90 protein-coding genes, 1 tRNA gene and 1 rRNA gene (1 of these 92 running past the window's edge) are annotated in these 111,145 nt (G+C 65.5%); 69 read left to right on the top strand and 23 right to left on the bottom strand.

Features of this window, described 5'->3' with window-relative positions; genetic code table 11:
• Nucleotides 1-69 precede the first annotated feature (69 nt).
• The 4 genes from rrf (at nt 70) to FHG09_RS17355 (ending at nt 3,454) form a co-directional block, all read left to right on the top strand.
• Nucleotides 70-188, top strand: a 5S ribosomal RNA gene (gene rrf, locus FHG09_RS17370).
• 84 nt (nt 189-272) lie between these two features.
• Nucleotides 273-662 (top strand): hypothetical protein, encoded by a 390-nt coding sequence (locus tag FHG09_RS17365; protein ID WP_152348891.1) that lies wholly within the window; start codon nt 273-275, stop codon nt 660-662.
• A 151-nt stretch (nt 663-813) separates the two neighbouring features.
• Nucleotides 814-1,419, top strand: a complete 606-nt coding sequence (locus FHG09_RS17360; protein ID WP_152348890.1) for a hypothetical protein — start codon at nt 814-816, stop codon at nt 1,417-1,419.
• 232 nt (nt 1,420-1,651) lie between these two features.
• Nucleotides 1,652-3,454 (top strand): BCCT family transporter, encoded by a 1,803-nt coding sequence (locus FHG09_RS17355; protein ID WP_152348889.1) that lies wholly within the window; start codon nt 1,652-1,654, stop codon nt 3,452-3,454.
• 213 nt (nt 3,455-3,667) lie between these two features.
• On the opposite strand, the gene FHG09_RS17350 is transcribed toward FHG09_RS17355, so the two are convergent.
• From FHG09_RS17350 to FHG09_RS17335, 4 genes are all read right to left on the bottom strand, one after another.
• Nucleotides 3,668-4,639 carry an AbiH family protein gene (locus FHG09_RS17350; RefSeq protein ID WP_152348888.1) on the bottom strand — a complete coding sequence of 324 codons (972 nt, stop codon included), beginning with the start codon at nt 4,637-4,639 and terminating at the stop codon, nt 3,668-3,670.
• A 156-nt stretch (nt 4,640-4,795) separates the two neighbouring features.
• Nucleotides 4,796-6,364, bottom strand: a complete 1,569-nt coding sequence (locus FHG09_RS17345; protein ID WP_152348887.1) for a GMC family oxidoreductase — start codon at nt 6,362-6,364, stop codon at nt 4,796-4,798.
• Between the two features lie 40 nt (nt 6,365-6,404).
• Nucleotides 6,405-7,916, bottom strand: coding sequence for an aldehyde dehydrogenase family protein (locus FHG09_RS17340; protein ID WP_152348886.1), 1,512 nt, complete (start codon nt 7,914-7,916; stop codon nt 6,405-6,407).
• Between the two features lie 730 nt (nt 7,917-8,646).
• Complete coding sequence (locus FHG09_RS17335; protein WP_152348885.1) at nt 8,647-9,246, bottom strand: hypothetical protein; 600 nt, start codon at nt 9,244-9,246, stop codon at nt 8,647-8,649.
• A 114-nt stretch (nt 9,247-9,360) separates the two neighbouring features.
• On the opposite strand from FHG09_RS17335, the gene FHG09_RS17330 reads away from it, so the two are divergent.
• From FHG09_RS17330 to FHG09_RS17215, 24 genes are all read left to right on the top strand, one after another.
• A complete protein-coding gene (locus FHG09_RS17330) occupies nt 9,361-10,203 on the top strand; it encodes a hypothetical protein (RefSeq protein ID WP_227492840.1) in 843 nt (280 codons plus the stop codon).
• Nucleotides 10,200-11,174: an HAD-IIA family hydrolase gene (locus tag FHG09_RS17325; RefSeq protein WP_227492839.1), complete on the top strand. Its 975-nt coding sequence runs from the start codon at nt 10,200-10,202 to the stop codon at nt 11,172-11,174. Before FHG09_RS17330 ends, FHG09_RS17325 begins: the two co-directional genes overlap by 4 nt.
• Nucleotides 11,174-11,386, top strand: a complete 213-nt coding sequence (locus FHG09_RS17320) for a hypothetical protein (RefSeq protein WP_152348884.1) — start codon at nt 11,174-11,176, stop codon at nt 11,384-11,386. The genes FHG09_RS17325 and FHG09_RS17320 overlap by 1 nt, the downstream gene beginning before the upstream one ends.
• Nucleotides 11,383-12,189: a TlyA family RNA methyltransferase gene (locus FHG09_RS17315; protein ID WP_152348883.1), complete on the top strand. Its 807-nt coding sequence runs from the start codon at nt 11,383-11,385 to the stop codon at nt 12,187-12,189. Before FHG09_RS17320 ends, FHG09_RS17315 begins: the two co-directional genes overlap by 4 nt.
• Nucleotides 12,186-13,127 (top strand): NAD kinase, encoded by a 942-nt coding sequence (locus FHG09_RS17310; RefSeq protein WP_227492838.1) that lies wholly within the window; start codon nt 12,186-12,188, stop codon nt 13,125-13,127. The genes FHG09_RS17315 and FHG09_RS17310 overlap by 4 nt, the downstream gene beginning before the upstream one ends.
• Entirely contained in the window at nt 13,128-14,831 is a 1,704-nt protein-coding gene (gene recN, locus FHG09_RS17305) for a DNA repair protein RecN (protein ID WP_152348882.1), read from the top strand.
• A 48-nt stretch (nt 14,832-14,879) separates the two neighbouring features.
• Nucleotides 14,880-16,118 (top strand): putative cytokinetic ring protein SteA, encoded by a 1,239-nt coding sequence (steA, locus tag FHG09_RS17300; RefSeq protein WP_152348881.1) that lies wholly within the window; start codon nt 14,880-14,882, stop codon nt 16,116-16,118.
• Entirely contained in the window at nt 16,111-17,103 is a 993-nt protein-coding gene (locus FHG09_RS17295) for a copper transporter (protein WP_152348880.1), read from the top strand. Before steA ends, FHG09_RS17295 begins: the two co-directional genes overlap by 8 nt.
• Nucleotides 17,100-17,966: a hypothetical protein gene (locus tag FHG09_RS17290; protein ID WP_152348879.1), complete on the top strand. Its 867-nt coding sequence runs from the start codon at nt 17,100-17,102 to the stop codon at nt 17,964-17,966. The genes FHG09_RS17295 and FHG09_RS17290 overlap by 4 nt, the downstream gene beginning before the upstream one ends.
• The gene (murJ, locus tag FHG09_RS17285; RefSeq protein WP_152348878.1) at nt 17,963-19,795 is read left to right on the top strand and encodes a murein biosynthesis integral membrane protein MurJ; all 1,833 of its coding nucleotides are present in this window, start codon (nt 17,963-17,965) and stop codon (nt 19,793-19,795) included. The genes FHG09_RS17290 and murJ overlap by 4 nt, the downstream gene beginning before the upstream one ends.
• Nucleotides 19,792-21,000, top strand: a complete 1,209-nt coding sequence (locus FHG09_RS17280; protein ID WP_152348877.1) for a glycosyltransferase family 4 protein — start codon at nt 19,792-19,794, stop codon at nt 20,998-21,000. The genes murJ and FHG09_RS17280 overlap by 4 nt, the downstream gene beginning before the upstream one ends.
• Before the next feature lie 33 nt (nt 21,001-21,033).
• On the top strand, nt 21,034-22,170 hold the full coding sequence (locus FHG09_RS17275; protein WP_152348876.1) for a glycosyltransferase: 1,137 nt from the start codon (nt 21,034-21,036) through the stop codon (nt 22,168-22,170).
• Nucleotides 22,171-22,196: 26 nt separating this feature from the next.
• Nucleotides 22,197-23,852 carry a CTP synthase gene (locus tag FHG09_RS17270; RefSeq protein WP_193627427.1) on the top strand — a complete coding sequence of 552 codons (1,656 nt, stop codon included), beginning with the start codon at nt 22,197-22,199 and terminating at the stop codon, nt 23,850-23,852.
• Between the two features lie 89 nt (nt 23,853-23,941).
• Nucleotides 23,942-24,664, top strand: a complete 723-nt coding sequence (locus tag FHG09_RS17265; RefSeq protein WP_152348874.1) for an NUDIX domain-containing protein — start codon at nt 23,942-23,944, stop codon at nt 24,662-24,664.
• 6 nt (nt 24,665-24,670) lie between these two features.
• Complete coding sequence (xerD, locus tag FHG09_RS17260; RefSeq protein WP_152348873.1) at nt 24,671-25,618, top strand: site-specific tyrosine recombinase XerD; 948 nt, start codon at nt 24,671-24,673, stop codon at nt 25,616-25,618.
• A gap of 38 nt (nt 25,619-25,656) precedes the next feature.
• The gene (locus FHG09_RS17255; RefSeq protein ID WP_152348872.1) at nt 25,657-26,523 is read left to right on the top strand and encodes a ParA family protein; all 867 of its coding nucleotides are present in this window, start codon (nt 25,657-25,659) and stop codon (nt 26,521-26,523) included.
• A 95-nt stretch (nt 26,524-26,618) separates the two neighbouring features.
• The gene (locus tag FHG09_RS17250) at nt 26,619-27,410 is read left to right on the top strand and encodes a segregation and condensation protein A (protein ID WP_227492837.1); all 792 of its coding nucleotides are present in this window, start codon (nt 26,619-26,621) and stop codon (nt 27,408-27,410) included.
• A complete protein-coding gene (scpB, locus tag FHG09_RS17245) occupies nt 27,407-28,060 on the top strand; it encodes an SMC-Scp complex subunit ScpB (protein WP_152348871.1) in 654 nt (217 codons plus the stop codon). The genes FHG09_RS17250 and scpB overlap by 4 nt, the downstream gene beginning before the upstream one ends.
• A 17-nt stretch (nt 28,061-28,077) precedes the next feature.
• The gene (locus tag FHG09_RS17240; protein ID WP_152348870.1) at nt 28,078-28,938 is read left to right on the top strand and encodes a pseudouridine synthase; all 861 of its coding nucleotides are present in this window, start codon (nt 28,078-28,080) and stop codon (nt 28,936-28,938) included.
• Entirely contained in the window at nt 28,935-30,083 is a 1,149-nt protein-coding gene (locus FHG09_RS17235) for a prephenate dehydrogenase (RefSeq protein ID WP_152348869.1), read from the top strand. The genes FHG09_RS17240 and FHG09_RS17235 overlap by 4 nt, the downstream gene beginning before the upstream one ends.
• Nucleotides 30,080-30,739, top strand: a complete 660-nt coding sequence (gene cmk, locus FHG09_RS17230; RefSeq protein WP_152348868.1) for a (d)CMP kinase — start codon at nt 30,080-30,082, stop codon at nt 30,737-30,739. Before FHG09_RS17235 ends, cmk begins: the two co-directional genes overlap by 4 nt.
• Nucleotides 30,736-32,247 (top strand): ribosome biogenesis GTPase Der, encoded by a 1,512-nt coding sequence (gene der, locus FHG09_RS17225; protein ID WP_152348867.1) that lies wholly within the window; start codon nt 30,736-30,738, stop codon nt 32,245-32,247. The genes cmk and der overlap by 4 nt, the downstream gene beginning before the upstream one ends.
• Nucleotides 32,248-33,585 carry an AI-2E family transporter gene (locus tag FHG09_RS17220; protein ID WP_227492836.1) on the top strand — a complete coding sequence of 446 codons (1,338 nt, stop codon included), beginning with the start codon at nt 32,248-32,250 and terminating at the stop codon, nt 33,583-33,585. It abuts the gene before it with no gap.
• A 79-nt stretch (nt 33,586-33,664) separates the two neighbouring features.
• Nucleotides 33,665-34,291, top strand: a complete 627-nt coding sequence (locus tag FHG09_RS17215) for an L-threonylcarbamoyladenylate synthase (protein ID WP_152348866.1) — start codon at nt 33,665-33,667, stop codon at nt 34,289-34,291.
• Between the two features lie 133 nt (nt 34,292-34,424).
• Here the strand turns inward: FHG09_RS17215 and FHG09_RS17210 are convergent, their stop codons facing one another.
• The 5 genes from FHG09_RS17210 to FHG09_RS17190 form a co-directional block, all read right to left on the bottom strand.
• The gene (locus tag FHG09_RS17210) at nt 34,425-35,129 is read right to left on the bottom strand and encodes an ABC transporter ATP-binding protein (RefSeq protein WP_152348865.1); all 705 of its coding nucleotides are present in this window, start codon (nt 35,127-35,129) and stop codon (nt 34,425-34,427) included.
• Nucleotides 35,129-35,902: an ABC transporter ATP-binding protein gene (locus FHG09_RS17205; protein WP_152348864.1), complete on the bottom strand. Its 774-nt coding sequence runs from the start codon at nt 35,900-35,902 to the stop codon at nt 35,129-35,131. Before FHG09_RS17205 ends, FHG09_RS17210 begins: the two co-directional genes overlap by 1 nt.
• Nucleotides 35,899-37,005: a branched-chain amino acid ABC transporter permease gene (locus FHG09_RS17200; RefSeq protein WP_227492835.1), complete on the bottom strand. Its 1,107-nt coding sequence runs from the start codon at nt 37,003-37,005 to the stop codon at nt 35,899-35,901. Before FHG09_RS17200 ends, FHG09_RS17205 begins: the two co-directional genes overlap by 4 nt.
• Nucleotides 37,006-37,010: 5 nt before the next feature.
• Nucleotides 37,011-37,877, bottom strand: coding sequence for a branched-chain amino acid ABC transporter permease (locus FHG09_RS17195; protein WP_152348862.1), 867 nt, complete (start codon nt 37,875-37,877; stop codon nt 37,011-37,013).
• Between the two features lie 87 nt (nt 37,878-37,964).
• Nucleotides 37,965-39,179 carry an ABC transporter substrate-binding protein gene (locus FHG09_RS17190; RefSeq protein WP_152348861.1) on the bottom strand — a complete coding sequence of 405 codons (1,215 nt, stop codon included), beginning with the start codon at nt 39,177-39,179 and terminating at the stop codon, nt 37,965-37,967.
• A 446-nt stretch (nt 39,180-39,625) separates the two neighbouring features.
• On the opposite strand from FHG09_RS17190, the gene FHG09_RS17185 reads away from it, so the two are divergent.
• Nucleotides 39,626-40,369 (top strand): SDR family oxidoreductase, encoded by a 744-nt coding sequence (locus FHG09_RS17185; RefSeq protein WP_152348860.1) that lies wholly within the window; start codon nt 39,626-39,628, stop codon nt 40,367-40,369.
• 90 nt (nt 40,370-40,459) lie between these two features.
• Nucleotides 40,460-41,659, top strand: coding sequence for an acetyl-CoA C-acyltransferase (locus FHG09_RS17180; RefSeq protein ID WP_152348859.1), 1,200 nt, complete (start codon nt 40,460-40,462; stop codon nt 41,657-41,659).
• A gap of 459 nt (nt 41,660-42,118) precedes the next feature.
• Here FHG09_RS17180 and FHG09_RS17175 read toward each other — a convergent pair whose 3' ends face one another.
• Nucleotides 42,119-45,046 (bottom strand): HNH endonuclease signature motif containing protein, encoded by a 2,928-nt coding sequence (locus FHG09_RS17175; RefSeq protein WP_152348858.1) that lies wholly within the window; start codon nt 45,044-45,046, stop codon nt 42,119-42,121.
• Nucleotides 45,047-45,502: 456 nt separating this feature from the next.
• On the opposite strand from FHG09_RS17175, the gene FHG09_RS17170 reads away from it, so the two are divergent.
• Together FHG09_RS17170 and FHG09_RS20130 are read left to right on the top strand one after the other, a co-directional pair.
• A complete protein-coding gene (locus FHG09_RS17170) occupies nt 45,503-46,819 on the top strand; it encodes an MATE family efflux transporter (RefSeq protein ID WP_152348857.1) in 1,317 nt (438 codons plus the stop codon).
• Nucleotides 46,816-47,679: a GNAT family N-acetyltransferase gene (locus tag FHG09_RS20130; RefSeq protein ID WP_227492834.1), complete on the top strand. Its 864-nt coding sequence runs from the start codon at nt 46,816-46,818 to the stop codon at nt 47,677-47,679. The genes FHG09_RS17170 and FHG09_RS20130 overlap by 4 nt, the downstream gene beginning before the upstream one ends.
• 94 nt (nt 47,680-47,773) lie before the next feature.
• Here FHG09_RS20130 and FHG09_RS20125 read toward each other — a convergent pair whose 3' ends face one another.
• The gene (locus tag FHG09_RS20125) at nt 47,774-49,279 is read right to left on the bottom strand and encodes a M1 family metallopeptidase (RefSeq protein ID WP_227492841.1); all 1,506 of its coding nucleotides are present in this window, start codon (nt 49,277-49,279) and stop codon (nt 47,774-47,776) included.
• The gene (locus tag FHG09_RS17150) at nt 49,272-53,276 is read right to left on the bottom strand and encodes a Pls/PosA family non-ribosomal peptide synthetase (RefSeq protein ID WP_152348856.1); all 4,005 of its coding nucleotides are present in this window, start codon (nt 53,274-53,276) and stop codon (nt 49,272-49,274) included. Before FHG09_RS17150 ends, FHG09_RS20125 begins: the two co-directional genes overlap by 8 nt.
• 261 nt (nt 53,277-53,537) lie before the next feature.
• On the opposite strand from FHG09_RS17150, the gene FHG09_RS17145 reads away from it, so the two are divergent.
• The 4 genes from FHG09_RS17145 (at nt 53,538) to FHG09_RS17130 (ending at nt 58,412) form a co-directional block, all read left to right on the top strand.
• Nucleotides 53,538-54,752 (top strand): metal-dependent hydrolase family protein, encoded by a 1,215-nt coding sequence (locus FHG09_RS17145; protein WP_152348855.1) that lies wholly within the window; start codon nt 53,538-53,540, stop codon nt 54,750-54,752.
• Nucleotides 54,753-54,968: 216 nt separating this feature from the next.
• On the top strand, nt 54,969-55,472 hold the full coding sequence (locus tag FHG09_RS17140; RefSeq protein ID WP_152348854.1) for a DedA family protein: 504 nt from the start codon (nt 54,969-54,971) through the stop codon (nt 55,470-55,472).
• A 196-nt stretch (nt 55,473-55,668) separates the two neighbouring features.
• Nucleotides 55,669-57,060, top strand: a complete 1,392-nt coding sequence (locus tag FHG09_RS17135; protein ID WP_152348853.1) for a sodium:proton antiporter — start codon at nt 55,669-55,671, stop codon at nt 57,058-57,060.
• Nucleotides 57,061-57,110: 50 nt separating this feature from the next.
• Entirely contained in the window at nt 57,111-58,412 is a 1,302-nt protein-coding gene (locus FHG09_RS17130) for an MFS transporter (RefSeq protein WP_152348852.1), read from the top strand.
• 184 nt (nt 58,413-58,596) lie between these two features.
• Here the strand turns inward: FHG09_RS17130 and FHG09_RS17125 are convergent.
• Nucleotides 58,597-58,673 (bottom strand) — tRNA-Pro (locus FHG09_RS17125).
• 230 nt (nt 58,674-58,903) lie between these two features.
• Between FHG09_RS17125 and gcvH the strand changes: the two genes are divergently transcribed.
• The 4 genes from gcvH to FHG09_RS17105 all read left to right on the top strand — a co-directional run bounded on the left by gcvH (nt 58,904) and on the right by FHG09_RS17105 (nt 62,402).
• Nucleotides 58,904-59,308, top strand: coding sequence for a glycine cleavage system protein GcvH (gene gcvH / locus FHG09_RS17120; RefSeq protein WP_193627426.1), 405 nt, complete (start codon nt 58,904-58,906; stop codon nt 59,306-59,308).
• Nucleotides 59,308-60,501, top strand: coding sequence for an FHA domain-containing protein (locus FHG09_RS20395; RefSeq protein WP_152348851.1), 1,194 nt, complete (start codon nt 59,308-59,310; stop codon nt 60,499-60,501). The genes gcvH and FHG09_RS20395 overlap by 1 nt, the downstream gene beginning before the upstream one ends.
• Nucleotides 60,502-60,511: 10 nt before the next feature.
• The gene (locus tag FHG09_RS17110; protein ID WP_152348850.1) at nt 60,512-60,997 is read left to right on the top strand and encodes a bifunctional nuclease family protein; all 486 of its coding nucleotides are present in this window, start codon (nt 60,512-60,514) and stop codon (nt 60,995-60,997) included.
• Nucleotides 60,998-61,007: 10 nt separating this feature from the next.
• Complete coding sequence (locus tag FHG09_RS17105) at nt 61,008-62,402, top strand: class II 3-deoxy-7-phosphoheptulonate synthase (RefSeq protein WP_152348849.1); 1,395 nt, start codon at nt 61,008-61,010, stop codon at nt 62,400-62,402.
• A gap of 75 nt (nt 62,403-62,477) precedes the next feature.
• Here FHG09_RS17105 and FHG09_RS17100 read toward each other — a convergent pair whose 3' ends face one another.
• Entirely contained in the window at nt 62,478-64,703 is a 2,226-nt protein-coding gene (locus tag FHG09_RS17100) for a protein kinase domain-containing protein (protein ID WP_152348848.1), read from the bottom strand.
• Nucleotides 64,700-65,962 carry a LysM peptidoglycan-binding domain-containing protein gene (locus FHG09_RS17095; RefSeq protein WP_227492831.1) on the bottom strand — a complete coding sequence of 421 codons (1,263 nt, stop codon included), beginning with the start codon at nt 65,960-65,962 and terminating at the stop codon, nt 64,700-64,702. The genes FHG09_RS17100 and FHG09_RS17095 overlap by 4 nt, the downstream gene beginning before the upstream one ends.
• Nucleotides 65,963-66,091: 129 nt before the next feature.
• On the opposite strand from FHG09_RS17095, the gene FHG09_RS17090 reads away from it, so the two are divergent.
• Nucleotides 66,092-66,442: an Rv2175c family DNA-binding protein gene (locus FHG09_RS17090; protein WP_152348847.1), complete on the top strand. Its 351-nt coding sequence runs from the start codon at nt 66,092-66,094 to the stop codon at nt 66,440-66,442.
• 44 nt (nt 66,443-66,486) lie between these two features.
• Here the strand turns inward: FHG09_RS17090 and FHG09_RS17085 are convergent, their stop codons facing one another.
• Both FHG09_RS17085 and FHG09_RS17080 read right to left on the bottom strand, forming a co-directional pair.
• Nucleotides 66,487-67,854 (bottom strand): polyprenyl synthetase family protein, encoded by a 1,368-nt coding sequence (locus tag FHG09_RS17085; protein WP_152348846.1) that lies wholly within the window; start codon nt 67,852-67,854, stop codon nt 66,487-66,489.
• Nucleotides 67,851-68,396: a hypothetical protein gene (locus tag FHG09_RS17080; RefSeq protein ID WP_227492830.1), complete on the bottom strand. Its 546-nt coding sequence runs from the start codon at nt 68,394-68,396 to the stop codon at nt 67,851-67,853. Before FHG09_RS17080 ends, FHG09_RS17085 begins: the two co-directional genes overlap by 4 nt.
• Nucleotides 68,397-68,456: 60 nt before the next feature.
• Here FHG09_RS17080 and dinB point away from each other — a divergent pair, with 60 nt between their 5' ends.
• The 3 genes from dinB (at nt 68,457) to FHG09_RS17065 (ending at nt 70,977) form a co-directional block, all read left to right on the top strand.
• A complete protein-coding gene (dinB, locus tag FHG09_RS17075; RefSeq protein ID WP_152348845.1) occupies nt 68,457-69,692 on the top strand; it encodes a DNA polymerase IV in 1,236 nt (411 codons plus the stop codon).
• 131 nt (nt 69,693-69,823) lie between these two features.
• On the top strand, nt 69,824-70,231 hold the full coding sequence (locus tag FHG09_RS17070) for a DUF3040 domain-containing protein (protein ID WP_152348844.1): 408 nt from the start codon (nt 69,824-69,826) through the stop codon (nt 70,229-70,231).
• Nucleotides 70,232-70,281: 50 nt separating this feature from the next.
• Complete coding sequence (locus tag FHG09_RS17065) at nt 70,282-70,977, top strand: YdcF family protein (RefSeq protein WP_152348843.1); 696 nt, start codon at nt 70,282-70,284, stop codon at nt 70,975-70,977.
• On the opposite strand, the gene FHG09_RS17060 is transcribed toward FHG09_RS17065, so the two are convergent.
• Genes FHG09_RS17060 through FHG09_RS17050 form a run of 3 tightly spaced genes read right to left on the bottom strand, consistent with a single transcriptional unit; the run spans nt 70,961 to nt 75,760 of the window.
• Nucleotides 70,961-73,495, bottom strand: a complete 2,535-nt coding sequence (locus FHG09_RS17060; RefSeq protein WP_152348842.1) for a transglutaminaseTgpA domain-containing protein — start codon at nt 73,493-73,495, stop codon at nt 70,961-70,963. The two genes, FHG09_RS17065 and FHG09_RS17060, sit on opposite strands and share 17 nt — an antisense overlap.
• Nucleotides 73,492-74,766, bottom strand: coding sequence for a DUF58 domain-containing protein (locus tag FHG09_RS17055; RefSeq protein WP_152348841.1), 1,275 nt, complete (start codon nt 74,764-74,766; stop codon nt 73,492-73,494). The genes FHG09_RS17060 and FHG09_RS17055 overlap by 4 nt, the downstream gene beginning before the upstream one ends.
• A 4-nt stretch (nt 74,767-74,770) precedes the next feature.
• The gene (locus FHG09_RS17050) at nt 74,771-75,760 is read right to left on the bottom strand and encodes an AAA family ATPase (RefSeq protein ID WP_152348840.1); all 990 of its coding nucleotides are present in this window, start codon (nt 75,758-75,760) and stop codon (nt 74,771-74,773) included.
• 461 nt (nt 75,761-76,221) lie between these two features.
• Between FHG09_RS17050 and mraZ the strand changes: the two genes are divergently transcribed.
• From mraZ to nrdR, 22 genes are all read left to right on the top strand, one after another.
• Nucleotides 76,222-76,653 (top strand): division/cell wall cluster transcriptional repressor MraZ, encoded by a 432-nt coding sequence (gene mraZ, locus FHG09_RS17045; protein WP_101553353.1) that lies wholly within the window; start codon nt 76,222-76,224, stop codon nt 76,651-76,653.
• A gap of 165 nt (nt 76,654-76,818) precedes the next feature.
• Nucleotides 76,819-77,781 (top strand): 16S rRNA (cytosine(1402)-N(4))-methyltransferase RsmH, encoded by a 963-nt coding sequence (rsmH, locus tag FHG09_RS17040; protein WP_152348839.1) that lies wholly within the window; start codon nt 76,819-76,821, stop codon nt 77,779-77,781.
• Complete coding sequence (locus FHG09_RS17035; protein ID WP_152348838.1) at nt 77,778-78,344, top strand: hypothetical protein; 567 nt, start codon at nt 77,778-77,780, stop codon at nt 78,342-78,344. The genes rsmH and FHG09_RS17035 overlap by 4 nt, the downstream gene beginning before the upstream one ends.
• A 75-nt stretch (nt 78,345-78,419) precedes the next feature.
• The gene (locus FHG09_RS17030) at nt 78,420-80,201 is read left to right on the top strand and encodes a peptidoglycan D,D-transpeptidase FtsI family protein (RefSeq protein WP_152348837.1); all 1,782 of its coding nucleotides are present in this window, start codon (nt 78,420-78,422) and stop codon (nt 80,199-80,201) included.
• The gene (locus FHG09_RS17025; protein ID WP_152348836.1) at nt 80,201-81,772 is read left to right on the top strand and encodes a UDP-N-acetylmuramoyl-L-alanyl-D-glutamate--2,6-diaminopimelate ligase; all 1,572 of its coding nucleotides are present in this window, start codon (nt 80,201-80,203) and stop codon (nt 81,770-81,772) included. The genes FHG09_RS17030 and FHG09_RS17025 overlap by 1 nt, the downstream gene beginning before the upstream one ends.
• 1 nt (nt 81,773) lies before the next feature.
• Entirely contained in the window at nt 81,774-83,240 is a 1,467-nt protein-coding gene (locus FHG09_RS17020; RefSeq protein ID WP_152348835.1) for a UDP-N-acetylmuramoyl-tripeptide--D-alanyl-D-alanine ligase, read from the top strand.
• The gene (gene mraY / locus FHG09_RS17015) at nt 83,237-84,325 is read left to right on the top strand and encodes a phospho-N-acetylmuramoyl-pentapeptide-transferase (protein ID WP_152348834.1); all 1,089 of its coding nucleotides are present in this window, start codon (nt 83,237-83,239) and stop codon (nt 84,323-84,325) included. The genes FHG09_RS17020 and mraY overlap by 4 nt, the downstream gene beginning before the upstream one ends.
• Complete coding sequence (murD, locus tag FHG09_RS17010; protein WP_152348833.1) at nt 84,318-85,841, top strand: UDP-N-acetylmuramoyl-L-alanine--D-glutamate ligase; 1,524 nt, start codon at nt 84,318-84,320, stop codon at nt 85,839-85,841. The genes mraY and murD overlap by 8 nt, the downstream gene beginning before the upstream one ends.
• A 1-nt stretch (nt 85,842) precedes the next feature.
• Nucleotides 85,843-87,468 (top strand): putative lipid II flippase FtsW, encoded by a 1,626-nt coding sequence (gene ftsW / locus FHG09_RS17005; protein ID WP_152348832.1) that lies wholly within the window; start codon nt 85,843-85,845, stop codon nt 87,466-87,468.
• Between the two features lies 1 nt (nt 87,469).
• Nucleotides 87,470-88,570 (top strand): UDP-N-acetylglucosamine--N-acetylmuramyl-(pentapeptide) pyrophosphoryl-undecaprenol N-acetylglucosamine transferase, encoded by a 1,101-nt coding sequence (locus FHG09_RS17000; protein WP_152348831.1) that lies wholly within the window; start codon nt 87,470-87,472, stop codon nt 88,568-88,570.
• 2 nt (nt 88,571-88,572) lie between these two features.
• Nucleotides 88,573-89,988 carry a UDP-N-acetylmuramate--L-alanine ligase gene (murC, locus tag FHG09_RS16995; RefSeq protein ID WP_152348830.1) on the top strand — a complete coding sequence of 472 codons (1,416 nt, stop codon included), beginning with the start codon at nt 88,573-88,575 and terminating at the stop codon, nt 89,986-89,988.
• A gap of 5 nt (nt 89,989-89,993) precedes the next feature.
• On the top strand, nt 89,994-90,749 hold the full coding sequence (locus FHG09_RS16990; protein ID WP_152348829.1) for a cell division protein FtsQ/DivIB: 756 nt from the start codon (nt 89,994-89,996) through the stop codon (nt 90,747-90,749).
• A gap of 316 nt (nt 90,750-91,065) precedes the next feature.
• Nucleotides 91,066-92,250, top strand: coding sequence for a cell division protein FtsZ (gene ftsZ, locus FHG09_RS16985; RefSeq protein ID WP_152348828.1), 1,185 nt, complete (start codon nt 91,066-91,068; stop codon nt 92,248-92,250).
• Nucleotide 92,251: 1 nt separating this feature from the next.
• Nucleotides 92,252-93,010: a peptidoglycan editing factor PgeF gene (gene pgeF / locus FHG09_RS16980; RefSeq protein WP_152348827.1), complete on the top strand. Its 759-nt coding sequence runs from the start codon at nt 92,252-92,254 to the stop codon at nt 93,008-93,010.
• A 78-nt stretch (nt 93,011-93,088) separates the two neighbouring features.
• Nucleotides 93,089-93,607, top strand: coding sequence for a cell division protein SepF (locus FHG09_RS16975; protein ID WP_152348826.1), 519 nt, complete (start codon nt 93,089-93,091; stop codon nt 93,605-93,607).
• Between the two features lie 94 nt (nt 93,608-93,701).
• Nucleotides 93,702-94,001, top strand: coding sequence for a YggT family protein (locus tag FHG09_RS16970; protein WP_152348825.1), 300 nt, complete (start codon nt 93,702-93,704; stop codon nt 93,999-94,001).
• A gap of 305 nt (nt 94,002-94,306) precedes the next feature.
• Nucleotides 94,307-95,101 carry a DivIVA domain-containing protein gene (locus FHG09_RS16965; RefSeq protein ID WP_152348824.1) on the top strand — a complete coding sequence of 265 codons (795 nt, stop codon included), beginning with the start codon at nt 94,307-94,309 and terminating at the stop codon, nt 95,099-95,101.
• Nucleotides 95,102-95,225: 124 nt separating this feature from the next.
• Nucleotides 95,226-95,762, top strand: coding sequence for a signal peptidase II (locus FHG09_RS16960; RefSeq protein WP_152348823.1), 537 nt, complete (start codon nt 95,226-95,228; stop codon nt 95,760-95,762).
• Nucleotides 95,755-96,678 (top strand): RluA family pseudouridine synthase, encoded by a 924-nt coding sequence (locus FHG09_RS16955; RefSeq protein WP_152348822.1) that lies wholly within the window; start codon nt 95,755-95,757, stop codon nt 96,676-96,678. The genes FHG09_RS16960 and FHG09_RS16955 overlap by 8 nt, the downstream gene beginning before the upstream one ends.
• A gap of 165 nt (nt 96,679-96,843) precedes the next feature.
• The gene (dnaE, locus tag FHG09_RS16950) at nt 96,844-100,353 is read left to right on the top strand and encodes a DNA polymerase III subunit alpha (protein ID WP_413773156.1); all 3,510 of its coding nucleotides are present in this window, start codon (nt 96,844-96,846) and stop codon (nt 100,351-100,353) included.
• A 206-nt stretch (nt 100,354-100,559) separates the two neighbouring features.
• Nucleotides 100,560-101,870: a histidinol dehydrogenase gene (hisD, locus tag FHG09_RS16945; RefSeq protein WP_152348820.1), complete on the top strand. Its 1,311-nt coding sequence runs from the start codon at nt 100,560-100,562 to the stop codon at nt 101,868-101,870.
• Nucleotides 101,871-101,872: 2 nt separating this feature from the next.
• Nucleotides 101,873-102,370, top strand: coding sequence for a transcriptional regulator NrdR (nrdR, locus tag FHG09_RS16940; RefSeq protein ID WP_135809799.1), 498 nt, complete (start codon nt 101,873-101,875; stop codon nt 102,368-102,370).
• Nucleotides 102,371-102,625: 255 nt separating this feature from the next.
• On the opposite strand, the gene FHG09_RS16935 is transcribed toward nrdR, so the two are convergent.
• Complete coding sequence (locus FHG09_RS16935) at nt 102,626-104,857, bottom strand: HelD family protein (RefSeq protein WP_152348819.1); 2,232 nt, start codon at nt 104,855-104,857, stop codon at nt 102,626-102,628.
• A gap of 186 nt (nt 104,858-105,043) precedes the next feature.
• Entirely contained in the window at nt 105,044-105,796 is a 753-nt protein-coding gene (locus tag FHG09_RS16930; RefSeq protein WP_227492829.1) for a spermidine synthase, read from the bottom strand.
• Between the two features lie 292 nt (nt 105,797-106,088).
• On the opposite strand from FHG09_RS16930, the gene FHG09_RS16925 reads away from it, so the two are divergent.
• Complete coding sequence (locus tag FHG09_RS16925; protein WP_193627424.1) at nt 106,089-107,261, top strand: DUF4192 family protein; 1,173 nt, start codon at nt 106,089-106,091, stop codon at nt 107,259-107,261.
• Nucleotides 107,262-107,469: 208 nt separating this feature from the next.
• A complete protein-coding gene (locus FHG09_RS16920) occupies nt 107,470-108,948 on the top strand; it encodes an RNA polymerase sigma factor (RefSeq protein WP_152348816.1) in 1,479 nt (492 codons plus the stop codon).
• 149 nt (nt 108,949-109,097) lie between these two features.
• Here FHG09_RS16920 and FHG09_RS16915 read toward each other — a convergent pair whose 3' ends face one another.
• The gene (locus FHG09_RS16915) at nt 109,098-109,943 is read right to left on the bottom strand and encodes an N-acetylmuramoyl-L-alanine amidase (RefSeq protein ID WP_152348815.1); all 846 of its coding nucleotides are present in this window, start codon (nt 109,941-109,943) and stop codon (nt 109,098-109,100) included.
• Between the two features lie 126 nt (nt 109,944-110,069).
• Between FHG09_RS16915 and FHG09_RS16910 the strand changes: the two genes are divergently transcribed.
• Nucleotides 110,070-111,145, top strand: partial view of a DNA gyrase/topoisomerase IV subunit B gene (locus FHG09_RS16910; RefSeq protein WP_152348814.1) — the 5' portion only. The gene runs 1,036 nt beyond the window's last position; 1,076 of the gene's 2,112 nt are visible here — the first part of the coding sequence; the start codon lies at nt 110,070-110,072; its stop codon lies beyond the right edge, outside the window.

The following is a 111,145-nucleotide window of genomic DNA, read 5'->3' as shown; positions in this document are numbered from 1 at the left end:
GCGTTCGCTGTGCGGTTCTTGGACCGCTACCGCCTGAACTTGGGTTTGGGTGTGGTGGTTTGTTGGTTTTGCGGTGGTGATAGTGGTGGGGAAACGCCCGGTTAACCGTTCCGATCCCGGTAGCTAAGCCCATTCGCGCTGATGGTACTGCAACTTGGTGGTTGTGGGAGAGTAAGTGACCGCCGCAATATTTTTTGAGGAAAGGGGTTCCATTCCGACTGGTGAAAACCAGTTGGCGTGGGACCCCTTTCCGCTATTCACGAACGGACACGATGACGACGATTGAGACGCTGCAGAGCGAACTCGCGCAACACGGCCGGGTGGAACTGAACTTCGGACGCACCAAACAGTTTCTCCGGTCTGCCGGCTCAGCACTGCGGCTGCGCCGCGCCGATTCGCACGGACCGCAGGTCATCGTCAGCGACGACGGCATCTGGGGCGATACTCCAGACTTTCCTGACGCAGTTGTGCCGTGGGCCCGCATCCTCGAAGTTCACCTCACCAAGGTCAACGTGAGCTCGTACATCGATGTCAGCATCCGCTCCGCCGACAGTCCCGGACGCCGACGGACGCTGCGGATGCCACATATGCTCACTGTCGACCCAGAGGTCCTTGCCAAGTGGATCGTCATGGAACTGATGGTGCGCGGCGACCCCATCTGAAGCACGGGTACGGTCGTCTATCAGCGGACTCGCGCTCCTTGTGACGTCCAAATGCTTGTCGAAGAGTGAGCGGCGTGTCACGATGAAACTGTCCGCTGCGTCGGATGCAAATGAATAGCGACATCCGAATAGACAGCAAAGGAGAGACCGCATGAACGCAACAACCATCATCTGGATCGTCGTCGCCATCGTCGTCGTCCTGATCATCGTTGGAATCATCATTGCCGTCAGCCGTAAAGCTGCCGCAAAGAAGCGGGAACGTCAGCGAGAAGAAGCAGCACAGCTTCGACAGCAGGCAGCTGAATCCGAACACGAGGTGCGCGCCCGTGAGGCTGACGTCGAGAGGCAGCGAGCAGACGCCAAACTGGCCCAAGCCGAAGCGGATGCACGAGCCGCAGACGCAGAGCGTCAGGCAGCCGAAGCCGAGAAGATCGACTTCGACGCCGTCAAACGTGAAGAGGCTGTGAAAGCCGAACGCCTCGAACACGAACGCAAACTGCAGCGCGCCGACCAACTGGACCCTGAGACACCACAGCACACAGGCGACCCCCGCCATTCTGACGAACCTGTTCAGCAGCACGCGGTCCGTCCTGACCAGCCGGCAGAAGGCCGAACACGGCCTCGTGCCGACGAACCGAGGACTGATGACGTCGATCCACGCGTCGACCAGCGCGGAGCGCGAGACCCGTTGACTGACAACGACCGACGGGCAGATCCTCTCGGCGACAGCGGAGACGGCGACGCCCCCAGACACTGACAGGCCCTCCTCCTGAGGCTGACGAAACGGTGCCCGAACCTCGAACGGTTCGGGCACCGATTGCCGTTCTCTGACTTCCGGCCGATGCAGGCGAAGGGGACGAGCATCGGGTGGGCCGCCTCGGCGAGGGGGGCGCTCTTACGCAACGACACGAATTCGTGACAACCGATTCTGTTGAAACCAAGGGTTGCTTCTGTAGTGTGGACGGCAACATCCCGACGGAAGGTACGCCATGCTCGACAAGATGCACGATGCATTGAGACTCCGCACCAACCCGGCCATCTTCTTCTCCTCAGCGGCCGTGATCATCATCTTCGTCCTCGGGACGATCTTCTTCACCGACCAGCTCGACGCCGGCGTCTCGGTCGCCTCGGACTGGCTGCTGACGAACCTCGGATGGTTCTACATCCTCGGTGTCACCGTCTTCGTCGCCTTCCTCATCTACATCGCCGCGTCCCGCTACGGACGCGCGAAACTCGGCCCCGACGACGAACCCCCGGAGCACTCCAACGGCGCCTGGTTCGCCATGCTCTTCGCCGCCGGCATCGGCTCGATCCTCATGTTCTGGGGCGTCGCCGAACCCGTCAGCCACTTCGGCGACCCACCCCGCGGATCCCTCGGGATCGAACCGGGCACGCCCGCCGCCGCGGTCGACGCCATGAACTTCACGTACTACCACTTCACCCTGCACACCTGGGCGATCTTCACCCTGCCTGCACTGTGCTTCGCGTACTTCATCCACAAAAGGAATCTGCCGCCGCGCGTGAGCTCGATCTTCCAGCCCATCCTCGGTGAGCGCATCCACGGACCCATCGGCAAGACCATCGACGTCGTCGCCATCATCGGCACCGTCTTCGGCATCGCCGTCTCGATCGGCCTGGGCACACTCCAGATCAACGGCGGACTCGCCCAGGTCATCGGCATCCCCGAGAACGCCCTGTGGCAGCTGATCATCATCGGCGTCGTCTGCGGACTGGCCACGATCTCGGTCTCACTCGGCCTCGACAAGGGGATCAAGGTCCTGTCGAACCTCAACATCGTCGTGGCTGTGCTGCTGCTCGTCTTCATCGTCATCTTCGGCCCGACCCTGTTCATGGCCAAGGGCGTCTTCGAATCCTTCGGCACCTATATCCAGCAGCTGCCAGAACTCGCACTGTGGAACGACACCTTCGCCGACACCGGCTGGCAGAACACCTGGACGGTCTTCTACTGGGCATGGACGATCACCTGGTCCCCATTCGTCGGAATCTTCATCGCCCGCATCTCCCGCGGACGCACCATCCGCCAGTTCGTCATCGGCGTGCTCGCCATTCCCTCGGCGTTCTCGGTCCTGTGGTTCGGCATCTTCGGCTACGCCTCCTTCGACATCGAGCTCAACCAGGGTGGGGGACTGGTCGACCGAGTCGTCGACCAGGGAGACATTCCGGGTGCCCTGTTCGCGTTCCTCGACCACTATCCGCTGGCCGGACCCGTATCGGTGGTCGCCATCGTCCTCGTGGTGATCTTCTTCGTCACGTCGGTCGACTCCGCCGCGCTCGTCGTGGACACTATGAACAACGGCCACGAAGACTTCAACCCGCTGCCGCAGCGGATCTTCTGGGCACTTGCCGTCGCCGTCGTCACCGCCGCACTGCTGGTGTTCTCCGGTTCCGGCGGACTCGAAGCGCTGCAATCGACGATCATCCTCGTCGGCCTGCCGTTCTTCATCATCGCCTACTTCCAGATCTACGCCCTCATGCGAGCCCTGCGTGAGGACGCCGGCATACTGCCGCGTGTGCGCATGCGCCGCTGGAAGAAGGTCCTACCGCCCGAAGAAGTCGAACGCCGTCAGGGCGGAGACGAACAGTTCGGCCACGAATACGACGAGCACGAGGAAGTCGTCATTGAACCCGAAGCGGTCGAACCGGCACCCGAGTTCCGTGACCCCTATATCGAAGAACATAGTCACAAAGGCCGTCGAGAGGGAACACTGGCCAGCCGCACGGGCAGCCGCTCGACCAGTCACAGCCAAGGAAAGGGCGATGACGCCGGCTGAGGGCGACGAGCCCCGACGTGACAGTTGACTGTCGCAGCCGGGCATGACGAAGGGGGCGCTGCAATCGCAGCGCCCCCTTCGTCGATTCAGCTCAGGTCATCGAGTCAGCACAGGGCCGCCTCGGTGATCTCAGCATCTGGCGGACCAGTCGCGATCACTGCCCTGGCTTGACCATCTCCGCGCGCTTCTCACCCAACCACCTAAGGGAACTATTCAGGCTGATCTGAAACCTATGGATCCGGTGTAACCGAGATTTTTGAGAGTGTTTTTAGAGACGAAGGCGCCTTCGGTTCTATCTGGGGATTGATCAAGGTTGTTATAGCAATAGTTGATCCATTTGGTGTTGGCGTCAGTATGCAAAATTAAGGATTCGACATATTCATGATCGGCATCGCCAAACGAGAACCCGAAAGATGACACATTCTTGAGGGTGCCGCTCTTGCTGAGAAACGCTTCGATCAAATCCAAACGAGGATGTTTAACTAGCTGTTGGACCATTTGCTCGTGGGTTTGATTTCTGGCAGCTTCATTAATGCTGTTGTTGCCGTGTTGGTTGACGCTCGAGGTTCCCGCGGGGCACCCGAAGTAGGGCTCACTCGAGGAGTCGGCGGTACCGTGGACGTGCAATATTTGCGAATTGACGACGCCGAGATGATCTTGAAGGGTAGTGGTGTAATTAAAAGTAATGAACGCATCGGCTCCAGCGATTAGCTCTTTAATACTATCCGGAATATTTTTGGGTGATTGTTGACTGACTTCGGATTTTACCCAGTCAGAAAAGGTACGGGCTAATCTGCTTGTGAATTCGTCGCCGTATTCTGTACCTTCGGTTGTGAGGTAGTCCATCTCGCTGAGATCGCCAGCATCGGCATATTCGAAGTCAGCGACGTGCGATGGTAGATTGACCTTCGCAAGGGCTGTTTCAAAGTCGGACCAATCGTCCTCGGTAATTTGTTTTATTTGCTTATAAATAGTTTTTAATGACTGATCTCCTTGCTGTTCCGATTGTTCTGCCAAATTTAAAAAGAAGTCACGGAAATCCATGTATCGTGATTCGAGGCCGACCGCTAAGTCCAGACCATTTCCGATGATAGCAAGATGGTTGATATTTCGCGGCAGGGGAGAGGGAAGCAGTTCCCATATTTGATTTTGGTGATATTCTTCGGCGTCTAGCAGATATGACATTCGTTGGCCTTTCGAGGAGGACACGGTGCTGTCGTTGCCAATATACAAAGAACGGGGGTGGGAGGGGCAGAAACGCTAGCGTTTCTGCCCCTCCCACCCCCGTTTTGTTAGAAAGTGTCCGCCGCTGATCCTGGGGACAAGTGATCCAGTCGGTTACTACTGACCGTTCTTGATCATCTCCGCGCACTTCTCGCCCATCATCATCACGGTGATGTTCGGGTTGACCGTGGTGATCTCCGGCATCGCCGAGGCATCGACGACACGCAGACGGCCCACGCCCTTGACCCGCAGCTGCGGATCCAGCGGCGACGTCTGGTCATCGGCAGCACCCATGCGCACCGAACCGACCGGGTGGTAGACGGTGTTGTGGGTCTTGCTGATGTACTCGGCGAGCTCCTCATCGGTCTGGACGTCCTTGCCGGGGAACAGCTCCTCGCCGGCCCACTCGGACATCGCGTCCTGCGACACGATCTCACGCGCCTTCCGGATTCCGGCGATCATGACCTTCATGTCATAGCCCTCCGGATCGGTGAAGTAGCGGGGATCGAACTTCGGCTTGTCGCGGAAGTCCTTCGACCGCAGACGCACCGTGCCCCGCGAACGGGCATGGGTGACGTTCGGGGTCAGGCAGAACGAGTTCTCCGAGGTCTTGAAGCCGTGACGCAGGGTGTGCATATCGAACGGCACCGAACCGTAGTGCATCATCAGGTCCGGACGGTCGAGGCCGTCTTCGGTGGTGGAGAAGATGCCGATCTCCCACCACTGGGTCGACTCCTCGACCATCGGCTTCTTGGCCTCCCACGAGATGACACCCTCGGGGTGGTCGGCGAGGTTCTCACCGACTCCCGGCGAATCCACGCGGGCCTCGATTCCCACCTCGGCGAGGTGATCCTTCGGACCGATCCCCGAGAGCATGAGCAGCTGCGGGGTGTTCACGGCACCAGCGGAGACGATGACTTCCCTCTTCGCCTCGATACGGGTGGTCTTGCCGAAGGCGTTGTTGACCACGAGCACACCGGTGCAGTTGTCCGCCTCATCGAACTCGAGCTCCTTGGCCTGGGTGTCGGTGAGGATGGTGAGGTTCTCACGCTCGAGGATCGGGTGCAGGTACGACACCGAGGAGGACGAACGGGTGCCGTCTCCCTGACGGTTGATCTGGAAGAAGTTCGCGCCCTTCGTGAACGTCTCGCCCTCGTTGAACTTCACGCGGGGGATGCCGGCCTGCTCACAGGCGTCGAGGAGTGCGACACCGCAGGGATCGGCCGGGGGCACATCCATGAGGCTGACCGGACCGTCGTGTCCGTGGTGGTCACCGGGGCGCTCGTTGTTCTCGAGCTTTTTGTACAGGCCGAAGGTGTCCTTCGAACCCCAGCCGGCGGCGCCGTGCTCGTTCTCCCAATCGTCGAGATCCTCGCGCGGGGCCCAGAAGGCGATGCACGAGTTGTGCGAGGAGCAGCCGCCGAGGACCTTCGCACGCGCCATGCGCATGAACGAGTTGCCGTTCTCCTGCTCTTCGACCGGGTAGTCCCAGTCGAAACCGGATTCGAGGAGCTCCATCCACCGGTCGAGGCTGAGGATGACGTCCTCATCCACATCGGTCGGGCCCGCTTCGAGCAGTCCGACGCTGACCTCGGGGTCCTCGCTCAGGCGAGCGGCGACCGCGGCTCCTGCAGAGCCTGCGCCCACGACGACGTAGTCAAAGCTGTGAGTGGTCTTCACTGTCATTTCTCCTTATTCTGCGAAGTTCGTCTGCCGGGTCACCGAGTCACTTGGTGTGGTCGGGGAACCAACCGGTGACTGCCGGTTCGAGGTTTTGGTAGATGTGTTTGGCTTCCTGGTACTCGGCCAGACCCGTGGGTCCGAGCTCGCGACCGAAGCCGGACTGCTTGTAACCGCCCCATTCGGCCTGCGGCAGGTAGGGGTGGAAGTCGTTGATCCAGATGGTGCCGTGGCGCAGACGCTGAGCGACCAGCTGGGTCTTGCCCGCATCCTGGCTCCACACGGCTCCGGCCAGACCGTAGTAGGTGTCGTTGGCGATCTCGACGGCCTCGTCGACGGTGGAGAAGGTCTCGACGGTGACGACGGGACCGAAGGCCTCATCGGAGACGACCGACATTCCGCGCTTGACCTGGTCGAGCACGGTGGGCAGGTAGTAGAAGCCGTCAGCCAGATCGCCTTCACCGAACGTGCCGCCGCAGCGCAGACGCGCACCTTCGGCCACACCCTTCTCGACATAGGCATGCACCTTGTCGCGGTGTGCTTCGGAGATCAGGGGACCGGTCTCGGCGTTGTCATCGAAGGGACCGCCGAGGCGGATCTGCTCGGCACGCTCGACGAGGCGGTTGACGAATTCCTCGGCAATGGATTCCTCGACGATGAGTCGGGCACCGGCCGAGCACACCTGCCCGGAGTGGACGAAAGCGCCGTTGAGCGCATTGTCCACGGCCGCCTCGAAGTCGGCATCGGCGAAGATGACGTTGGGGTTCTTGCCGCCGAGCTCGAGAGCGATCTTCTTGACCGTGTCGGCGGCGTTCCGGGCCAGCAGACGACCGGTGACCAGGCCCCCGGTGAACGAGACCATGTCGATGTCCTCATGGGTCGACAGCGGGGCACCGGCATCGGCACCCGCACCGAGGATGAGGTTGGCGACTCCGGCCGGCAGACCGAGCTCTTCGAGCACCTGCATCGTGAGGATCGCGGTGTGCGGGGTCAGCTCGGCAGGCTTGAGGACGAAGGCGTTGCCGGCGGCGATGGCCGGGGCGATCTTCCATGCGGCCTGCAGCAGCGGGTAGTTCCACGGCGTGATGAGCGCGCAGACGCCGACGGGTTCGTGCACGATCTTCGAGGCCACGGTGTCGGTGCCGGCGTCGACGACACGTCCGGCGTCGTTTCCGGCGAGCTTGCCGAAGTAGTCGAAGCAGTTCGCGATGTCATCCATGTCGATCTGCGATTCGACGAAGCGCTTGCCGGTGTCCAGGGACTCGGCCCGCGCGAATTCGTCCTTGCGCTCACGCAGAACGGCGGCGAACTTCAGCAGCAGGTCGCCGCGTTCGCTGGCAGGAACGGAGGACCAGACGCCGGAGTCGAAGGCACGACGGGCGGCCTTGATCGCCAGCTCGGTGTCCGCGGGGCTGGCTTCGTCCACCTCGGCGACGAAGCTGCCGTCGGCTGGGTTGTGGATCTTCCGGGTTCCACCGTTGACGGCTGAAACCCACTGTCCGTCGATGAAGAGTGTGTTGGGCACGATTTCTCCTTTTACTAGCGGGTGAACGATCATGAGCGATCATGTGATCTGAAGGGCCGAACGCACGGGCGCGTCAGTGGGGCGTGTGGTGTCACTGCGTTGCCTGGCGGCTGCGGATCTGCGTTCTGACCTGCGTTGCGAACTGCTTAGGCGGCATCGATTCGCATGCTTCCGGAAATCACAATAGGCGAAGTCAGGGACCGAATGCGCAATCGGATGATGCTGGTCACACAGGCAGGTGATATTGGTCATCACCTGCCGAGGGACTGCCGCTGACGGGGATGTGCCGTCGGTCGCGAAAGACAGGGCACCTCTCGTTAAAGACAGGGCGCCTCTCGCGAACGACAGGGCGACCCTCGCGGGGGACAGAGGGGCGGTGGAGCCGGAAATTCTGCTCGTGGAGTCGCGGAGACGTCCGTCATCCGCACAATGGGCTTCCACGTCAGGTGTCATTCATCCCCTGGTGTCGAGGCGGCGCGGACATCCGCTGCCGCCGAACCTCTTCGATGGCCGTCGGCCGTTCCACTGGATTCGCCTTGATTCTAACAGAGCGCTGAGGCGGTGACCTGGGCATTGACTCACCGAGCAACGGGTGCAGCAACGGGCGGAATCCCTATGCCGACGTGTCCCCGCCCACAAGGCGCCTCGGCGATGAGTGGACTAGAATAGAGCGGAACATCGAAAAGACTTCATAGGGAGAATCGTGGCCCAAGGGGATTCGCGAGACAGCCAGGACAACCGCCGCGCAGATGGCGGTCACCGCTCAGATCGCGACAACAATCGCAACCGTCGACCGGACAACCGGGACGGCCGCGGGCCACGCCAGTCCGACCGCCGAGGCGGCTACCAAGGCAACCGTCGCAACGATGACGACCGTCGGGGTGGTTTCAACCGAGACCGCCGGGATGGCGACGACCGTCGGGGCGGATACCAGGGCAATCGCCGCAACAATGATGATCGCCGAGGCGGCTATGGCCAGAATCGCCGCAACGACGATGATCGTCGTGGCGGTTTCAACCGGGATCGTCGTGATGGCGACGACCGCCGAGGCGGCTACCAGGGGAACCGTCGGAACGACGATGATCGTCGTGGCGGATTCAATCGCAATCGTAGGGACGACGACCGGCGTGGAGGCTATGGCCAGAACCGTCGGGATGACGACCGCCGTGGTGGTTACCAGGGCAATCGCCGCAACGATGACGACCGCAGAGGTGGCTTCGACCGGGATCGTCGCGACGGTGACGATCGCCGGGGCGGGTACCGCGGAAACCGTCGGGACGACAATCGCGGCGGATACGGACGCAACGACAACGATCGCCGCGCATCCCGCAAGACCGACACCGGCGAATACGCACGCGACCAACGCGCACGCCGTCCGCGCATTCAGGAACCCGAGATCCCCGAAGGCGTCACCGGCCGCGAACTCGACAAAGAGATCTCATCGCAGCTGCGTTCCCTCGACAAAGAGAACGCCGCCATGGTCGCCAAGCACCTCGTCGCCGCAGGCGGCCTGCTGGACCTCGACCCGGAACGCGCCCACGAACACGCCAAGGCCGCCATGGCCAGAGCCGGCCGTGTCGCCGTCGTCCGCGAAGCACTCGGCATCGCCGCGTACTACGTGGAGAAGTACGACGAAGCCGTCCGCGAGCTGCGCACCCACCGTCGCATCTCCGGCTCGAACGACAACATCGCGCTGATCGCCGACGCCGAACGCGGCCGCGGCAAGCCCGAGAAGGCCCTCGAACTGCTGAAGAACTCCGAGGAGCTCGACCTCGACAACGACACCCACACCGAACTCGTCATCGTCGCGGCCGGAGCCAAGTCCGACCTCGACGACATCGCCGGTGCGCGCCGACTCATCGAGGCCGAGGACTTCACTCAGAAGCCCAGCGGCGGACTCGTCCGTCTCATGGCCGCCTACGCCGAGGTGCTGCGTATCGACGGCGAAGCCGAACTCGCCGACAAATACGAAGAGCTCTCCCGCCGGACCGCCAAGGCGACCGGCACACTCTTCGGTGATGAAGAGCCGGACCTCAACGCCGGTGTCGAAATAGAGACCGTCGAAGAGATCGAGGACGAGCCCGAGGCTCCCGCAGCCGAAGAATCCCCGGCAGAAGCCGACGCCGCTGGCGAAGCAGAAACTGCTCCCGAAGCAGGCACAGCGTCGGAAGAGACAGGTGCGACGTCCGACGGGCCTGCCGCAGCTCCGAAGTCGAAGACACATGTCTCGGCGAAGGAACTGAAGTCGGTCACAATCACCGACGACGAGATCGAGTCCGAACTCGACGAGATCCTCGCCGAGGCCGACGGAGACAAGTGACACTGGCAGCCGAACAGAACCACTCAGCAGATGGGGCCACGCCCGAAGCCACGGGCGTGCCCATCGACTGTGTCCTGTTCGACCTCGACGGAGTCGTCTACCACGGCAGCCACGCCATCGACGGAGCCGCCGACGGCATCAACTGGCTCCATTCCCAGTCGATCCCCGTCAACTACGTCACGAACAATGCCACCCGCACGCCCGAAGCCACTGCCGAGAAGATCACCGGAATGGGTGTCGACGCCTCGGCAGACGAGGTGACCACCTCGGCGCAGGTCCTCGCCGAACGCCTGGCTGAACGATTCGGACCCGGCGCACGCGTCCACCTGCTCGGCACGACCGGGCTGCGCACCGCGCTCGACGACGCCGGACTCGAGATCACACACTCGCCGGATGCGAACCCCGTCGCCGTCGCCCAGGGGCTCGACCCGGAGATCGACTACGCGAAGATCGTCCGGACCTGCGACATCATCCGCTCCGGTGCCGAATGGTGGGCGAGCAACCCCGACTACTCCCTCCTCACGGAGACCGGGAAAGTCCCCGGCAACGGTGCCTTCGTCGACCTCATCTCCCGACTCACCGACACCACTCCCGTCATCGTGGGCAAACCCGCCCCGCACATGATGGACTTCGCGGCCGGCCGCCTCGGTGCGCGTCGACCGCTCATGGTCGGCGACCGACTCAACACCGACATCGAAGGCGGCTGTGCCGCCGGCATCGACACGGCCCTCGTCCTCACGGGGATCCACGACATCCACGACGCCCTGCGCGCCGGCGCCGAGAGCCGCCCGACCTTCATCCTGCCGAACCTGCGCGGACTCGAAGCCCTCATCACCGGCACCGACCGCGGCGAGTCCGCCCGGATCGAAGCCGAACTCCGCCGCGCCTGGGCGGCCATCGACGCGGGGGAGACCGACGCCGAGGCTGTCCTGGCCGAAGGACACCTGCCCCATCGGATCGGTGAAGACTAATGAGCGAGACCCCGACCCCGACGCCCGGACCGAACCACGTGCCGAATCCAGGGGCGACCCCCGGCCCGACCCCCGCCTCGGTGAGCGGAGACGTGCCGGTCGAAGCCTGGCGGACCAGCCTCGCCGAAGCCAAAGCGGCACCGGCTGCCGAGCGTCACGAACGACTCAACTCCTTGCTGGGCGACCTCGACGCGCAGGTGGGCTCCTTGTGAGCAGACTCGACCGGGCACTCGTCGACCGCGGGATGCTGAACTCCCGCTCCCGCGCGGCCCGCGAAATCGCCGCCGGCCGCGTCAGCATCAACGGCCGCACCGCCGCCAAGGCCTCCCACGACGTGACCGACACCGACGAACTCACCGTCACCGAACCCGACCCCTGGGTCGCCCGCAGCGCCCACAAACTCCTCGGCGCACTCGACGCCTTCGATCTCACCGACCGACTGGGCGGGCTGACCGCCCTCGACGCGGGCGCCTCCACCGGAGGCTTCACCCAAGTCCTCCTCCATCACGGCGTTGACGAGGTCTGGGCCGTCGATGTCGGCCACGACCAGCTCGCCCCCATCCTCCGCGACGACCCGCGCGTGCACGTCCGCGAAGGACTCAACCTCCGCGAACTGGCCGACTCCGACGTGCCCACCGTCGACCTCGTCGTCGCCGACGTCTCCTTCATCTCCCTGCGCCTGCTCATCGGCCCGCTGCTGACCGCCACGGCCGCAGCCGGGGAGCTCCTCCTCATGGTCAAACCCCAATTCGAACTGGCACGCGCCTCCCTGGACAAACACGGAGTCGTCACCGGCCGGGACAGTCGCCGCCGCGCCATCGACTCCGTCCTCGAGTCCGTGAGCGACAATGGCGCCCGCGTCACCGACATCGCACCCTCACCGTTGCCGGGCCCCAGCGGGAACCGAGAGTACTTCCTGCGTGTTCGACGAGGCCGAACGCATGATCAGTCCGATAGGCTCGACCAAGCAGACATCCCCGCCCACCTGGACGAAATGATGAGAGGAGAGTCGTGACCAGACACATCATGGTGCTGCTGCACCCCCAACGTGATGAGTCGGCCGTGGCCGCTGTCAGCGTGTGCAAGGCCCTCCTCGACGACGGAATCACCCCCGTCGTCCTCGCCGACGAGATCGTCGGCATCCGCGCCCGCCAGGCCGAAGCTGTCGACGACGAGCCCGTCCTCCACCACTGCACCATCATCGACCCCTCCGAACTGGGGGAGTGGAAGGACGCCTGCGAACTCGTCATCGTCCTGGGCGGGGACGGCACGATCCTGCGCGCCGCCGAACGCTTCCACGGCTCCGGCGCCCCGCTCATGGGCGTCAATCTCGGCCACGTCGGCTTCCTCGCCGAAAGCGAGAAGGAAGACCTCGCCGAGGCGGTCCACCGTGCCTCCCAACGCGACTACTCCGTCGAGGAACGACTCGCCCTCGACGTGTCCGTATGGCACGAGGGCGAGAACATCTTCAACGCCTGGGCGCTCAACGAGGCGACCATCGAGAAGACCTCGAAATCCCGGATGATCGACGTCGTCCTCGGCGTCGACGCCCGCCCTGTGTCCTCCTTCGGCTGCGACGGCGTCATCCTCGCCACCCCCACCGGTTCGACCGCGTACTCGTTCTCCGCCGGCGGACCCATCATCTGGCCCGAGGTCGAGGCACTCATCCTCGTCCCGATCTCCGCCCACGCCCTGTTCTCCAAACCGCTCGTCGTCAACCCGACCTCCCGCCTCGGCGTGGAGATCTCCCCGACGAACCCCGAATTCTCCGCCGTGCTGTGGTGCGACGGCCGCCGCGCCCTCGAACTGCCCTCCGGGGCCCGTGTGGAGGCCACCCGTTCGAAGTCGCCGATCCGACTCGCCCGCCTCCACACCGGCCCCTTCACCGACCGACTCGTCGCTAAGTTCCGCCTGCCCGTCTCCGGCTGGCGAGGACCGATCAAGGAGGCCTGAATGATCTCCGAACTGCGCATCTCCCACCTCGGCGTCATCGCCGAAGCCGCCGTCGAACTCGACACCGGCTTCACCGTCGTCACCGGTGAGACCGGTGCGGGAAAGACCATGTTCGTCTCCGCCCTGTCCCTGCTCATGGGCCGCAAGGTCGGCTCCGGAGTCGTGCGCAAGGGTGCGGAGAAAGCCGAAGTCGAAGGCATCTTCACCGGTGTCGCCAAGCCCGTGCGTGAGCGCATCGAAGAAGCCGGCGGCAGCGCCGACGACGAAGCGATCATCTCCCGCACCGTGGCGCTCAAGGGCCGAGCCCGCGCCACCGCGGGCGGTCGCACCGTGCCGATCTCCGTGCTCACCGACATCTCCTCGGACCTCATCACCCTCCACGGCCAGTCCGAACAGCTGCGCCTCAAGGGCGCCGCCCAACAGCGTCACCTCCTCGACGCCGCCGGTGGGACCGCGCTGACCGAAGTGGCCGACCGCTACCGTGCCGCCTTCGAGGACTGGCGCGAGACCGAAGCCCGCGTCACTCGCATCAAAGACTCCACCGCCGCCCGCCGCGAACGCATCCTGTGGCTGCGCGGCTGCTTGGAGGCCATCGACAAGGTCCGTCCCGAACCCGGGGAAGACGAAACTCTGGCCGCGCAATCGGCGAAGCTCGGTGCCGCCGCCGAGATCACCCGCGCCGTCGGTGCCGCCCACGACCTGCTGCTCGGCTCGGAGATCGACGACGCGGGAGCAGCCGTCGATCTCGTCCACCAGGCCATCAGCACCATCGCCGATGTCGAGGGCTCCGACAAGGAACTCGTCACCATCCGCGAAGCCCTCGGCGACGCTGTGCTGCGCCTGTCCGACTCCGCCGCGGAACTGTCGAACTACCTCTCCGGGTTCGACGAACTCGGCGAGACCTCGCTGGAAGAGACCGAAGCCCGGCGAGCGGAACTCGGCACTCTGGCCCCCTACGGCCAGGACGTCGCCGAAGTCCTCGACTTCGAAACCCGATCGGCCGCGGAACTGGCCGAACTCGAAGCCGAGGACCGCGACCTCGACGGACTCGACGCCGAACTCGACGAGGCCCGCGAGACCATGGAGCAGGCCGCCTCGGCGCTCACCGAGATCCGCCGGGCCACTGCTGACGAATTCTCCGCAGCGGTCAGCGACGAACTCGCCGCCCTGTCGATGCCGAAGGCGTCGGTCGCCTTCGAGATCTCCGACCGCGAACCCACCACGCACGGGGCCGACGAGGTCCGGCTGACGTTCGCCGCCCACGAATCCTCCCTTCCCGACGATATTGCGAAGATCGCCAGCGGCGGCGAGCTCTCCCGCGTCATGCTCGCCATCGAAGTCGTTCGAGCCGCCAGCGAATCCATCCCCACCTACGTCTTCGACGAAGTCGACGCCGGCGTCGGAGGCAAAGCGGCCGTGGAGATCGGCCGCCGACTGGCCAAACTCGCCCGCAATGCCCAGGTCATCGTCGTCACCCACCTGCCGCAGGTCGCCGCCTGGGCGGACACGCACGTGACCATCGTCAAGGACGATGACGCCGAGACCGTGCGCTCGGGCGTGCAGGAACTGTCCGACGAGGACCGCGTCATCGAACTCTCCCGCATGCTGGCCGGAATGGACGACTCCGCCTCGGCGAAGGCCCACGCGGCCGAACTGCTCGACAATGCTCGGCAGGTCAAGGACGAAGTCATCGGCGGCACATGAGAGGTCAAGGACGCTGTCATCGGCGGCACATGAGAGAATGGGCGGACCATGAAAGTGCGTAGACACCGCGAGAACCTCACCGCACCGACTCGGTCCGGTCCCGCCCCTGCCCGCCTGGACCGACGCACAAAGAATCTGACGAAACGCCTCCAAGCGGGCGACATCGCCATCATCAAACACTCCGACATCGACCGCATCTCCGCCGAGGCCCTCGTCGCCTGCCGGCCGGCCGCGGTGATCAACGCCGACAAATCGATCTCCGGTCGCTACCCGAACCTCGGCCCGAGCATCATCGTCGACGCCGGCATCCCCCTCATCGACGCCGCCGGAGCGGAGATCTTCGACGCGGTCGACGAGAACGCCGAGATCTCCATCGAGGGCGCCACCGTGTACTCGGGTGACACCGAGGTGGCCACGGGGGTCCTGCAGACGGCCGAGTCGATCGCCGAGGACATGCACGCCGCCGAAGCCGGAATGAACTCCGTGCTCGTGGACTTCATCGACAACACGATCGAGTACATCCGCAAGGACTCCGACCTGCTCTCGGCCGAACTCGTCGTGCCCGAGGTGAAGACGACGTTCACCGACCGGCATGTGCTCATCGTCGTCCGCGGATACCACTACAAGGAGGACCTGGCGATTCTGGCCTCCTATATCCGCGAATACCGACCGCTGCTCATCGGCGTCGACGGCGGAGCCGACGCCATCATCGAGGCCGGCTACCGACCCGACATGATCGTCGGGGACATGGATTCCGTGTCCGACACCGCCCTGACCTCGGGAGCCGAGATCGTCGTCCACGCTTACCGCGACGGCACCGCCCCGGGCACCGAACGAGTCGAAGGCCTCGGCGTCGAATGTGTGGCCTTCGCGGCCTCGGGCACCAGCGAAGACATCGCCATGCTACTCGCCGACGACAAGGGCGCCGAACTCATCGTCGCCGTCGGCACCCACGACACCGTCATGGAGTTCCTCGACAAGGGGCGCAAGGGCATGGCCTCGACCTTCATCACCCGCCTGCGCGTGGGCTCGAAGCTCATCGACGCCAAGGGCGTGTCCCTGCTCTACCGGCAGCGCATCTCCAGCCTGCAGCTGGCCGTGCTCATCATCGCCGGGCTCGTCGCCCTCGGGGTGGCGATGACGGCGACCTCGGCCGGACAGACCTTCCTCGGCCTCATCGGCGCCCAACTCGACGGCCTCTTCGGCTGGATCGGCTCCCTGTTCGGCGGCGACCCCGCAGCATCGGCTGTCTCCGCCGGCCCCATCCAAGGACTGACTCGTGATTGACTTCCGCTACCACCTCGTCTCCCTCGTCTCGGTGTTCCTCGCCCTCGCCGTCGGCATCGTCCTCGGTGCGGGGCCGCTGAAGGAACCGATCGGGGAGTCCCTGCAGAGCCAGGTCGATGCCCTGCGCTCGGACCGTGACAATCTGCGGTCGGACCTCGACGCGGCCAAAGGCAATATCGACAAGCAGAACGAATTCGTCACCGCCGCTGCCCCGGAACTCATCGGCGGCACCCTCGACGGGCAGGAGGTGAGCATCATCGCCGGTCCCGAAGCGGACTCCGAACAGGTCGAAGAGGTCAGCAACCGGGTCAAGGAAGCCGACGGCACCATCGCCGGCGACGTCTCGTTCGTGCCGAACACGCTCAGCCTCGCCGATTCCGCCCAGTTCCTCAAGCAGCTGCGCACCCTCGTGCCGAACCTGCCGAAGGACGACTCGACCGCGATTCGCGCCGCCCTCGTCATCGCCCTGACCGGTGACGCCTCGATGCTCGAGGACGAAGAGGACCAGACCGACGCGGAGAAGCAGGCGGCGAAACTCTACGACGCCTTCGTCGAAGCCGACCGTCTGCGCACCGACACCGACCACAAGACGACCTCGCTGTTCATCGTCATCGACGATGAGAACTCGACCCTGGCCGAGGACACTCAGCCCAGCCCGCAGGCCACCGACGACAAGGGCACCCGCACCCTCATCACCGACTTCATCACCGCACTCACCGCCGAAGCCACCTCGGTGGTCGTCGCCGGCGACGCCGGATCGGCACAGAACGGACTCGTCAACGTGCTGCGGACGGAGAAATCCCGCGCCAGCACCGTCGACGGCCTCGGCCTCGGCGCCGGTCCCGTCATCACCGTGCGCGCACTGTCCGCCGGGGAAGCCGGAAGACACGGGCACTTCGGATTCGCCGAGGACGCCGAAGGCATCCTGCCGGCCAAGACCGAAGAGAAGTCGTCCGACGAGTCGAAGAAGGAGGATCCGCAATGATCCGCTCCATCGTCAGCACCGCCGTCGCCGGACTCGCCGGCTTCACCGCGACGAAGGCCGTGCTCAGATCGCGGCTGCGCACTCATGAGGCAGTGGTGCGCACCAACCACGCCGGACACGACGTCTCGCTCGCCGAAGGCCCCGCTGTCGCCGCGGGACTGCTGGCCGGCGGCCTGTTCATCGAAGACCCCCGCCAGCGGACGGCGAGCCTGCTGGCCACGGCCGCGGCTGGCGGCCTCGGCGCCGTCGACGACTTCTGCGAATCCGGAACCTCCAAAGGATTGCGCGGGCACCTGTCCGCCCTGGCCCGCGGGGAGATCACGACCGGGACGATCAAGGTCGCCGGCATCCCGCTCGCCTCGATCGCGGCCGCCGCGATCCTGCGCGGCCGAACCCGCCCGACCGGGGTCTTCGGCTTCAGCCAGAAGGACGACCGGCCCTGGTACGCGGCCGCTGCCGATGTCATCGTCACCGGGGGAGTGATCGCAGGATCGGCGAACCTGTTCAACCTCCTCGACCTGCGGCCCGGCCGGGCGCTCAAGGCCGGAGCACTGACCCTGGCGTTCACCGACCACGACCGCCGCGTGTCCTGGGTGCCTGCCGGAGCGATCGCCGGAGCCACGGCCGCCGCCTGGCCCGACGACCTGACCGGTGATGCGATGCTCGGCGACACCGGGGCCAATGCCCTGGGAGCGGCGATCGGCGTGATCCTCGCCGAAACCGCCACACCGGCACAGCGACGCCTCATCCTCGCTGTCCTCGCCGGACTGACCCTGGCCAGCGAGAAGGTGTCCTTCACCTCCGTCATCGAATCGACCCCGGGACTGCGGGAGATCGATTCGTTCGGCCGCGAGGGCGTGTGAACAAGCTCGTTCGAGTCCTCGCCTCCACGGCGCTGCTCGTATCGATCATCACCCTGCTGACCCGACTGGTCGGCTTCTTGCGCTGGCTGGTGTTCTCGGCCACCGTCGGCGCCGGCACCGTCGGCACCGCCTACCAGAGCGCGAACCAGGTCCCGAACATCCTCTTCGAGGTCGTCGCCGGCGGGGCCCTGGCCGGAGCGGTCATCCCGCTGCTCGCCGTCCCCCTGGCCAGAGCAGATCGGGAGACCGCCGGACGCATCGCCTCCGGCCTGCTGACCTGGGCGATCAGCGTCACCTTGCCCCTGTCGATCCTCCTGGCCGTGTTCGCCCCGCAGATCGCGAGGATCCTCGTCGACACGAAGACCAGCGACGCGGGTGTGCAGGCGACCGTGGAGCTGCTGCTCATGTTCTCACCGCAGCTCGTCCTCTACGGAATCGGCGCCGTGCTCACCGGAGTGCTGCAGGCCCACCGGAAGTTCCTGTGGCCGGCGTTCGCCCCGCTGCTCTCCAGCCTCGTCGTCATCGGCAGCTATATCGCCTACAGTTCCGTCGGCGGCAGCGACGATACCTGGCAGACTCACCTCGGCTGGCTCGGCTGGGGCACCACCGTCGGCGTCGCAGCCCTCGCACTGCCGCTCGCCCTGCCGATGGCCACGACCGGACTGAAGCTGCGCCCCACCTTCTCGTTCCCTCCCGGGGTCGCCCACCGTGCGCTGCGCCTGGCCGGTGCCGGAATGTCGGCCCTGCTCGCCCAGCAGGCTGCGGTGCTCGCAACCCTGAGCCTGGCAAACCACTCGGGTGGGGACGGCACGCTCGTGCTGTTCAGCTATATCAATGCCGTCTACCTCCTGCCCTACGCTGTGCTCGCCGTGACCGTGGCGACCGTGGTCTTCCCGACGCTCTCAACCTGGGTGGGACGATCCACCGACCCCGAGGCGACAGAGCACAGACGTGCGGAAGCCGGTGTGCGGATGCGGGCGGTGACCTCGACGACGACGGCGCTCATCATCGCCATCGGCGGACTCGGCGCGGTCATCCTGCTCTCGGCCGCAGGCCCCCTGCAGACCTTCTTCATCGCCATCGACGCCGAAAGCGAATCCGCCGCACCCTTCGACTCCATGGCCACAGCGATCATGGTCATGGCCCTGGCCGTGCCCGGATGGTCCTTCGTCGCGTGGGGCACCCGCGTCTTCTACGCACTCGAACGCTCCCGCCATTCGGCGGCAGCCACGACGACGGGGTGGATCCTCGTCATCGTCGGCATGATCGGAGCTATCCTCATCACGGGTGCGAACGGCAATCCTGGACTGACCCTCGTCTGCATCTGCAGCGGCTATGTGCTGGGCATGACCGTCGCCGGAGTGTTCCTGCTCGTGAACATGCGCCGTGTCCTCGGCCCCACCGGACTCGCGCTCGTCGGGCGTCGGTCGCTGCTCGCGCTCGGGGCTGCCGTCGTCGCAGGCACAGCCGGAGTAGTGACCTCGCAGTGGTTCGGTGGACTCCTCGACAACTCCGCGAGCTCCGCCGTCATCGCCGGAATCGTCGCAGCCCTCCTCGGCTGCGTCGTCTTCGGACTCATCGTGCTCGTCATCGACCGTGGGTTCCTCGGCGAAATCCGCGGCCTGCTCGCCGACCGCAACCGGGCCGGCGTCAACGACGAGACGACCGTGCACGCAGCCGAAGCGAATTCGGCTGCAGCAGGCATCACCACCGCCGACCCCGCCGGCCTCGACAGCAGACCCGCCGACGCCGACAGCACCGACAGCACCACCGGCACGCACAACAGAGACCACGGACCCAGAGACACCGACAGAGAGGGAGACTCATGAGGATCGTCTTCGTCATCGGCACCTCGACCGGGGGAGTCGGCACCCATGTGCGGGCACTGGCCCGCGAGCTGACCGCCGCCGGCCATGAGATCGGCGTCATCGGCCCTGCCGCCACCGACGAACACTTCGGCTTCTCGCTGCTGCCCGGAGTCCGGTTCGGCGTCCTCGAGCTCGGCACCGGAATCGGGGCCTCCGACGCCGCCCTCATCCGTCGGCAGCGCATACTGCTGCGCAGCTTCGCTCCGCAGATCGTCCACGCCCACGGCTTCCGGGCCGGGCTCATCACCCACCTGACCCTGCGCACAGTCAAGACGCGACCGAAATTCGTCCTCAGCCTCCACAACCGAGCCAGCGGGCAGGGACTGCGCGGCAAGGTCGAAACCCGTGTCGAGACGATGCTCGCCCGCGGGGCCGACCTCGTCCTCGGGGCCAGCACGGACCTCGTCGACCGTGCCCGCGGACTCGGCGCCCGGACCGCCCGATTCCTCCCGGCTGCCGCGCCCGAGGTGACCCCCGTGTCCGCTGAGGCGGCCGCCGCCACCCGCGCGACTCTGGCCGAGGAGTTCGACTTCGATCCCGGCGCACTCATCGTCCTCGCCGTCGGCCGCGTGGCCAAGCAGAAGAACTACCCGATGCTCGTGCGCGGGCTCGTCCGCCTCGGCGACGATCTGCCCGACAAGGCGACCAACCCACCTGGCAGCGCTTCGCCGGCCCGCCTCGGCGAGGGGAATCGACAGGACGACATCGTCGTCCTCATCGCCGGAGCCGCCGATGAGGAGGTGCTCGCCGACGTCCGCGCCCGATACGCCGACGCCGCAGCCGCCTCGGCGATTCCGGCCCTGCATTTCCTCGGACCGCGCGACGACATCGCCGAACTCGCGGCCGCCGCGGACATCTACGCGCTCACCAGCGTGTGGGAGGCCCGCGCGCTGGTCCTCCAGGAGGCACTCATCTCCGGCAAGGCGATCGTGGCCACCGCCACCGGCGGCAGCGCCGAACTCGTCGGCGACGCCGGGATCCTCATCGACGATGACGACGACGCCGCCTTCGCCGCGGCCGTGGCCGAACTCGCCGTCGATCCCGCCCGCCGCGCCGCACTCGGAGCCGAAGCCAGGGCGCGCGGAGCGAAGCTTCCCGATGAGAGGGAAGTCGCTGAAGAACTCGCAGGTCTTTACACGGAACTCGTGTCTGCCCAGGTAGGCTAGAACCAGCGTCGAACGAAAGAAGAGGATGAGGAAATGAGCGAATCCGGCGAGGTCAACCCACTGAGCGCAGACACGAGGATTCTGCACGTGCTCGCCGATACCACCGGTCCCGTCGTCGAAGTGGCGAAGCTCGCCGTGCTCGGTCACCTCCGGGCCGGCTTCAAGGTCGCCGTCGCCGCGCACCGGTCACTGCTGGGCACCTTCGGCGTTCCCGAGGAACTGGCCGGCGAATTCCGTGAGATCGAACTCGCGGCACGCAGACGCTTCTCGATGGCCGACCCGAACACCGCCTTCACTCTTCACAAGTACTACCAGCATGTGGACATCGTCCACGCGCACGGACTGCACGCCGCGACGCTCGCCGGTCTGGCCTTCACCGGCCTGCCCGCCCGCCTGCACCCGAAGCTCGTCGCCACCATCGAATCCTTCGACTCCGCGAACGTCATCGAGAAGACCGGAGCCGAGATCGTCGGCCGCACCGCCACCGCGGTCCTCGGCACCACCGAACCCGTCGTCGACTACTATGGCGGCCGCATCCCCGTCGTCGAACGTGCCGAACTCGTCCACCCGGACATCGACGTCGACCTCACGGTGCGCACACCGCGGGCCGAGGTCCGCAGCGAACTCGGCGTCGCGCAAGGCACCTGGATGGTCGCCAGCCCCATCGCCCTGCGCGACCACACGGCCCTGGCGACGGTGCTCGACGCCGCCGACCAGATCAACGGCCGACGCCGCGACCGCAACGTCGTCTTCGTCCTCACCGGCACCGGCAAGGACCGCTCGACGATCGCCCGCGAATTCGCCGACCGCGGGGTCCTCGTCGCCCCCGCCGGCGACCTCGTCGATGTGGCAGCCGCCGCCGACGTCGTCATCGCCAGCGAAACCATGACGGGACTGTCCCACGAAGACCTCATGCAGCTGTCGAAGCCGGCCGTCTTCATCGGCAGCGAACGCCGCGCCGGCATCTGGGGAGAGGCCGCGAAGGCCGTTCCCGCCGATGACACGGACGCGCTGCTGCGTGAGATCAATCATCTTCTCGACGACCCGGCCGGACGCGGAACCTCCGCTGTGGCAGCGAAGAAGCGGGTCATCGACGTGAGCAACGGAGCGGCGATCTCCGAAACGCTGCTCGATCTGTACGCCGAGGTCGACGCCGTCTCGGACTCGTGAGCCGGACTTTGATAGAATCAAATCCCGTGGTGAATCGAACTGGCCCTGGCGGCACACATACGGCAAAGCACATCTTCGTCACGGGAGGCGTCGCCTCCTCGTTGGGCAAGGGTCTGACGGCATCGAGCCTCGGCCATCTGCTCACTCAGCGCGGCCTCACCGTGGCCATGCAGAAGCTGGATCCCTATCTCAACGTGGATCCCGGCACCATGAATCCCTTCCAGCACGGTGAAGTCTTCGTCACCGAGGACGGTGCCGAGACCGACCTCGACATCGGCCACTACGAGCGCTTCCTCGACAACAGCCTCGACGGTGCCGCGAACGTGACCACCGGGCAGATCTACTCCTCGGTCATCGCGAAGGAACGCCGCGGCGCGTACCTCGGCGACACCGTCCAGGTCATCCCGCACATCACCGATGAGATCAAGGCGCGGATGCGCGCCCAGGCCGAACGCCCCGAGGCGGACCGCCCCGATGTCATCATCACCGAGATCGGCGGCACCGTCGGCGATATCGAATCCCAGCCCTTCCTCGAAGCGGCCCGCCAGGTCCGCCACGACATCGGCCGGGACAACGTGTTCTTCATCCACGTCTCCCTCGTGCCCTACCTCGGGCCCTCCGGCGAGCTGAAGACGAAGCCGACCCAGCACTCCGTGGCGACTCTGCGCTCCATCGGCATCCAGCCCGATGCCATCGTGCTGCGCTCCGACCGCGAGCTGCCGGACTCGATCCGCGCGAAGATCGCCGGCGCCTGCGACGTCGAGACCGAAGCGGTCGTGTCCTGCGTCGACGCCCCGAGCATCTACGACATCCCGAAGGTCCTCCACGACGGCGGCCTCGACGTGTTCGTCATCCGCAACCTCAACCTGCCCTTCCGCGACGTCGACTGGACGAAGTGGGACTGGGTGCTCGAACGCGTGCACAACCCGTCCCGGGACGTCACGATCGGCATCGTCGGCAAGTACATCGACCTGCCCGACGCCTACCTCTCCGTCACCGAGGCGCTGCGCCACGGCGGTTTCGCCAACGACGCGAAGGTCAGGATCAAGTGGATCCAGTCCGATGACTGCTCCACCGAGGCCGGGGCCGCGGCGGCACTGGACGGTCTCGACGCGGTCTGCGTGCCCGGCGGCTTCGGCATCCGCGGCATCGAAGGCAAGCTCGGAGCCCTCGAATACACCCGCACCAACGGCATTCCGACCCTGGGCCTGTGCCTGGGTCTGCAGTGCATGGTCATCGAATACGCACGCAACGTCGCCGGCATCGAGGCGGCCTCGTCGTCCGAATTCGACCCCGAGACCACGGCTCCGGTCGTCGCGACCATGGCCGAGCAGCTCTCGATCGTCGAAGGCGAAGGCGACCTGGGCGGCACCATGCGCCTGGGCACCTACGAGGCGAAGCTCACCGAAGGCAGCGTCGTGGCCGGCGTGTACGGGGCGACGACGATCAGCGAACGTCACCGTCACCGCTACGAGGTCAACAACACCTACCGCGACCAGCTCGTCGAGGCGGGGCTCGAGTTCTCCGGTACCTCACCCAACGGTGAGCTCGTGGAGTTCGTCGAACTGCCTACGCACCCGTTCTACGTCTCGACTCAGGCGCACCCCGAGCTGAAGTCGCGTCCGACCTCACCGCATCCGCTGTTCGCCGGTCTCGTCGCCGCGGCACTCGAACGTCAGTGACCGTTGTCCATCCTCACAGTGAATGCCGTCGGCGTGAGCGCCGGCGGCATTCGCCGTTCCACCACCGTCGATGATCAGGAAGGCAGTCCATGAGCTCTGCACACGATGAGGTCCTGCAGGACGAACCGGTGACCCCGCCGATCTCCTCGTCCGAAGTCGTCTACGAAGGCGCAGTGTGGGACATCCGCAAGGAGACCTTCGACCTGCCCGAGGCGTCCGGGCTCGTCCGCGATCTCATGGCGCACACCGGTGCCGTCGGCGTCGCCGTCGTCGACGACCGGCAGCGGATCCTGCTGGCCCAGCAGTACCGGCACCCCGTCCGGGCCCGCCTGTGGGAGGTTCCGGCCGGTCTGCTCGATATTCCCGGAGAGGACCCGCTCGATGCGGCGAAGCGGGAACTCGTCGAAGAGGCCGACCTCACGGCCGCACAGTGGGAACTCCTCAGCGACTCCTGCCTGACCCCGGGCGGCAGCTCCGAGACGATGCGTCTCTACCTGGCCCGCGGGCTCTCCTTCGTCCCCGAGGCCGACCGTCACGAACGCGGTGAGGAAGAGGCGGGATTCCGCTTCGCCTGGGTCGACGTCGACGAAGCACTCGAGGCCGTGGCCGATGGACGGATCACCAACGCGATCGCCCAGCTCGCGATCTTCCAGGTCGACTGGGTGCTGCGCGCCGAAGCGGCGGGAGCGCTGGTGGAGCTGCGCCCGGTCGATGCGCCCCGCCGACTTGTTGACGGCCGTCCCGAATTCGGCCGCGGGGCGACGGTCGAGACGACCGGGACGCGTGGGACGACCGGAACGGGCGAGGACTGATCTCCTGTGGCTCGGCACGGCGCCGAACTGCTCCCGGAGGACCTGCCCGGGGACCTGCGGCGCACCTTCGAGTCCTATCTCGCCTCCCTGCGGTTCGAGCGGGGACTGTCGATGAACTCCATCGACGCCTACGCCCGTGACCTCGCCCGGTACGGAACGTGGCTGAGCGATGAAGGGGTGAGCCGCCTCGGCGAGGTCGATCGACAGAAGGTGGAGGGCTTTGGCCTCCACCTGCTCGATTCGGGACTGGCGCCGCGGAGCCGGGCCCGCGCACTCGTCGCGGTGCGCCGATTCCACACCTTCGCGCTGGGGGAGAACCTCGCGTCCACAGACCCCGCCTCCGAGGTCAGCCCACCGCAGGAGGGGCTGCGCCTGCCCAAGGCCCTCGCGCTCGATGACATCGAAGCGATGATCGCGACCACGGACGGTCAGGAGCCGGTGCAGATCCGGGCCGCGGCCCTCCTCGAACTCCTCTACGCCACGGGGGCGCGCATCTCCGAAGCCGTGGGGATCGACCTCGATGACCTCGACCTCGACTCCGGGCTCGTCCGGCTCTACGGCAAGGGCGGGAAGGAGCGGATCGTGCCCTTCGGATCCCACGCGGCCCGAGCCTTGGGGGCGTGGGTGGCCCGAGTGCGGCCGGCGATGGCGGCGAAGGCGAAATCCTCGTCCGCAGGTGCGCTGTTCCTCAATGTCCGCGGGACCCGACTCTCCCGGGTCTCGGCGTGGCAGATCGTCAAGGACGCCGGTCAGGCGGCGACGATCGACGCAGAGGTCTCCCCGCACACGTTCCGGCACTCCTTCGCCACGCATCTGCTCGAAGGAGGGGCGGACATCCGCGTCGTGCAGGAGCTGCTCGGGCATGCCTCGGTGACGACGACGCAGATCTATACGAAGGTCAGTGAGGCGACACTGCGGGAAGTGTACGCGACCTCGCACCCTCGGGCGCGGTAGGGTTGGACGTAGAGCAACGAAAGGTGGCCATCCGAGTGATGAATACGCAAGAGGCGTTGGATATCCCCCAGCAGCGGACCGCAAGCGAGCCCCAGGAATATCCAGAGCCGGCACCCCTGGATTCGCATGGGCCCGCCCGCATCATCGCGATGGTCAATCAGAAGGGCGGGGTCGGGAAGACGACCTCGTCTATCAACCTCGGAGCGGCCCTGGCCGCCTACGGCCGCAAGATGCTGCTCGTCGACTTCGACCCGCAGGGCGCACTGTCCGTCGGACTCGGACTCAACCCCTATGAGCTCGACATCAGCATCTACAACCTGCTGATGAACCCGCGACTCGACCCGCACGAGGTCATCGTCGAAACGGACTTCGACAACATCGACATCCTGCCGGCGAACATCGACCTCTCCGCGGCCGAAGTCCAGCTCGTCGGCGAGGTCGCCCGCGAGCAGGTCCTCGCCCGTGCCCTGTCGAAGGTCGCCGACGAATACGATGTCATCCTCATCGACTGCCAGCCCTCGCTGGGACTGCTTACTGTCAACGCGCTGACCGCCGCCCACGGTGTCGTCATCCCGCTCGAGACGGAGTTCTTCGCACTGCGCGGCGTCGCCCTGCTGGTGGAGACGATCGAGAAGGTCCAGGACCGGCTCAACCCCTCACTCGAAGTCGACGGAATCCTCGCCACGATGTTCGACTCGCGGACCCTGCATTCGAAGGAAGTCATGTCGCGGGTGACCGAGGCCTTCGGCGACAAGGTCTTCGAGACGGTCATCAACCGCACCGTGAAGTTCCCCGATGCCTCTGTGGCGGCCGAACCGATCACGAGCTTCGCACCCAAACACGCCGGCTCCGAAGCCTACCGTCGACTGGCCCGGGAGCTCATCGCCCGCGGAGGCGCACCCTGAGCGACTCCGTAGTCCACGAGGAGGAAGCGGCACTCGTTTCAGGAGAGGCCGTTTCTGGCGAAGCATCCGCGGATGACGCCGCGCAGGGTTTTCAGGTGCGGTTGGAGAACTTCACCGGCCCCTTCGATCTGCTGCTGGGTCTGATCTCGAAACGCCGCCTCGACGTCACGGAGATCGCCCTGGCCGAGGTGACCGATGAGTTCATCGCCTACACCACCGAACTCAAGGATCAGGCGAACCTCGCCGAGATCTCCCAGTTCCTCCTCGTCGCCGCGACCCTGCTCGACCTCAAGACCGCGCGACTGCTGCCGCACGAAGACGGTGAGGAGGTCCTCGACCTCGAACTGCTCGAGGCCCGCGACCTCCTCTTCGCCCGACTGCTGCAGTACAAGGCGTACAAATCCGTGTCCGGATACCTCGCCGAGGCGATGGCCGCCGGGTCGATCCGCGCCCCACGCGATGTCGGACTCGAAGCCGATTTCCAGGACGTGCTGCCGCCGTTGGAGCTCAACATCGGCCCAGGTGAGCTGGCCGGAATCTTCGCCACGGTGCTGCAGCGCGACCACACTCCGCCGAGCGTGGCCGTCGACCACATCCACTTGCCGCTGGTCAGCGTGTCCGAACAGCGCGGGCACATCCTGTCCCTGCTGCGCGCCGGTGATGTCGACTTCCAGGATCTGCTCGAAACGGCAGACAACACCTTGGTGGTCGTGGCGAGATTCCTCGCCCTGCTCGAACTGTTCAAGGTCGGACTCTGCGACTTCGACCAGCCCGAACCCCTGGGCCGGCTGCTCATCCACCGCACGGAGATGAACGAGGACGGGGTCGACCTGCGCACCGAAGGCGCCTGGAGCGCCGACGAAGACGACGGGGGAGTGCGATCATGATCGACGACGAGGTCCTCGCCGGTATCGAAGCCGTGCTGATGATCACCGATTCGGCCGTCAGCGCCGACGACCTCGCGAGTTCTCTCGGCCTCGACGAGGACACGGTCCTCGAAGCCGTCCAGACGCTCAAGGCCGACTACGACGGGGATGAGAACCGGCGACAGCGCGGGTTCGAGATCCGCCACGTCGCCGGAGGCTTCCGCATCTTCTCCCGCGGCGACTACCACGAAGTCGTCAAGGACTTCCTCACCGCCGGGCAGAGCGCGAAGCTCTCCCAAGCCGCACTCGAGACTCTGGCGGTCATCGCCTACCGGCAGCCGATCTCCCGTCCCCGCATCGCCGCCATCCGCGGGGTCAGCGTCGACGGCGTCATCCGCACCCTGCTGCTGCGCGGACTCATCGTCGAAGCCGGCAAGGAGGCATCCACCTCGGCGCTGCTCTACGCCACCACGCGTGCGTTCCTCGACACGATGGGCATGAACGCGATCGACGATCTGCCCGATATCGCCCCCTACCTGCCCGAAGACGCCGACGTCGCCGAACTCGGCGCGCAAGACACCGAGGTGCTCGCCGAAATCGACGGCGCCCTCGAAGACGATCTCGACGACGATTCCGATTCGGCCGCCGAGATGTCACGAGTCGGTGATTGATTTGAGAGAATGGATGTATGAGTCCCTACCGTGATCACCGCGCCCCCGGCGGGCGCCAGAACCGACCCAGCCGAAAACAGCGCGCAGCGACGGCCGAGCAGGCCTCCGACAAGGGCGGTTCGGGTGCCGGTCAGACATCGGACGCCCACGTCAGCGGGGGTGTGCGGTTGCAGAAGGTGCTCGCCGAGGCGGGCCTGGGATCACGTCGTGCCTGTGAGCAGCTCATCGTCGACGGTCGAGTCGAGGTCGACGGCAGGATCGTGACCGAGCTGGGCACCCGGATCGACCCCGAAACGCAGTCCGTGTATGTGGACACAGTGAGAATTTCGACACAGACCAAGAAGGTCTACCTCGTGCTCAACAAGCCCGCGGGGGTCGTGTCGACCATGAGCGATCCCGAAGGCCGGCCCTGCCTGGCCGACTACGTGCGCAACAACAACGAGCGCCTCTTCCACATCGGCCGCCTCGACACCGAGACCGAAGGCATCATCCTGCTCACCAACGACGGGGAGCTGAGCAACCGCCTGGCCCACCCGCGCTACGAGATCCCGAAGACCTACCTCGCGAAGGTCAAGGGCCAGCTGGCGAAGGACGCCGGAGCCATCCTCAAGGCCGGAATCGACCTCGAAGACGGATTCGTCAAGGTCGATGACTTCAGACTCGTCGACTCGACTCCGGGCAAGTCCGTCGTCGAACTCACCCTCCACTCCGGCCGCAACCGCATCGTGCGCCGCCTGCTCGCCGAGATCGGCCACCCGGTGGAGCGCCTCGTGCGGCTGAAGTTCGGACCCATCGTCCTCGACGAGCAGAAGCAGGGCAAGATCCGCCCGCTGCGCTCCGATGAGGTCGGCGCACTGTTCGAGGCCGTCGGTCTGTGAGAGTCCACATCATCGGCACCGGCCTGCTCGGTGCCAGCCTGGGTTTGGCGCTGAGCGCACAGGGCCATCAGGTGACCCTCGAAGACACCTCGCCGACCGCGCAGCAGCTCGCCGCGGACCTCGGTGCCGGTCAGGTCGTCAACCCGACCGATGCCTTTGCCGAGGAGGCCGGCCCGACCAATGCCCCCGACGATGCGTCGGTGCCCGCACACCCGGACATCGTCGTCGTCGCGACCCCGCCCGATGTGGCCGCCCGGGTCATCGCCGCGGCACTCGAGGACTACCCGAACGCCACGGTCACGGACGTCGCCAGCGTCAAGACCCGCCTGCTCGAAGCGGTGCGCGAACTGGTCACCGGCGCTCAGCTCGATCGCTACATCGGCTGCCATCCGATGGCCGGACGTGAGAAGTCCGGAGCGATCGCCGCCCAGTCGGACCTCTTCACGGCCCGGCCCTGGGTGATCTGCTCGGATGAGGACACACCCGCCGACCGCCTCGGCGAGGTCATCGCCATGGCCGAGGACACGGGCGCCTCGGTGCTCCACCTCGACCCCCGCATCCACGATGCGGCGGTCGCGAAGGTCTCGCATGTGCCGCAGATCGTGTCCTCCCTGGTGGCCTCCCAGCTGCGGCATGCGCCCTTGGAGGAGATCTCGCTGGCCGGGCAGGGACTGCGCGATGTCACCCGCATCGCCGCCTCGGACCCGGGCCTGTGGACGCAGATCCTGACCGGCAACGCCGAGGAGGTCCGGTCCGTGCTCATCGATCTGCGCACCGAACTCGACGAGGTCATCGGCGCCCTCGAACTCGGGCCCGGGTCGACCGGGCTGCTCGCGAAGGCGATCGCCCTGGGCAACGAGGGCCACGACCGGATTCCCGGCAAGCACGGGCAGCCGCCGACCACCTATGCTGTTGTCACGATCTTGGTTCCGGATACCCCCGGAATGCTGGCCCGGCTATTCAAGGACATCGGCGACCTCGGCGTCAACGTCGAAGACTTCAGGATGGATCACGCCTCCGGTCGGAAACTGGGCATGGTCGACGTGTCCGTGGTCCCGGCCATCCAGCAGGAGCTGGAGATCGGATTGCTGTCGAAGGGGTGGCAGATCCCCGAATCTGCCATCGAGAGAGAAGGAACTGCATGAGCGTCGTAGCCATTGACGGACCGTCCGGAGTGGGCAAGTCGAGCACCGCCAAGGAGGTGGCGCGTCGGCTGGGTTACCAGTACCTCGACACAGGGGCGATGTACCGGGCGATGGCGTGGCTGTGCCTCAACCGCGGGGTCACCGACCCCGTCGACGTGCTCGAACAGGTGCGCGGTGCGGATCTGGAGATCTCGCTGAGCCCCGACGAATTCTTCGTCTCCGTCGACGACATCGACGTCACCGAGGACATTCGCGGTGAGGACGTCTCGTCGAATGTGCAGACGGTCTCCGGCGTCATCGACGCCCGCGAGGAGCTCATCGAGATGCAGCGGGCCTATATCGCCGCCGCCCCCGAGGGCATCGTCGTCGAAGGCCGGGACATCACGACCGTGGTGGCCCCCGACGCCGATGTGCGCCTCCTCATGACCGCCCGCGATGAGGTCCGTGTGGCCCGCCGGGCCAAGGAAGTGCACGGCAATGCCGACGCCGAGGCGATCGCCGCCACCCAAGACCTCGTCACGGGCCGTGACGCCAAGGACTCCGCCACGACGAGCTTCCTCGAGGCCGCCGACGGAGTGTACACACTCGATACCAGCGACATCGACTTCGACCAGGTGGTCGAGATGGTGCTGCAGCTGGTGAAGGACTCACAATGAGCGAATCCGAATTCCACGAGACACCCGACGACGACCTCGCCGACCGTGTCGAGAGCATCAGCGACGACGAGGCCGAGCAGCGGGCGACCGCACTCGAGGCCGGACTCGAAAGCTATGAGCTCGAAGACGAGGACCGTGCGCTGCTGCGCGCCTACGGCTTCGACGAAGACGACGACGAAGCCCTCGGCGCCGCACCGGTGCTGGCCGTCGTCGGTCGCCCCAACGTCGGCAAGTCGACGCTGGTCAACCGCATCCTCGGCCGCCGCGAAGCCGTCGTCGAGGACGTTCCGGGAGTCACCCGCGACCGGGTGAGCTACCGGGCGGAATGGAACACGAAGGAATTCACCCTCGTCGACACCGGCGGGTGGGATCAGGACTCGAAGGGCATGGCCTCGCGCATCGCGATCCAGTCCGAGATCGCCGTGGACATGGCCGACGCCGTCCTCCTCGTCGTCGACGCCACGACCGGTCCCACCTCGACCGATGAGATGGTCGTGAAGATGCTGCGCCGGAAGAAGAAGCCGGTCCTCCTCGCCGCGAACAAGGTCGACGACGAGCGCGGCGAGCTCATGGCCGCCGAACTCTGGGGCCTGGGGCTCGGCCAGCCCTGGACGGTGTCGGCCCTGCACGGTCGGGGAGTCGCCGACCTGCTCGACGAAGTGCTCACGATCCTGCCCGAGGTCTCGGCCGTCGACACCCGCGTCGAAGAGGGCGGGCCTCGTCGGGTGGCCCTCGTCGGTCGCCCGAACGTCGGCAAGTCCTCCCTGCTCAACCAGCTCATCGGCAGCGACCGTGTGCTCGTGGACAATGTCGCCGGCACCACCCGTGACCCCGTCGACGAGCTCATCGAGCTCGGTGGCAAGCAGTGGCGCTTCGTCGACACCGCCGGTATCCGCCGTCGCGCCCATCAGGCCAGCGGCGCCGATTTCTATGCCGCGCTGCGCACGCAGACCGCGCTCGAACGCGCCGAGGTGGCCCTCGTCCTCATGGAGGTCCAGGATCCGCTGAGCGAGCAGGACGTCCGCATCGTCACGACCGCCGTCGAGGCGGGTCGTGCCGTGGTGCTGGCGTTCAACAAGTGGGATCTGCTCGATGATGAACGTCGCTTCTATCTGGAGCGGGAGATCGAGCGGGACCTCGGCCATGTGGCGTGGGCGCCGCGCGTGAACATCTCGGCGAAGACCGGACGTCACGCCGAGAAGCTCGTACCGGCGATGGAAACCGCTCTCGAAGGCTGGGACACCCGCGTTCCGACGGGACGGCTCAACGCGTTCCTCGGCGAACTCGTCGCGGCCAACCCGCACCCGGTGCGCGGCGGCAAGCAGCCGCGTATCCTCTTCGGCACTCAGGCTCAGTCGCGTCCGCCGAAGTTCGTGCTCTTCACCACCGGCTTCCTCGATCCCGGCTATCGGCGGTTCATCACCCGTCGTCTGCGTGAGACGTTCGGCTTCAAGGGCACGCCCATCGAAGTGTCGATGCGCATCCGCGAGAAGCGTCGGGGACGCTGAATGAACGAGGACGAGCAGACGACGAGCTCGGGCGCCGCTGACGGTGCCGGCGGCAGAGCCGGCGATGCCGCGCGCCCGACCGCGTCTGCGCCGTCCTCAGAAGCGGTGACGGAGTCCGGACCGGACTCTGCGAGGGAGTATTCCGGTTCTGCTACCTCCAAGGGGGCGCGGGACGGCGGGGCCGCCTCGGCGACAGGGGAATCCAGCTCCGCATCCGGTGAGGAATCGGACGCGGTCGACGGAGCACGGCCCTGGCATGCGCGCCCACCGGCACGGGCGCTGATGATCGCAGTGACCCTGGCGGGTTTGGCCTACGCGCTGATGTTCTTCCGCGGGCTCCAGGACATCGTGGCTCCGGTGTTCCTCGCACTGAACTTCTATATCGTCGTCTACCCGGTGCAGCGGATGCTCACCCGGATCAAGGTGCCGAGGGCGATCGGGGCGTGCATCTCGGTCGTGCTCGTGCTGTGCATGATCTTCGCGTTCTTCGGACTCACCGCATGGTCGGTGGCCGAACTCGTCATCCTCATCCCCAGCTACAGCAACGAACTCGTCAACACGTACCAGAATGCCTTGGCGCTGCTGTCGGACATCGGAGTGACCTCCTCGGTGATCCAGCAGCAGCTCTCAGCTTTCGACGTCCGCTCCGTCCTCGACGCGATCTACCCGCTGCTGACGAACGTGTCCTCGGTCGCCGGGCTGCTGACCACGGTGATCATGGCGGTGTTCTTCGTGGCGATGGATTCGATGGGCATCGACAGGCGGATGGGGATGCTGCTCGACGTGAAGCCCTCGCTGTCGGCGTCGATCGGCGACTTCGCCGGCGGTGTCCGCCGCTACTGGGTGGTGGCCACGATCTTCGGCCTCATCGTCGCATTCCTCGACGTCATCGCCTTGGCGATCATCGACGTTCCCCTCATCTGGGTGTGGGGCGTGCTCGCTTTCCTGACGAACTACATCCCGAACATCGGCTTCGTCATCGGCCTCGTCCCGCCGGCGCTGCTGGCGCTGGTCGACAGCGGGTGGCAGTCGGCCCTGTGGGTGGTCATCGCCTACAGCGTGCTCAACTTCGTCATCCAAGCGATCATCCAGCCGAAGTTCACGGGCGAATCCGTCGGCGTCACCCCGCTGGTGTCGTTCCTGTCGCTGCTGTTCTGGGTGTGGATCCTCGGCTGGCTCGGCGCCCTCCTGGCACTGCCGGCGACCCTGCTGATCAAGGCACTCCTGGTCGACGCAGACCCGAAGGCCAGGTGGGTGAATATCCTCCTCGCATCGGATCCGGACACCGGCCGGGCCGAACTGGTCAAAGGACTGAAGAAGCCCGCTGCCGCGGTCTGAGGAAGTTCCCGGTCTCGGTCGGACGAGCGGCTGTCCGTCAACCCCTCGCACTGTGAACGCTGAGTGGTTAGCATGAAGTATGGCGACACTACTGAATATCCATCCGGAGAACCCGCAGGACCGACTGATCGACAAGGCCGCTGAGTCCCTCAGGAGCGGTGGCCTCATCGCCTATCCGACGGATTCCTGCTATGCCCTCGGCTGCGCCTTGGACAACAAGGAAGGCATCGAGCGGATCACCCGCATCCGGCACCTCGGCTCGAAGCACCATTTCACGCTGATGTGCCACGACTTCGCCCAACTGGGCCAGTTCGTCATCGTCGGCAATTCCGATTTCCGTGCCATCAAGTCGATGACGCCGGGACCGTACACGTTCATCATGAAGGCGACGAAGGAAGTTCCGCGCCGGATGATGCACCCGAAGAAGCATTCGGTCGGTGCGCGGATTCCGCAGAACGTCACGGCACTCGCCCTCGTCGAGGCGATGGGGGAGCCGATTCTGTCCTCGACGCTGCTGCTGCCCGGCGATGAGGATCCGCTGACCCACGCCGAGGATGTCATGGACCAGCTCGGCCATGACCTCGACATCGTCATCGAGTCCGGTGTTCCCGGAGTCGTGCCGACCTCGGTCATCGACTTCACCGGCAGATTCCCCGAGGTGGCCCGTGTCGGAGCCGGGGATGTCTCCCGGTTCGTCGACGAGTGAGTCAGCTGACGACGGCTCAGATCAAGGAAATCTCGCCGAGGTGGCCCTGCCGCCTCGGCGAGATTTCGTTGCGACCTTCCTGCCTCCCTGACGACCTTCCTGCCTCCCTGAGCGGAAGAGACGTACGTGTTCCTCAGAGGCCGAGGTAGGCGGCCTGAACGTCCGGGTTGTCGAGCAGCCGTGAGGCATCATCGGCGAGGACGACCCGCCCCTCAGCGAGGACGTAGCCTCGGTGGGCGATCGCCAATGATGCCTTCGCGTTCTGCTCACTGAGCAGGACTCCGATCCCGTTGCGGTTGATCTGGGCGACCGATTCGAGGACCTGCTCGACGACGATGGGAGCCAAACCCATCGACGGCTCATCCAGGATCAGCAGGCTCGGATCCGACATCAGCGCTCGACCGACCGCGACCATCTGCTGCTGTCCTCCGGACAGGGAGCCTGCTGGCTGCTTCGCCTTCTCCTTGAGGATCGGAAACAGGTCGAGGACCTCAGCATAGATCTCTTCGGTTCGAGAACCGTTCCGGTGAGGGTAGGACCCCAGACGCAGGTTCTTCTCCACCGACATCTTGCCGAACAGATGGCGACCTTCGGGGCAGTGCGCGATACCGGCCTTGACGATCGCGTTGGGGCGGGCTCGATGGAGCTGTCGTCCCTCGTAGGCGATGGACCCGGCCCGTACACGCATCAGTCCGCTGATGGTCTTGAACAGAGTGGTCTTGCCGGATCCGTTCGCTCCGAGGATGACGGTGAGCTCGCCGGGTCGAGCAGTGATGCTCACGCCATGGAGCACATCGGCGGCATCGTATCCGGTGCTGACGTTGTCGAGCGTGAGCATCAGTTCTCCTCCTGTGCTGTCGAACCGAGGTACGCGCGGATGACGTCCGGATTCGACTGGATCTCCGCCGGCGCACCGAGCGCCAGCTTCTGCCCGTGGTCGAGGACGAGGATCGTATCTGCGAGGTCCATGATCATCGTCATCTTGTGTTCGACGAGGAGGACTGAGATCCCTCGCTGCGGCAGCGAACGGATGAGATTGCCGAAATCGACCGTCTCCTCTTCGGGGATGCCGCCGGCGGGTTCATCGAGCAGCAGCAGCTCGGGCTCGGTGGCCAGCGCCATTGCCACTGCGGTGCGCTTCTGCACCTCTTGGGGAACATTGGACGCCAGATCGTGCCGATACTCCGCGACCCCGCAGAACTCAAGAGCTTCCATAGCCCTGTCCTCGTTGATGCGTGATTCTCGTCGGTGGCGAGGCGTGTGGAAGACGGCGTCGAAGACATTGGACTTCGAACGGACGATCCGACCGGCCAAGACGTTCTCCAACAGGGTGCTGTCATCGAACAGGTTCGTTGTCTGGAATGTCCGTGCAATGCCGTCGGCGACCGTATTGTGCGGGGAGGAATGAGTGATGTCCTCACCCTTGAAACTGATGGTCCCTGCCGTGGGTCGATAGAAGCCGTGGACAAGGTTGAACAGGGTTGACTTTCCTGCTCCGTTGGGGCCGATCACCGCGGTGATCCGACCCTCCTCGACGTCCAGGCTCACGTCCTTGACCGCATCGAGTCCGCCGAAGCGCTTACCGAGGCCGCGTATTTCAAGCAAAGTCATTTCGTCTCCTCGGAAGAGGTGGTGCCTCCGGACCGGCCGGCATTCGACTCAGCCCCGCCTGCGACGTTCCGTTCGGGGCGGTCGTCTGACCCGTCGGAGTTCGAAGAGTCTGCCGAATCAGGATCTTCTTCGGCTCCGCGAGCCTCTTCCACCCTGCGTCGTCGATTGCGTCTGTCGACGAACCCGCCGAGGTAGCCGATGATTCCCCGCGGTGCGAAGATCACGAGGGCGACGATGATCGGGCCCAGCACGATGAATCGATAGGCCTGGAAGTCCTGGAACAGTTCGAACAGGAACGTCACGATCATGCTGCCGAGCAGGGGGCCGGCGACCGTGCCCATTCCTCCGACGAGAATGAACATGAGGAACTCGAAGGTCTTGTCGATCGATGCCGAATCGGGTCCGATGAAGCCGACCACAGTGGCATAGAGGCCTCCGCCGATACCTCCGAAGACGGCCGATGCGGCGAACGCGAGCTGTTTGCTGAAGCCGACGCGCACACCGATCGCATCCGCCAGATCCTCACTCGTCCTGATGGTCAGCAATGTGCGGCCCACGCTGGAGCGGCGAATCGCATAAGTCGTGTAGACGCAGACGAGCAGGACGGCGAAGACGAGGTAGAACATCGCAACCGGAGACTCGAAGTCGACGAGTCCTCCGCCTTCGGGGAACTTCACATTGTTGACTCCGGAATGTGCGTGGGTGACGGACTCCCAGCGGCTGATGACGAGGAAGATGATGAAGCCGATGGCCATCGTGAAGATGGCGAAGTACTCATCCTTGGTCCGCAGCGCAAGCAGCCCGCAGAGGTAGCCGATCACCGCGGTTCCGATGACGGACACGACGAAGGCGGCCCAGAACGTCCAATCGTAATCGGTGGTGAGCAGTCCCACCCCATAGGCGCCGATGCCGAAGAATCCGCCTTGGGCCAGGTTCAGCTGTCCCGTGAAGCCGAGGATGATATTGAGACCGTAGACAGCGATCGCCGCACACATGCCGACGGTGATCACTCGCATCGTGTAGTTCTCCTGCGCAAACGCCAATGGTGTCAGGCCGAGCAGGATGATGACGGCGATGGTGCCGATGATTCGAGGATTCTTCATTGAGTTCATCGCTGCACCGCCTTCGTGAACAGGCCGTTGGGTTTGATGGCCAGCACGGCGACGAGAACGATGAAGGCCACGGTCTCGCCGACTGCCGAGGAGATGTAGGTCGCTGTCATCGTCTCTGCGATCGCGAGTGCGAAGCCGCCGACAATGGCGCCCGGAAGTGATCCGAGCCCGCCGAGGATGATGATGGCGAACACCTTGAGATTGAGTGCGTCGCCCATCGTCGGAGACAGGAGATTGATCGGTGCGACGAGGCCGGCCGCGATGGTGGCCAGAAGGGCCGAGAGCCCCAGCGTCAGCATCGACACCATCGAAGGGTTGATGCCGACCAGAGATGCTCCGACGCGATCCTGTTCGATCGCTTCGATCGTCTGGCCATGGATGGACCGCTTGATGAACCACGCCAGCAGCGCCAACACGATCACAGCGGTGACGATGATGATGATCCGCTGCGCAGAGATCTCGGCACCGAGGATTCGGAGCTCGCCGGTGATCGGTGTGTCCATGCGGCGGAAGTCGGCACCCCAGATCGCTTGGGCCAGTGCTTGGAAGAAGAACATCGCACCGACGGCCGCGATCATGTGGTGGGTGTGCGGGGAGTTGCGCAACGGGTGGAATACGAGGCGCTCGAGCCCGACGCCGACGACGAAGAGCATGATCGCCGCGATGCCGATCGCAGCGATGTAGGGAACACCGACGGTGGTGAGAAAGAAATAGGTGATGTAGGCGCCGAGCATATACAGCGCACCGTGGGCCAGGTTGGGAATGCGCAGCACTCCGAATACCAATGTCAGCCCGATCGCGGCCAGGCAGTAGACGCCGCCCAGCGCGAGGCCGTTGAAGAGCTGTTGGATGAAGAGGGTCATGATGATTCGGGTCCTCTGCAGGCATGAGTGCGGCCTGGGGTGAGGCACATCGAAGCGCCTCACCCGCGGATGTGCCGCAGACGGGAATTACTTGTCGTCGGATACCTGTTCGATCGGCACCTTCGTGTACTTGCCGTCCTCATCGAGGAAAGTTGCCTCCAGGTTGGGATTGAGGAGGTGCCCCTGTTCCGTGATCTCATCGGGGAAGCCATTGACCTTGTACTTGTCATCGACTTCCGGCAGCGCTTCACCGATGGCTTCGCGGATCTTCTCGGGGTCGTCCGTCGTCCCCGCAACCTCCATCGCCTTCGCGATGATCGCAATTCCTTGGTAGTTCAGCGCCGTCTCGCTGGTCGGGACCTTCTTGTCACCGGCCTTCTCCGCGAACTTCTTCAGGAAGTCCTCAGTGCCCGGATCCCCATATTCGGAGACGGGCAGGACTCCGACCGAGTTCTTGAGATTGTCGAGCTTCGTCACCGTCGCCATCTCATCCAGTTTCGCCTGATCCATGACGAGGAAGCTGCCCTCGAAGCCCTGCTTGCGAGCTTCTTCCATGATCAGAGCAGTCGGTTGGGACGGTCCGCCGACGAAGATCGCGTCAGGCTTCTCTGCCAGGGCTTTCGAGACGGGGCCTGCGAAGTCGGACACGGTGGCGTAGTCGACGCTGTTGTCTCCGCCGACCTTCCCACCGGCTTCGCTCCACGCGTCCTTGATCGACTTGGTCCACTGCTGCCCGTACTCACTCTGAGTTCCGAGCAGAGCGAGCTTCTTGCCTCCGTGCTCCATGGCGGTTTCGGAGAACTCCTCAGCGTAGGATTCGAAGTTCGGAGGAATCATCATCGTCAGAGGGTTGTCCGCCTGCATGATCGCCGGATCCGAGGTGTACGCGGAGATGAGGAAGTTCGACCTGCCGCTGTTGATCTGCTGAATCGCCTTGATCGCTCCGGCGTTCGGGGAGACGACGACCGGGGCCTTGTCCTGATCTGCCAATCGTTGAGCATTGCTTGCGGCAGTGGACGGCGCGTATTTGTCGTCGAGGGACTTCAGCTCCAGCGTGACGGGATCGCCATCGACTTCGACACCATCTGCATTGAGGTCGTCGATGACCATCTCGAGGCCGATCTTCACATTCTCGCCGTAGGCGGCGCCCCCTCCGCTGAGCGGGCCGGTGTAGCCGATGACGACTGTGTCGCCCTCGCCTGAGCCACCACCGCCGCCGCATGCTGTGGCAGTCAGTGCGATCGCACCCACGACTGCTGCTGCCGAAAGTCCGCGGCGGCGACTTCGCGAGACAGAGTTCATCTTTTCTCCTTTGAAAAGCTCTTGGAACGTGACCGTTCCACACGGTGTCCGAGTCGTCGTCAGTGACAGTGCTCGGAGTCGTCGTCAATCCGAAATGGACTTCGACTGATGTGAACACTTCCAAATCACCCTGGTGAAGTCAATGGTTTCGGGCTAGATTTTTGAACGTTCGATAATCTTCAGGGCCGAAGCAGGATCGGGGAACATCAGTCGAGGTCGGGAGACATGCGAGCCGAGATCTGTGATTGGAGTTCGAAGTGCCGAAGCCTTCGACACGGCTAAATGTCTGACAGGTGAGCAATCAATCGTTCAGTGTCAGAATTGGTCTAGAGTGGGCATAGATGCATGGGAGACCTCTGTCACATCGGATCCCATGCAGACGCGAACCGCAGTTGCGACTCGGTTCCCCACGGCAATGACGCACTATCATCTTGAGGAGCTTGTTCATGACTCGTACAGCAATCGTCACCGGTGGAGGCCGCGGCATCGGCGCCGCCATCGCCAAGCGGCTCGGAGCCGACGGACACAAGGTCGCCATTCTCGATATGGGCCCCACCGATGAGACTGTTGCCGCCATCAGGGAAGCCGGTGGCGAAGCTCTCGGCCTCGAAGCCGATGTCTCCGATGAGGACTCGGTCAATGCTGCGGTCAAACAGGTCGCCGAGACCCTGGGCGCGCCGACCGTTCTGGTGAACAACGCCGGCATCCTGCGCGACAACCTGCTGTTCAAGATGACGCACGAAGAGTTCACCAAGGTCCTCTCCGTCCACCTCGGCGGCGCTTTCCTCATGGCTCGGGCCGTGCAGTCGTACATGGTCGAAGAGAAATTCGGCCGCATCATCTCGATGTCCTCCACTTCGGCACAGGGCAACCGCGGACAGACGAACTACTCCGCTGCCAAGGCCGGTATCCAGGGCATCACGAAGACCTGGGCGATCGAGCTCGGCAAGTTCGGCATCACTGCGAACGCCATCGCTCCCGGTTTCATCGAAACCGACATGACGAAGGCGACTGCTGAGCGCGTGGGTATGGGCTTCGAAGAATTCGTCGAAGCGTCGGTCAAGCAGATTCCTGTCGCCCGTTCGGGCAAACCCGAGGATATCGCCCACACGGCGTCGTTCCTCGCCTCCGAAGGCTCCGGATTCGTCTCCGGCCAGGTCATCTACGTTGCCGGCGGCCCGAAGGACTGACCGTCAGCATCACCTACGAACTTCCGGTTCGAAGCTCGATATCCGACGAACTCGCAATGCGCTGTTCGACAATGTGGAAGGGACAGACCCATGAGAGAAGCAGTCATCGTCTCGACGGCGCGCACGCCGATCGGCAAGGCATACCGCGGTGCCTTCAATGACACCCAGGCCCAGGAACTCGCGGGCCACGCGATCAAGCATGCCGTGGAGCGTGCCGGCTTGGAAGGAGGCGAGGTCGAGGACGTCGTCTTCGGCGCGGCTCTGCAGCAGGGCAGCCAAGGTACGAATGTGGCTCGGCAGGCAGCTCTGCGGGCCGGCCTGCCAGTGACGGTGCCCGGAATGTCGATCGACAGGCAGTGCTCATCGGGGCTGATGGGCATTGCGACTGCGGCAAAGCAGGTCGTCTTCGACGGCCAGGAGGTCGTCGTCGGCGGAGGCGTCGAATCGGTCTCACTCGTCCAGAACGACAAGATGAACATGTTCAGGGCAAAGGATCCGTGGCTCGAAGAGAACGTTCCCGGAATCTACTATCCGATGTTGGCCACCGCCGAGGTGGTGGCTGAGCGCTACGGCGTCAGCCGTGAGGCGCAGGACGAGTACTCTCTGTCCTCGCAGCAGCGGACCGCCGCTGCTCAGGAGGCCGGCCGCTTCGATGAAGAGATCGTTCCTCTGCCGACGACGAAGGTGGTCGTGGACAAGGAGACGAAGGAGACTTCGCGACAAGACGTTCTTCTCGAAGCCGACGAGGGCAATCGTCCATCGACGACTCTGGAAAGCCTGGCCGGCCTCAACCCGGTGCTCGAGCCTGGTGTGGCGTCGAAGGTTCCGAGCATCACTGCCGGAAACGCGTCTCAGCTCTCCGACGGCGCGTCGGCCTCTGTGGTCATGTCCAGCGACGAGGCCAGCAGGCGCGGACTCGAGCCGATGGGCATCTATCGCGGAATGGCCGTGGCCGGCTGTGCGCCCGACGAGATGGGCATCGGCCCAGTGTTCGCGATCCCGAAGCTGTTGAAGACACATGGTCTGTCGATCGACGACATCGGTCTGTGGGAACTCAATGAGGCGTTCGCCGTGCAGGCGCTGTACTGCCGTGACCGTCTCGGGATCGACCCGGTGAAGTACAACGTCGACGGCGGTGGAATCTCAGTCGGTCATCCCTACGGAATGACGGGTGCCCGCCTCGTCGGGCACGCTCTCATCGAGGGACGTCGTCGCGGAGTGAAGTACGTTGTCGTCACGATGTGTATCGGCGGCGGACAGGGCGCAGCCGGACTGTTCGAAGTCTGCTGAGGCATCCGGTCAGCCGTTCAGCAGGAACTTTGCAGGGGCCGATCGCTTGAAGCGGAGAGATGGTGCTGCTTAAACGGCTCGGATGTGCTGCTGAAACTGCGTGGTAATGCTGCTGAAACTGCGTGGTAATGCGGCTGAAACTGCGTGGCAGTGCGGCTGAGAACGAAGGGCCGACGATATTCGGGTGGATTCTGATCCTCATGTCGTCGGCCCTTTCTGAGTTCACCATCGGCGCGGAGCCGGTCTTCTTGGTGATGCTCAGTCGGTGTCGTGTGCACGTCGCGGCATTGTTGTGTGTATGACGAATGCCTGGGCGACCGTGCAGAAACCGCCTTACTGGAGTCATCTCAGAATGGGGGGGACTCGCCGGGGTTCCTGCAGAGCCCGCCTTACCGGAGTCATCTCAGAATGGTGGGGGCTCGCCGGGGTTCCAGCAGAGCCCGCCTTGCCGGAGTCATCTCAGAACGGAGGGGGCTCACCGGAGTCCCAGAACCAGTCGCGCAGCTCGGTGTTGTCGTCCGCTGCCTGCGCTGGGCCAGAGGTTTCGCCGGCATTGCACTTCGCAGTCTTTGGGGTGAACGCGCAGAGATCCTCGGCATCGAGTTCCCTCCAGCCGGGGTTTCCGTCTGCCGCAGCTGGTTCGGGGCATTCGCGCGCCTGCTTCCGATCGCCGGGGACGGGGTGATCAGCGTCTGCATGGACGTTGGGGGCAGACGATGACTCAGCGTCAGATGGTCGTTCGGGGGCTGGCGCATTCTCGTCGGCATGTGGACGCTCGGTCTCCGACTGCTCCGGAGTGACTGCTTGAGCCGGACATGACCGCGCACTGCCGAAACGCTCGAGGAACAGCCGAGCGTGTTCAACGCTGATGGGGTTATCCGGGGAGACGACCTCAACGGTGGCACCCTTGCGGAAGACGTACTCAAGGTGGCCGGGCTCGGCCATTCGTACGTCGAAGTTTCCGTTGGTCTTCTGCATGTGGTGGGCCTTGCACAGACAATGGAGGTTGCCGAATCGGGTGAGACCGCCCTGACCCGGATCGGAGTGATTGAACGGATCGATATGGTCGATCTCAGTCACCTCGGCAGGTTGAGTGCACCCGGGGAAGGTGCAGGTCACGAACTGAGCGACGAGGGTTTTGCGAACGCTGTTGGGAATTGCGTAGGACGTTGCCTTCGCATCGACAGGTGTTCCGGTCGCCGGGTCGGTCAGCAGCCGGGTCCATGTGGTGGAGTAGCCGGCGACCCGCCTTGCCATGTCGGCAGGGATCGGTGACCCGTCGGGGAGGATGCCCGCCAGATCGCACACCTCGTCTGAAGACAGCGGTCCGTCAGGTGCTGTCGGCTCGGTGGAGAGCGTGGGCGTTGGGGCTGAACGGGTGTTCGCAGGTGCGGATGCCGGCGACATCGAGTTGGTGGGTGCAGACGCTGGTGGCGTTGGGGCTGTGGGTGGTGAGGCTGAGTCGAGTGGTGGTGGCTGCTGCTCGGTTGGTGGCGGCGCAGGTGGCTGGGCGGACTGCGGCGGCGGATCGTCGTCGTTCGACTGGAACTGACTGAGCAGAGTCAGCAGAGGAACGGTGATGATGGTGCTGGCCTGATTCGCCAGCCAATACTCGCTGGTCGGCATGTCGAGAAGGAACTCGAAGCTGATGCGGCGCTCGCCCTCAGTGAGTATGGGATTGCCGAAGGCGTCCGCAGCGCCCGATGTCGCAGCTCCGGTTCCCGCGGCAGCGGGGCGAGTTCCGTTGGCACGCGAGCCGATGAGAGCTGAGAGCGCTTCGGACGTGTCACGATCCGTGGTGCTGTTGCTGCTGAGGATGGCTTCGAGGAGCTGGGATTCGAAGGTGCGGTCGGTCGGTGTGGTGGGCGCCGTTCGGATGGACTCACTCCACAGGGTGGAGGTTGCGTGAGCGGATTCGCCCTGCAAAGTGCAGGTTCCGCGAGCGGAATCACCCTGCGATGCGGACGCCTGGTCGTCAGAGTCACCCTGCGCGGAGTCGGCCGAATCTGTCGGCGCATGCTGTTCTGGTCCCGCGTACCCGGTTTTGTCCATGTCGTCGAATACACGCTCGATATAGTCGAGCAGTGCTTCGCCTTCGTGCATCGGAGTGCCGTCGGGGCCGGCGAAGAGTCCGTCGAGAGGGAAATCGGTGCTCGTCGACAAGCTGTCGGACTCGTTCGTACTGATGATGCGCAGCTTCATCTGTGGACGCGTGCGCGTGAGAATGTCGAACATCAGAGCTGAGATCGAACGCTCCTCATCAAAGCAGTCTCCCGCCTTCAGCTGGTTTGAGAACGCGCTCGTATTGTTCTTATGGACGGCCCGTGCGAAGGCATCGAGCCTTCTGAAACAGGCCTGAAGTTCGGGCGCTGGCCCGGTCAACGTGAGGTAGGCAGTTCCATCGTCGCCGGTGCTGAAGTCGACCCGACGGCGCAGTGAAACGCTCTTCAGAGTGTCCTCGGCCGGCTGAATCACCGAGATCTGCAGAGCGACCGAGCGCTTGAAAGTCTCGATCGTGATGTCGGCGCGCCTGTGGGCAAGATAGTCGTCGAATGCAGGCAGATGCTCGAAGTGCAGGTCACGACAAGCGCGAGTGACACAATCGACGTGCTCGATCGTGAAGTCTCCATCCAGGCAGCGCTTGAGGAACTTCGGCAGTCCGTGGGTCAGCGTCATCGACGAGGTCATGTGCCTGAGCGAGTTGCTCGTCGTTGCGCCGAGAAGGCTCGAATACACGCCGGCCTCGGTCGGTTCGATATTGCCGCGCAGCCACGTGAAGAAGGTCAGCTTCGGGTCGTAGCCGGGAAAGTCAGGCAGGAGAGCGGGGTCGGTCAGCAGCTCTTCGGCCAACTTCCACACTCGACGAAGACGGCGGCCGGCGGCGGGGTCCTTCTTCCGGCCCCTGTCTATGCCGATCTTCGTCCCGGTTTCGGCTTCGACCTTGGCGACTGCCTGTGTCCATGCGAGTGTTTCTCTGCGGGTCCAGGTTCTGCGCGACGAGAATGCGTCGTCGGCGGGAACGTCGATGGTGCAGTCGTTGCTGTTGGGCTCAGCATCGGCTCCCTTGTTCTCGGGTAGTCGGTGGCGCGCAGCAGTCCTGGTGAAAGACGCGAACTCATAGACCGAGTCAGGCTGACTGCCCTTGAGCCCGAGAGCGTAGGCGACGTCCTGAGCGACGACATGACTGGTGGCGATGAAGGAATTGATCTGTGCGAGGCTGCTCTGAGCATAGGCATCCAGCAGGTCGACGAGCTCATTGTCCTCGGCAATCTCCAAGCGACGTCCATGAGTCCGCCGGAATTGGGACAGGGTCCGGCCATCTGCCTCTGCAGGGGGAGCGGCGCGCAGGCTCGACGTCCGTCCGTCGTTGTCTCCGATGTTCTTCATCGGGCTTTCACCTCTCCACGCCTCTGTGGAAGTTGATCTTCGGGGAAGTCGCCTATCTCAATTATAGGGTCTAGAGATAGATATTGATGTCACAATACGATTACAAATAGAACTGGAATGCGAATACTGCAAATGGAAACTGGTTAACCTGCCTCCGGATCGGTATTGATCTATTTGTCCTCTGACTCTACAGTTCGGCACTGACACGACAGTGGGATCAGGTTTTCGTCGCGTCGCATCCGTGTATCGCCGTTCGAGAATGGCGGGTATCGCCAATGCTGGCCCGCCCCAGGCTCCAGCTAGCCTCGCCGGCTCTGGCCCTGGCCCGCCCCCAGCCGACCCCGGACTGCTCCAGCCGACCCGGGCCCGCCCCAGCCAGCCTTGCCGGCTCCGGCCCTGGCCCGCCGACCAGCATCCACCCGGTCTGCGCGGAACCGATTCGCTAGAATCGAGGACGTGGCAGCGATCGACAAAGACATTCTCCGTTTGGCTCTCCCGGCGCTCGGAGCACTGATCGCCGAACCCATCTTCCTGCTCACGGACACGGCTATGGTCGGCCACCTCGGTGCCGGTGCCCTGGGATCGCTGGCGATCGCCTCGACGATCCTGCAGACGGTGCTCGGTCTGATGATCTTCCTCGCCTATGCCACCACACCACGCGTGGCGAAACGGATGGGATCGGGCGACCGACCGGGCGCGATCACGGCCGGATTCGACGGAATCTGGCTGGCGCTGGGCACCTCGGTGCTGCTCATCATCATCGGACTGCCCCTGCTGAATACAGCGATCGAGGCATTCGACCCGGATCCGGCAATCACGGACGGTGCGCATTCCTACCTGGCGATCTCATGGTGGGGTCTGCCGTTCATGCTCATGGTCATCGCGGCCACCGGACTGCTGCGCGGACTCCAGGACACGAAGACCCCACTGGTCGTCGCGGCTGCCGGGTGCATCGCCAATATCGGACTCAACGCACTCTTCATCTACGGTCTCGACATGGGTGTCGCGGGGTCGGCGATGGGCACCGTCATCGCGCAGGCCGGAATGTGCGCGGTCTACCTCACCATCTCCATCCGCGCAGCCCGCCGCCTCCACGCCAGCATCCGCCCCGACTGGACAGGCGTGTTCACCTCGGCGAAGACGTCCGGGTGGCTGCTGGTGCGCAACGCCTCACTTCGTGCGGCCCTCATCCTCCTCGTGTTCCTGGCCACGGCGATGGGCACGACCGACCTCGCCGCGATCCAGGTCGCTCAGAGCATCTTCTTTGCGCTCGCGCTCGCCCTCGATTCCTTGGCCATCGCGGGCCAGGCGATGATCGGCCTCGAGCTGGGCGCGAAGAACACCGAGGCGGTCGCCGCAATCAACCGCCGCCTGTGCTTGTGGGGGATCGTCTTCGGCATCGTCGTCGGCATCGTCCTGTTCGCCGGCTCCGGAATCATCCCCCGCGCCTTCGCCTCCGACCCTGCGGTGGTGTCGGCACTCGCAGCGCTTCTGCCGGTGCTGGCTCTGAGCATGCCGATCGCCGGGTACGTCTTCGTCCTCGACGGTGTGCTGATGGGAGCCGAGGACGCCAGGTACCTGGCTCTGGCACAATTGGTCGCTGTGATCGGTTACGCGATTCTGCTCGTTCCGATCATCAGCATCTGGCCGGGAGCCCCCGGACTCTGGGCCGGTTTCTGCATCGGATTCGTCGGTTTCCGCGCCCTGACCCTGGGCTGGCGAGTACGCAATCGTGCGTGGATCGATCGCGCCGTCGAGAAAGGAATCTCATGACTGCTGAGAAGAACGTCGCGAGTGATTCGCAGAACACCTCCGCCGAGGCGGCCGCCGCCTCCCTGCGCGGACGGATCCGTCCGCTCCCGGCCGAGGCCGACGACGAGACCTTCCTGCCGTTCCTCGATCTGTGCTTCAACTGGTCGATGGACAGACCCCGCATCGAGATCGACGACCTCCGCCACCGCAGCGATGCCGTCTTCTACTTCCGCGACTGGGGCCGCGACGGTGACATCGCCGTCGCCGCTCATGCCGAAGCCGATGCGCAGTCGCCGATCATCGGACTCGCCTGGGTGCGTCTGGCCGATATCACCGATGTCATCGGGAGAGCCGACGAGCAGGTGGGCGGAGACTTCGCCGCGGCCCTGGACAAGACCGGCACGGAGATCGTCCGCAGCGACGTCGTGCCCGAGGGCGACTCGGAGACCGACTCCGGCTCAGGGTCCGACTCCGGGACTGCTTCGGGGGCCGGCCCCGGGTCAGATGCGACGGCTGGGACTTCCGCCGGGATCGGTGCTGCCGCCGGAACGGACGCTGCCGCCGAGGCGGACGACGCAGGCGCGAAGACAGCCGCCGCCGATCTGTCGCCGACGGACGATCAGGTGCCCTTCACCGGGTACGGCTGGGTCGCAGCCGACATCCCCGAGCTCTCGATGGCCGTGCTGCCCGACCATCAGGGGCAGGGAATCGGCGGAGCCCTCCTCGACACAGTCTGTGCGTTGGCTAGGATGAGCGGCTTCCCCGCCGTGAGCCTGTCAGTCGAAGACGGCAACGGGGCGGCGAAACTCTACGCCGATCACGGTTTCGTGTCCGTCGGACGCAACGGCGACTCGGACGTGCTCGTCCGCCGACTCGGCTGAGGCGCAGCCGAATCTCAAGGCAGCCGGGTGAACCTCAAAGCGACCGGCCGAACCTCAAGGCAGCCGGCGATACCCCAAGGCAAAGAGCCGACCCTCAAGGCAGCTTCGGGAGTTCGAGCTCCTCGAGCCAGGGCCGGACCACCTCGGCGATGTCGCGTCCGGACACGTCGGAGACGCAGCGGATGAACTCCTCGGTGCTCACCGACGAATGCCGGTACCGCTTCGTCCACTCGCCGACGGCTGCGAAGAAGTCAGCATCGCCGAGCTCGAGGCGCAGGGCATGCAGGCACAGTGCACCGCGCTTGTACACGCGGTCGTCGAACATGTCCGGCCCGCCCGGATCCCCGAGCAGGATGTCCTGCGGCTGTGCGGACAGATTCTCCCACCACTCCTGAGCGCGTTCATGCGCTGTGGCCCGACCGGACTCCTCCGACCACAGCCACTCCGCGTAGCAGGCGAAGCCTTCGTTGAGCCAGATGTCCTTCCACCGTGAGGGTGTGAGCGAGTTTCCGAACCACTGGTGCGCCATTTCGTGGGCGACGAGGCGCTCGGCCTCCCACTCGGGTCCCAGGTGGTTGGGTCCGAGCACGGACAGCGGCTGCGACTCAAGGGGGATCTCGAGCACGTCATCGGTCACGACCACGTCGTAGACATCGAACGGGTACGGGCCGAAGCGTTCGATGAACAGGTTCATCATTCCGTGCTGCACACCGAGGCGTTCCACCGCGACGTCCCAATGATCGTCGGCATAGACACCGAGGGGAACGGGGGACTCGGTCCGGCTGTGCGTCGTGCGCCTGCCCGATGCGTCGTGAACCGACACGTCCTTGCCGGCGGCTCCGGTGACTCCGGTGACTCGTCCAGCGGTACCGGCGACTCCTCCGGCAGCACCGGCGACTCCTCTGGCGGCACTCGACAGGGCGTCTCTGGCCGAACCGGCCACGGCATCCTTCGCCGCGCCGAGCATCGCGGCACCGAACCTCGTCGCTCCGGGGCTGAGCGGGATCTGCCCGTACCTGTAGCGCCCGATCTGCACCGTCGCCAGGTAGGTCGCCAGGGGAGTCGTCGACTCATACGTCCAGCGGGTCCGTCCGGCCTTGCGCGTCTTCTGCGTCAGGCTCCCATTCGACACGACCGTGTACTCGGACTCGACGAGCACTGAGATCCTGTATTGGGACTTGTTCGAGGGATGGTCATTGCACGGGAACCAAGTCGATGCGCCGACGGGCTGACCGGCCACGAGCACCCCGTCTTCGAGCTCCTCCCAGCCGATGTCGCCCCAGGTGCCGATCGCCGGTTCCGGATTGCCCGCATAGCTGATGTCGATGACCACGGGCTGGTCGCTTGTCAGCGCCGGGGTCGTCAGCCGCAGCTTCTTGCCTCGCGCCGAGTACCTGACCTTCTTGCCGTTGACGCTGGCCTTGGTCACCCGCAGGCCCGTGAGGTCGAGGACGATGGACGCGGTGTCGGCGAGCACTCGGCCCGTGAGCACCGCCCTGGCGGACAGACGATTCGGGCCGATCCGGTAGTCGAGGTCGAGATCGTAGTGGTCGATGTGAAGTTCCGCGTTGCCGACGCCCTGCGTATAGGAATCAAGCATGTGATCGGCTCGATCGGGCTTCGTCTCCGCGTGCGGCGTCACGACCTGCGGCGCCTCGGCCTGCGCCGTCGTGGCCTTCTTCGCTGAGTGAGGGGAGTTCCGGGGCATCCACCCAGGGTATGACAGGATTGCCGCTGAAGTAGGCATGGGCCGGTACGAACTCGCCGCGCATGACCAGCGAAGTCGCGCCCACCGTGGCGTTCTCGCCCAGCGTGGACGCCGGCAGGATGACGCTGTTGGGTCCCAACGTCGCACCGGGTTCGAGTGCGACGGTGTCGAGGCTCATCACCCGATCGTGGAACAGGTGGGTCTGGACCACACAGCCGCGGTTGATCGTGGAGTTGTCACCGAGGCGGACGAGGTCGGCCTCCGGCAGCCAGTAGGACTCGCACCACACACCGTGTCCGATGTTCGCCCCCATCGCCCGCAGGTACCACACGATCGCGGGTGTGCCCACGGCGTTGCGGGTGAACCAGGGCGCGGCTACGAGTTCGACGAAGCAGTCGGCGACCTCGTTGCGCCAGATGAACGACGACCACAGCGGATGCTCCCCGGACCGGATGGGGCCGACGAGGATCCATTTCGCGGCCACGGCCAGTCCCGCCGCCACGGCACCGGCGACCATCATCACGATCCCCGAGGTGAGCAGGGCCAGCAGCACCGAGGCGAGGAACGTCGTCGACTGCGCGGCCACGCCGCCGGGCAGTCCGAGGAAGAACCAGATGGCGAGGACGACTCCGGTGATGAGCACACCGCCGGCGATGATCGACGAGATCCGCAGCGTCTCCCAGAAGGCGCGAGCTGCCCTGACCCCGAAGGTCGGGGCATAGGTGAGCGACTCGTCGGACTCCACGGCGGAGCGACGCAGCTGCACCGGGGGAGAGCCGAGCCACGACGATCCCTTCTTCGCCTTCGCCGGCGCCGCCGAGAGCACCGCGACCAGCGAGTTCTTCGGCACCCTGCGACCGGGGGAGGCGATTCCGGAATTGCCGAGGAAGGCCCGTTTGCCGACCTTCGCGCGACCGGCCCGCATCCAGCCGTGACCGAGTTCGTAGCTGGCGACCATGGTGTCATCGGCGAGGAAGGCGCCCGCGGCGATCGTCGTCATCTTCGGGACGAAGACGACGGTGGAGATCTCCGTGCCCGGTCCCACCCCGGCCCCGAGGAGGCGCAGCCACCACGGGGTGAGCATCGAGGCGTAGAGGGGGAACAGCAGGTCCCGAGCCATATCGAGCAGACGCTCCGTCGCCCACACACGGTAGCCGCGGGCCGAACGGACGGGGAACTCGCCCTCCTCCATCCCGAGGGCGAGGATCCGCACGGAGGCGAGGGCGAACAGGGCCGTGGTGAGGAACCACAGGCAGGCCACGACCGGTGACCACGCCACCAGCAGCCAGGGAGACTCCACGACCCCGATCCCGGAGACCGCGATCATGAGAGCGAGACCCGGCACCACCGCAAGATACGGCAGAAGCGCATTGATCTGGGAGCCGACGGCATAGAACAGGAACGGCAGACGACGCCTCGGCGGGGGAGCGGGCCACGACTTCTTCGCCTTCCCGACCCGCACGGCCGGCGAACCCGAATAGATCTGGTTCTTCCGCACCCGACCGGTCACCGCGGATCCGGCTTCGACGAGGGCCCCGGGACCCACCTCGGCGCCGGGCATGAGCGTCGACCTGGCACCGATCGTGGCATTGCGGGCGATGTCGATGCGACCGATGCGCAGCAGATCGCCGTCGACCCACCAGCCCTTGAGATCGACCTCGGGCTCGACCGCCGCCCCCTCGCCGAGGGTGAGGAAACCGGTCACCGGCGGCACCGAGTGCAGATCCGCATCGGGCCCGATCCGGTTGCCCAGCAGCTTCGCATACCAGGTCACCCAGGGCGCGCTCGCCACCGAGACCGCCGCAGCGAGGTCCGCGATGTGCTCGGCCAGCCACAGCCGCTTGTGCACCCAACCAGAGCGTGGATAGTCCCCGGGGCGGATCCCGATCATGAGCAGTCGCGCGGCTCCTGCTGCGATGAGCATCCGCCCCCACGCGGTGACGAAGACGAGGAAGAGGGCGAGGACGACCGGCCACGGGGTGAACGGCAGATCCGCACCCAGGCCGACGCCGATGTTCGCCGCCAGCATCGCGAGGACGACCCACCGGACCCCGCCGAGGATGTGCACCGGAATCCCGAGCAGAACCTGAAAGGCCTGCATCCACCGGGACGTCCGTGTGATCGTGCGCTTCGGTCCCGCGGGTCCGATCCCCGAACCCTCTTCGCCGAGGCAGAGCCTGGCCAGGGCGCCGAAGCGCGGATGCGCGTAGATGTCGCCGACGGTGACGCTGGGATGGCGGGTGCGCAGCCGGGACACGAGCTGAGCCGCGGCCAGGGAGCCGCCGCCGGCGGTGAAGAAGTCCGTGTCGCTGTCCGGTCCGGCGCCGAGGATTGCGGCCCACTGTTGGGCGACCCACTCCGTGTCGTCGTCGAAGACCTCATCGGATCCGGCATCTTCGGCACGGGTATCGAGCGGCCACGGCAGAGCGTTGCGATCGACCTTGCCCGACGTCTTCGTCGGCAGGTCTGCGACCAGTGCCAGGCGGGGAACGAGAGCGGCCGGCAGCTCTTCGCGCAGTCGGGTTTCCCAGTCGGGCAGTTCGTCCTCGCCGAAACCGGAGCCGGGGGCGAGGTAGCCGATGAGGACGTCCGTGCCGGCTGCGGTCCTCTTCACCGCGGCCGCCGCTCCTTCGACACCGGGCAGCGCCTGCAGGGCCGCATCGATCTCGCCGAGTTCGATGCGCCTGCCGCCGAGCTTGATCTGCTCATCGGCACGACCGACGAAGATCAGCCCGGCCGAGTCGTTGACGACGAGGTCGCCGGACCGGTACGCCCGCTCCCAGCCGAGGCTCGGCATGGGGGCGAACTTCTCGGCGTCCTTGGCCGCATCGAGATAGCGGGCCAGTCCGACGCCGCCGATGATGAGCTCACCGGTCTCGCCTTCGGCGACGGGCACGCCCTCCGCATCGACGACAGCCAGCATCCACTCCTTGAGCGGCAGACCGATGCGCACGGGCTCGGAACCGTCGAGCATCGCCGCGCAGGCAACGACGGTGGCCTCGGTGGGGCCGTAGGTGTTCCACACCTCCCGATCGTCGTCGCTGAGGCGTCGGCCGAGTTCGGGCGGGCAGGCCTCTCCGCCGAAGATGAGGAGGCGAACATTGTCGAGACTCTCCGCCGGCCACAGTGCGGCGAGGGTCGGCACGGTCGAGACGACGGTGATCTGTCGAGACGACAGCCACGGGCCCAGGTCCATTCCGGACTTCACCAGCGCACGCGGAGCCGGGACGAGGCACGCGCCGTGCCGCCACGCCAACCACATCTCCTCACAGGAGGCGTCGAAGGCCACGGACAGTCCGGCGAGGACCCGGTCTCCCGGCCCCAGCGGTTCCTCGACGCAGAACAGGGCCGCCTCGGCGTCGACGAAGGCCGCGGCCGAACGATGAGTGACGGCCACACCCTTCGGAGTGCCCGTCGACCCGGAGGTGAAGATCACCCAGCAGTCGTCATCGGGCATGGGGGAGCGCAGCTCGGAACGGTCGAGGGGACCGCGATCGGTGCGGGATTCGATGGATGGCCCGGCGGTGATGACTCCGGTGACGGCCGCCTCGGCGAACACGGTGCGGGCCCGCTCATCGGGGTCGTCGACGTCGACGGGAACGTACGCCGCGCCGAGCATGAGCGTGGCAAGGATCGCCAGGTACAGGTCCACCGAACCCGAGGGAACACGGATGCCGACCTTGTCGCCGGGGCCGATGCCGGCTTCTGCCATGTCGAGCGCGAGATCGCGGATGGCGATGATGAGCTCTGCGTAGCTGAGCACCCGAGAGCCGTCGTCGAGGGCCGGCTGATCGGGATGCGCACCGGCCGACTCGAGGAGGACGTCGATGAGGGTGCGGTCCTCACGGGGCCGTACGGGGGACGGGAACTGCGGTGCGTATTCTCTCACGTGTCTTCCGGGTCGTTCGGGAGCTGAATGGTGCCGGGCTGACCGGCACCGCAGGTGACCGTAGCTTGAGAAGATGTCGCGGAAGTGAACAGATGTCGGGGCGCGGGATCATGGGCCGACGCACCGACGCACCGACGCACCGACGCACCGACGCACCGGACGCAGCCGATCCGTGGTCACGACACAGACGTCCGTGATAGATGTGAGTAGACGGCCGTCCACGGCCGGCCAGCTGATTTTCAACGATGAGGAGCACGCCCCATGACCACAGTCCTGACCCATGCCACCGTCTTCGACGGAACCCGCTTCCTGCCCGGGACCCGGGACGTCGTCGTCGACGGAGGACGAATCACCTCGGTGGCGGAAGGAGGACAGGGATCGCACAACGCCGGAGATGACTTCATCGACTGCACGGGGAAGACGATCATCCCCGGAGTCATCGACTGCCACGTCCACCTCACGAGCTCCGGTGCGGCATCGACCTCGAACTTCCATGACCCGTTCTCGCTCCAGTTCTATGGTTCCGTCGCCAATATGGAGGCCACGCTCAAGGGCGGGGTGACCACGGTCCGCGACGCCGGCGGCACCGACCTCGGCGCGAAGGTCGCCGTCGAGACCGGCGTGGTCCGCGGGCCCAGACTGACGATCGCGGTCAACATCATGTCCCAGACCGGCGGTCACGGCGACTTCCGCCTCGTCTCCGGAGCCGAATCGCCGTTCCTGGCCCCGCACCCCGGGCGACCCTCAGGCGTGGCCGACGGACTCGAGGGCGTGCAGAAGAAGACCCGCGAACTGCTCCGGGCCGGCGCCGACCACATCAAGATCTGCTCGACCGGGGGAGTGCTGTCGCCACGGGACGACCCCCGCCACTCCCAGTTCACCGAGGCCGAGATCGCCGTCATCGTCGCCGAGGCGGCCGCCCAAGGCGCTCATGTCATGTCCCATGCCCAGGGAGCACCGGGAATCAAGAACGCCGTGCGCGCCGGGGTGCGCTCGATCGAACACGGGATCTACCTCGACGATGAAGCCATCGACCTCATGCTCGAACACGGCACCTGCCTCGTCCCGACTCTGCAGGCCCCGCAGGCCGTCATCAAGGCCGCCGACACCGGTGCGGGCCTGCCCGCCTCCGTCGTGGAGAAGGCCCGTCGCGTCGTCGAAGCCCACCAGGAGTCGATCGCCCGGGCCCACGAGGCAGGAGTCCCGATCGCTCTGGGCACCGACGCCGGAGTCGGCCCGCACGGGGAGAACCTCGAAGAGATCAGCCTGCTGGCCGAGGTGGGACTCTCCACTGCAGAAGCGCTCGCCGCCGGAACCTCCGTGGCAGCCCGCCTGCTCGATGACGATCGGGTCGGCCACCTCAGCGAGGGCGGACTGGCCGACCTCGTCGTCGTGGACGGTGACCTGCGAACGGCCGACGTCCGCGGAATCGAGTCCAGAGTCAGCGCCGTCTACCTCGAAGGCGAGCTCGTCTGAGCGGGTCAGCTGATCGCGACGCCGCCGAGGCGGTGCCCGGCGTTCCCCGGCACCGCCTCGTGCCTGCGCGAGAAGCAGGACCTCCTCGGCGAGTGAGATCCGTCTCGACCGATCGTCCGCTGAGGGAAACCTAACCTAACAGGGTTATGATGGGAGAGATCAGAGCCGCAGCGCATCAGTGCGGCGGGAATGTCCGGAAGGGAGTGCGCCTCAACGATGAATCCGCTCGACTGGTCGTTTCCGATCGCCGTGACCTGGCTGATCATGTTCGGCATCATCATCTGCCGCGCCGGCGGCACCTTCCTCCTCGGACGCTTCGCCCGCAAGGGGATCCGCAAGTTCGACCGGGTCGAGAAGATCATGGCCGGACCGAAATACCGGCGCGCCGAGGACACGATCGACCGCTTCGGGGCACCCGTCGTGGCACTGAGCTTCCTCACCGTCGGACTGCAGACTGTGGTCAACCTCGCCGCCGGAACCACGGGGATGCGGTACCGACGCTACGTCCCGGCGCTCGTCGTCGGCGGTTCGCTGTGGGCGCTCATCTACTCGACCGTCGGCTTCCTCGGCTTCAAGGCGGTGGCCAGGGCCTACCAGGCCGAACCGGGACTGACCGTGGGGCTCGGCCTCGTCTTCGTCGTCGCGGTCGTCGGTCTGCTCATCGGGCTGCGCAAGGATCGATCTCCCGCCGAGGAGGCGGCCACCACCTCGGCGAACTGATCGTCGCGGTGGCACGTCCACCCCGATCCGAGTTCCTCCTGCTGCCCTGTTCGGCGCCCCTATCGCACGGCTGAGGGCTTCCTGAGTCCGGCCGAGAGGCCGTGGTCCGATTCGCTGCGGGCGTTCAGTAGAGTGGGACAGCGTCAGCGTCGACAGGACGAGACTGCTCGTCGACAGTGAGTAAAGGAGTCCCCGGATGGTCGTGGCCTGGTGGAGCATCATTCCGTTCGTTCTGCTGCTCGGGTGCATCGCGGTGCTCCCACTCATCCCGGCCACTGAGAAGATCTGGGACCGCAACCTCGTCAAACTCATCGTCGCTCTCATCCTCGGTGTGCCGATCGCCGTGTGGTTCCTGCTCAGCGGAGAGACGACGACCGTCATCCACGCGCTGCTCGAGTACTTCCAATTCATCATGCTCATCGGCAGCCTCTTCGTCGCCTCGGGCGGCATCTTCCTCGTCGGCGACATCAAGGCGACACCGCGCAACAACACGATCTTCCTCGCCGTCGGCGGTGTGCTGGCCTCATTCATCGGCACCACGGGTGCGGCGATGCTGCTCATCCGCCCGATCCTCAACACGAACCAGGACCGCCGGCACCGCACTCACACGGTCATCTACACGATCTTCATCGTCGCGAACTGCGGTGGACTGCTCACACCGTTGGGTGACCCGCCGCTGTTCCTCGGCATGCTGCGCGGTGTGCCCTTCGAATGGACGTTCGGGCTCTGGCCGTACTGGCTGTTCGTCAACGCTCTGCTGCTCATCAGCTACTTCGCCCTCGACACGAAGATGTATGCGAAGGAACCGGCCGAAGCCCTGGCAAGGGACGCCGAGTATGCGACGAAGCTCGGCCTGCGCGGTGCCAGCGGTCTCTTGTTCCTGGTGATCATCATCGTCGCCGTCGCGTTCATCCCCTCGGTCGACATGCATGCGATCGAAACGGGGCATGCGAGCGCCTCGGACTTTGTGCCGTGGCGTGAACTCGTCATGCTCGTCTCGGCAGCGGCCTCGTTCCTCGTCGGTGACCGAGGCGCCCGCTTCAACCTCAACAAGTTCACGTGGACGCCGATCCTCGAGGTCGGGGCGCTCTTCATCGGCATCTTCCTCACCATGATGCCGGCACTGCAGTACCTCAGCCAGATCGCCCACAAGATCCCGCTGAACGAGATCTCCCTGTTCATCTTCACCGGCGGTCTCTCCTCGGTCCTCGACAACGCCCCGACGTATGTCACCTTCTTCGAGATGGCCGCTCAGGTGCCGGGCGAGCCGAGGGTGGCCGGAGTGCCCGAGACGCTGCTCATCGCGGTCTCGCTCGGTGCCGTCATGGGCGGGGCCATCACCTACATCGGCAACGGACCGAACTTCATGGTCAAATCCGTCGCGGATTCGGCGAACGTGGCGATGCCGAGCTTCGGCGGCTACGTGTGGTGGTCGCTGCGCCGCCTCGCGCCGATCCTCGCCTCGATGGTGCTCATCTTCATGACCGGTTCCCTGTGGTGGATCCTGGTCGGAGTGCTGGTCGCCCTCGTGATCCTCGGACAGGCCGGGCGAGACCTGCGCGCGGCGAAAGTCGTGAAGGCAGACTGAGCGGCCATGCCCGGAACATGTGAGCCAGACAGTCCGAAAGCGGTGCGACTCTGAGCCCGCGGGGTGAGGCGGCGCGAGGCGGTTCCGGCCGGGACCGCAGCGGCGCGAGAGCCGCCGCCGGAGTCGGCCTCTACTTCACGGGCAACGGCGCCGTCTTCGCGGCTCTCCTGCCGTGGTATCCGCTGCTGGTCGAACGACTCGGGCTGAGTTCGTGGCAGTTCGGCCTCGTCGTCGCCTGCTTCGCCGTCGGATCGCTGCTGTCCTCGGCCCTGCCTGCCGCGCTCATCGCCCGATTCGGCGCCCACCGAGTCGTCATCGGCGGGACGGTGATGCTCGGTGTGGCCGCCTCGGCGACGGCCTGGTCGGTCAACGGCGTGATGATGGCGATCTGCCTGCTCCTGCTGGGGTGCTGTGATGCGATCGTCGATGTCGCTCAGAACGTTGTGGGCATCTCCGTCCAAGATCGGTCCGGTCGGACGATCCTGTCGTCGATGCATGCGCTGTGGAGTCTCGGCGGCCTGGTCAGCGGAGCCGCCGCCACCGCGGCCGCCAGTGCGAGCTTCGACATGCGAGTATGGCTGGCCCTCATCGGCTTCGCAGCAGTGATCATCACGATCGCGGGGCGTCGCCTCATCGGCGGCTATGCCTCGCCGAGGCGGGTCGCCGATTCCGATGCGGATCCGGACTCCGGTTCCGATGCGGATCCGGCCTCCGGTTCCGAAGCCGGGGGACCGGCCGACTCCGACCGGCATGGCAGGGGCGGACATGACCGAGGCGGGGCCGCGGGGCGCTCGAAGCGGGCGATCCTCTTCGCGGCGCTGCCCTTGGCGATCGTGGCGATCTGCGGTGCCGCGGTCGAGGACATTGCGAACAACTGGGCGGGGCTGGCAGCGGTCGAGTTCGCGGACGTTCCGACCGCCTCGGCGGGGATCGCCTTCAGCATCGTCATCGGCAGCCAATGCCTCGGACGCTTCAGCGGGGACCTCCTCGTGACGAGGTTCGGGGCCGGCCGGATCGCTCGCCTCGGCGGCGGACTCATCGCGCTCGGGGGGATCGGCGTCGTCGTCGCCCAGGAACCCGTTCTGCTGCTCGTCTCGATGGGAGCGCTCGGATTCGGCTCGGCGACGCTCGTACCCGGTGCACTCGGAGCGGCCGCCCGTCTGCCCGGGGTCGGACGGGCCGGGGGAGTGACGCTCGTGAACTGGCTGATGCGTGTCGGCTATCTCGGCACGAGCCCACTGGTCGGAGTCGTCGCCACCGGAGCCGGACTGCGGTGGGGCCTCGGCATCCTCGTGCTCGTCGGCGCTCTGACGATGATCTTCGCGAACCGCCTCGGCGTCCGACGGGACTGAGTCGTGGGCATGTCGGGTATATAACCCGGCATGTCACACGGCTGATGATGACGTGTCTGAATGGAAGCGCGACAGGTGCAGAAAGAATCCGGATGCGGAAAATGTGCCGGACACGAAAAATGTGCCGCGGCTTCGTGTGGACGAAGTGGCGACACATGACCCTGCAAGCGGGTGGTACCTCTGGTGGTCGGGCTAGCGGGATTTGAACCCACGACCTCTTCACCCCCAGTGAAGCGCGCTACCAAGCTGCGCCATAGCCCGTTACCGTACTCCCTCGTGGGCAACGAGAACTAGCTTATACCGATCAGGCGCCAACTGCCAAAACCGCGTTCCGTGACCTTCGAAAAACAGGTATCATCCCAGGTAGATACCGAAGAAGCGGGACTTGCAGATGCCTGAGAGGGTGACTCGGTAACATTTCCGTTTCGTGATTGTTATGAAAGTGGCCCAGGCGGCTATGCTTGGTACACCGACAAACTAGAGGAGTCGACATGGCAGATCTGGATTATCCAGTGTCTTTGCGGTACTCGCGCGACCATGAGTGGGTTGCGACTACGGATGACAACGCAGTAGTCCGTGTGGGTATCACTGATTTCGCCCAGGAACAGCTGGGTGACGTCGTCTATGTCGACCTGCCTGAAGCTGGGGATTCGGTCACCGCTGGGGAGTCCTGTGGCGAAGTCGAGAGCACGAAGAGCGTCTCTGACCTGATCGCCCCTGTGTCCGGGACCGTCACCGAGGTCAACGATGCGCTCGACGATTCACCTGAGACCGTGAACTCGTCGCCCTTCGAAGACGGGTGGATGTACCTCGTCGAACTCAGTGAACCCGAACAGCTCGAATCGCTGATGGACAGCGAGGCGTACAAAGAGCTCATTCAGAGCGAGGAGGCGTAATGTCGCAGAATCACGATCAGAATCGTCCGACCCCCTCGCAGCCCTGGTATGACAACGGACAGGTCCCGCAGTCGAAGAAGTTCCCGTTCGGGGCCGCAAACGGCAACGGCGACGACGAGTCGGCGACTCGGGTGAACCCGCAGATCGACCAGAACGGTCAGGGGAACACCCCTCCCTATGGCCAGCAGCCGGCCGACGGAGCCCCGCAGTCCGGCAACGGCCAGAATNAGATCGACCAGAACGGTCAGGGGAACACCCCTCCCTATGGCCAGCAGCCGGCCGACGGAGCCCCGCAGTCCGGCAACGGCCAGAATTTCGGCGGCACCCCGCAGGGCGGACAGCCGTACGGCAACGGTCAGCAGTTCGGCGGCACCCCGCAGGGCGGACAGCCGTACGGCAACGGTCAGCAGTTCGGCGGCACCCCGCAGGGCGGACAGAACTTCGGTGCGTCCCAGTCGGCCAACCAACCCTATGTCGGAAACGGACAGGGCAGCCAGGGCCAGCCGCAGTATCAGCCTCAGCAGAATCAGTATCCGCCGCAGAACTACGGCCAACCGCAGAGCGGTCAGCCTCAGGGCAGCCAGGGTCAGCAGTTCGGAAATCATCCGCAGCAGGGCGGCCAGCAGCAGTACGGTTCGAATGGTGCCGGCCAGTACGGTCAGGTCGATCCCAACCAGCAGCAGGGAAGCCAGCCCGGCCCGGGCCAGTACGGCCAGCCGCCTCAGCCCGGCCCCGGTCAGTACGGCCAGCCCCAGTCCGGTCAGCCCCAGGGTGATCCTGCGAACGGCGGTCGGGATGCGATGAGCGATTCGGGCAGCCAGCAGTTCCAGGGTATCCTGGACCCGCACACCGGCGAGATCCACCCGGTGCCCGACCTCGAAGGTCTGCAGGATGCCGATGCACTGCTCGTCGTCGTCTCCGGACCGGACTCCGGTTCGCAGATCCTGCTCGACACCGATGTGGTTACAGTCGGCCGGAGCCCGAATGCCGACATCTTCCTCGATGACGTCACCGTCTCGCGTAAGCATGCCGAGTTCATCCGCACGCCCAGCGGTTTCACGCTGCGCGACACGGGCTCGCTCAACGGCACCTATGTGGGGCGTCAGCTCATCGACTCCATCGAACTGCAGAACGGAGCCGATGTGCAGATCGGCAAGTTCCGAATGATCTTCCAGCAGCGTCCGCGCTCCTGACCGGGGGATAATGTCAAAAGTTGAAGTCGAGGTTGTCGGCGTCCGCATCGAAATGCCCGCCAACCAACCGATTCTCCTGCTCAAGGCCAGCGAACCTGCCTACTATCTGCCGATCTGGGTCGGGGCGATCGAAGCCAATGCGCTGTCGATCGCGCAGCGGGGGCTGACCCCGCCGCGTCCGATGGCTCATGCTCTGCTGCTCGACGTCCTCGAGAAGTACGACGCCGAGCTGCAGGACGTGACGATCACCGGCAAGGACGGTCAGATCTTCCTGGCCGAGCTGCACACGAACGACGGGAAGTCGATCTCCGCGCGTCCCTCGGACGCGGTGACCCTGGCGCTGACAGCGCACTGCCCCGTCTTCGTCGAAACGCAATTGCTTGAAGAATCCGGAATCGAAGCCCCCGAGGCCGACGAAGAGGAAGTCGCACAGTTCAGAGACTTCCTCGACAATGTCTCGGCCGAGGACTTCGAGACCGGCACCGAAAATCCATGAAAGTGAAACATTGAGTCTCCACACCGATCCGGTCCTGTCCAACAGAGAGATCGCCGCTGCCGGCAATGACAGTCTGCGCGGTCTCGATGACTGGCGAGAGATGAACCCGAAGCAGCAGCCGACCTATCTCGACAGCACCGCGCTCGAAGAGGTGCTCACCGATCTGCGCAGCTCTCCGCCGTTGGTCTTCGCCGGTGAAGCCGATGTGCTCAAGCAGCGCATCGCTGCCGCTTCGCGCGGAGAGGCCTTCGTTCTCGCCGGCGGCGACTGCGCCGAATCCTTCGACGGAGCCCAGGCGGATAAGATCCGGGCCCGGGTGCAGACGGTTCTGCAGATGGCAGCCGTGCTCACCTACGGAGGTTCGATGCCCGTGGTGAAGATCGGTCGCATGGCCGGTCAGTTCGCCAAGCCGCGTTCTGCCGATATGGAGACCCGAGAAGGCGTCACCCTGCCCTCGTTCCGCGGCGACATCGTCAACGGCTACGAGTTCACCGAGGACTCCCGCCGTCACGATCCCGAGCGTCTGCTCAAGGCGTACCACATCTCCGCCTCCACGCTGAACCTCATCCGTGCATTCACCCAGGGCGGCTTCGCCGATCTGCGCTTCGTCCACGACTGGAACCGCGGTTTCCTCGCATCGAACCCCGGTTACCAGCGCTACGAACAGACCGCTGCCGAGATCGACCGCGCCATCCGCTTCATGGATGCCTGCGGAGCCGATTTCGATGCTCTCAAGACCACTGAGTTCTACGCCGCCCACGAGGCGCTGCTGCTCGAGTACGAACGGGCACTGACCCGCATCGACTCGCGCACCGGCGAAGCCTACGACGTGTCGGGCCACTTCCTGTGGATCGGTGAGCGCACTCGTGAGATCGACGGCGCCCACGTGGACTTCCTGTCGAAGGTGCGCAACCCCATCGGCGTCAAGCTCGGGCCCACCGCCACCGCTGACGATGCTCTGGCCCTGGCCGAAAAGCTCGATCCGGATGCCGAGCCCGGCCGTCTGACCTTCGTCACCCGCATGGGTGCCGGCCAGATCGGTGAGGCACTGCCGGCACTGCTGTCGGGAATCGGGGACCGGTTGCCGCACGTGACATGGGTCTGCGACCCGATGCACGGCAATACGATCACGTCGAACACCGGGTACAAGACCCGTCGCTTCGAAGACGTCATGGCCGAAGTCGAAGGCTTCTTCAACGCTCACCGCGATGCCGGCACTATCCCCGGCGGACTGCATATCGAGCTCACCGGCGACGACGTCACGGAGATCATGGGCGGAGCCACGGAGATCGACGACGAAGGTCTGCGTCGGCGCTACGAGACCCTCGTCGACCCGCGCCTCAACCACGACCAGTCGCTGGAGATGGCGTTCCAGGTCGCCGAGTACCTCACCCGCAGGCAATGACAGACACCACTGAGAATGCCGGGGGCTCCGCAGAGATTCTGCGGAGCCCCCGGCATTCTCAGTGGACGAACGGCCTCACTTGTCCTTGTCGCCGTCCTTCTTGTCGTCGTCCGACTTCTTGTCCTCGGAATCGCCGTCCTTGGACTTCTCGTCCTTCTTATCGTCCTTCGAGTCGGAGTCTTCCTTCTTCTCCTTGCCCTTGGACACCCGGACGATGATGAGTGTGTTCGCAGGCTTCGCCTCGGTGCTCTTCGGGAACTGCGAGACGACCTTGCCCTTGGGCACGTCGTCGGAGAACACCTCGTCCTTGCCGACGCGGAACCCGCGCTTGGCCAGGGTCGCATAGGCGGCGTCGAAGGTCAGGCCCTCAACGTTGGGAACCGGGATCGGTGCGACACCCTTGGAGACGACGAGATCGATCTCCTCGCCCTTCGACAGCTTCGTCCCGGGCTTCTGCGAGGCCGAGATGATCTGGTCGTTGCCGACCGAGTCGCTGTACTTCCCCTCGACCTTGCCGACGGCGAGGTTCGCCTTCTTCAGCGCCGTCTCGGCGTCGGAGCGGCTGAGCCCTTCGAGCTTGGGAACGGCGAACTTCTCCTCGCCCTTGGACACGACGACCGTGACGGTCGAATCCGGGGCGAGTTCGGAACCGCTGACCGGTTCGGTGCCGATGACCTCGCCCGCCGGAACGGAGTCGTCGAAGACCTCCTTGGGCTCGGCCTTGAGGTCGTTGTCCTCGAGCTGCGAGGTGACCTCGTCGACCTTCTTGCCGGCCAGCTGGCCGGGCACGATCGAGGTGGGTTCAGGCAGGTTCGCGATCACGAGCCAGGCCACGAGTGCCAATACGGCGACGACGGCGACGAGTGAGGCGAGCACGCGGCGACGTCGAGGATGTGTTTTCGACGCCTTCGCCGAGGTGGGGGCGGCAACGGCCGCGACCGCGGCTCTGTCATCGTCATCCGATTCGTTCGCGTCGCCGGACCCATCCGCCGACTCGCCACCGGAGGCGGAACCTGAACCGCTGCTTGCGGCAGTGCCCGCTGCGCCGGCTCCGGCGGCGACGCCGAGTGCCGCGCCGACCTCGTCGCCGCGGTGATCGCCGGTGCTGTCGTCGTCCGACGTTTCGGCAGGGGGCCCTGAGGAACCGTCGGCGGTTGGTTCGGCATCGGAGTCGCTGTCGTCCCCCGACTCGTCTCCCGAGGTCACGGCGGTGGTGACGCCGCCGATTCCGGCAGCGGCGGCGGCGACCCCGGCTCCTCCCGCCGCACCCGACGGCGCGTCAGCACTGTCGTCATCGGCCGCCTCGGCGCCGGTCTCGTCGTCCTCACCCTCGAGGTACGGGATCTCGTCCGTCCGGGACTTCTTCTCCTTCGGGACTTCCTCGCCGAGGTCGATGCTCGCGGTGAGTGCGGGGGAGTGCTCACCGGCGGCGATCTGCGGATCGCCGAGGTCGAGCTCGGCTTCGCTCATCTCCGCACGCGCTTCGGCCAGCGCCAGACGGAACTCGGCGGCATCGGCGGGACGGTCCTCGGGATCCTTCGACGTCGCCCACAGAACGAGCGCGTCCAGGCGCGGACTCAGCCGGTCAACGACGTCCGACGGAGGCGGAACGGTGTCGTGGACGTGACGGTACGCGACCTGGATCGGCACATCGTCGGTGTACGGCTGAGCGCCGGTGAGCATCTCGTAGAACATGATGCCGACCGTGTACAGGTCGGTGCGGGAATCGGCTCCGGCCCTGGTGACGAGCTCGGGAGCGACATAGCCGACGGTGCCGATCAGGGTCTTCGTCGTCGTCGCCGTGGTCACGGCACGGGCCAGACCGAAGTCGGCGAGCTTGACCTGGCCATCCGTGCCCAACAGCACATTGTCGGGTTTGAGATCACGGTGGATGATGCCCGTCGAGTGCACGGCCTCCAGTGCGGCGAGGATCGCGTCGAGGACGACGATCGCCTGGCGTGGGGTGAAAGTGCCGCGGTGCTTGAGCTCACGGCGCAGCGTCACCGAGGGCAGGTACTCCATGACGAGGTAGACGATATCGCCGTCACGAGCCTGATCATGGATGGCCACGAGGTTCGGATGGGTGAGCCGACCGGCGTTGATGGCCTCCCGGCGGAAGCGTTCGACGAAGGTGTCATCGGAGATGAGGTGCTCGTGCATGACCTTGATCGCGATCTCACGGTCGAGTCGCAGGTCGGTGCCGCGGTAGACCATGGCCATGCCGCCGCGGGCGATCTTGGCATCGATGCGGTATCGGTCATTGAGCACCGTGCCGATGAGGGGATCTCGGCGGGCGGTCACAGCGCCTCCTGCAGACGCGCACGCTGCAGCTGGACGGCCCGGACGAAGGCCTTCGTCTCCGGCAGCAGTCCGTCGGCGCGAATCGAGCGCAGGTCCTGGTAGTAGCCGGCGATGGCGTCGTTCTCGGATTCGGCTGTCTCGATGAGCCAACCGAGGATGACGGTGCCGGCGACGATATTGTCCTCGATGTCGAGCAGGTCGAGTCCGCGGCCGACGATATCGGACGCCCAGCGGCCGGAGCGGGGAGTGATCTGCATGATGCCGATCGCGTTGCCGGCCGAGACCGTCGTGTGCTGGAAACCGGACTCCTGCGCGGCGACGGCCTGCATGAGGGCAGGATCGGCGCCGAGTTCGACCGACAGCGAGGCGACGAGCAGCTTCGCCTGTGCCGGGGCCGGGTGACGGCGGTGCAGCAGAGTGTATTTGTTCAGCCGTGCCGCGTGGAGCACAGAGGGACGGATGCCTTCGACCTGCGCGCTGGCGGCGACGCGGGGGATATCACTCGGCGCTTCAGGTGCGGTGCGACGCGGGCGGGCCTTCGATGGGCGCAGCAGAAGCAGCTCACCGACTGTGATGAATGAGTCATCACCCATGGCGTTGGCCTGCCGCAGGGTCGCCGGTGTGATGCCGTGCCGAGCGGCGATCGTCTGCAGGGTCTCACCGGGGGCGACGACGTGCGAGGGGTCATCATCGGGCAGGTCGTTCTTCTCCGGCAGGGACAGGACCTGACCCTGGTGGAGGTTCTGACGCGGCGAGATGCGGTTGAGCTCGGCCAGTGCGGGCACGGAGACGCCGTGTTTGCTGGCCACACCGTAGAGGGTGTCGCCCTGCTTGGCCTTGTACGTGCGCCCGCCGTGGGTGACGGGAACGGTCGCTCCCGCAGTGCCCGAGATCCACTGCGGCCCGGTGCCGGCGGCCGCGAGGTTCTCGTCATCGGACGTGCGGCCGGAGACGTCGTCGGCCGGTTCGTCGGACGACGGGGACTGATCGCCGGAGGACGGGGACCGATCCTCGGAGGATGCGGGCCGATCGCCGGTCGCCGGAGACGAGTCCGAGTCCGGCGATGTCGCCGAGGCGGCCTGTGCGTCGGGGGATGCGTTCTCGTCGGGGGATTCGGTGGTAGGGGCCACCTCGGTGGGGGATTCGTTTTCGGGGTCGACCCGTTCGGCTCCTGGGATCGGACCGGTCGAATTCACCTTCGATGCGGCGCGGATGTCAGGAGCGGCGGTGACGGGCTTGTGCCGTCGCGGTCGTGTCATCTGTCACCTGTTGACTTCATGTCGAGTGGGGAAGCTACGGTCTCAAGCCTAACGAGTAGGCGGGCCCGACCCGAGCATTCGGCACCGCATGGCGAGGTGTTTCTGCCGAATATTGCTACGCTTGAGGGCGTGAATACCGAAGAACTCGTCCAGGACTGGGCCCCGCTGCCCGACATCGCAGAACTCACCGGGCTCGGCATCTCCCAAGTGCGGAGGCTGCTCGAAGACGGTGCCATCTGCGGCATCAAGATCGGCACGCCGAAGGTTCTTCGGGTGCCCTTGGCTTTCTTCGTCAACGGTGAGGTCGTCAAACCGCTCAAGGGCACCCTGCACACCCTCTATGACGCCGGATTCGACTACGAAGAAGCCATCGTGTGGCTCTTCACCCACGACGAGTCCCTGCCCGGTCGTCCCATCGACCTGCTTCGCGCCGGCAACAAGAAGGAAGTGCGCCGCCGCGCTCAGGCCCTCGCGTTCTGATCCACGCGATGCTCTTTCTTAGACGGCGTTCACAGCGAATGGGCTCAGCTGGAGCGGTAGCTCAGCGCTGTCGCGAATCCCTTGAGTCTGTCCTGCGCCGCCGATCCGATGCGCACCCTCGCCGAGGCGTCCGATCTTGCCGCTGACACGCCACCTGAGCCGCTTCGCGCCCACGTATCGACGACCGTCGCTGCGTGGGCGTGTTTGTCGGCGATGAAGGATTCGACGGCGGCGAGGCCTCCCGAATCGGTGATCATGTCAACGCATTCGGTCACCTCTGCGTCGGTGAGATCCGGAACGCCCAGACGTGAGGCGAGGACCTCGAGCTGGTCGGCCGAGATCCGGGCCGCGGTCTCGGCGATGAGCACGGTCCGTTTGCCTTCGCGGATATCGTCGCCGGCGGGTTTGCCCGTGGCCTGCGGGTCGCCGGCGATGCCGAGGACATCGTCGCGCAGCTGGAACGCCTGCCCCAGGGGGAGGCCGAAGCCGGAGATCTCCGCGAGCAGATCTTCGTCCGCTCCGGTCAGCGCCGCGCCGAGGAGGAGCGGCTGTTCGACCGAATACTTCGCTGACTTGAAGCTGAGGACCTCCCACGCGCGATCGGCGATCCGGTTGTCGTCGAGGGGGATGACCTCGGCGAGCACATCGAGGTACTGGCCGACCATGACATCGCGGCGCACGGTTCCGCGCAGTTCGCGGGCCGGGCGGCTGCCACCCAGGGCCTCCTGCGAACGTTCGAAGAGCTCTTCGCTCAGCGCCAGGCAGATATCGCCGATGACGATGGAGGCGGAGACGCCGAAGGAGGCACCGTCGCCGTGGAACCCGGAGCGCTGATGGCGGGCTTCGAACTGGCGGTGCAGCGCCGGCCGACCGCGACGGGTGTCCGAATTGTCGATGACATCATCGTGGATGAGCGCGGCGGCGTGCAGCAGTTCGAGCGACCCGGCCGCCTGCGCCAGACCCGCAGTGACGTCGGCGGCGGTGCCGGTCGTCGGGCCAGCGCCGGCCCCTGTCGTTCCGGCAGCAGTGTCGGTCGTCGGGCGGACGTCACCGCCGGCGAGCTGGAAGCCCCACCACAGCAGGACGGGGCGGATCCTCTTGCCGCCGCGGGTGAACTCGATGAGTGCTTCGCCGATCGCTGTCGCATCGGGTGAGATCGCCTCGAACTCGGCGGCCTTCTCGGCGAGGAACGCCTCCAGCTGGGCGGACACCTCGGCGGCGATGGACTCCGGGGAATCGAGAGACTCGATGAGGGCGGGGAGGGCAGCGGTCGGGTCGGACTGGACGTTCGCGTCGGACTGTGCCGTCGCCTCGGATGGGGCGGTCGCCTCGGACGGGGCGGGTGCGGCTGACGATGTGGGTGCGGAGGACGCGCGGTGCTCGTCGGGCGTCACTGAATTATATGAGGTCATGAACCGATGTTTCCGCCGACGGTGACGATCGAATTCGCCTTGTCCTCCGAGTCCTCGGCGACCGTGACGACGAGGACGCTGTCATTGTCCTTGTGCTTGAAGTTGACCACGCGGGCGCTCTTCGTCTTCACCTCATCACCGAGGGACTCGAAGTCGGCCTTGCCGAGCTCCTTCTCGTAGAACGCGAAGATGTCCTCGGCATCGGCTTCGGCACGGACGACGAGGCTGACCTGCTCGGGCAGCTTCTTGTCCTTGTCGTTATGAGCCTTGACGATCGATGCCGAGAGCACCTCGGAATCCGGGTAGGGCCTGATGTACTCGGGCAGATCCTTCATATCGTTCGACGTGTCGGGATCTGAGCCGGTGGCCTCGGCCGATGCTTCGGCCGACGCGGTCTCGGACTCCGCCGGAGCCGCAGCGGTCGAGGTCTCCTGAGCAGCCGAAGGGGTCGATTCGGCCGTGTCTCCACCGTTTCCCGAGCACCCGGCAAGAGCGAGAGCGGCAACGATGGGCAGTGTCATGACAGCGGTGCGCGGTACCATACTCCAAGAGTACCTGGACTGTTCGGCGGAGCCGAAAGGAACAAGCGCGAGGGGCAGGCGATGAGTCGGAAGCAGCTGGCACGATCCGGAGGCGATCTGAGCCGACTGGGCACTGACGACGCCGGTGCCACGATCCTCCACCTCGACATGGACTCGTTCTTCGTCTCCGTCGAGCTGCTCAGCCGACCCCACCTCGTCGGACGACCCGTCATCGTCGGCGGCCGCAGCGGACGCGGAGTCGTCGTCTCGGCCAGCTACGAAGCGCGCGAATTCGGGGTGCACGCGGCGATGCCGATGTCGAGGGCCATGAATCTGTGCCCCATCGCCGAGGTGATCCCACCGTCCCATGGCCTGTACTCCTCGTACTCCCGCCAGGTCTTCGACCTCGTCTCCGAGGTGACCCCCGATGTGCGGCAGGTCAGCGTCGACGAAGCCTTCGTCGACGTCTCCGGTGCCGTGCGTCGTCTCGGATCGCCGGTGGAGATCACCACCCGGCTGCGAGCACAGATCCACGAGCGCACGGGACTGAGCGCCTCGGTCGGCATCGCCGTCAGTCGAGTCGTGGCCAAACTCGCTTCCACCCGGGCGAAGCCGAACGGTCAGTTGCTCGTGCCGGTGGCCGCGACTCAGGAATTCCTCGACCCGATGCCGATCGAAGCGCTGCCCGGAGTGGGGGAGAAGACGCAGGAGGGGTTCTCCCGCTACGGCATCCGGCTCATCGGCGATCTTGCCGCCGTCGACGAGGATTGGGTCGCACGTGTCTTCGGTGCCCACGGCCATCAGCTGTGGCGAGCCGCTCACGGCCAGGACTCCTCCGGATTCGACCAGCAGGCCAAGGAGCATTCGATCAGCGCGGAGAACACCTTCGGCGAGGACATCTGGGACGTCGATGTGCTCGAACACGAACTGCTGCGTCTGGCCGACAAGGTCGCGTACAGGGTCCGTGCCGAAGGAAAAGTGGCCACGAGCCTCGGACTGAAGTACCGCCTCGGCGATTTCACCACCCTGTCGAGGTCGGTGACCCTGTCGGCTCCGACAGACCTGGCCCGGGAGATGTACGAGGCGCTGCGGCCGGCCCTGCGCAAGCTGCGCGAGCAGCGCGCCCAGGGAGTCAGGCTGCTCGGCGTGAGGGCCGCGGGTCTCAGCGATTTCGCCGTCACCGGGCGGCAGGCCACCTTGGACGAACCGGAGCATTCCGGACGCGAAGCCGAGGTCGCCCTCGACGAGGTGAGACGTCGGTTCGGCAGCGAAGCGATCTCTCAGGCCTCGCTTCTGCGCAGGCGACCCGACGCCTGAGAGCGGGTGAGCGGGAGCACAGTCTGAAGACCCCGTGGGAATCCGGCCCCTCACGGCCCCCGGAGATGTTTTTTCAAGCCTCAGAGACTATGATTGTGGGAAAGACTTGAGTAGCGAAACGGGGGTTCGAGATGCCACTCTCCGATCACGAACAGCAGCTGTTGGATCAACTGGAGAAGCAGCTGCGCAGTGAGGACCCTCGTTTTGCCCGGAATATCTCGGAAACCCAGGCCGCGGCCACGGGTCCCGGGTTCTCCGCCAAGCGCTTCGTCCTCGGCATCCTCATCGCTCTGGCCGGACTGGCTGCGACGATCCTCGCGATCTCGCTCATCTCCAGTTCGACCTGGTGGATCGCCCTCGGCGTCGTCGGATTCGGCCTCATGGTCGCCGGAATGTACTGGGCGTTCAGCCGTCCCGGCCATGCGCACACTACTCAGACCGACTCTCGGAACTCCGGAGCGAAGTCCGGCACCAAGGGCGGGGCCGGGTTCATGAGCCGGATGGAAGACCGGTGGGAGAAGCGCCAGCGCGGCGAATGATCCGCACTCTCCACGATCAGGGCACTCTCGATATGAGAGTGCCTTTTTCAATGTCCGTCCGCGCGCTCGGGATCGCCGGTGCGGTCCTCGCGGGAGTCTTCGCCTTCGCCGAGGCGGCGCACTGGCGATCGAGTCGCCGACGCCTCGGCGACGGCCGTGGAGTGGTGGGCCGTCGAGCACAGCCTCAGGGTCTGACCGGGTTGAGCACAGAGCCCCTGACGACAACAGGCAGCGACCAGATCATCGTTGTGCTCGGGTACGCCAACCACTGGGAGCGGCCGAACGGAATCAACCGCTTCCGGGCCCGTGTCGGCCTGCGGACGCTCGATCCGGCGGCACGTTCGACCGTCCTCATCTTCTGCGGGGGAGCCGTCATCGGGCGGACACCGGAGGCGCTCATCCTCGAACGCTTCGCCCGTCGGACGCTCGGCTTCACCGGCCGATCCCTGCTGGAGACGCAGAGCTCATCGACGTGGGAGAACATCGCCAATGCGATTCCGCTCATCGACGAGGAACTCACACCTGCCACGACGATCAGCGTCGTCTCGAACTCCCACCATGCGGAGAAGGCCCGAGACCACCTGTGGCAGATGCGACCGGACCTGGCACGTCGCCTTGTGCGCGGGGGAGACTACCGATTCGGCGAACATCCGTGGGTCAGACCCATCGCCGCCGTGCGCGGTCTGATGGCCCTGCGGACGCTTGACCGAGAGAACGCCGCACAGGCCATCAGTTCGGACGATTGAACAAGCTGGCCGGCCAGATCTTCGCGGAGATCCGGCTGCCCGGCGTGGCCCGCTCCGACAGGTCCGTACTCACCTCGTCGATGAGCGCGCGCACCTCGGAGTCGTCGAGAGACTCGGCAGCGGCACCGTAGCGCTGGGCTTCGAGAGCATCGACGAAAGCCGACAGTGCGGAGTCGTCGCGACCTGCTGCGGCCGGTCCGGTCGGGGCCGGACTGCTCAGACGCTTCAGCCGCTCATCCGAACGATCGAACGCCGAGGATCCGGCAGCTCCGTCGCCGTCTGCGGCGGCACCGGAACCGGCAGCCACCTCGGCGGCGGACCTGCGCACGGGTTCACCGGTCTCCGGATCGGTCTCGGGAGCCGTGGAGCCGGCAGCCGTACCAGCGGAGCTCGAGACGTCCGCGGGCCCTGCCGCAGCGCCACCGGCAGCACCGGCTCCGGCCGCAGGCACGGCGCCGGCCAGCACGAGTTCGTTGAAGCGCAGCGTCCGACTCGAATCCAGGCTCTGCCCGAAGTCGGTGGCCAGAGCCCGCACCTCGGTCCACACCGCTTCGAGATCATGCGGATCCTTCGTCCGGCGCGACCGCAGGATCGACCGCCAGATCGCCGGCAGCGCGGCGAGCAGCAGCAGGACGAGCACGACCGCTGCGATGCCGAAGACCGTGCTGAGATCCGAGCCGGCCGGCTCAGCGGCCTGAGTGCTCGTCTCCTCCTCGGTGGGCTCGTCGGAGCCGCCGGTCGGCGACGCGGATTCGGTCGGTTCCTCGCTCGGGCTCGCCGATTCCGACTCGTCGCTGTCCTCCTGCTGTCCGGCGCCATCGGCCAGAGTCCACTTCGGCGGATCGCCGGCCGGACCACCGGGAGTGGGTTCGAAACGGACCCAACCGGCGCCTTCGAAGTACAGTTCCGGCCATGCATGCGAATCCTGCATGCTCACGTCATAGCTGTTCCCGGCTTCATCTCCGCCGGCGAATCCGACGCCGATGCGGGCCGGAATCCCCATCGTCCGGGCCATGATCGTCATGGCCGAGGAGAACTGGACGCAGTAGCCCTGCTTATCGGCCAGGAAGTCCGAGATCGCATCGCCGCTGGCCCGTTCGGGAGCATCGAGCGAATACTCGAAATCACCGCCGCGGAAGTACGCCTGCAGCATGACTGCGGCCTCCCACTGGTTCTCCGCATCGGCGGTGACCCGCTCCGCGGTCTCCTGCACACTGGTCGGCAGAGAGTCGGGGACGGCGAGTTCGGTCTCGAAATCGTTCTCCGACACCGGAGTCGCCGACTGCAGATCCTCGACATCGGGGTTCGGGGACAGGTAGTCCATCGAATACTGCAGGCCACCGGTCTTCTCACCGTTGCCGACGATCGTCAGAGTCTTCTCGTCGAAGATCCACCGCCGGTCCAGATCCTTCGGCTGCTGCGGTGCATACGGCGACGGCAGATACTGCTGGTCGTACTTGTCACCGACAGTGACGCTGATCGTCTCTTCCCTGAAGTTCTCATCCCGCGGCATCCCCTCGGGCCATGGCATGCCGTCGGTGGCGATCGCGAAGGGATCGAGGCTGAACGGGCTCGGCGCCCAGGCCTCTCCGTCGAAATCATCGATGGACGTCAACCTGATCGGATCCGCGTCCTCATCCGTCGTCTGGAAACTGAACAGCGTCGAATCGTCACGATCGCCGAGGTTCTGGCGCAGGTTGAGGAACGGGTTCGTCACCGTCAGATCGCCTTGGCCCTTCGAGGCCCGATCGGGCAGGCTCGGCACCGGCGGCAGCAGAACGGGCAGACCGATGCCGATCGCCAGAGCCAGAGCTCCGGCCAGGATCGCCGTCATCCCGCCGCGCCAGCGGGTCGCCGGCAGATAAGGGCTGAGCATGAGCAGCAGGAAGGCCGCGAGGATCGCGACCACATGCCACCATTGGACTTCCTGAGAGGCGAAGTAGACGGGGATCATCCACAGCACGAGCAGCAGGACACCTCCGACCTTCGGCGCCCGCAGGTCCGAGACGAGGCCGTCGATGAGGATCGTGATGAGGGTGAAGGCGATCGTGAGCATCGCGATGAAGCCCGGAGTGCTCGCGGCCGGGGGAGCAGTCGCGTAGAGGTCGCTGACTCCCTCGGAGAGCAGGTCAACGATCGTTCCGAAGGATTCGCCCGTCGGGATGAACCCGAGCAGCAGCGAATTCCCGGCGCAGACGACGAAGACCGCGATGAGACCGGCCACGCACTGAGCGATGACCGCTGTGCCGCTCGAGCGCAGCACGGGGATGGTCCGGAACACGGCACCGATGATGACGACGACGGCGACGGCGACCAGCACGGGCGGCAGCCAGGCGAAGTCCTTGAACACCGCGGATACGGCGACAGCGGTCAGAGTCATGGCGACGAAGACGACGATCGCTTCGAGCCAGCCGGTGCCCGGACGCTCATCACCTGTCGACACGGGGGCCGACCGGCCCTGCGCAGGAGGTTCGGAAGCCGCCCCGCGCGGACGGGTGGGAGGAGTATCGAGGCTCATCGGCGCACCCCCTGCGGAGTCGAGGTCGCGTCGCCCGGTGTCGAACTCGTGCCACCCGGCGCCGAGGAGTGACCACCGGCCCCGGCAGTTCCCGGTCCGGTCGCAGTCCGACCGGTGCCGCTGCCGGTTCGCCTCGACTCGAAGGTCGTCCACGACTCCGGCAGATCCTCGCTGAGGCCGAGCATCGTCAGATCGTCGATCTCGCTGAGCGTACGCAGAGTCACCGGCACACGGCGGGAGAAGTGCGAGGCGAGTTCCTGCCCGCGCTGATCCCCGACGGAGCAGATGACGATGTGATTCGGGTTGTCGTGCGAGGGCAGTTCGACTCTGCCCGGTCGCACCAGGGCCGAGAGAAGACGCAGCTTGTCGATGTCGCGTGCTCCTTTGAATCTGATCTGGTGTCCGGGAGCGACGACATTGACCTCGTAGTCGGACCTGAGGAACGCCGTTCCGGCAGCGGTCGCCGCCGCCAGCAGGAACTCGATCTCGAGATCGCTCGGCTCCTCGACGCCCTCATCGGCGATGAGGTCGATGAGGATGAGCGCATGGAGAGTCTCCTCGTCGGCTTCGTGTCGGACCATGAGCTCGCCGGACTTCGCCGTCGAGGGCCAATGCACATGCCGCAGATCATCACCGGGCACGTACTCACGCGTGTGGAAGTCCCGGGTGGTGTGCCCGGTCCGGACCTTGCCGTCATCGAGGCGGGCGGGCCGGATCGACGAATCCTGCGGAATGCGCGCGGGCAGAATCGGCACGGACACGGCGACGGGGAAGGCTCCGTGGACCTTCTTCTTCATCTTCACCAGGCCGAAGGGGCCGAACACGGTGATGAGCACCGCGTCGATGCCGGAGACGCCGCGCCGGTTGGGGGTGAAGGATGTGAGAACCGACTGCGAAGCGCCATGGGCCAGAGGCGGAACATCACCGGAGGTGGAGTCGCCGAAGCCCTCGGCCGGAACGAAGTCGATCGTCGCCGCCGGAATCGCGAGCTGACCGATATTGGTCACGCGCGCCTCCAGCTCGACCTCCTTGCCCTCGGCGGCCAGAGGGTGGCGGTCGCCCGAAGGGGACAGCGCCACCTCGTGCAGCGAGGTGCTCATCGCAATCGACACCCGCCGGGTGCCCCACAGGATGAGCAGCGCAGAGAGCAGAACCAGACCGAGCAGCAGCAGACCGGCCGGCAGCAGTCCGGGCAGCGCGAAGCGGTAGGCCGTGATGATCAGGGCCGCCCCGGCGAGGACGAAGATGATTCCCGAAGTGCTCAGTCGCATGCGGTCACTGGTTCGTCGAGACGGGCACGCGGCCGATCACTCGACCGATGAGGTCGGCAGCCAGGTCTGCGTCGTCCCCGTCGCGGGGGATGATGCGGTGGGCGAGGACGAACGGGGCCAGGGCCTGCACATCATCGGGAGTGACGAAGGTGCGACCCGAGAGGGCCGCACGAGCCTTCGCCGCACGCAGCAGGTGGACTCCGCCGCGCGGGGAGCTGCCGAGCAGTATCGCCTGATCATTGCGGGTGGCATGGAGGATCGCCACGATGTATTCGCGCAGCTGCCGACTCGCGGAGACATGGCGGACGATCGTGCGCGCCTGAGTGATCTGTTCGAGGTTCGTCACCGCGGCCGCGGTCTCGAGCGGATCGTTCTGGATCTGGTTGTCCAGCAGATCGACCTCATCGGCGGTCGCCGGGTATCCCAGAGAGATGCGCGTGAGGAACCGGTCACGCTGCGCCTCGGGCAGAGCGTAGGTGCCCTCCATGTCGATCGGGTTCTGAGTGGCGACGACGATGAACGGCGTGGGCATCGGATAGGTCTGCCCGTCGATCGTCGCCTGTCCCTCGGCCATGCACTCGAGCATCGCCGACTGCGTCTTCGGGGACGCACGGTTGATCTCATCGGCGATGACGATGTTGGCGAACACCGGGCCCTGCCGGAACTCGAAGTGACGAGTCTCCTGGTTGAACAGGTTCACACCCACGACATCGGTGGGCAGCAGGTCCGGAGTGAACTGGATGCGGCGCACGGAACCGTCGACGACCTTGCCCATGGCACGGGCCAGCAGGGTCTTGCCGACGCCCGGGACATCTTCGAGGAGGACGTGTCCGCCGGCGAGCAGCGCGATGAGCGAGAGCCCGACAGCGTCATCCTTGCCCTCGAGGACCGAGTTCATCGCCGTGCGTGCCCGCGACGTCAGATTCTGCACCCACTCGATGTGTTCGGCGCCGATCACGGAATTGGTCTGTGTACCTTCTTGGCTGGTCGACATACCCACCATTGTCCCTTAAAGCCGGCACCCCAGCCACACGAGCTTCTTTCAGCTTCGTCACTGCCGTCTCCTCCCCGCTCCCATTCCCTCCCCGAGGCGGCCCCCACTCCACTCCCCACCCTCCGCCCCACTTCCCTCCACGCGGACCCTCCACTTCCCTCCCCACTCGCCTCCACGGTGGTGCCGGGAATCCGTGACGATCCGCGGATTCTCGCGGATCCCAGCCGTCATCGACACTCTCGCCGAGGCGGCCCACCCTCACCGTGAACCCATCGTCTCCCGGTCGTCCGACACTCCCGCGACGCGCCTTTGGGAAATTTTCCCCACTTTCCTCCACCTATCTGACCTGGGAAAACAATGGGTCTGCGGCATCGGTGAAGTGAAAGGCTGGAATCTGTGGAGGGAAGTGGAGTACTGTGGTTGCTATCGGAGCCGATGGGTTTCGAAAGGGGTGAGACGACATGTTCTTGGGCACTCATATGCAGAAGCTCGACGACAAAGGTCGCCTCATCCTGCCCGCAAAGTTCCGCGAGGAGCTGTCGCCCGGACTCGTTCTGACCCGTGGCCAGGAGAACTGCCTCACCCTGTTCCCCACCACGGAGTTCGAAGCCGAGCACGCGCGAATCCAGAACGCGCCGAAGACGAATAAGGAAGCCCGCGATTACCAGCGTGTGTTCCTGTCGGCGGCATTTGCGGATCAGCCGGACAAACAGGGACGCATCACGGTCCCGAACATATTGCGGCAGTACGCATCACTGACACGGGAAGTCGCAGTGATCGGCATGGGCAACCGAGTCGAGATCTGGGATGCACCGACCTGGGAGGACTACCTCGTCGGCGCTCAGCAGGCCTTCGCCGAACGCGAGGAGGAGGTGATTCCCGGAGTGATCTGATTCTGCTCGGGTTTGATCCTTGCCCGCCGTGCTCGAGTTTCGGGGAACTTCCCCGTTTCCGAAGCTCGGACGTCCTGACACACTTCCCCGGTGGCAGGGCCACGGCGGTCAAGGTTCTGGCTCCAGCAGCGCACCCCCGACCACCCCCGTATGAAGGACCCACGAATGACAGCTCAGCACGTACCGGTGCTCCTTCAGCGCGTGGTCGAACTCATCGGCGTCGGGGTCGACGCCGCACGTGCTGCCGGGCTCACCCCGGTCGTCGTCGACGGCACCCTGGGCATGGGCGGGCACGCCGAAGCCGTGCTGAGCGCCTTCGACGACGTCCACCTCGTCGGCATCGACCGCGACCTGCAGGCCATCGACATCGCCACCGCACGTCTGGCCCCCTTCGCCGACCGCACCGATATCGTCCACGCCGTCGACGATGAGCTGCCCGATGTGCTCGCCGACCTCGGCATCGAGGCGATCAGCGCGATCCTGCTCGACCTGGGGGTGTCCTCCCTGCAGCTGGACGAAGACGAGCGCGGATTCTCCTACGCCCGGCCGGCGCCCCTGGACATGCGCATGGACCGCACCCAGGAACTCACGGCCGCGAAGGTGCTGGCCACCTACTCGGAATCCGAGCTGCGCCGCATCCTGCGCGAATACGGCGAGGAGAAGCTGGCCGGAAAGATCGCGAAGATCATCGTCACCGACCGGGTCCACACCCCGTGGGAGACCTCGGACCAGCTCGCGGCCATGCTCTCCCGGGTGATCCCGCAGACGAAGAAGAAGTCCCACCCTGCCAAGCGCACCTTCCAGGCCCTGCGCATCGAGGTCAACGACGAACTCGGGGTGCTGCGCACCGCACTGCCGGCGGCATTGGAAGCGCTGCACATCGGGGGAGTGGCCGTCATCGAGTCCTACCAGTCACTGGAGGACACGATCGTGAAGAAGACATTCCGGGCGGCCACGACCTCCTCGGCGCCGCCGGACCTGCCGGTCGTGCCCGAAGAGCACCAGCCCTGGCTGACCGAGATCATCCGGGGCGCCGAAATGGCTGATGAGCAAGAAGCAGAGACCAACCCGCGGGCGGCAAGCGTCCGACTGCGGACAGTGCAGAAGATCAGGGAGGCACGATCGTGAGGAATTCTCAGGCGACCGCCGGTCAGCCCCACTTCACCGAACGCTCCCGCCGGCTCGAAGAGGCCGGTGGCCAGCAGGGCGGAGCGAAGCTGCGGCTGCTCAAGTTCGAACTGCCGAAGTCCCGTCTGCCTTTCTCCATGCTGTGTGTGGGGATCCTTCTGGCCACCCTCGTGGCCGTGCTGCTGCTCAACATCTTCGTCGCCAACACCTCGTATAAGGTCGACCAGCTGACGAGCGAGAAGGAAGCCCTCGCCGAACAGAAGGACCGCCTCGTGGAGGACAACTCGTACCGCGAGTCCCCGCAGAACATCGCGCTGGCCGCCGAAGAACTCGGCCTCGTCCGCGATTCCTCACCGGAATTCCTCGATGCGAAGACCGGAAAGATCATCGACGCACCGGGAATCGACGTCAGCGGTGAGAAAGAGCCCACAGTCGTGCCCGGCCCGCGTGCCGATACACGTGAAGACATCCGACCCAATCTACGATCGGATGAGAAGCTCCCGGTCGTCGGGGGCAGCCCGAGCCAGGACGTGGCGGCTCCGAGCCAGGAGGCGCCGAAGTAGTCCGAGCTCACCGGGACCAGGGAACGGCCTGACCGAACCATACGCCGACCACACCAAGGACCGAGGACTCAAGCTATGGGTTCAGCCAAGACCCGACTGAAGAAGAAGCGCAAGGGCGATGGCCCCAATCTGCGTTGGCGGATGGGCATCATCGCCGCGCTGTCGGTCCTCGCTCTCCTCGTCACCTCCGGCCGACTCGTGTCGATCCAGGGCATGGACTCGATGAAGCTGGCGGAGAAGGCGCTGTCGAACCGGCTCGTCACCCGGACCCTGCCGGCCGACCGCGGACAGATCCTCGCCGCCGACGGCGCCGTGCTCGCCGACAGCGTCTCCCGCTACCAGCTCGTGGTCGACCAGCAGAACGTCGCCCAATACGAGGTCGACGGCGAACTCGTGGGTGCGTGGGGTGCGGCCGAAGCCCTGTCGAAGCCGCTGAACACCGACCCCGGTCTGCTCTACCCGAAGCTCGTCGGTGACAAACGCTGGAACCCCGTCGCCAAGGGACTGACTTCGGAGACGTGGCGTGAGGTGAAGAAACTCGGAGTCCTCGGCGTCTCCGCCGAGGAGTACGCAGTGCGTTCGTATCCCGCCGGCGGAGTCGCCGGCAACCTCGTCGGCTTCCTCAGCTCCGACGGCACGGCCCAGGCCGGTCTCGAATCGGCCTATGACGAACAGCTCTCGGGCACGGACGGCCAGCAGCAGTACGAACGCGGGGCACGCGGAGAGATCATTCCGCTCGGCGACAACAACATGAAGGACGCCGTCGACGGTCAGGGGCTGCAGACGACGATCGACCCTGCGATGCAGTACTACGCTCAGCAGGCCATCGAAGAGCAGCGGAAGAAGCACGAAGCCGAATCCGCGTCGATCGTCATCAAGGAGATCAAGACGGGACGGATCATCACCGCCGCGGATGCTCCCACGGTCGACCCGAACTCTCCGGGAAAGGTCGACGGCCCCGACCGCGGTTCGCGCATCTTCACCGACATGTTCGAACCCGGTTCGACCGCGAAGATGGTCACCGCCGCAGCGCTGCTCGACCAGGGACTCGTGAGTCCCGAACAGGAGTTCACCGTCCCCGACAAGTGGAAGGCGCCGAACGACGAGGAGTTCCGCGACTCCCACGAACACCCCGATGAGAAGCTCACCTTCGCCGGAATCCTCGCCGAATCCTCGAACACCGGCACCGTGCTGGCCGGAAAGGAACTCACCGAGGCGCAGCGCTACGAATACATGAAGAAGTTCGGCTTCGGCTCCAGCTCGGGAATCGACTTCCCGGCCGAGACCGCAGGCATCCTGCACCCGTACGAAGACTGGGACGGACGCACGAAGTACACCGTGATGTTCGGCCAGGGTGTGGCCGCGAACGCGATCCAGACCACCGACGTCATCTCCACCATCGCCAACGGGGGAGTGCACGTGCCCTCCCGTCTGGTCGACGGGATGATCTCACCGAACGGACGCACCATCTCCACCCCGGCAGGGGAGAACGAGCGGGTCGTCAGCGAGAAGGCCGCCGACGAGACCCTGCGGATGCTCGAAGGCGTCGTCGCCGAAGGCACCGGCAAGTCCGCCCAGGTCTCCGGCTACAGGGTCGCCGGAAAGACAGGCACCGCGCAGGCGCCGGCCGCCGAAGGCGGAGGATACGACGGATACACCGCCTCCTTCGTCGGCGTCCTGCCGGCAGAAGACCCCGAGCTCGCGATCTCCGTGACTTTGCAGAGGCCTCGAAACGGCTACTACGGTGGACAGGCCGCAGCCCCCGTCTTCTCCGACGTCGCGGGCTTCGCCATGCGGCATCTGAAGATCCCACCGTCGACGCAGAAGCCCGACCTGCCCGCTCGAGAATGGAAATGATGCGCTTTTCACAGCTGCTGCCGATCGCACCCGGCACCCTCCACGGCGACCCCGAGACAGAGGTCACCGGAGTCTCCCATGACTCGCGAGCGGTCTCACCCGGTCAGCTCTACGCCGCCCTGCCGGGGGCGAACGTGCACGGAGCGAAGTTCGCCCCCGAACTGATCCGTGCCGGCGTCAGCGCCGTCCTCACCGACGAAGCCGGCTGGCAGCTCATCACCGAATCCCTCAGCGCGAACGAGGCAGACAGGCAGCTTCTCGCCGGAGTGACCGCACTCATCGTCGAGGCACCCCGCTCCGTGCTCGGGTTCGTCTCCGCAGCCGTCTACGGGACCACCTCGGTGCCGGAGCTCATCGGAGTCACCGGAACGAACGGGAAGACGACGACGACCTACCTGGCCGACGGAATGCTCGCGGCGCTCGGCCACCGCACCGCCGTCATCGGGACTGTCGCCATCCTCATCGCCGGTGACACCGTTCCCAGTGTGCGCACGACGCCGGAAGCCCCCGAACTCCACGCACTGTTCAAGAAGATGCGTGAGGCCGAGGTCGACACCTGCTCGATGGAGGTCTCCTCCCACGCGCTCAGCCAGCACCGAGTCGACGGGGCGCACTTCCGCGTCGCAGGATTCACGAACCTGTCCCAGGACCACCTCGACTTCCACAACACGATGGAGGAGTACTTCGAGGCGAAGGCCCAGCTGTTCACCCGGACGTTCTCCGACACGGCCGTCATCGTCGTCGAAGACGAATGGGGCGAGCGGATGACGGAGGCCGCACAGGTGCCGGTGCGCACCCTGGGACGCGACGAGCGCAGTCAGTGGCGCATCGAACACACCCCGGGCGTTTCGGACTTCGTGCTCCACCTCGGCGAGGGACAGAGCATCCGACTGCGCTCACCGCTGCCCGGCGACTTCAACGTCACGAACACGGCGCTGGCGGCCTCGATGCTCATCGAAGCCGGCGTCAGTGCCTCGGACGTCGACGCCATCGGACGCAGCTTCGCGGCCACGGTGCCCGGACGGATGGAGATCATCGACGTCTCCGGACCGCGGGCTCTCGGGGAATCCCACCCGGAGCTCCTGCCGCGGGCCATCGTCGACTACTCGCACACCCCCGATGCGATCGCGAAGGCACTTAGGACCCTGCACGCCGATTCCGACGAACTCATCATCGTCTTCGGCGCCGGAGGCGACCGCGACCGCGGCAAACGCTTCGGAATGGGGCAGGCCGCGGCTCGTGAAGCCGATGTGATCGTACTCACCGATGACAATCCGCGCACCGAGGACCCGGACACGATCCGCGCCGCCATCAGGCAGGGCATCGACGCCGAGGTGGACGCGGGACGAGCCCGTGTGAAAAAGATCATCGAAGTCCCCGACCGCGGTGCTGCCATCGATGAGGCGATCGCGGGAGCGGACGCCTGCGCAACCGTGCTCATCGCAGGCAAGGGGCACGAGACAGGCCAGACCGTGGGCACCGCGGTCACCGATTTCGACGACCGGGCCAGGACACGCTCAGCGCTGTCCATGCGACTGGGCGGCGCACAACCAGGTAAAGTTCACAGATGATATGAAGCGACTGACTGCAGCCGAGATCGCAACCGCCCTGAGCGGCGAGTTGTACGGCATCGACCCCGAGACCCCATTGACCGCCGGTGTGGTGACCGACTCGAGAGAAGTCGGACCCGGCGATATCTACGTCGCCCGCCGAGGCGAGAGCTTCGACGGCATCGAATTCGCCGCCGCCGCCGTCGAGGCTGGAGCGGCCCTGATCATCGGCGAATCCGTCCCCACCGTCGACGATGAGCCGCTGCCGTCCGTCGTCGTCGCCGATGCCACCGAAGCGCTCGGCCAGCTGGCCAAGCACAGCATCGAGGGCCTGCGCGCCGACGGTGAGCTGACCGTCATCGCGATCACCGGATCCGTCGGCAAGACCACCGTCAAGGACCTCGCCGCGGACCTGCTCTCCGGTGAGGCCGAGACCGTGTGGCCGCCGAACTCGTACAACAACGAGGTCGGTGTTCCGCTGACGGCTCTGCGGGCCGACGAGTCCACCCGCTTCCTCGTCCTCGAGATGGGGGCCCGGTCGATCGGCAACCTCGCCTACCTGACCAGCCTCATCCGGCCCGATATCGCCGTCGAACTCGCCGTGGGCACCGCCCATTCGGGAGTCTTCGGTTCGATCGAGAACACGGCTCGGGCCAAGGCCGAGCTCGTCGAGTCCCTGACCGCCGGGTCGACCGCCGTGCTCAACGCCGACGACACCCGCGTATCTGCGATGCGCGAAGTCCTCGCCCCCGAGGTGACCACCCTGTGGTTCTCGCAGCGTGAGTCCCTGCCCGAATGGGTCGGAGCCGATGACCGGGTCGTGCGCGGCACCTCCGTGACCACGGACTCCTCCGGCCACCCGACCTTCACCCTCACTCTGCCCGGTGAGGAGGCGCGGGACGTGCGTCTGGCGCTCATCGGCGAACACCACGTCGGCAATGCCCTGGCCGCCGCCGCCATCGCCCACGCCTGCGGAGTCACCACGAAGTCGATCGTGACGACCCTGTCGACCTCCTCGGCGGCCAGCCGCTGGCGGATGGAGCTCATCGACTCGCCCTCGGGCGTGACCGTGCTCAACGACGCCTACAACGCGAATCCCGAATCCATGCGGGCCTCGCTGAAGACCCTGGCCTCTATGGGCCGCGGGGACGAGGAGACCAGCCCGCGCCGCACCTTCGCCGTGCTCGGTGAGATGCTCGAGCTCGGTGACGAGTCGGTGTCCGCGCACTCTGACATCGGCGAGCTCGTCGTGCGTCTCAACATCACGCGCACCATCGTCGTCGGCGATGGCGCCAAACCGATCTTCAACGCCGCGAACCTCGAGGGCTCCTGGGGCAACGAGGCGGCCTGGGTCGCCACGGCGGCAGAGGCGAGAGATCTCCTGAGCGCCGAACTCGCGCCCGGCGACATCGTCCTGTTCAAGTCCTCCCGAGACGCCGGTCTGCGCTACCTCGGAGACGAAATCGCCGGAGTATCGGGGGCCCAATGATTGCCGTACTGCTCGCAGCCTGCCTGGCTCTCATCTTCGCCCTTGTCGGCACGCCGCTGTTCATCCGGGTGCTCGTCAGGAAGGGATACGGCCAGTTCGTCCGTGACGACGGTCCGACCTCGCATGCGACGAAGCGCGGGACTCCGACCATGGGCGGCGTCGTCATCATCGGTGCCGCCGTGCTCGCCTACCTGCTCGGACACCTGTTCACCGGTTCCGTGCCGACGGCGTCCGGTCTGCTCGTGCTGTGGCTGGCTGCTGGACTGGCGGTCGTCGGATTCCTCGACGACTTCATCAAGATCAAGAAGCAGCGGTCCCTGGGGCTGCGCCCGTGGCCGAAGCTCATCGGACAGGCCTTCGTCGGCATCTCGTTCGCCGTCCTCGCCCTGCAGTTCCCGAACTCCTTCGGCGAGACCCCGGCCTCGACGAAGATCTCGTTCATCCGCGACACGAACCTCGACCTCGCCTTCGGCTCCGCGATCCTCGGCCTCATCCTGTTCGTCATCTGGGCGAACCTCATCGTCACCGCCGTGTCGAACGCCGTGAACCTCACCGATGGTCTCGACGGTCTGGCCGCCGGCGCCTCGGTGGTCGTCTTCGCCGCCTACGTCGTCATCGGCACCTGGCAGTCGACCCAGAACTGCAACCTCATGTCCGAGGCCACGAACGCCTGCTACTACATGCGCGACCCACGCGACCTCGCGATGGTCGCCGGCGCCATGGCCGCAGCCTGCTTCGGCTTCCTGTGGTTCAACACCTCGCCGGCGAAGATCTTCATGGGCGACACCGGTTCGCTGGCCATCGGCGGAGCCTTCGCCGGACTGGCGATCATGTCGCGCACCGAGCTGCTGCTCATCGTCCTCGGCGGACTCTTCGTCATCATCACCCTGTCCGTGATCATCCAGGTCGCCTCCTTCAAGACCACCGGCAAGCGCGTGTTCCGAATGGCCCCGCTGCAGCACCACTTCGAACTCAAGGGCTGGGCCGAAGTGACGATCGTGGTGAGATTCTGGATCATCGCCGCCCTCTTCGTCATCGCCGGAATCTGCCTCTTCTACGCCGATTGGGTGGCCCGCGTTGGCTGATGAACCCACCACCGCCAAGGAGATCCCGGCCGCACTGAGCGGACCGAGCTCATCCCTGGCGGGACTGCGCATCCTCGTCACCGGTCTCGGCGTGACGGGATTCCCCGCGGCCGTCCACCTCGGCGAACGCGGCGCCGACGTCATCGTCATCGACGGTGACGACACCGTCGATGTGAGTGAGAAGGCGCAGATCCTCGAGGTCTTCGACGTCGACATCCGACGCGGACCCGAACACGTCGAAGCCCTGCCCGAAGGCGAGTTCGACCTCGTCGTCACCTCTCCCGGTTGGCGACCCGACCAGCCGGTACTCGCGGCGGCCGCGGCAGCCGGAGTCCCCGTCATCGGCGAAGTCGAACTCGCTTGGCGGATCCGCGGGGCCAATGACGCCAAATGGCTGGCCATCACCGGCACCAACGGCAAGACGACGACGACGACGATGCTCGAATCGATGCTGCTGGCCTCCGGACTCAAGGCCAAGGCCTGCGGCAACATCGGCACCCCGCTGCTCGAAGCGGTCCTCGAACCCGGGCTCGAAGTCCTCGCGATCGAACTCTCGAGCTTCCAGCTGCACTGGCAGGAGTCGATGAGCGCGGACGCCGCGGCCGTGCTCAACATCGCCCCCGACCACCTCGACTGGCACGGCAGCGCCGAAGCCTACGCGTACGACAAAGCGAAGATCTTCCACAACGCGAAACTCGCCTGCGTGTACAACTGCGCCGACGAGGCGACTCTGCACATGGTCGAGGACGCCGACGTCATCGAAGGAGCCAAGGCCATCGGCTTCACCTCCGGTGTGCCTCGCCCCGGTGAGCTCGGCGTCGTCGAGGACCTCCTCGTCGATCGGGCCTTCATCCCTCAGCGCTACTCCTCGGCCGCCGAACTCGCCTCCCTCGAAGACGTGGCGGTCGCCACCGGCGTCGCCGGCTCCCGCCCCGCCCCGCACCAGGTCGCCAATGCTCTGGCCGCAGCCTGTCTGGCACGCGCCATCGACGTGCCGGGCCAAGCGATCTCCGCCGGGCTGCGCAGCCACTCTCTCGGCGCCCACCGCATGGTCACCGTCGCAGAAGCAGACGGCATCCGCTGGGTCGACGACTCGAAAGCGACGAACACCCATGCCGCGAATGCCTCTCTGGCCGCCTTCGACTCGATCATCTGGATCGCCGGCGGACTGCCGAAGGGCGCCGACTTCACCTCACTGTTCGCCGACCACCGCGACCGACTGAAGGCACTCGTGCTCATCGGCTCCGATGACTCGGCCTACCGCGAGGCCATCGCCGCGACCATTCCCGACCTCGACGTCATCCGGATCGAACCGGCCCTGGCCGTGGACTCCGGAGTGCCGAAGCGCCGCGGGGAGGCCGTCGCCGCGGCCGCAGTCGAGGCCGCCGCAGGCGTGGCCGAAGCCGGAGACACCGTGCTCCTGGCCCCAGCCGCCGCGAGCATGGACCAGTTCCTCAACTACAACACACGCGGCGAACTGTTCACCGAGGCCGTCAACACGCATCTGGAGCGCTGAGATGGGACGGCAGACCACCGCGAAGGCGGATGAACGTCGCCGCCGCAAGCTTGCGAAGTCGACAATCTCCGCATCTGCTCCGACGACGTCGAAGGACGTCGGAGTGAAGACCGCGGCAAAGGCCTCGGGCGTGAAGACCGCCACGAAGGCTCCCACCGCGAAGACTGCTGCTGCGAAGACTCCCACCGCGAAGTCTGCCGCGAAGCCTGCTGCTGCGAAGCCTGCCGCGAGGAAATCCGCCACGAAGAAGTCCGCCACGACCACGACTGCCGGGAAGCGTCCGGCCGGGAGCTGGACGGCTGCTCCACGCGGCACGGCGTCCACGACAGCACCGGCGAAGAGGAAACCGGCGAAAGCCGCCGGGAAGAGCTCTGAGAAGACCGCCTCGGTGCTCAGAAGAGCGTGGGATCATCTGCGCGGCGATATCGCCGGTCTCTCCGCTCATCCGCTGACGACCTACTTCCTCATCCTCGTCTCCGTGGTGCTGCTCACGGGGCTCGGCCTGGTCATGGTGCTCTCCGCCTCATCGATCACCTCGTACGACGGGGGGGCGGGCTCCTCATTCGCCTACTTCAACAAGCAGGCGATGTTCGCCGGGGTCGGCCTCGTCCTCATGTACACGGCGAGCAGGATGTCGCTGCAGTTCTGGAAGCGGATCGCGTGGCTCGCGATCATCGGCGGACTCATCATGCAGGCTCTGGTCTTCGCACCCGGACTCGGCAAGGAGACGAAGGGCAATGCGAACTGGATCGGCCTCGGCGGATTCCAGATCCAGCCCTCCGAGTTCCTCAAGGTCGCCCTCGCCCTGTGGCTCGGCTTCATCCTGGCCCAGAAGGCAGGGAAGATGACCACCTTCGGCCACGCCATGATCCCCGTCGTCCCCGGAACCCTCGCTGCCGTCGGCCTCGTCGTCGCCGGCAACGACCTGGGCACCGGACTCGTCATCATGGCCATGGCGGTCGTCTGCCTGTTCGTCGGCGGATTCCCGATGAAGTACTTCCTGCTGCTGGGCAGCGTGCTGGCCGCGTCCGTCGTCTTCTTCGTCCTCAGCTCCCAGAACCGTCTCGACCGCATCCAAGCGATGCTCACCGGACATGCCGATCAGAGTGCCGCGGACACCATGGGCCAAGCCTGGCAGTCCAACCACGGACTGTTCTCCCTGGCCTCCGGCGGATGGCTGGGAGTCGGGCTCGGCGCCAGCCGTGAGAAATGGTCCTGGCTGCCCGAAGCCCACAACGACTTCATCTTCGCCATCATCGGAGAGGAGCTGGGGCTCGTCGGCACCCTCGTCGTCATCCTCATCTTCGCCGTCCTCGGCTTCGGAATGGTCCGTGTGGTGATGCGTTCGAACAGTCTCATGGTCCAGGTCGCCACCGCCGGCTTCTTCGCCCTCATCGTCGGCCAGGCCGCCATCAACATCGGCGTCGTGACTGGACTGCTGCCAGTCATCGGTCTGCCGCTGCCGTTCGTGTCCTACGGCGGCTCCTCGATCATCGCCTCACTCCTCGCTGTCGGAGTGGTGCTGTCGTTCGCCCGCACGGAGCCGGGCGCCGAGGCGGCCATCGCCGCCAACAAGGATCGCCTGCGATCCTCACTCGCCGTGCTTGCCCGCAAGAAAAGGAAATGAGATGACGAGCATCCTCCTCGCCGGTGGAGGCACCACCGGCCATATCTCGCCGATGCTGGCGATCGGCCGCGAGCTGCGACGGCAGCACCCCGATTGGGATGTCGTGGCATTGGGCACTGCCGACGGACTCGAAGCCGAAATCGTTCCGCGTGCCGGATTCGAACTGCTCACCATCGACAAGGTGCCCATGCCCCGGTCGATCAGCCCGGCGCTGCTGAAATTCCCGGGCCGCTTCCGCGGCAACATCTCCGCCGTCGGACAGATCATCTCGTCCCGCAGCATCGACGCCGTCGTCGGCGTCGGCGGCTACGTCTGCCCACCGGCGTTCCTCGCCGCCAAACAGGCGAAGATCCCGCTGATCGTCCACGAAGCCAACGCGAAGCCGGGAATGGCCAACCGCCTCGGCGCGCGACTGACCACACCCGGTCGGGTCGGGATCACCTTCCCGGACACGAAGCTGCGGAATTCGACTCTCGTCGGCATGCCCATGCCCACCGAGATCACCGATCTCGACCGCAGCGACGACGCACAGCGAGCAGGGTTCCGTGCCGATCTCGGACTGCGCGATGACCGCCCGGTCCTCGTCGTCACCGGCGGCTCTTCGGGCGCACAGAAGATCAACGAAGCCTTCCTGGCCACCGCGACCGCCTGCCAGGACGCCGGCATCCAGGTCCTCCACATCACGGGAGCGGGAAAGGGCGACGCTCTGCGCACGGTCGCCGCGGAACTGCCCGACTACCACGTCGTCGACTACGTCGACGGAATGCACCGGGCCTATGCGGTCGCCGATCTGCTCGTCGCCCGCTCCGGAGCCGCCACGGTCTCCGAAGCCACGGTCGCCGGAGTGCCGGCACTCTATGTGCCCCTGGCGATCGGCAACGGCGAACAGCGTCTCAACGCCTCCGGCAGCGTCGCCGCCGGCGCCTCGCTCATGGTCGACAATGCGGAGTTCTCCCCGTCGACGGTCGTCGAGACCATCCTGCCGCTGCTCGCCGACGAAACCCGCCGCGCCGAGATGAGCGCAGCGGCGCTGAAGCTGAACTACCCCACCGATGCCGCGGCCCGCATGGCCGCCATCGTCAATCGCGCGCTGGAAGGCTGAACATGACCTCTGCGAACACGAGTCCTGCGAACATCGTTCCCGTCGGTGAGCTCGGAGCCGTCCACTTCATCGGGATCGGCGGTTCGGGAATGTCCGGGATCGCCCGGATCATGGTCATGAACGGAGTCGCCGTGTCCGGATCGGATGCGAAGGAATCCAACGTCGTCGACGTGCTCCGCACCCTGGGCGCCACCGTCACGATCGGACATTCGCCCGCCAACCTCGGCGAGGCCGATACCCTTGTCATCTCCTCAGCCATCCGCAAGGACAACCCCGAACTCGTCGAAGCGCAGCGCCGGGGACTGCGCATCCTGCACCGCTCCGGGGCCCTGGCCTCGCTCATGGTCGACCGGCGGGCCGTGGCCGTGGCCGGCACCCACGGAAAGACCACGACCACGTCGATGACCACCGTCGCCCTCCAGGCCTGCGGAGCCGATCCGTCCTTCGTGATCGGGGGAGTGCTGTCGACGACGGGCACGAACGCCCACCTGGGCACCGGAGACGTGTTCGTCGCCGAGGCGGACGAATCCGACGGATCGTTCCTCCTCTACGAACCGGCCATCGGAATCCTCACGAACGTCGAAGCCGACCACCTCGACCACTACGGGACACCGGAGAAGGTGCGCGAAGCCTTCATCGAATTCTGCGCCGGCATCCAGACACGGGGCGGCACGATCATCGCCTGTGCCGACGACCCGGGATCCCACGACGTCGCCATGCACTCCCGCAGCCAGGGAGCCGACGTCGTCCTCTACGGCACCTCCGACGACGCCGATATCATGCTGCGTGACCTCGACTCCGGAATCGGCTCGTCCTTCGTCCTCGACCTGCCCGGCCGGGACGACGAGCTGCGGGTCGAACTGCGCCAGCCGGGAATGCACAACGCCCTCAACGCCACCGCCGCGATCGCCGTGGCACACAGCCTCGGTGCCGATGTCGAACGCGCGGCCACCGGACTCGCCGGATACGGCGGCACCCGCCGCCGGTTCGAAGAACGCGGGCTCGCCGGCGGAGTGCGAGTCATCGACGACTACGCCCACCACCCCACCGAAGTGCGGGCCGTGCTCAGCGCCGCCCGCGGAGTCGTCACCGACGGTGGACGCGTCTGGGCGATCTTCCAGCCGCACCTGTACTCGCGGACGATGGAATTCCGGGAGGAGTTCGGCCACGCCCTCGGCCTGGCCGATGAGGTCGTCGTCCTCGACGTCTTCCCCGCCCGCGAAGACCCCGTGCCCGGAGTCACCGGAGCGCTCATCGCCGACCGAGTCCCGCACGAGAACGTGACCTTCCTGGAATCCTTCGCCGAGGCGGTCCCCTTCGTCGCCGCCCGGGTGAAGCCCGGTGACCTCGTGCTCACCGTCGGAGCCGGTGACGTGACGATCCTCGGACCCGAGCTGCTGAGCGCACTGGAGAGCTGAGGCCCATGGTGCCGCTTCCCCCGGCTCGGGCCGGCGACAACTCCACTGCGGACCTCACCGGAGTCATCCGGGCCCGCCGTCGGCAGACGTGGCGCCGCCGGCTCATCGCCGTCGGCATCGTCGCAGCGCTCATCGCCATCGTCGCCGTCGCCTGGTTCTCACCTCTGCTGGCCCTGCAGAAAGTGCAGGTCAGCGGCAGCCGACTGGTCGACACCGACCGGGTCAGCAGCTTCGTCCTCGACACCGAAGGCGGCAGCCCGCTGCCCCAGGTGCGTCCCGGTGCGGTCGAGCAGTCCGTGCTCAAGGAGTTCCCGAGAGCCGAAGCGGCCTCCATCCGCTATTCCGGCCCCCGTGCCCTGAAGATCGAGATCACCGACCGCACCCCTGTCATCGCGATCGAAGGCGAATCCGGCTACCGCCTCTACGACTCCGAGGCCGTCGACCTCGGAACAGTCGACAAGGCACCTGAGAAGCTCACCGTGCTCAGCGGGGCCGGACACCAACCGGACAGAGAGACCGTGTCCGCGGTGATCCGGTTCATGGGCGACCTGCGGCCGGAGCTGCGCCGTCAGCTGGTGACGATCGAGGCCAAGGACGCCATGAGCCTCGAAGGTCGCCTCGACACAGGAGAACAGAAGGCCACGGTCGTGTTCGGCGATGCCTCCGACTCCAGCCTCAAGATGCGCACCGCAGCCCAACTCGCCGCCGAAGGCCGCACCGAGATCGACGTCTCCGTGCCCTCGGTGCCCGTGACCGACTGAGTCCCGAACCCGACCGGCTCAGTCCCGGGCCGACCGGCTCAGTCTCGAGCCGACCGACTCAGTCTCGAACCGACCGAGCCCCGAACACCCGCGCGCGCCGGCCATGAGACCTCCGTGACCGCCCCAGGCCGGGCAGTCACCACGATTGCCTCCGTTTGGCCCCGACACACCGGGCGCGGAGTTTGGCCGAAGTCCGACACTCCGGGGAGAATGGTTGCAGTGATGTTGCCCCGCCCAATAGCCTCAGGGCAGAGAACACAGACCGATTGCACACGCAGACCCTGCGTGACCGAAGCGCTTGAGACGAGGAACCGACTTGGCTGAATTCCCACAATCCGGAGCGGATATCAAGGTTGCCGGAACCGGCGGCGGCGGTGTCAACGCTGTGCAGAGGATGATCGACGTCGGCCTGCGCGGCGTGGAGTTCATCGCAATCAACACCGATGCCCAGGCACTCGTCCTCTCCGATGCCGATGTCAAGCTCGAGATCGGACGCGACCAGACCCGCGGACTCGGTGCAGGTGCGGACCCGGAGATCGGCCGCAAGGCCGCCGAGTCCTCCGAAGACGCCATCCGCGACGCCCTCGAAGGTGCGGACATGGTATTCGTCACCGCCGGCGAAGGCGGCGGCACGGGAACCGGCGCCGCCCCCGTCGTGGCCCGCGTGGCCCGTTCGCTCGGCGCGCTGACCATCGGTGTCGTCACCCGTCCCTTCACCTTCGAGGGACGTCGTCGCTCCGCACAGGCAGAAGCCGGAATCGCGGCGCTGCGCGAAGAGGTCGACACCCTCATCGTCATCCCCAACGACCGTCTGCTCTCGATCTCCGACCGCAGCGTCTCCGTCGTCGAAGCATTCCGCTCCGCCGATGAGGTCCTGCGCTCCGGTGTTCAGGGCATCACCGACCTGATCTCGGTGCCGGGCCTGATCAACCTCGACTTCGCCGACGTCAAGTCGGTCATGCAGGACGCCGGAACCGCGCTCATGGGCATCGGTGCCGCGACCGGAGACGACCGCGCCGTGCAGGCCGCCGAATCCGCCATCGCGTCCCCGCTGCTGGAAGCCAGCATCGACGGAGCCCACGGAGTGCTGTTCTGCATCACCGGCGGCGGCGACCTCGGACTCTTCGAGGTCAACGAGGCCGCCCGTCTGGTGCAGGAAGCCGCGCACCCCGAAGCGAACATCATCTTCGGTGCCGTCATCGACGACAACATCGGTGACGAATGCCGCGTGACCGTCATCGCAGCCGGATTCGACAACTCGTCGCCGAATGCCGAGACTGCAGGGTCCGATCAGATCCCGGCGCCGATCCCGGTTGCTCCGGCAGAGACCGAGCCCGAGTCGCCCGTCATCGCCGAATCCGAGCCCGAGGCTCCGGAAGCCGACGAACCGGCAGCTGCTCCGCGCCGCAGCGAGGAGCACCAGATCCCTGCCTCGCTGCCGAACGAACGCAGCACCTCGAACTTCGACTCCGACCTCGATATCCCGGACTTCCTCAAGTAATATGCTGCGCTCGAGGTTCGTCATCCCGGGCAGGCGCACCGCCCATGTCGCCTTCACCGACCGGCACGGCGGCTATTCGAACGGGGACTTCTCCTCGTTCAACCTCGCCCGCCACGTCGGAGACGATGACGAACTCGTCGCAGCCAACCGAGCCGCTCTCGCTCAGGTCATCGGCCTGAGCGGGGAGCGGCTCTCGTTCGTCTCCCAGGTGCACGGAACCGATGTGCACACCATCAGCGACGAGGCGCAGCTGCGGCAGGCATCGGTCGAAGCCGATGCCCAGATGACGACCGTCCCCGGGATCGGACTGGCGATCATGGTCGCCGACTGCACCCCAGTCATGCTCGCCGATGCCGAAGCCGGGGTCATCGCCGCCGTCCATGCTGGGCGTCCGGGCATGGCTGCGGGCGTGGTCGGCACCGCGGTCGCCGCGATGCGCGAGGCCGGGGCCAGGGACATCCACGCGGTCATCGGGCCCTCGGTCTGCCCCCGCTGCTACGAAGTCCCGGCCGAGCTGAGAAGCGAGGTCGCGGCGATCGAGCCGACGGCCGCCTCGGTGTCGGTGACCGGCACACCGGCACTCGACGTCGCCGGAGCGGTCGCCGAACAGTTGGGGCGGGCAGACGTGACCATCGATCATTTCTCACGCACCTGCACGAAGGAATCCGAGGATCTGTTCTCCTACCGGCGACAGACGCGGACGGGCAGGTTCGCCGGGATCATCTGGCTGCAGGAAGAAAAGACCGCGACACACCCGTAGGACTCACCTGCCCGGATGCTCGCGTGCGATAGTTTGGGCGACAGGTGAGCAAGTGCCGAAGTCCGAGGAGCTTTAGACATGTCAGCAATCAAGAAGACGCTGGAATACCTGGGTTTCGTCGAAGAAGAGGACGAGACCGCCCAGCGCACCGATCGTCATGAACCCGCCCACCGGGACCGCGAAGTCGTCGAGACCTTCGACGACGTCGAGCAGTATGACGAACCGGCAGCAGCGGAAGAGCGGACTCCGGCCCCGGTGACACCGATCCATCCGTCACCGATCCGTCCCGTAGACACCCCGGCGCCAGGAACCTCAATGAATCGCATCAGGACCATCCACCCCCGCAGCTACAACGACGCCATGGTCATCGGTGCCGCCTTCCGCGAGGGCACCCCCGTGATCATGAATCTCTCGGAGATGGACGAGAACAACTCCAAGCGCCTCGTCGACTTCTCCGCCGGACTGATCTTCGGTCTGCACGGGTCGATCGAACGGGTGACGAACAAGGTCTTCCTGCTCACTCCCGAGAACATCGAGGTCGCCGGCGAGAACGAAGCGGATTCCGACACTCAGGCCAGCTTCTTCAACCAGAGCTGAACGCAGCCGAAAAATCTCTCAACTCGTCCTCAGCTGGAGCCGATAGGCTGAAGCCTCGGAACTCAAGCAACAACGAAAGGCGCGGGGGACCCACGTGGCCATCATCTTCTACATCCTCGGTACAGCTCTGAGCCTCTATGTCTACGTGCTCCTGGCGCGAGTCGTGCTCGACCTGGTCCAGGTGTTCTCCCGCGACTGGAAACCCTCGGGGTTCCTGCTCGTCCTCGCCGAGTTCGTGTACACGCTCACCGATCCGCCGCTGAAGCTCCTGCGCAAAGTCATTCCGCCGCTGCGCCTGGGGCAGGTCTCGCTCGATCTGGGATTCATCGTCCTGCTCATCGGCATTCAGATCATCGCATCAGTGTTCTTCAACCTCTCGCACGCCTCGGCCTGAGTCCCGCCATCACGGTGATCTCGGGCGATGAGTCACTGCGATCGGGTGCCGGGAAGGGCAAGAGTGATGTGCCGGTCGATTCACGGGAATTCGATTGCGTGCATACCGGATAACTGGTGAATATGCTCACCGGAATTGGCTGTTTGCGTGCCCGGGTTGTTAGCCTCGGATGCGTAGAACTTCGTCATTGAACGCAAGACACGCCATTTCTGCGGGACAAAACTGCAGGTGTTACGCTAATGTGACGTTGAAGCCGTCCTGCGGGGCGGCAGCGTAATGAATGTAGATCGACCGAAGGTGACCTCATGGCGCTCACGCCTGAAGACGTAGTAAACAAGCGGTTCCAGCATGTGAAGTTCCGCGACGGGTACGACCAGGACGAAGTCGACGATTTCCTTGATGAGGTCGTCGTTGAGATTCGCCGTCTCTACCAGGAGAACGACGAACTGCGTCAGAAGCTCTCCACCGCCGAACAGCGTGTGAAGGAACTCGAAGCCGGCGGCGCCACCGCTGCACCGGCCCAGGACATCGACGCCACTCAGGCGATGCCCGCCGCGGTTCCTGCACCCGAAGAGAAGGAAGAGGCTCCGGCACCGGCCGAAGAACCTGCCGCTCCGGCACCGGTCGAAGAGACCCCGGCCCCGGTCGTCAAGGAAGCCGCCCCGGCTCCCCAGGAAGGCTCTGCTGCACCGGCGATGGCCGCCGGCGGAGCCGCAGGTGCTGGTCTCGGTGCTGTCGCAGCCGGTGGCGACGGAGACGCCCATGGCCTCATCGCTCTGGCTCAGCGCGTCCACGACGAGCATGTCGCCGAAGGTGAGCGCAAGCGCGACGAGCTCATCAAGGGTGCCGAGAAGGAAGCCGCCGACATCGTCGGCAAGGCCGAATCGAAGCGCGACGAAACGCTGTCGACCCTCGAATCGCAGAAGTCGACCCTCGAGCGTTCCATCGACCAGCTCTCGAACTTCGAGCGTCAGTACCGCACACGACTGAAGAGCTACCTCAACGATCAGCTGCGTGATCTCGAGAACTCCACGAGCCTGGCTCCGGAGACCCTCGACGGAAACGGCCCGCTGGGCGGTTCGTCGAACCACAAGCTCTGATCCTCAAGCATCACCGACCGAGGTCCGGGAACTCTTCGGAGTACCCGGGCCTCCGTTGTGTCCGCACGTTCCACCGGCACGCGGCTGAGTCCCTCAACGTCGGCAGTGGGCTAGAATGAACCAAATGAACGATCCTGCCTCACGGGTGAAAAGACCTCGCGCCGCCATGATGGCCCTGCTGTTCACAATCGCGGCGACCGTGCTCGTGATCGATCAGTTCACCAAATTCCTTGCCGTCACCCTCCTCGAGGACCAGCCGCCGGTGCCTGTGATCGGCTCTCTGGCCGGATTCACCTTCTACCGCAACCCGGGAGCCGCACTCGGACTCGGCTCGAACGTGACGTGGATCTTCCCGATCATCGCCATCGGGGTGTTCATCGCGATCCTCGTGATCTCCCGCAAGCTCGGGTCGCGAGCCTGGGCGACCGGGCTCGGTCTGCTGCTGGGCGGACTCTTCGGCAATCTCGTCGACAGGCTCTTCCGCGAACCCGCATTCCTGCACGGAGCCGTCGTCGACTTCATCGATCTGTCGCTGTTCATCTGCAACGTCGCGGACATCGCGATCTCCGCCGCCGCAGTGACCCTCGTCATCGTCAGCCTCAGGGGAATCGACATCGACGGATCGGACTCCACACGTGTGAAAGAGGACACTCATGACTGAACGTTCCATCCTCGTCCCTGAGGGACTCGACGGTCAGCGCGTGGACGCTGCGATGTCGAAGCTGCTCGGCCTCTCCCGCACCGCAGCCGCAGATATCTGCGCCGACGGGGGAGTGGAGATGTCGGGGCGACCGGTCATCAAATCCGATCGCGTCATCGCCGGTGAACGGCTCGACATCATGATGCCCGAACCCAAGAGGCCCCTCGAGGTCGTGCCCGACCCCGTGCCGGGAATGCGCATCGTCCACGACGAGGACGCCTTCGTCGTCGTCGACAAACCGGTCGGCGTGGCCGCTCACCCGGCTCTCGGCTGGACCGGACGCACCGTCGTCGGCGGACTCGCCGCGGCGGGCTTTCGCATCGCGACCTCGGGTGCCCCCGAACGCCAGGGCATCGTGCAGCGCCTCGACGTCGGAACCTCCGGTCTCATGGTCGTGGCCAAAAGCGAATACGCCTACAGCGTGCTCAAACGCGCTTTCAAGGAGCGCACGGTGGACAAGACCTACCATGCGGTCGTCCAAGGTCTGCCCGACCCCGTGCTCGGCACCATCGACGCCCCTATCGCCCGCCACCCGAAGCACGACGGACTCTACGCTGTGCGCAGCGAAGGCAAGAACGCGATCACCCACTACGAGGTGATCGAAGCTCATCGCCGTGCCGCGCTCGTCGAGATCCACCTGGAGACCGGACGCACCCACCAGATCCGCGTCCACTTCTCAGCCACCAAACACCCCTGCGTCGGAGACCTGCCCTACGGAGCCGATCCGGTGCTGGCGAAGGAACTCGGTCTGGAACGCCAGTGGCTGCACGCCGTCAAACTCGGTTTCCACCACCCCGACACGCAGAAGTGGGTCGAGTTCGAAAGCGGCTATCCGGAGGATCTGCAGACCGCGCTCGACCGCATCCGGCCGAACTGAACCCCGAGTCGCAGCCGACGAAGGTGCCCGGAGCAACAGTCTCCGAAGCCTCCTGAAGCGCAGCTGATGGACTAAGCTGGGGGCGCACCACCGGCAACTTCAGGAAGGCGGCGCCCAGTGCCGAACGAGGACTTCGTCCACCTCCACGTCCATACCGAATACTCCATGTTGGACGGTGCGGCCCGCCTCGCCGATCTGATGGCGGCGACGAAGGCATCGGGAATGTCCGCGATCGCCACGACCGACCACGGATACCTGTTCGGAGCCTTCGACTTCTGGTCCCAGGCGACCGCCGCCGGCATCAAACCCATCATCGGCGTCGAAGCCTATGTCACCCCGGGCACCGACCGCCGGGACAAGACGCGCGTGAAGTGGCGCACCGACGAATCGCAGAAGAGCGACGACCTCTCCGGCGGTGGTCTCTACACACACATGACCCTGCTGTCGCGGAACAACACGGGCATGCGGAACCTGTTCAAGGCGTCGTCCTACGCCTCCCTGGACTCGGTGACGGCGAAATGGCCGCGTCTGGACCAGGACCTGCTCGAGACCTATTCCGACGGACTCATCGCCACCACCGGCTGCCCGTCGGGAGAGGTCCAGGTCCGCCTGCGACTCGGACAGTACGAAGAGGCCAAGGCTGCGGCGGGGAAGTACCGTGAGATCTTCGGCAGGGACAACTACTACGTCGAACTCATGGACCACGGTCTGTCCATCGAGAAGCGGGTGACGAAGGACCTCATCCGGCTGTCGAAGGAACTCGACATTCCGCTGGTCGCCACCAACGACCTCCACTACACGCACGAATCGGATGCGAAGGCGCACGAAGCGCTGCTGGCCATCCAATCCGGTTCCAAACTCATCGAACCCACCTATGATCAGGGCGGTTCGCGCTTCGCCTTCTCCGGCTCCGGCTACTACCTCAAGACTCCCGCAGAGATGCGGTCCCTGTTCAAGGAATTCCCCGAAGCCTGCGACAACACCCTCGAGATCGCCGAGAAGTGCGAAGTCTCCTTCGACACCTCGGCGAACTATATGCCGAAGTTCCCGTGCCCTCCGGGTGAGGACGAGACCTCATGGCTGATCAAGGAGGTCGCGAAGGGACTCGACTACCGGTACCCCGACGGTGTTCCCGATGACGTCCGCAGGCAGGCCGACTACGAACTCGACATCATCATCTCGATGGGCTTCCCCGGATACTTCCTCGTCGTCGCGGACTTCATCAACTGGTCGAAGGACAACGGCATCCGCGTCGGGCCCGGCCGCGGTTCGGGAGCCGGCTCCATGGTCGCCTACGCGATGCGCATCACCGATCTCGACCCGCTGCAGCACGGACTGTTCTTCGAGCGCTTCCTCAATCCGGACCGTGTGTCCATGCCCGACTTCGACGTCGATTTCGATGATCGTCGCCGCGGCGAGGTCATCGAGTATGTGACCGAGAAGTACGGCGATGAGCGTGTGGCGATGATCGTCACCTACGGCACGATCAAGACGAAGATGGCGCTGAAGGACTCCGCCCGCGTGCTCGGCAAGCCCTTCTCGATGGGTGAGCGGCTGACGAAGGCGCTGCCGCCGGCGGAGATGGCCAAGGACATTCCGCTCAAGGACATCGAGGACCCGGAGTCCAAGCGCTTCAAGGAAGCCGGCGAGTTCCGCGAACTCGTCGACACCGATCCCGAAGCCCGAGAGACCTTCGAGACCGCGAAGGGCCTGGAAGGACTGAAGCGGCAGTGGGGTGTCCACGCAGCCGGTGTCATCATGTCCTCGGACCCGATCATCGACGTCATTCCGATCATGCGTCGGTTCCAGGACGGTCAGGTCATCACCCAGTTCGACTATCCGACCTCTGAGGGCCTCGGGCTCATCAAGATGGACTTCCTGGGCCTGCGAAACCTCACGATCATCTCCGACGCGGTGGAGAACATCAAGGCCAACCGGGACTTCGACCTCGACCTCGAGCACCTGACCCTCGACGACCCGGACGCCTATGAACTGCTCACACGGGGTGACACCCTCGGTGTGTTCCAGCTCGACGGCGGTGGTCTGCGTGCCCTGCTGCGGATGATGAAGCCGGACAACTTCGAGGATATCTCCGCGACCCTGGCCCTCTACCGACCCGGTCCGATGGGTGCTGATTCGCATACGAACTATGCCCTGCGCAAGAACGGCCTGCAGGAGGTCACCCCGATCCACTCGGAGCTCGAGGAGCCGCTCAAGGATATCCTCGACACCACCTACGGTCTCATCATCTACCAGGAGCAGGTGATGGCGATCGCGCAGAAGGTCGCCGGCTACTCGCTGGGTCAGGCCGACATCCTCCGCCGTGCGATGGGCAAGAAGAAGAAGTCCGAACTCGACAAGCAGCAGGTCGGCTTCTTCGGCGGAATGAAGGAACGCGGCTACTCGGAGGCCGCCGCACAAGCACTGTGGGACATTCTGCTGCCGTTCTCGGACTACGCGTTCAACAAGGCGCACTCGGCCGCCTACGGTGTCGTGTCCTACTGGACCGCCTACCTCAAGGCCCACTACACGGCCGAATACATGGCGGCCCTGCTGACGTCGGTCGGTGACAACAAGGACAAGCTCGCGATCTACCTCAACGAGTGCCGTCGCCTCGGCATCACCGTGCTGCCTCCGGATGTCAACGAATCCGCGCTCCACTTCACCCCGGTCGGCACCGATATCCGCTTCGGCATGGGCGCGGTCCGCAACGTCGGCGCCCACGTCGTCGAAGGCATCGTCGAAGCCCGCGGAGAGAAGGGCGCCTACACCTCGTTCACGGACTTCCTCGACAAGGTGCCCAGCCACGTGTGCAACAAGCGCACGATCGAGTCGCTCATCAAGGCCGGCGGCTTCGACTCGCTCGGCCACAGCCGTCGCTCACTCGTCGAAGTCCACGAGGAGGCCGTGGACTCGGTCATCGGCGTCAAACGGCAGGAAGCCAACGGACAGTTCGACCTCTTCGCCGGGCTCGGCGGGGGAGACGACGCACCGGGCTTCTCCGTGACCATCCCCGATCGTCCGGAGTGGGAGAAGAAGGAGAAGCTGTCCTTCGAGCGCGACATGATCGGCCTCTACGTCTCCGACCACCCGCTCAACGGGCTCGAAGGGGTGCTGGCCGCCGAATCCGATGCCTCCATCGCCGAGGTGGTCGATCCGGAATCGCACCGCCATGACGGAACCCAGATCAAGGTCTGCGGAATGATCACGCAGGTCACTCGCAAGGTGTCGAAGAACTCCGGACGTCCCTATGCGATCGTGACCTTGGAGGACCTCGAAGCCGAGATCGAAGTGATGTTCTTCGGCGACACCTACGAACCCGTGGCGAGCCTGCTGGCGACCGACCTCGTGATCTCCCTGACCGGCCGCATCCGCACCTCCGATGACCGTCCGACCTCACTGATGGCGATGTCGATGACGATTCCCGATGTCACCGACCCCGACGATCGACCGCTCACCCTGATCATGCCGATGGAGAAGGCGACCGAGGAGATGGCGACGAAGCTGCGACGGATCCTCGAATCCAACAAGGGCCAGACGGACGTCCACATCACCCTGTCTCAGCCGGGGCGGCAGACGGTGATGCGTCTGGACCGGTCGATCCGGGTCGACCCGAACCCGAGCCTCTACGGAGACCTGAAGGCACTGCTGGGCTCCCGCTGCTTCAGCGTCTGAGGCTCAGCCGCATCGCCGCTCACGATTGCTCAGCGGCCGCAGGCGTGTCGCGCTGGCTGTTCTGGTACGCCTTTCTCTGAACTGCCCACTGAAGAACGTGAGCAGTTCAGAGAAAGGTGTGTCGTTTCGCCGATCGTGCCGTTGCAGCGATTCCGGTCCGTCCGCACTTCGGGCCGGAGGACTGCGCTGCTGCTGCGGAGACTAGAATGGTGCGGGTGAACATTCTGGACTTCCGTGGTGAGACCCTCAGCAAGCGATTCCTGGCGCAGAAGCTGCCTCGGGCCGCCGAGACCCATGCCGATATCGAACGACGCGTCGCCGAACTGCTCGACACCGTCGCCGACGGGGGCGCGGCCGCGGTGAAAGACTTCACCGAACGCTTCGACGGAGTGCGCCCCGAGTCCCTCCGCGTACCGGCATCGGCCCTGGCCGAGGCCGCAGACGCACTCGATCCCGCGGTCAGGGACGCGCTCGTCGAATCCATCGTCCGCGCCCGGAAGGTCGCCGCCGACCAGCGTCCCGCCGATATCCGCACCGAGCTGGCCTCCGGTGCCTTCGTCACCACCCGCCACCTGCCGGTCGAACGCGTCGGCCTCTATGTGCCCGGCGGACTGGCTGTGTACCCCTCAACGGTGATCATGAACGTCGTGCCGGCGCAGACCGCCGGTGCTCACTCACTGGCGATCGCCAGCCCGCCCCAGAGCAGCGGCCTGCCGCACCCGACCGTGCTCGCCACCGCACACATCCTCGGCATCGACGAAGTCTGGGCGATGGGCGGAGCACAGGCGATCGGCGCTCTGGCCTTCGGCTTCGACGACGGCGAGGAACTCGAACCGGTCGACCTCATCACCGGCCCCGGGAACGCCTATGTGGCTGCGGCGAAATCACTCGTCCGCTCTCGGGTCGGCATCGACGCGGTCGCCGGTCCCACGGAGATCATCATCCTCGCCGACGCACAGGCCGACCCGCGTTTCGTCGCCGCGGATCTCATCAGCCAGGCCGAACACGACGAACTGGCCGCCTCGGTGCTGGTCACAGACTCCGTCGAACTCGCCGAGGCGGTCCAGAGGGAGCTGGACGTGCAGGTACCGGAGGCGACGCACACCGAACGGATCTCCACGGCTCTGGGCGGAAGACAGTCGGCGATCGTCCTCGTCGACGACCTCGACGCCGGGATCACCGTCGTCAACGGCTACGCCGGTGAGCACGTCGAGGTCCACACGGCCGATGCCGCAGCGGTCGGGGCGCGGATCACGAACGGGGGAGCGGTCTTCCTCGGCGATTGGGCACCGGTGTCGCTGGGCGACTACTGCGCCGGGTCGAACCACGTGCTGCCCACGATGGGCACCGCCGCTCACGGTTCGGGCCTGGGTGTGCACTCATTCATCAAGGTCAGTCAGGTCATCGACTACGACCGGCAGGCCCTGTCAGAGGTGGCCGAACACATCGGTGTTCTCGCCGCCAGCGAACAGCTGCTGGCCCACGGCCGGGCTGTCGACATCAGGTTCGAGGAGTAGAGATGCGCTGTCCGTTCTGCCGTGAGTCCGATTCGCGGGTCGTCGATTCGAGGACCAGCGAAGACGGAGCCGCGATCCGCCGGCGCCGGCAGTGCCGTCACTGCGGTCGCCGATTCACCACGATGGAGGCCACGAGCCTGTCGGTGATCAAACGCTCCGGAGTCACCGAGGAGTTCTCCCGTCAGAAGATCATGTCGGGTGTGCGCAAAGCCTGCCAGGGACGTCCGGTCAGCGACGATGATCTCGCGAAGCTCGCGCAGCGGGTGGAGGAGAACATCCGGTCGCGGGGAATCGCCGAGATCGACGCCGACGAAGTGGGTCTGTCCATCCTCGAACCGCTGCGCGAACTCGACCAGGTCGCCTACCTGCGCTTCGCCAGCGTGTACCAGGGATTCGACTCGCTCGAAGACTTCGAAGCCGCGATCGATTCGCTGCGTGCCGATGCGCTGCTGCAGTCCGGTCAGACCCGTGAACCCACCCCCGAAGACTTCGCCGACTGAGCGTGTCGGAGCGTCCCCGTGACCGGATTCCGAGACTGCTGAGATTTCTGTCAGAAATCTTCGTTTCGAGTACCGCGGTACAGAATTAGTTGTGTAGTATTGAACGTGCGCGCTACGGCGCGCGGCCGCTTGCGGTTCGGAGGGGAAGCCGAACCCAAGCGGCCTTTTACATTCACCTCAGCCCTTGCTACCTGACGACGGCTCAGCAACCTCGCGCGAGGTTGCTCAGCCGCCGTCAGGTAGTAATTGGGTGGGTCAGCCGGCTCGACGGACCGCCTCGGCGGAGAAGAGTTCGGTCAGCTCCGTGGACACAGAGGCCAGGACGCGCAGACGTTCCGTCGTCCGCGTCAGCGCCACATAGAGGCCGCCGACGCCGGCCTCGCCGCCGATCGGGGCGATGCGGCCGGGTTCGACGATGATCACCGAATCGAACTCGAGACCTTTGGCCTGCTGCGGGGTGATGAGGGCGATCTGATGGTCCAGGCCCGTGACCGAGCGTCCGAAATCGAAGTCCGCGACCGCCTCGGCGACGGGCTCGATGAGCTCCGCATCAGCGATGACAGCGATCTTCCCACCTTCGGCGGCGGACACCTCGGCCGCAACCGCCGCGGGGAGGGCGGCCAGCATCTCGGACTCGTCGACGAAGGAATCCAGCTGCGGGTCCGAACCTCCCCGGCGCACCGACTCGACGAGCTCGAGCTGCGGGAAATGCCGATGCAGGTAGCGGTTGGCCAGATCCATCACCGACTGTGGGGTGCGGTAGGAGACCGTGAGCACCTGGAGGGCGAAACGGTCCCCGACGAACTCGTTCAGGATCGACGACCAGGTGCGGGCGTTGTCGACCTGCGAGGACTGGGCGAGGTCGCCGACGACGGTGGCCGACTTCGACGGCACGCGCCGGAAGAGGACCCGCCACTGCATGGGAGAGAGTTCCTGGGCCTCGTCGACGACGAGGTGGCCGTACGTCCATTCCCGGTCCTCAAGGGCGCGTTCGGCCAGGGTCATCGACGGCCCCTGCTCCTCCCAGCGAGCCGCGAGCGTCTCGGCCGAGACCATTCCTCCGGTCTCGGTCATATCGACGACGGCTTCGGCGTATTCGCGTGCCGAGTCATCCCGAGCCTGCGTCTGCTGCGGTGCGGAACCGAGAAGTTCGGCCAGCTCGTCGAGCAGCGGCACATCGTCGACCGTGAACTCGTCCCGACGCTGCTGAACCAGAATCGACTGCTCTGCCGGGGTGAGGAGTCTGCGAGCGGCGGCCTGCAGCTTGTGCGCTCTGCCCAGCAGGGATCGCAGAGCGGCGGCGGGGCCGATGGGGAACCACGCGAGGTTGAGGGCGCGACGGACGTCGACGGAGGAGCGCAGATCTTCGAGCAGCTCGGGCAGCCGCTCTCCGGCCGCATCCAAACCCATCTCACGGGCGAGATCCTCGGCGAGGATCTTCAGCAGACCGGTGACGAAACCGGTGCGAGCGGCATTGTGCGGATCTCCGCTGCGACGGGCCCGATCGCGCGCAGACTGGACGTCGCGGCGACGCAGCACGATCGTGTGCGAACGCACCCGCATCTCGACATCGTGGTCGGGGATGCGCTGGTAGTTCGCAACGTGGTTCTTCAGCACCCGGGCCATGACGGAGCGGCCCTTGATCTCGGCGACTGCCGGTGCATCTGTGGCATCCGTGTCGAGCCCGGGGTAGAGCTGCCCCGGGGTGAGCAGGACGGCCCCGGTCTCGCCGAGGCTGGGCAGGACCTTCTCGATGTACTTGAGGAACACCGTCGACGGGCCGACGAGGAGGACACCGGACTTCGCGATGCGCTCCCGGTGCCGGTAGAGCAGGAATGCGGCGCGGTGGAGGGCGACGGCGGTCTTGCCGGTGCCCGGACCGCCCTGGACGACGAGGACTCCGGAGAGCGGACGGCGGATGATCGCATCCTGTTCGGCCTGGATGGTTGCGACGATATCGCCCATCCGACCGGTGCGGTGAGTGGTCAGAGCGGCGAGAAGGGCTCCCTCACCCTGCAGGTTCGACCGCTGATCGTCATCGAGCGCGTCGATGTCGAGCACATCGTCTTCGATGCCGGTGACCAACCGGTTCGCGGTGACGAGGTGACGGCGGCGGGCGATCCCATCGGGGTTGGCCGCGGTCGACTGGTAGAAGCGCTCGGCGGCCGGCGCTCTCCAGTCGACGAGGATCTGCTGTCGCTGTTCGTCGGTGAGTCCGATGCGACCGATATACGTGGGTGCGTCTTCGTCGACGATGTCGAGGCGACCGAAGCACAGTCCCTCCTCGGCGCCGTCGAGGCGGATGAGCTGATCTTCGTACATCGTCGCGAAGGCATCGCGTTCGGTGCGATGCTGGTGATTGCCTCCGACCTCGGAGATCCTCACCGTGCCCAGGCGGGTTGTCGTCTCCTCCCGGAGCTCATCGAGGCGGGCATAGAGCTCGTCGAGCTTGGTCTGCTCAACACGAATTTCTGAAGTTTCGGTCATCTCACCTTCTTGGGTCGGCATTCAATTATGCCGAACTTTCCCCGGCGTCTGTAGTCGCAACGTCATTTCGGACCGGGGCGTACCTCACATTCCCGCTGAGGGCGTGCCTCAGATCCCGGTGGTGGGCGTGCCTGAGACTCCGAATGTGGGCGTGCCTGAGACTCCGGTGGAAGGCTGACGCGGGAGTCAGAGACCGAGGCGGGAGCGCAGGTCCGCTCCGGCCAGGAAGGTCGCAGATGAGGCGGCGGTGCGCAGACTGCGGTCGAGACCGGCCACATCCGGCGGAGTGTTGGATGCGAGGACGACGACATTGCCGCGTCGACGTCCTTTGAGGATCGCCGGTTCCGTGGCTGCCGCCAGATGGGCGAAGTGTTCGCCGAGGCCGCGCAGTTCGGACCGGAGGATGCGGTGGTCACCGCTGTCGGGAACGTTGGCGATATAGAGCCCGGAGTCCTTGACCGCCACGGCGCAGCCGGCGAAGAACTCAGCAGTCTGCAGGGATGACGGAACCGAGTCATGGTCGAAGGCGTCCCGGACGAGGACGTCGAGGGCATCGGGCCGGAACTTCCCGATCTCCACCGCGCCGTCACCGGCACGCAGAGCCAGGGCGGGGGAGCGGGGCAGGTCGAACCACTCGCGGGCGAAGTCGAGCAGCTTGGCATCGATGTCGATCGCCGTCTGTTTCGACCCGGGCCGCGCCGAGTCGATGGCGCGGGCCAGAGCATAGCCGGCGGCACCGATGTGTGCGGCCCGCAGCGACCCGGCAGGGAGCTCGACGTCGATGATGCGTCGCATCCAATCCAGGTACTCGTAGTCCAGTCGCTGCGGATCGCTGAGAGTGATCGACGAGGAGGGGACCCCGTTGACGTGGAGGATGTAGGAATCGGCCTCGCCGTCGAGCTTCTCCAACCGGGCCTCTCCCGTCGAGATGTCGACCACTTGAGAACCAGGAGCTGTGTATATCCGTCTCTTCGCCACCCCTCACTTGTATGCCAGCGAGGGGCCGGAGGCAATTCGGCGCTGATTCTCGTGGGGACGCGGGCCTCGACTCAACCACCAGGGCGCTGTGGGCAGGATCGTGCCGTCCACAGGCCTGGAGCCGGATCTGGAGGAATCGACCCGGGATCGGATGGAGTGGGACCCACTCACGGAACCACCACCGGCGCAGGCGCCGTCCCGGGTACGGGAACCGCTCCGGCCGACACGACCCACCCCGATCATGGAGGACGCAATGAAGACACCGGCCCGCTCACCCGAAGACATCATCGGGATCATTCCCCACACCCTGGGCTACACCCCGCGGCGCAGCCTCGTCGCCGTCATCGTCGGCACAGAGAAGACCGGGGCCCAGTCCAGCTCGACGACGATGCGCGTCGACTTCGACCGGGAGAGTGCGGCTCAGACGCTGTCCGAAGGCGGCGGCTGGTACGCCGACCTCATCATGCGCACCTGCAGGGTCACCGGCGTCTTCCTCGTCCTCTACGACGATGACTACCGGCCGGTCAGTGCCTTCGGGGCCGGTGCCGACTCCGAATACGCCGAGGTCCATCGCGGCCTCATCCGGGCGGCGATCGACGAACTGGCCATGACCTTCGCCGCCAGAAGCGTCGACACGCTCAGCGCATGGTGGGTCAATCAGGACCACTTCGGCCGCATCGACGAGGACGGATACGACAGCACACCGCTGATCGAAGCGACCACCTCGGCGTGTGCCACGGAACTCGTCGCCGGCGGATCCAACCCGGTCGCCGACCCTGAGGACCTGGTCATCTCCCCGATGCCGGCCGAGGCCTTCGCCGACAGCCGCCGCGGGCGGTCTCAGGAGTGGATGGGCACGGACGAGGCCTTCGCCATCCTCGCCGACGTCTACCCGCGGCTGGAAGCGATGCGACACGAGGACGAACCGGTCGACGAGGTGCGCATCCACGACCTGATGGACCTGCCGACGGTGATGGCTCTCGATACCCTGCTCGTCGAGATCTGGTCACGTGACGCCCTCGAGATGATCCTCAGCTTCGACCACCCCGACTTCCCGCCCTCCCAGGTCAGGGAACTCGACGGTGATGAGCTCTGTACGATGAGTCGCCGCATCGTCTCCCAGGCTCACGCCGCCCAGCAGCTCGTCGGACTCTCATCCCGTGCTCCGCGGCCGCGGGACATTCTGCTCGCCATCGCCTTCCTCAAGGTCTACCTGCGGGCAGGGCACCCGCAGGCACGAGCCAACACCTATGCCGTCATCGCCTGGTTCGAATGGGCGTTGGGCGGCTCGACGATGGCGCTCAACTATGCGCTGGCCGCCGTCGAACTCGAATCCGAACACGGTCTGGCCGAACTCATCATCAGTGCCGTGAACATGGGGTGCCTGCCTCGGTGGCTGGCGGAGACCCAGAGCCCGGCTGTCTGAGTCTCGGCGAGCGGGAACAGTTTCGCCGGCCCTTTCGTTCTCGTGGGCAGACCGGCCGTATCGCCCCGGAGTCTTCGCGGGCCGATTCGCAAAGCAGGGAATAACGTGAGAAAATTAAGCGTTGACCCAGTCATTGCAGGATGGGCGAACTATGCGTTCGCCCCGGACCGCACGCGGACCACTTGACTTGGGTCTTAGTACTGTCCGAATGCATGGGGAAGTTTCAACGCTCGCGAAAGGTGAACACGTGCCCAGAGTCGACAAGGAATCCACAACGGTGACGGAGAAGTCGGAGGGAACGGCCGGCACGACCTCGACCGGTGGATCCAAGACCACTGCGGCGTCGAAGTCCACTGCGAAGAAGACGTCCGCTGGAGCCAAGAAGGCGGCGACCGCGAAGACGACTGCGAAGTCGACTGCCGCAAAGACGGAGACGGCTGCGTCGAAGAAGACGACTGCTGCGAAGAAGACGACCGCCGCGAAGACCACCGAGACCAAGTCGACGGCTGCTCCGAAGAAGACCGTGACGAAGGCCACCGCCGCCAAGGAAGCCAAGAAGGAGACCAAGGCGAAGAAGGCCGACGACGATATCGACACCACCGAGGAGGTCGAACCGGCAGCGGACGCCCTGGCCACAGAGGAGAGCCCCGCCGAGGCGACCGAGACGAAGAACTCGGAGGAGAAGGAGAAGAACGCCGCCGTGGCCGAGGCCGGAGGCTTCATCGTCTCCGATGCCGACGAAGAAGATGCGCCTGCCCAGCAGGTCGTCTCCGCCGGTGCGACCGCGGACCCGGTCAAGGACTACCTCAAGCAGATCGGCAAGGTGGCACTGCTCAACGCCGCCGAGGAGGTCGACCTGGCCAAGCGCATCGAGGCCGGAATGTACGCCGAGCACCTGCTCGACGGCGGAGAGGTGACCGATCCTCGCGAAACGATGGACTACAAGTGGATCATCCACGACGGTCGCATCGCGAAGAACCACCTGTTGGAAGCCAACCTCCGACTCGTCGTGTCGCTGGCCAAGCGCTACACCGGCCGTGGAATGCTCTTCCTCGACCTCATCCAGGAGGGCAACCTCGGCCTCATCCGCGCCGTCGAGAAGTTCGACTACACGAAGGGCTTCAAGTTCTCCACCTATGCCACCTGGTGGATCCGTCAGGCCATCACCCGCGCGATGGCCGATCAGGCTCGTACGATCCGCATCCCGGTGCACATGGTCGAGGTCATCAACAAGCTCGCCCGAGTGCAGCGCCAGATGCTGCAGGACCTGGGGCGCGAACCGACTCCGGAAGAGCTTGCGAAGGAGCTCGACATGACACCCGAGCGTGTCGTCGAGGTGCAGAAGTACGGTCGGGAGCCGATCTCGCTGCACACCCCGCTGGGCGAGGACGGCGACTCGGAGTTCGGCGACCTCATCGAGGACTCCGAAGCCGTTGTGCCCTCGGACTCTGTCAGCTTCACCCTCCTCCAGGAGCAGCTGCACTCCGTGCTCGACACGCTCTCCGAGCGTGAAGCCGGAGTCGTGTCCATGCGCTTCGGACTCAACGACGGTCAGCCGAAGACCCTTGATGAGATCGGCAAGGTCTACGGCGTCACTCGTGAGCGGATCCGCCAGATAGAGTCCAAGACCATGGCGAAGCTGCGTCACCCGTCCCGCTCGCAGGTGCTGCGCGACTACCTCGACTGAGTTTCGCCTCGACTGAGTTTCGCCTCGACCGCTCCAAGAGCGGATCCGTCACCTGCCAACGCCCCTGGGGACCTCCCAGGGGCGTTCGGCATCCACGGTTCAGAACCAGCGGCTGCATCCGGTTCGGAATCGGAGGCGCCGGGCGCGGTTCAGAACCAGTCGACGATGCCGTCGAACAGGGCGTCGGCGTATTTCCTCTGCCCGGACTTCGACTCCATGATCTTCGCTTCGGACGGATTGCGCATCTCTCCGCATTCGACGATGACGGCGGGAACCGAAGCATTGTTCAACCCGGCCAGGTCCGGCCGTCGGCTGATCGCATCCTTTCCGTAGGCACTGTTCGGAGTGAACTCCTCACCCATCGAACTCCCCACGGATTTCGCCAGATCAACGGAGGCCTTTTCGGTCTTCTCGTCCTCACCAGGGTCGGCAACGATGATGTGGAAGCCCTTCACCGAGCTCGACTCGCTGCCGTTGGCGTGGATGCTCACGAGCAGATCCGCATCGTCGGCGAAAGTCCCGCGCTCATCCACACACGGTCCGACTCCTTTGTTGTCCTTGCGGCTGAGCACGACGTCGGCCCCTGCGTCGGTCAGCGACGTGTTCAGCTTCTTCGCCACTGCCCATGTGAAGTCGGCTTCCGGGTAGTCCGAATTCGTCGACGTGCCCGTGGTGTTGCACGCCTTCGTTCCGCCCCGTCCGTCGGGAACCTGTCGATTGATCTCCTCCGGGTGCTGCGCATTGCCGCCGTTGTGGCCCGGATCGATCGCGATGACCTTCCCCTTCAGGTCCGCTTCGTCTGCCTTCGCTGAGGCGGTCTCGCTCGGGTTCCCCTCTTCTTCAGCACCCGTGTCGGCAGACGCCGACCGGCCGGCGGTCTCAGCCGCCTGACTCGTCTGCCCCGGAGCAGACGAGTCATCGGAGCAGGCCGCCAGACCGGGGAGGCAGAGAGCGGCAGAGGCGAGGAGGCTCGGCACGAGCAGGCGATGACGCATGGCCCCATTGTTTCAGCTCTGCGGTGCCCATCGGTGCGTTCATCCGGATCGGTTCCCGACACGACCCGCAGAGAATAGGGTCCTGAGCGCACAGCGATTAGAATTTAATCGAACGAGAGGAATTGTGTGGAAGACGAAAGCTACGGTGCCAGGCACCTGTCCGTCCTGTCCGGTCTTGAAGCGGTTCGCAAGCGACCCGGCATGTACATCGGCACGACCGATTCCCGCGGTCTTATGCACTGCCTGTGGGAGGTCATCGACAACTGCGTCGATGAGGCCCTCGGCGGATACGGATCCGAGATCCTCATCGAACTCGCCGCCGACGGCTCGGTGGCCGTCACCGACAAGGGCCGCGGCATCCCCGTCGACATCGAGCCCAAGACCGGTCTGACCGGAGTCGAGGTCGTCATGACCAAACTCCACGCCGGCGGCAAGTTCGGCGGCTCGTCCTACGCCGCCTCGGGCGGTCTGCACGGAGTCGGCGCTTCGGTCGTCAACGCCCTGTCCGCACGCCTCGACGTCGAGGTCACCCGCGGATCGAAGGTGCATAAGATGTCCTTCCGCCGAGGTGTGCCGGGACGATTCGACGATTCCTCCGGCACCCCGAGCCCGGACAACCCGTTCGAGGCCTTCCAGGAGCCGACCGGCCTCGACATCGTCGGCAAGGCCAAACGCGGTGCCACCGGCACTCGTGTCCAGTACTGGGCCGATCCGCAGATCTTCCTCGCCAAAGCCCAGTTCGACTACCCGCATCTGGTCGAACGCGCCCGCCAGACCGCGTTCCTCGTCCCCGGCCTCGAACTGCGCATCGTCGACCGTCGCGGGGTCGCCCGTGACGAGACCGGCGCCGTCATCGCAGAACGCGAAGAGGTGTTCAAGTTCGACGGGGGAATCACCGAATTCGTCGACCACCTCTCCATCGACCCGCCGATCACCGACACCTGGCGTCTGCAGAACACCGGCACCTTCAAGGAGACCGTGCCGGTGCTCAACTCCTCGGGCCACCTCGAGTCCAAGGAAGTCGAACGTGAGGTCGGCGTCGACATCGCACTGCGCTGGGGGACCGGCTACGACACGAAGCTGAAGTCCTTCGTCAACGTCGTCGCCACACCACAGGGCGGCACCCACCTCGCCGGGTTCGAACAGGCCTGCCTGAAGGCGATGCGCAAAGCCGTCGACGCCAACGCGCGCAAGCTCAAGGT

Source organism: Brevibacterium sp. CFH 10365, from assembly GCF_009299785.1.
GTDB lineage: Bacteria > Actinomycetota > Actinomycetes > Actinomycetales > Brevibacteriaceae > Brevibacterium > Brevibacterium limosum.
Note: the sequence above shows the minus strand (reverse complement) of the source record. Positions and strands in the feature narration are given on the sequence as shown.

Excerpts from the sequence above, each read along its gene's own strand:
- FHG09_RS17110 (WP_152348850.1), top strand. The coding sequence starts at position 60,512 with ATGTCAAAAGTTGAAGTCGAGGTTGTCGGCGTCCGCATCGAAATGCCC.
- FHG09_RS20130 (WP_227492834.1), top strand. The coding sequence starts at position 46,816 with ATGACTGCTGAGAAGAACGTCGCGAGTGATTCGCAGAACACCTCCGCC.
- FHG09_RS17350 (WP_152348888.1), bottom strand. The coding sequence starts at position 4,639 with ATGTCATATCTGCTAGACGCCGAAGAATATCACCAAAATCAAATATGG.
- FHG09_RS17255 (WP_152348872.1), top strand. The coding sequence starts at position 25,657 with ATGAATACGCAAGAGGCGTTGGATATCCCCCAGCAGCGGACCGCAAGC.
- FHG09_RS17180 (WP_152348859.1), top strand. The coding sequence starts at position 40,460 with ATGAGAGAAGCAGTCATCGTCTCGACGGCGCGCACGCCGATCGGCAAG.
- FHG09_RS17175 (WP_152348858.1), bottom strand. The coding sequence starts at position 45,046 with ATGAAGAACATCGGAGACAACGACGGACGGACGTCGAGCCTGCGCGCC.
- recN (WP_152348882.1), top strand. The coding sequence starts at position 13,128 with ATGATCTCCGAACTGCGCATCTCCCACCTCGGCGTCATCGCCGAAGCC.
- FHG09_RS17215 (WP_152348866.1), top strand. The coding sequence starts at position 33,665 with ATGGCGACACTACTGAATATCCATCCGGAGAACCCGCAGGACCGACTG.
- FHG09_RS17065 (WP_152348843.1), top strand. The coding sequence starts at position 70,282 with ATGTCCGTCCGCGCGCTCGGGATCGCCGGTGCGGTCCTCGCGGGAGTC.
- dinB (WP_152348845.1), top strand. The coding sequence starts at position 68,457 with ATGAGTCGGAAGCAGCTGGCACGATCCGGAGGCGATCTGAGCCGACTG.
- FHG09_RS16935 (WP_152348819.1), bottom strand. The coding sequence starts at position 104,857 with ATGACCGAAACTTCAGAAATTCGTGTTGAGCAGACCAAGCTCGACGAG.
- FHG09_RS17280 (WP_152348877.1), top strand. The coding sequence starts at position 19,792 with ATGAGGATCGTCTTCGTCATCGGCACCTCGACCGGGGGAGTCGGCACC.
- ftsW (WP_152348832.1), top strand. The coding sequence starts at position 85,843 with ATGGGACGGCAGACCACCGCGAAGGCGGATGAACGTCGCCGCCGCAAG.
- FHG09_RS17240 (WP_152348870.1), top strand. The coding sequence starts at position 28,078 with ATGAGTCCCTACCGTGATCACCGCGCCCCCGGCGGGCGCCAGAACCGA.
- FHG09_RS17025 (WP_152348836.1), top strand. The coding sequence starts at position 80,201 with ATGCGCTTTTCACAGCTGCTGCCGATCGCACCCGGCACCCTCCACGGC.
- der (WP_152348867.1), top strand. The coding sequence starts at position 30,736 with ATGAGCGAATCCGAATTCCACGAGACACCCGACGACGACCTCGCCGAC.
- FHG09_RS17020 (WP_152348835.1), top strand. The coding sequence starts at position 81,774 with ATGAAGCGACTGACTGCAGCCGAGATCGCAACCGCCCTGAGCGGCGAG.
- FHG09_RS17190 (WP_152348861.1), bottom strand. The coding sequence starts at position 39,179 with ATGAACTCTGTCTCGCGAAGTCGCCGCCGCGGACTTTCGGCAGCAGCA.
- FHG09_RS17200 (WP_227492835.1), bottom strand. The coding sequence starts at position 37,005 with ATGAAGAATCCTCGAATCATCGGCACCATCGCCGTCATCATCCTGCTC.
- FHG09_RS17030 (WP_152348837.1), top strand. The coding sequence starts at position 78,420 with ATGGGTTCAGCCAAGACCCGACTGAAGAAGAAGCGCAAGGGCGATGGC.
- nrdR (WP_135809799.1), top strand. The coding sequence starts at position 101,873 with ATGCGCTGTCCGTTCTGCCGTGAGTCCGATTCGCGGGTCGTCGATTCG.
- FHG09_RS16920 (WP_152348816.1), top strand. The coding sequence starts at position 107,470 with ATGCATGGGGAAGTTTCAACGCTCGCGAAAGGTGAACACGTGCCCAGA.
- FHG09_RS17050 (WP_152348840.1), bottom strand. The coding sequence starts at position 75,760 with ATGTCGACCAGCCAAGAAGGTACACAGACCAATTCCGTGATCGGCGCC.
- FHG09_RS17320 (WP_152348884.1), top strand. The coding sequence starts at position 11,174 with ATGAGCGAGACCCCGACCCCGACGCCCGGACCGAACCACGTGCCGAAT.
- FHG09_RS16955 (WP_152348822.1), top strand. The coding sequence starts at position 95,755 with ATGACTGAACGTTCCATCCTCGTCCCTGAGGGACTCGACGGTCAGCGC.
- FHG09_RS17210 (WP_152348865.1), bottom strand. The coding sequence starts at position 35,129 with ATGCTCACGCTCGACAACGTCAGCACCGGATACGATGCCGCCGATGTG.
- mraY (WP_152348834.1), top strand. The coding sequence starts at position 83,237 with ATGATTGCCGTACTGCTCGCAGCCTGCCTGGCTCTCATCTTCGCCCTT.
- hisD (WP_152348820.1), top strand. The coding sequence starts at position 100,560 with ATGGTGCGGGTGAACATTCTGGACTTCCGTGGTGAGACCCTCAGCAAG.
- FHG09_RS16965 (WP_152348824.1), top strand. The coding sequence starts at position 94,307 with ATGGCGCTCACGCCTGAAGACGTAGTAAACAAGCGGTTCCAGCATGTG.
- FHG09_RS17185 (WP_152348860.1), top strand. The coding sequence starts at position 39,626 with ATGACTCGTACAGCAATCGTCACCGGTGGAGGCCGCGGCATCGGCGCC.
- FHG09_RS17290 (WP_152348879.1), top strand. The coding sequence starts at position 17,100 with ATGATCCGCTCCATCGTCAGCACCGCCGTCGCCGGACTCGCCGGCTTC.
- FHG09_RS16990 (WP_152348829.1), top strand. The coding sequence starts at position 89,994 with ATGGTGCCGCTTCCCCCGGCTCGGGCCGGCGACAACTCCACTGCGGAC.
- FHG09_RS17365 (WP_152348891.1), top strand. The coding sequence starts at position 273 with ATGACGACGATTGAGACGCTGCAGAGCGAACTCGCGCAACACGGCCGG.
- FHG09_RS17055 (WP_152348841.1), bottom strand. The coding sequence starts at position 74,766 with ATGCGACTGAGCACTTCGGGAATCATCTTCGTCCTCGCCGGGGCGGCC.
- FHG09_RS17080 (WP_227492830.1), bottom strand. The coding sequence starts at position 68,396 with ATGGTACCGCGCACCGCTGTCATGACACTGCCCATCGTTGCCGCTCTC.
- FHG09_RS17355 (WP_152348889.1), top strand. The coding sequence starts at position 1,652 with ATGCTCGACAAGATGCACGATGCATTGAGACTCCGCACCAACCCGGCC.
- FHG09_RS17095 (WP_227492831.1), bottom strand. The coding sequence starts at position 65,962 with ATGACACGACCGCGACGGCACAAGCCCGTCACCGCCGCTCCTGACATC.
- FHG09_RS16915 (WP_152348815.1), bottom strand. The coding sequence starts at position 109,943 with ATGCGTCATCGCCTGCTCGTGCCGAGCCTCCTCGCCTCTGCCGCTCTC.
- FHG09_RS17265 (WP_152348874.1), top strand. The coding sequence starts at position 23,942 with ATGAGCTCTGCACACGATGAGGTCCTGCAGGACGAACCGGTGACCCCG.
- FHG09_RS16960 (WP_152348823.1), top strand. The coding sequence starts at position 95,226 with ATGAACGATCCTGCCTCACGGGTGAAAAGACCTCGCGCCGCCATGATG.
- FHG09_RS16925 (WP_193627424.1), top strand. The coding sequence starts at position 106,089 with ATGAAGACACCGGCCCGCTCACCCGAAGACATCATCGGGATCATTCCC.
- FHG09_RS20125 (WP_227492841.1), bottom strand. The coding sequence starts at position 49,279 with ATGCTTGATTCCTATACGCAGGGCGTCGGCAACGCGGAACTTCACATC.
- FHG09_RS16975 (WP_152348826.1), top strand. The coding sequence starts at position 93,089 with ATGTCAGCAATCAAGAAGACGCTGGAATACCTGGGTTTCGTCGAAGAA.
- mraZ (WP_101553353.1), top strand. The coding sequence starts at position 76,222 with ATGTTCTTGGGCACTCATATGCAGAAGCTCGACGACAAAGGTCGCCTC.
- scpB (WP_152348871.1), top strand. The coding sequence starts at position 27,407 with ATGATCGACGACGAGGTCCTCGCCGGTATCGAAGCCGTGCTGATGATC.
- dnaE (WP_413773156.1), top strand. The coding sequence starts at position 96,844 with ATGTTGGACGGTGCGGCCCGCCTCGCCGATCTGATGGCGGCGACGAAG.
- FHG09_RS17000 (WP_152348831.1), top strand. The coding sequence starts at position 87,470 with ATGACGAGCATCCTCCTCGCCGGTGGAGGCACCACCGGCCATATCTCG.
- FHG09_RS17220 (WP_227492836.1), top strand. The coding sequence starts at position 32,248 with ATGAACGAGGACGAGCAGACGACGAGCTCGGGCGCCGCTGACGGTGCC.
- FHG09_RS17275 (WP_152348876.1), top strand. The coding sequence starts at position 21,034 with ATGAGCGAATCCGGCGAGGTCAACCCACTGAGCGCAGACACGAGGATT.
- murC (WP_152348830.1), top strand. The coding sequence starts at position 88,573 with ATGACCTCTGCGAACACGAGTCCTGCGAACATCGTTCCCGTCGGTGAG.
- FHG09_RS17085 (WP_152348846.1), bottom strand. The coding sequence starts at position 67,854 with ATGACCTCATATAATTCAGTGACGCCCGACGAGCACCGCGCGTCCTCC.
- steA (WP_152348881.1), top strand. The coding sequence starts at position 14,880 with ATGAAAGTGCGTAGACACCGCGAGAACCTCACCGCACCGACTCGGTCC.
- FHG09_RS17360 (WP_152348890.1), top strand. The coding sequence starts at position 814 with ATGAACGCAACAACCATCATCTGGATCGTCGTCGCCATCGTCGTCGTC.
- FHG09_RS17070 (WP_152348844.1), top strand. The coding sequence starts at position 69,824 with ATGCCACTCTCCGATCACGAACAGCAGCTGTTGGATCAACTGGAGAAG.
- FHG09_RS17340 (WP_152348886.1), bottom strand. The coding sequence starts at position 7,916 with ATGATCGTTCACCCGCTAGTAAAAGGAGAAATCGTGCCCAACACACTC.
- cmk (WP_152348868.1), top strand. The coding sequence starts at position 30,080 with ATGAGCGTCGTAGCCATTGACGGACCGTCCGGAGTGGGCAAGTCGAGC.
- FHG09_RS17195 (WP_152348862.1), bottom strand. The coding sequence starts at position 37,877 with ATGACCCTCTTCATCCAACAGCTCTTCAACGGCCTCGCGCTGGGCGGC.
- FHG09_RS17145 (WP_152348855.1), top strand. The coding sequence starts at position 53,538 with ATGACCACAGTCCTGACCCATGCCACCGTCTTCGACGGAACCCGCTTC.
- rsmH (WP_152348839.1), top strand. The coding sequence starts at position 76,819 with ATGACAGCTCAGCACGTACCGGTGCTCCTTCAGCGCGTGGTCGAACTC.
- FHG09_RS17135 (WP_152348853.1), top strand. The coding sequence starts at position 55,669 with ATGGTCGTGGCCTGGTGGAGCATCATTCCGTTCGTTCTGCTGCTCGGG.
- gcvH (WP_193627426.1), top strand. The coding sequence starts at position 58,904 with ATGGCAGATCTGGATTATCCAGTGTCTTTGCGGTACTCGCGCGACCAT.
- pgeF (WP_152348827.1), top strand. The coding sequence starts at position 92,252 with ATGCTGCGCTCGAGGTTCGTCATCCCGGGCAGGCGCACCGCCCATGTC.
- FHG09_RS17330 (WP_227492840.1), top strand. The coding sequence starts at position 9,361 with ATGGTCGCCAAGCACCTCGTCGCCGCAGGCGGCCTGCTGGACCTCGAC.
- FHG09_RS17345 (WP_152348887.1), bottom strand. The coding sequence starts at position 6,364 with ATGACAGTGAAGACCACTCACAGCTTTGACTACGTCGTCGTGGGCGCA.
- FHG09_RS17060 (WP_152348842.1), bottom strand. The coding sequence starts at position 73,495 with ATGAGCCTCGATACTCCTCCCACCCGTCCGCGCGGGGCGGCTTCCGAA.
- FHG09_RS17140 (WP_152348854.1), top strand. The coding sequence starts at position 54,969 with ATGAATCCGCTCGACTGGTCGTTTCCGATCGCCGTGACCTGGCTGATC.
- FHG09_RS17205 (WP_152348864.1), bottom strand. The coding sequence starts at position 35,902 with ATGACTTTGCTTGAAATACGCGGCCTCGGTAAGCGCTTCGGCGGACTC.